This is a genomic window from Maridesulfovibrio sp. (genome assembly GCF_963666665.1).
GTDB lineage: Bacteria > Desulfobacterota > Desulfovibrionia > Desulfovibrionales > Desulfovibrionaceae > Maridesulfovibrio.
This window is the reverse complement of the sequence record NZ_OY762999.1, coordinates 3723701-3839043: the sequence shown is the minus strand read 5'-3', so window position 1 is coordinate 3839043 and position 115343 is coordinate 3723701. Positions and strand designations below refer to the sequence as shown.

The 115343-nt window shown below is 48.3% G+C and carries 100 protein-coding genes and 1 riboswitch (2 of these 101 running past the window's edge); of the genes, 34 read left to right on the top strand and 66 right to left on the bottom strand.

The annotated features are described in order from the left end of the window. On the bottom strand, nt 1–36 hold the beginning of the coding sequence (locus ACKU40_RS17560) for a cobyric acid synthase (RefSeq protein WP_320174084.1). Its footprint begins 2625 nt before the window's first position; 36 of the gene's 2661 nt are visible here — the first part of the coding sequence; the start codon lies at nt 34–36; the stop codon falls past the left edge of the window. A gap of 159 nt (nt 37–195) precedes the next feature. On the opposite strand from ACKU40_RS17560, the gene ACKU40_RS17555 reads away from it, so the two are divergent. After that, entirely contained in the window at nt 196–564 is a 369-nt protein-coding gene (locus ACKU40_RS17555; protein WP_320174083.1) for a cupin domain-containing protein, read from the top strand. On the opposite strand, the gene ACKU40_RS17550 is transcribed toward ACKU40_RS17555, so the two are convergent. The 7 genes from ACKU40_RS17550 to ACKU40_RS17520 form a co-directional block, all read right to left on the bottom strand. Then, nucleotides 536–1633 (bottom strand): hypothetical protein, encoded by a 1098-nt coding sequence (locus tag ACKU40_RS17550; protein ID WP_320174082.1) that lies wholly within the window; start codon nt 1631–1633, stop codon nt 536–538. The two genes, ACKU40_RS17555 and ACKU40_RS17550, sit on opposite strands and share 29 nt — an antisense overlap. Next, nucleotides 1633–2544: a radical SAM protein gene (locus tag ACKU40_RS17545; RefSeq protein ID WP_320174081.1), complete on the bottom strand. Its 912-nt coding sequence runs from the start codon at nt 2542–2544 to the stop codon at nt 1633–1635. The genes ACKU40_RS17550 and ACKU40_RS17545 overlap by 1 nt, the downstream gene beginning before the upstream one ends. Nucleotides 2545–2581: 37 nt before the next feature. After that, nucleotides 2582–3685: a tetratricopeptide repeat protein gene (locus ACKU40_RS17540; RefSeq protein ID WP_320174080.1), complete on the bottom strand. Its 1104-nt coding sequence runs from the start codon at nt 3683–3685 to the stop codon at nt 2582–2584. A 96-nt stretch (nt 3686–3781) separates the two neighbouring features. Beyond that, nucleotides 3782–6058, bottom strand: coding sequence for an ATP-binding protein (locus tag ACKU40_RS17535; protein ID WP_320174079.1), 2277 nt, complete (start codon nt 6056–6058; stop codon nt 3782–3784). 165 nt (nt 6059–6223) lie between these two features. Next, nucleotides 6224–6826 carry a signal peptidase I gene (gene lepB / locus ACKU40_RS17530; RefSeq protein WP_320174078.1) on the bottom strand — a complete coding sequence of 201 codons (603 nt, stop codon included), beginning with the start codon at nt 6824–6826 and terminating at the stop codon, nt 6224–6226. A gap of 46 nt (nt 6827–6872) precedes the next feature. Beyond that, nucleotides 6873–8678, bottom strand: a complete 1806-nt coding sequence (gene lepA / locus ACKU40_RS17525) for a translation elongation factor 4 (RefSeq protein ID WP_320174077.1) — start codon at nt 8676–8678, stop codon at nt 6873–6875. Nucleotides 8679–9089: 411 nt separating this feature from the next. Then, on the bottom strand, nt 9090–9509 hold the full coding sequence (locus ACKU40_RS17520) for a hypothetical protein (RefSeq protein WP_320174076.1): 420 nt from the start codon (nt 9507–9509) through the stop codon (nt 9090–9092). A gap of 411 nt (nt 9510–9920) precedes the next feature. Between ACKU40_RS17520 and ACKU40_RS17515 the strand changes: the two genes are divergently transcribed. The 3 genes from ACKU40_RS17515 to cutC all read left to right on the top strand — a co-directional run bounded on the left by ACKU40_RS17515 (nt 9921) and on the right by cutC (nt 14841). Then, on the top strand, nt 9921–10766 hold the full coding sequence (locus ACKU40_RS17515; RefSeq protein ID WP_320174075.1) for a sulfide/dihydroorotate dehydrogenase-like FAD/NAD-binding protein: 846 nt from the start codon (nt 9921–9923) through the stop codon (nt 10764–10766). Then, nucleotides 10756–12171, top strand: coding sequence for an NADPH-dependent glutamate synthase (gene gltA, locus ACKU40_RS17510; protein ID WP_320174074.1), 1416 nt, complete (start codon nt 10756–10758; stop codon nt 12169–12171). The genes ACKU40_RS17515 and gltA overlap by 11 nt, the downstream gene beginning before the upstream one ends. A 276-nt stretch (nt 12172–12447) precedes the next feature. Further along, complete coding sequence (gene cutC / locus ACKU40_RS17505) at nt 12448–14841, top strand: choline trimethylamine-lyase (RefSeq protein ID WP_320174073.1); 2394 nt, start codon at nt 12448–12450, stop codon at nt 14839–14841. A 116-nt stretch (nt 14842–14957) separates the two neighbouring features. On the opposite strand, the gene ACKU40_RS17500 is transcribed toward cutC, so the two are convergent. From ACKU40_RS17500 to ACKU40_RS17485, 4 genes are all read right to left on the bottom strand, one after another. Then, complete coding sequence (locus ACKU40_RS17500; protein ID WP_320174072.1) at nt 14958–16253, bottom strand: L-serine ammonia-lyase, iron-sulfur-dependent, subunit alpha; 1296 nt, start codon at nt 16251–16253, stop codon at nt 14958–14960. A gap of 156 nt (nt 16254–16409) precedes the next feature. Beyond that, entirely contained in the window at nt 16410–17606 is a 1197-nt protein-coding gene (locus ACKU40_RS17495) for a dicarboxylate/amino acid:cation symporter (protein WP_320174071.1), read from the bottom strand. Between the two features lie 68 nt (nt 17607–17674). Beyond that, the gene (locus ACKU40_RS17490) at nt 17675–18049 is read right to left on the bottom strand and encodes a RidA family protein (RefSeq protein ID WP_320174070.1); all 375 of its coding nucleotides are present in this window, start codon (nt 18047–18049) and stop codon (nt 17675–17677) included. 273 nt (nt 18050–18322) lie between these two features. Further along, nucleotides 18323–19021 carry a PAS domain-containing protein gene (locus ACKU40_RS17485; RefSeq protein WP_320174069.1) on the bottom strand — a complete coding sequence of 233 codons (699 nt, stop codon included), beginning with the start codon at nt 19019–19021 and terminating at the stop codon, nt 18323–18325. Between the two features lie 185 nt (nt 19022–19206). On the opposite strand from ACKU40_RS17485, the gene ACKU40_RS17480 reads away from it, so the two are divergent. Further along, nucleotides 19207–20208, top strand: a complete 1002-nt coding sequence (locus tag ACKU40_RS17480) for a sensor domain-containing diguanylate cyclase (protein WP_320174068.1) — start codon at nt 19207–19209, stop codon at nt 20206–20208. Nucleotides 20209–20278: 70 nt separating this feature from the next. On the opposite strand, the gene ACKU40_RS17475 is transcribed toward ACKU40_RS17480, so the two are convergent. Both ACKU40_RS17475 and ACKU40_RS17470 read right to left on the bottom strand, forming a co-directional pair. Next, nucleotides 20279–21094, bottom strand: coding sequence for a TatD family hydrolase (locus ACKU40_RS17475; RefSeq protein WP_320174067.1), 816 nt, complete (start codon nt 21092–21094; stop codon nt 20279–20281). A gap of 175 nt (nt 21095–21269) precedes the next feature. After that, nucleotides 21270–22253, bottom strand: a complete 984-nt coding sequence (locus ACKU40_RS17470) for a glycosyltransferase family 1 protein (protein WP_320174066.1) — start codon at nt 22251–22253, stop codon at nt 21270–21272. A 192-nt stretch (nt 22254–22445) separates the two neighbouring features. Between ACKU40_RS17470 and ACKU40_RS17465 the strand changes: the two genes are divergently transcribed. The 7 genes from ACKU40_RS17465 (at nt 22446) to nhaB (ending at nt 30050) form a co-directional block, all read left to right on the top strand. Beyond that, on the top strand, nt 22446–23810 hold the full coding sequence (locus ACKU40_RS17465) for a sigma-54 interaction domain-containing protein (RefSeq protein ID WP_407944340.1): 1365 nt from the start codon (nt 22446–22448) through the stop codon (nt 23808–23810). Nucleotides 23811–23813: 3 nt separating this feature from the next. Then, complete coding sequence (locus tag ACKU40_RS17460; protein WP_320174064.1) at nt 23814–24149, top strand: NifB/NifX family molybdenum-iron cluster-binding protein; 336 nt, start codon at nt 23814–23816, stop codon at nt 24147–24149. A 267-nt stretch (nt 24150–24416) separates the two neighbouring features. Then, nucleotides 24417–24770 carry a response regulator gene (locus tag ACKU40_RS17455; RefSeq protein ID WP_320174063.1) on the top strand — a complete coding sequence of 118 codons (354 nt, stop codon included), beginning with the start codon at nt 24417–24419 and terminating at the stop codon, nt 24768–24770. 41 nt (nt 24771–24811) lie between these two features. After that, nucleotides 24812–25366 (top strand): CBS domain-containing protein, encoded by a 555-nt coding sequence (locus ACKU40_RS17450; RefSeq protein ID WP_320174062.1) that lies wholly within the window; start codon nt 24812–24814, stop codon nt 25364–25366. Between the two features lie 18 nt (nt 25367–25384). Then, nucleotides 25385–26854, top strand: a complete 1470-nt coding sequence (locus ACKU40_RS17445) for an SLC13 family permease (RefSeq protein ID WP_320174061.1) — start codon at nt 25385–25387, stop codon at nt 26852–26854. A gap of 141 nt (nt 26855–26995) precedes the next feature. Further along, nucleotides 26996–28435 carry a transferase gene (locus tag ACKU40_RS17440; RefSeq protein WP_320174060.1) on the top strand — a complete coding sequence of 480 codons (1440 nt, stop codon included), beginning with the start codon at nt 26996–26998 and terminating at the stop codon, nt 28433–28435. 124 nt (nt 28436–28559) lie between these two features. Then, entirely contained in the window at nt 28560–30050 is a 1491-nt protein-coding gene (gene nhaB, locus ACKU40_RS17435; RefSeq protein ID WP_320174059.1) for a sodium/proton antiporter NhaB, read from the top strand. An 80-nt stretch (nt 30051–30130) separates the two neighbouring features. Here nhaB and ACKU40_RS17430 read toward each other — a convergent pair whose 3' ends face one another. From ACKU40_RS17430 to ACKU40_RS17365, 14 genes are all read right to left on the bottom strand, one after another. Then, complete coding sequence (locus ACKU40_RS17430) at nt 30131–32446, bottom strand: methyl-accepting chemotaxis protein (protein WP_320174058.1); 2316 nt, start codon at nt 32444–32446, stop codon at nt 30131–30133. Between the two features lie 222 nt (nt 32447–32668). Next, a complete protein-coding gene (locus ACKU40_RS17425) occupies nt 32669–34981 on the bottom strand; it encodes a methyl-accepting chemotaxis protein (protein WP_320174057.1) in 2313 nt (770 codons plus the stop codon). A 171-nt stretch (nt 34982–35152) separates the two neighbouring features. Then, complete coding sequence (locus ACKU40_RS17420) at nt 35153–35383, bottom strand: hypothetical protein (protein ID WP_320174056.1); 231 nt, start codon at nt 35381–35383, stop codon at nt 35153–35155. Nucleotides 35384–35541: 158 nt separating this feature from the next. Further along, nucleotides 35542–37602, bottom strand: a complete 2061-nt coding sequence (locus ACKU40_RS17415; protein WP_320174055.1) for a ribonucleoside triphosphate reductase — start codon at nt 37600–37602, stop codon at nt 35542–35544. Between the two features lie 275 nt (nt 37603–37877). After that, nucleotides 37878–38035, bottom strand: a riboswitch (cobalamin riboswitch). A 260-nt stretch (nt 38036–38295) separates the two neighbouring features. Next, entirely contained in the window at nt 38296–38706 is a 411-nt protein-coding gene (locus tag ACKU40_RS17410) for a MarR family transcriptional regulator (RefSeq protein WP_320174054.1), read from the bottom strand. A gap of 15 nt (nt 38707–38721) precedes the next feature. Then, nucleotides 38722–39462, bottom strand: coding sequence for a sulfite exporter TauE/SafE family protein (locus tag ACKU40_RS17405; RefSeq protein ID WP_320174053.1), 741 nt, complete (start codon nt 39460–39462; stop codon nt 38722–38724). A gap of 171 nt (nt 39463–39633) precedes the next feature. Then, the gene (gene ybaK / locus ACKU40_RS17400) at nt 39634–40098 is read right to left on the bottom strand and encodes a Cys-tRNA(Pro) deacylase (RefSeq protein ID WP_320174052.1); all 465 of its coding nucleotides are present in this window, start codon (nt 40096–40098) and stop codon (nt 39634–39636) included. Nucleotides 40099–40140: 42 nt separating this feature from the next. Continuing rightward, complete coding sequence (locus tag ACKU40_RS17395) at nt 40141–40938, bottom strand: ABC transporter ATP-binding protein (RefSeq protein WP_320174051.1); 798 nt, start codon at nt 40936–40938, stop codon at nt 40141–40143. Then, nucleotides 40928–41782: an ABC transporter ATP-binding protein gene (locus ACKU40_RS17390; RefSeq protein WP_320174050.1), complete on the bottom strand. Its 855-nt coding sequence runs from the start codon at nt 41780–41782 to the stop codon at nt 40928–40930. Before ACKU40_RS17390 ends, ACKU40_RS17395 begins: the two co-directional genes overlap by 11 nt. Continuing rightward, entirely contained in the window at nt 41769–42566 is a 798-nt protein-coding gene (locus tag ACKU40_RS17385; RefSeq protein ID WP_320174049.1) for an energy-coupling factor transporter transmembrane component T, read from the bottom strand. The genes ACKU40_RS17390 and ACKU40_RS17385 overlap by 14 nt, the downstream gene beginning before the upstream one ends. Nucleotides 42567–42577: 11 nt before the next feature. Further along, nucleotides 42578–43168 (bottom strand): ECF transporter S component, encoded by a 591-nt coding sequence (locus tag ACKU40_RS17380; RefSeq protein ID WP_320174048.1) that lies wholly within the window; start codon nt 43166–43168, stop codon nt 42578–42580. Nucleotides 43169–43180: 12 nt separating this feature from the next. Beyond that, nucleotides 43181–43585, bottom strand: a complete 405-nt coding sequence (locus ACKU40_RS17375; protein WP_320174047.1) for a PPC domain-containing DNA-binding protein — start codon at nt 43583–43585, stop codon at nt 43181–43183. 211 nt (nt 43586–43796) lie between these two features. Further along, a complete protein-coding gene (locus ACKU40_RS17370) occupies nt 43797–45299 on the bottom strand; it encodes an APC family permease (protein ID WP_320174046.1) in 1503 nt (500 codons plus the stop codon). Between the two features lie 17 nt (nt 45300–45316). Then, complete coding sequence (locus tag ACKU40_RS17365; RefSeq protein ID WP_320174045.1) at nt 45317–45469, bottom strand: hypothetical protein; 153 nt, start codon at nt 45467–45469, stop codon at nt 45317–45319. A 445-nt stretch (nt 45470–45914) separates the two neighbouring features. Between ACKU40_RS17365 and ACKU40_RS17360 the strand changes: the two genes are divergently transcribed. Both ACKU40_RS17360 and ACKU40_RS17355 read left to right on the top strand, forming a co-directional pair. Further along, complete coding sequence (locus ACKU40_RS17360; RefSeq protein WP_320174044.1) at nt 45915–46475, top strand: DUF4125 family protein; 561 nt, start codon at nt 45915–45917, stop codon at nt 46473–46475. 6 nt (nt 46476–46481) lie between these two features. Continuing rightward, nucleotides 46482–47216 carry a sulfite exporter TauE/SafE family protein gene (locus tag ACKU40_RS17355; protein WP_320174043.1) on the top strand — a complete coding sequence of 245 codons (735 nt, stop codon included), beginning with the start codon at nt 46482–46484 and terminating at the stop codon, nt 47214–47216. A gap of 2 nt (nt 47217–47218) precedes the next feature. Here the strand turns inward: ACKU40_RS17355 and ACKU40_RS17350 are convergent, their stop codons facing one another. Then, complete coding sequence (locus ACKU40_RS17350) at nt 47219–48718, bottom strand: sigma 54-interacting transcriptional regulator (RefSeq protein ID WP_320174042.1); 1500 nt, start codon at nt 48716–48718, stop codon at nt 47219–47221. Nucleotides 48719–49051: 333 nt separating this feature from the next. Between ACKU40_RS17350 and ACKU40_RS17345 the strand changes: the two genes are divergently transcribed. The 8 genes from ACKU40_RS17345 (at nt 49052) to ACKU40_RS17310 (ending at nt 58868) form a co-directional block, all read left to right on the top strand. Beyond that, complete coding sequence (locus ACKU40_RS17345) at nt 49052–51505, top strand: glycyl radical protein (protein ID WP_320174041.1); 2454 nt, start codon at nt 49052–49054, stop codon at nt 51503–51505. A gap of 118 nt (nt 51506–51623) precedes the next feature. Then, entirely contained in the window at nt 51624–52517 is an 894-nt protein-coding gene (locus ACKU40_RS17340; RefSeq protein ID WP_320176396.1) for a glycyl-radical enzyme activating protein, read from the top strand. Between the two features lie 22 nt (nt 52518–52539). Beyond that, the gene (locus ACKU40_RS17335; RefSeq protein WP_320174040.1) at nt 52540–53067 is read left to right on the top strand and encodes a C-GCAxxG-C-C family protein; all 528 of its coding nucleotides are present in this window, start codon (nt 52540–52542) and stop codon (nt 53065–53067) included. Between the two features lie 150 nt (nt 53068–53217). Then, nucleotides 53218–53385: a hypothetical protein gene (locus ACKU40_RS17330; RefSeq protein ID WP_407944296.1), complete on the top strand. Its 168-nt coding sequence runs from the start codon at nt 53218–53220 to the stop codon at nt 53383–53385. Nucleotides 53386–53690: 305 nt separating this feature from the next. Then, nucleotides 53691–55271: a TolC family protein gene (locus ACKU40_RS17325; protein WP_320174038.1), complete on the top strand. Its 1581-nt coding sequence runs from the start codon at nt 53691–53693 to the stop codon at nt 55269–55271. A gap of 8 nt (nt 55272–55279) precedes the next feature. Further along, nucleotides 55280–57031: a PAS domain S-box protein gene (locus tag ACKU40_RS17320; RefSeq protein WP_320174037.1), complete on the top strand. Its 1752-nt coding sequence runs from the start codon at nt 55280–55282 to the stop codon at nt 57029–57031. After that, nucleotides 57031–57699: an ABC transporter ATP-binding protein gene (locus ACKU40_RS17315; RefSeq protein WP_320174036.1), complete on the top strand. Its 669-nt coding sequence runs from the start codon at nt 57031–57033 to the stop codon at nt 57697–57699. Before ACKU40_RS17320 ends, ACKU40_RS17315 begins: the two co-directional genes overlap by 1 nt. After that, on the top strand, nt 57696–58868 hold the full coding sequence (locus ACKU40_RS17310) for an ABC transporter permease (protein ID WP_320174035.1): 1173 nt from the start codon (nt 57696–57698) through the stop codon (nt 58866–58868). Before ACKU40_RS17315 ends, ACKU40_RS17310 begins: the two co-directional genes overlap by 4 nt. A gap of 68 nt (nt 58869–58936) precedes the next feature. Here the strand turns inward: ACKU40_RS17310 and ACKU40_RS17305 are convergent, their stop codons facing one another. The 13 genes from ACKU40_RS17305 to ACKU40_RS17245 form a co-directional block, all read right to left on the bottom strand. After that, complete coding sequence (locus ACKU40_RS17305) at nt 58937–61198, bottom strand: mechanosensitive ion channel domain-containing protein (protein ID WP_320174034.1); 2262 nt, start codon at nt 61196–61198, stop codon at nt 58937–58939. Nucleotides 61199–61438: 240 nt separating this feature from the next. Then, on the bottom strand, nt 61439–62302 hold the full coding sequence (locus tag ACKU40_RS17300; RefSeq protein ID WP_320174033.1) for a YitT family protein: 864 nt from the start codon (nt 62300–62302) through the stop codon (nt 61439–61441). Then, entirely contained in the window at nt 62295–63239 is a 945-nt protein-coding gene (locus ACKU40_RS17295; protein WP_320174032.1) for a DMT family transporter, read from the bottom strand. The genes ACKU40_RS17300 and ACKU40_RS17295 overlap by 8 nt, the downstream gene beginning before the upstream one ends. Nucleotides 63240–63811: 572 nt before the next feature. Then, nucleotides 63812–65281, bottom strand: coding sequence for a sigma 54-interacting transcriptional regulator (locus ACKU40_RS17290; RefSeq protein ID WP_320174031.1), 1470 nt, complete (start codon nt 65279–65281; stop codon nt 63812–63814). A 149-nt stretch (nt 65282–65430) separates the two neighbouring features. Further along, nucleotides 65431–65706: a hypothetical protein gene (locus tag ACKU40_RS17285; RefSeq protein ID WP_320174030.1), complete on the bottom strand. Its 276-nt coding sequence runs from the start codon at nt 65704–65706 to the stop codon at nt 65431–65433. Nucleotides 65707–65717: 11 nt separating this feature from the next. Next, nucleotides 65718–66722 carry a DMT family transporter gene (locus ACKU40_RS17280; RefSeq protein WP_320174029.1) on the bottom strand — a complete coding sequence of 335 codons (1005 nt, stop codon included), beginning with the start codon at nt 66720–66722 and terminating at the stop codon, nt 65718–65720. A 127-nt stretch (nt 66723–66849) separates the two neighbouring features. Beyond that, nucleotides 66850–67431, bottom strand: coding sequence for a hypothetical protein (locus ACKU40_RS17275; protein WP_320174028.1), 582 nt, complete (start codon nt 67429–67431; stop codon nt 66850–66852). Between the two features lie 113 nt (nt 67432–67544). Beyond that, the gene (locus ACKU40_RS17270; protein ID WP_320174027.1) at nt 67545–67976 is read right to left on the bottom strand and encodes an OsmC family protein; all 432 of its coding nucleotides are present in this window, start codon (nt 67974–67976) and stop codon (nt 67545–67547) included. Between the two features lie 20 nt (nt 67977–67996). Beyond that, nucleotides 67997–68329, bottom strand: a complete 333-nt coding sequence (locus ACKU40_RS17265) for a DsrH/TusB family sulfur metabolism protein (protein ID WP_320174026.1) — start codon at nt 68327–68329, stop codon at nt 67997–67999. Between the two features lie 11 nt (nt 68330–68340). Then, a complete protein-coding gene (locus ACKU40_RS17260; RefSeq protein WP_320174025.1) occupies nt 68341–68739 on the bottom strand; it encodes a DsrE family protein in 399 nt (132 codons plus the stop codon). A 12-nt stretch (nt 68740–68751) separates the two neighbouring features. Continuing rightward, a complete protein-coding gene (locus ACKU40_RS17255) occupies nt 68752–69033 on the bottom strand; it encodes a DsrH/TusB family sulfur metabolism protein (protein ID WP_320174024.1) in 282 nt (93 codons plus the stop codon). Nucleotides 69034–69240: 207 nt separating this feature from the next. After that, nucleotides 69241–71121 carry an alkaline phosphatase family protein gene (locus ACKU40_RS17250; protein WP_320174023.1) on the bottom strand — a complete coding sequence of 627 codons (1881 nt, stop codon included), beginning with the start codon at nt 71119–71121 and terminating at the stop codon, nt 69241–69243. Nucleotides 71122–71235: 114 nt separating this feature from the next. Beyond that, nucleotides 71236–72789 (bottom strand): BCCT family transporter, encoded by a 1554-nt coding sequence (locus ACKU40_RS17245; RefSeq protein ID WP_320174022.1) that lies wholly within the window; start codon nt 72787–72789, stop codon nt 71236–71238. 635 nt (nt 72790–73424) lie between these two features. On the opposite strand from ACKU40_RS17245, the gene ACKU40_RS17240 reads away from it, so the two are divergent. Further along, a complete protein-coding gene (locus ACKU40_RS17240; protein ID WP_320174021.1) occupies nt 73425–74876 on the top strand; it encodes an amino acid permease in 1452 nt (483 codons plus the stop codon). A gap of 50 nt (nt 74877–74926) precedes the next feature. Continuing rightward, complete coding sequence (locus ACKU40_RS17235; protein WP_320174020.1) at nt 74927–76324, top strand: glutamate decarboxylase; 1398 nt, start codon at nt 74927–74929, stop codon at nt 76322–76324. Between the two features lie 75 nt (nt 76325–76399). On the opposite strand, the gene ACKU40_RS17230 is transcribed toward ACKU40_RS17235, so the two are convergent. After that, on the bottom strand, nt 76400–77167 hold the full coding sequence (locus ACKU40_RS17230) for an SGNH/GDSL hydrolase family protein (protein ID WP_320174019.1): 768 nt from the start codon (nt 77165–77167) through the stop codon (nt 76400–76402). Nucleotides 77168–77353: 186 nt separating this feature from the next. Between ACKU40_RS17230 and ACKU40_RS17225 the strand changes: the two genes are divergently transcribed. Beyond that, a complete protein-coding gene (locus ACKU40_RS17225; protein WP_320174018.1) occupies nt 77354–78319 on the top strand; it encodes a DMT family transporter in 966 nt (321 codons plus the stop codon). 163 nt (nt 78320–78482) lie between these two features. On the opposite strand, the gene panF is transcribed toward ACKU40_RS17225, so the two are convergent. The 16 genes from panF to ACKU40_RS17145 form a co-directional block, all read right to left on the bottom strand. Continuing rightward, complete coding sequence (gene panF, locus ACKU40_RS17220; RefSeq protein WP_320174017.1) at nt 78483–79952, bottom strand: sodium/pantothenate symporter; 1470 nt, start codon at nt 79950–79952, stop codon at nt 78483–78485. Between the two features lie 2 nt (nt 79953–79954). Next, complete coding sequence (locus ACKU40_RS17215) at nt 79955–80473, bottom strand: YhdT family protein (protein ID WP_320174016.1); 519 nt, start codon at nt 80471–80473, stop codon at nt 79955–79957. A gap of 37 nt (nt 80474–80510) precedes the next feature. Continuing rightward, complete coding sequence (locus ACKU40_RS17210; RefSeq protein ID WP_407944295.1) at nt 80511–80798, bottom strand: ferredoxin; 288 nt, start codon at nt 80796–80798, stop codon at nt 80511–80513. Next, nucleotides 80795–82081, bottom strand: coding sequence for an FAD-dependent oxidoreductase FixC (gene fixC, locus ACKU40_RS17205; RefSeq protein ID WP_320174015.1), 1287 nt, complete (start codon nt 82079–82081; stop codon nt 80795–80797). Before fixC ends, ACKU40_RS17210 begins: the two co-directional genes overlap by 4 nt. A 133-nt stretch (nt 82082–82214) precedes the next feature. Then, nucleotides 82215–83834 carry a sodium:solute symporter family protein gene (locus ACKU40_RS17200; protein ID WP_320174014.1) on the bottom strand — a complete coding sequence of 540 codons (1620 nt, stop codon included), beginning with the start codon at nt 83832–83834 and terminating at the stop codon, nt 82215–82217. Between the two features lie 608 nt (nt 83835–84442). Continuing rightward, complete coding sequence (locus tag ACKU40_RS17195; protein WP_320174013.1) at nt 84443–85387, bottom strand: FAD-binding protein; 945 nt, start codon at nt 85385–85387, stop codon at nt 84443–84445. Between the two features lie 11 nt (nt 85388–85398). Continuing rightward, nucleotides 85399–86169, bottom strand: a complete 771-nt coding sequence (gene fixA, locus ACKU40_RS17190) for a putative electron transfer flavoprotein FixA (protein ID WP_320174012.1) — start codon at nt 86167–86169, stop codon at nt 85399–85401. A gap of 108 nt (nt 86170–86277) precedes the next feature. Then, a complete protein-coding gene (locus ACKU40_RS17185; RefSeq protein ID WP_320174011.1) occupies nt 86278–87129 on the bottom strand; it encodes a MaoC/PaaZ C-terminal domain-containing protein in 852 nt (283 codons plus the stop codon). A gap of 159 nt (nt 87130–87288) precedes the next feature. Beyond that, complete coding sequence (gene caiC, locus ACKU40_RS17180; RefSeq protein WP_320174010.1) at nt 87289–88857, bottom strand: crotonobetaine/carnitine-CoA ligase; 1569 nt, start codon at nt 88855–88857, stop codon at nt 87289–87291. Between the two features lie 200 nt (nt 88858–89057). Further along, nucleotides 89058–90272 carry an L-carnitine CoA-transferase gene (gene caiB / locus ACKU40_RS17175; RefSeq protein ID WP_320174009.1) on the bottom strand — a complete coding sequence of 405 codons (1215 nt, stop codon included), beginning with the start codon at nt 90270–90272 and terminating at the stop codon, nt 89058–89060. A 41-nt stretch (nt 90273–90313) separates the two neighbouring features. Beyond that, nucleotides 90314–91447: a crotonobetainyl-CoA dehydrogenase gene (gene caiA, locus ACKU40_RS17170; protein WP_320174008.1), complete on the bottom strand. Its 1134-nt coding sequence runs from the start codon at nt 91445–91447 to the stop codon at nt 90314–90316. Between the two features lie 56 nt (nt 91448–91503). After that, nucleotides 91504–93018, bottom strand: a complete 1515-nt coding sequence (gene caiT, locus ACKU40_RS17165) for an L-carnitine/gamma-butyrobetaine antiporter (protein ID WP_320174007.1) — start codon at nt 93016–93018, stop codon at nt 91504–91506. 475 nt (nt 93019–93493) lie between these two features. Beyond that, entirely contained in the window at nt 93494–94114 is a 621-nt protein-coding gene (locus ACKU40_RS17160) for an MBL fold metallo-hydrolase (protein ID WP_320174006.1), read from the bottom strand. A gap of 38 nt (nt 94115–94152) precedes the next feature. Beyond that, nucleotides 94153–94860 (bottom strand): TetR/AcrR family transcriptional regulator, encoded by a 708-nt coding sequence (locus ACKU40_RS17155; RefSeq protein ID WP_320174005.1) that lies wholly within the window; start codon nt 94858–94860, stop codon nt 94153–94155. A 420-nt stretch (nt 94861–95280) separates the two neighbouring features. Then, nucleotides 95281–95880: a DUF169 domain-containing protein gene (locus tag ACKU40_RS17150; RefSeq protein ID WP_320176394.1), complete on the bottom strand. Its 600-nt coding sequence runs from the start codon at nt 95878–95880 to the stop codon at nt 95281–95283. Nucleotides 95881–96223: 343 nt separating this feature from the next. Beyond that, nucleotides 96224–97315, bottom strand: coding sequence for an NADH:flavin oxidoreductase (locus ACKU40_RS17145; RefSeq protein ID WP_320174004.1), 1092 nt, complete (start codon nt 97313–97315; stop codon nt 96224–96226). Between the two features lie 156 nt (nt 97316–97471). Here ACKU40_RS17145 and ACKU40_RS17140 point away from each other — a divergent pair, with 156 nt between their 5' ends. From ACKU40_RS17140 to ACKU40_RS17115, 6 genes are all read left to right on the top strand, one after another. Further along, complete coding sequence (locus tag ACKU40_RS17140; protein WP_320174003.1) at nt 97472–98995, top strand: sigma 54-interacting transcriptional regulator; 1524 nt, start codon at nt 97472–97474, stop codon at nt 98993–98995. Nucleotides 98996–99238: 243 nt separating this feature from the next. Then, nucleotides 99239–99580, top strand: coding sequence for a hypothetical protein (locus ACKU40_RS17135; RefSeq protein ID WP_320174002.1), 342 nt, complete (start codon nt 99239–99241; stop codon nt 99578–99580). A 78-nt stretch (nt 99581–99658) separates the two neighbouring features. Continuing rightward, the gene (locus ACKU40_RS17130) at nt 99659–101233 is read left to right on the top strand and encodes a flavocytochrome c (protein WP_320174001.1); all 1575 of its coding nucleotides are present in this window, start codon (nt 99659–99661) and stop codon (nt 101231–101233) included. Between the two features lie 24 nt (nt 101234–101257). Then, a complete protein-coding gene (locus tag ACKU40_RS17125; protein ID WP_320174000.1) occupies nt 101258–101731 on the top strand; it encodes a cytochrome c3 family protein in 474 nt (157 codons plus the stop codon). A 23-nt stretch (nt 101732–101754) separates the two neighbouring features. Further along, complete coding sequence (locus ACKU40_RS17120; RefSeq protein WP_320173999.1) at nt 101755–103422, top strand: cytochrome b/b6 domain-containing protein; 1668 nt, start codon at nt 101755–101757, stop codon at nt 103420–103422. Between the two features lie 292 nt (nt 103423–103714). Continuing rightward, nucleotides 103715–104929 carry a dimethylsulfonioproprionate lyase family protein gene (locus ACKU40_RS17115; protein ID WP_320173998.1) on the top strand — a complete coding sequence of 405 codons (1215 nt, stop codon included), beginning with the start codon at nt 103715–103717 and terminating at the stop codon, nt 104927–104929. Between the two features lie 221 nt (nt 104930–105150). Here the strand turns inward: ACKU40_RS17115 and ACKU40_RS17110 are convergent, their stop codons facing one another. Next, nucleotides 105151–105378, bottom strand: a complete 228-nt coding sequence (locus ACKU40_RS17110; RefSeq protein WP_320173997.1) for an Lrp/AsnC family transcriptional regulator — start codon at nt 105376–105378, stop codon at nt 105151–105153. Nucleotides 105379–105907: 529 nt separating this feature from the next. Between ACKU40_RS17110 and ACKU40_RS17105 the strand changes: the two genes are divergently transcribed. The 3 genes from ACKU40_RS17105 (at nt 105908) to ACKU40_RS17095 (ending at nt 110621) form a co-directional block, all read left to right on the top strand. Then, complete coding sequence (locus ACKU40_RS17105) at nt 105908–107908, top strand: hypothetical protein (RefSeq protein WP_320173996.1); 2001 nt, start codon at nt 105908–105910, stop codon at nt 107906–107908. Nucleotides 107909–108054: 146 nt separating this feature from the next. Continuing rightward, on the top strand, nt 108055–108819 hold the full coding sequence (locus ACKU40_RS17100) for an HPP family protein (protein ID WP_320173995.1): 765 nt from the start codon (nt 108055–108057) through the stop codon (nt 108817–108819). Between the two features lie 155 nt (nt 108820–108974). Further along, nucleotides 108975–110621 (top strand): sigma 54-interacting transcriptional regulator, encoded by a 1647-nt coding sequence (locus tag ACKU40_RS17095; RefSeq protein ID WP_320173994.1) that lies wholly within the window; start codon nt 108975–108977, stop codon nt 110619–110621. Nucleotides 110622–110692: 71 nt separating this feature from the next. Here the strand turns inward: ACKU40_RS17095 and ACKU40_RS17090 are convergent, their stop codons facing one another. The 6 genes from ACKU40_RS17090 to ACKU40_RS17065 all read right to left on the bottom strand — a co-directional run. After that, complete coding sequence (locus tag ACKU40_RS17090; RefSeq protein WP_320173993.1) at nt 110693–110947, bottom strand: hypothetical protein; 255 nt, start codon at nt 110945–110947, stop codon at nt 110693–110695. 293 nt (nt 110948–111240) lie between these two features. Further along, on the bottom strand, nt 111241–111516 hold the full coding sequence (locus tag ACKU40_RS17085) for a hypothetical protein (protein ID WP_320173992.1): 276 nt from the start codon (nt 111514–111516) through the stop codon (nt 111241–111243). A 54-nt stretch (nt 111517–111570) separates the two neighbouring features. Continuing rightward, nucleotides 111571–113193, bottom strand: a complete 1623-nt coding sequence (gene tnpC, locus ACKU40_RS17080) for an IS66 family transposase (RefSeq protein WP_320173991.1) — start codon at nt 113191–113193, stop codon at nt 111571–111573. 48 nt (nt 113194–113241) lie between these two features. Then, nucleotides 113242–113595: an IS66 family insertion sequence element accessory protein TnpB gene (gene tnpB / locus ACKU40_RS17075; protein ID WP_320173990.1), complete on the bottom strand. Its 354-nt coding sequence runs from the start codon at nt 113593–113595 to the stop codon at nt 113242–113244. Next, nucleotides 113595–113903 carry an IS66 family insertion sequence element accessory protein TnpA gene (tnpA, locus tag ACKU40_RS17070; protein WP_320173989.1) on the bottom strand — a complete coding sequence of 103 codons (309 nt, stop codon included), beginning with the start codon at nt 113901–113903 and terminating at the stop codon, nt 113595–113597. Before tnpA ends, tnpB begins: the two co-directional genes overlap by 1 nt. Before the next feature lie 166 nt (nt 113904–114069). Next, nucleotides 114070–115343: the 3' portion of an efflux RND transporter periplasmic adaptor subunit gene (locus ACKU40_RS17065; RefSeq protein ID WP_320173988.1), read on the bottom strand. 844 nt of this gene lie beyond the right edge of the window; the window shows 1274 of its 2118 coding nt (coding positions 845–2118); the start codon falls outside the window, past its right edge; its stop codon occupies nt 114070–114072.

Below are 115343 nucleotides of genomic sequence, written 5' to 3'. Positions count from 1 at the left end.
TTGTTCTTTTAAGGACTGATCGTTAAAAGACTTCATACGCTCTCTCCGTTGGATGAAGGAAATTTTATATTCAAGGTATAACTGGAAATGGGACCGGGTTCAAATAGGACTTTAAATTTCACACTGGCTAAACAAACTGAAGCCGTATACCATCAAGAAAATTCAAAAATATCGCTCAAAATAGGGAGAGACACCATGAAGTATCAGGCCGTCAATTTCAAGGACAAACTTTCGAAATTCCAAGAACATTGGTCCCCGCGCGTAATAGCGGAAATGAACGACTACCAGTTCAAGCTGGTCAAGCTGAAAGGAGAATTTGTCTGGCACGCCCACGAAGACACAGATGAGACCTTCATGGTCATCGAAGGAGAAATGGACATCCTCTTCCGGGACGGGAAAATTACTCTGAATGCAGGTGAAATGTACGTTATCCCCAAAGGGATTGAGCATAAGCCCGTTGCAGCAGAAGAATGCAAGGTCATGCTCATCGAACCGCGCGGAGTTGTGAATACAGGCAATGCTGATGGCGGGGAACTTACTGCTCAGAATGATGTCTGGATTTAAATACTCTGTGTACATGAGCCAAAAGCTGCTTACCATCTACCTTCGGCAGTGAAGCAGGAGCACAATCTCTCTGCATTGCCCGCATTAATAATTTCGGAATTTCCTTCATATCCTGATATTCATATACCCCGTCAAACGCCCCATAGCTTCTGGCTGCGTGTTGACTGGCCACGACAGGGATTCCAGCCCGCAACAATTCGGGAATCTTCGTTAATGCTCCTGCACCGACATCCTGATGCAATACGCAAGCACCGCATTCTGTCAAAATATCCCCCAGTACGGCATCACTTACTCCGCCTGCAACATTAACCATCTCAGGCACATTTTCCCGGCCAAAGAACTGGTCCACACCGTATCCGGCCACGATAAGAGGAATATTTTCTCCAGTTATCTCAGGCCAGTTATTAATTAACGTTTTCATTCCAAATAATGTCGGTGGATTGTAAGCTGTCCCCATACAAAGACAAAATTTTTTCTTAGACTTACGACGGGCGATACGGACTTTCGCCAACATAGCTTCGCTATCCTCAGATGGAAAATATGGATAATTATAACATTCAACACCATTATTTCGAAGAAACCAAGCATCCTCGCGGGCTATGGTCACGCATAAGGAAGATTTTGAAACAACACAAATTTCTTCCTGCAACAACTTCCATTGCGGTTTTACCTGCAGGGTACGGGGCAAAAAAGATTCGATATTATGGATGACTGATACGACTGGGATATTCCTATCTGCAAGAACCCGCATTGTTTTCGGAAAAAAAACAGGATCATCAACAACAGCGCCTTTGATACCGGCCTCCATAACGGCTTCAGATAGGTTCTGATCCAAATCTAACTGCGAAAGAATGTGTTGATTGAAGCCATAAAGTGAATCAAAATCCTGATCTGGAGAGAACAGCTCTGATGTCAACGGCCTCTTCATCGCTCTTTTATAAAGGGAAAGGTCGACAAGTTCCACTCCGATCCCAACCAAGAGTTCAGCTATCTGCCTTGTCCGTCTATTACCGCCGTGTCCGCCTGATATTGCAGCAAATCTAGTTATATATGGATACTCAGGTAACATTATTTTACTCTAGGTTTAGGGGCATAAAATCCAGTACACCCCTTACACAGCTCAATCTCATCCTTACACCCTTCCTTGAATGCCCGGATCATTTCCAACCGGGTGGGGTGAGCGGCGAGTTCTTCTAGGGTGTTATCCAGCACGGAACCAAATACGCCGCGCTCGTTAAGATCATTGCAGCAGACTGTCACCTTACCCTCAGGCAGGATCACCAGATTCTTTTGCAACAGGAAACAAACCTCGCCTACACGCTGCTCGGCAATTACCCGGTAGCCGCTGTCATCAACACCGAGATCGATACTGCCGTCCCAATTGTGCGGGTTCCGCACGCTGACCTTATCCGCCAAGTGCAGGAGTGCGGCGAATTCCGGGTCCATTCCGCCATCGGGAAGACCTTCTGCCGGAATCATACAGATTATCTCTGTCTGCACAGGATCCTTGGAACGGCTGTTAATGTCCATGAAGGCCTGAACATTTCGCCGGACCACGTCCCACTTTGCGCCTTTGCGAATTGACTCAAATGCAGCTGGAGAACCGCCGTCAATGCTGAAGCGGACCTGCGTAACCGCCCTGCTGCGGCAGATTTGTTCGGAAACTTTCGGAGTCAGCAACATGCCGTTAGTCAGAAGACCGATGGTTACTGACGAAGGAATGGAAGGCCGATAGCGACGGATTACGGAAAGCATCCCCGGCAGATCGGGATGCAGCAGGGTTTCACCACCGTTATGCAGGTCGATGCGCCGCAGATTCTTGAATACCCCCGAGCTCAGTTCCTGCATTACCTTTTCGAGCACAGCACGGGGCATGACTTTTCGTTCCTTAGTATGATCCAACGAACACCACTGGCAACGCAGGTTACAGGAAGAGTTGAATTCCAAATTAAGCAAAGCAATAGAATCAGCGTACAACATAATAAGCACGTTACTCTAAGTTGCCGACCTTTCATAGTTATTTATTAACTTTGCAGCGCTTTCGGGCAGTAATAAACTTGGGATGAGCGTCCGGCAACAGATTGGAGTAAATACGAAAAGCCCTGCGGCATAGCTCGGCAGCTCCATCATGATCTCCGCTTTTCCTCTTGCACTGGGCCACGCGGGTACAACCATCAGCAACAGGTATAGACTCTTCGCCATAAATGGATACCGCAGCGGCAAGTGCTGATTCATAAAGCGGCAGGGCCTCGGTAAATTTATTAGAGTGCATGAAGACATCACCCAACCCGGTCTGGCATTTACTGATAATATTCCGGGTACACTCATGAGTATCGCAGGCCATACCCAAGCCCTGCTTGAACAAAGCCTCTGCCTGCCAATAATCTTCAATGATCAAGGCAAGCTGACCGGCTTCATAAACATGAACCACGCCGGCCTTACCGGTCTCGATACCCTTGATCAGTGCATCCATGGCTCCATCATAATCAAGATCATTCTTAGCGAGCAATCCCAGATGAAAATAGGCATCAGCTTCGCGCCGGGCATAAGCATCCCGCTTCACACCGGACTCTTCAGCAATTCTGGTCCAGATAGAACGTGCCTCTGCGCTATCACCGGAAGCGAGCATGGATTCGGCAGATTCAATCTCGGTTTCAGAAACCCAGCCACGCAGAATTTCCAATTCCTCTGCAAGCCCGGAGATGGCTTTAAGGGAATCTGCATATCCAGACTCAATAAAGAACAACCTCTGCTCAGCTTCTTTCAGGGCTGCGGATATTTTACGGGATTCAGGAGAATCAACATCACAAAGCAACTGCAGGTCAACCTTCAGTTCAGCTACTTTGTCACGCAGATCTTCTTCGTACCTCTTAAGGGTAAAATCCGCCTTCCCGACACCGGGCATCTTGGGCTTCAAGACAGAAAAATATACGATCACCACAGCAATTCCGGCAACAGCAAACGCAATAATTAAAAGCTTGCCTTCCGGAGTAATAGACTCCCACCATTTATCTGAATCTGTTGCTGCGGAAGCAAATACATTCACCCCGCCGGCAATTAGCACCCCCATTACTGTAAGGCACAAGGCAAGAAGAGACTTCCTATAAGTGAATAATTTCATATTGCCGCCCTCCTGCGGTGCTGGATTATTTATTAACTTAAATAATACCAGAGCAGAAAAGGTAGTCAATGTAAGTCGGATAAAAACAACTTCTCTCTATCTCGAATACTTGATCAGTATCTTTTCAACATCACCAATCTGTGTGGGCTTGGCCAGATAGTCATTGATTCCGGAAGCAAGAAACTCTTCTTTGTCTCCCGTCATGGCGTATGCGGTACATGCTATGATCGGAACATCTTTAGCTGTTTCTCCCCCCTCTCCACCGCGAATCCGGTGAGCAGCCTCAAGCCCGCCCATTTTTGGCATCTGGATATCCATGAAAATCAAATCAAACTTCATTTCTCCAGCGCCCAGAATCTCCATAACCTCATACCCGTCACTTGCAACTGCAACATTACAGCCATATTGCTCCAGAAAACTCTTAAGCGTAAGCTGGTTAACCCTTTCATCCTCAGCAACAAGGACCTCAAATTCCCTGATGGAACTCTTAGCAAAAATGCGGGCACCTTCATCAGCCCTGAAAGACCCTCTAACAGGCTCGAATTCCAGCGTGAAATAAACCGAGGTCCCGACATTAATCTCACTGCTTATGGAAAGATTTCCACCCATCAATTCTAACAGCTGCTTTACAATGGCAAGCCCTAACCCCGCACCTTCATAATTACGGGTTCTGCTGTTTTCTACCTGTGTAAATGAATTAAAAATTGAATCCAGCATACTGTCTTCGATCCCAATCCCTGAATCAGTCACAGAAAATAAAATCAAATGGTTGCCATTCTTCCGGCTATCCAAAAGATATGCTTCCACTAAAACTGAACCGGAATCAGTGAATTTCAAAGCATTGCCGATCAAATTATTAAAAATCTGGTGCAACCGATTGCTATCGCCAATTATTGCTGCAGGAATATTCTCCGCAATATCAACTCGCAGCTCAATATTCTTTTGAATGGCAGCAGGCTTAAAAAGTGCATGAATGGAATTCAAAACATTCGAAAGATCAAATTCTGCATTAACTATTTGCAGATGCCCGGATTCAATTCTTGTAATATCGAGGATATCGCCTAAAAGTTTGTTCAACCGCTTACAGGACTCCATTGCAAACCCACAATGCTCTTCCTGCCTCTGATTCATTCCGCCCATTAGCATCAATTGCAGCATGCCCATAACCCCGTTTAAAGGAGTCCGGATCTCATGGGACATATTCGCCAGAAATTCCGACTTTGCAATATTAGCTGCCTCAGCTTCCAACTTCGCTGCAATGAGTCTTTCGTCTGCTTTTTTACGTTCCAGAACCAAGGCTACGTTCTTACTGAACAAGGACAGGATATCAATATCCTCTTCGGACCATTTCCGGTGCTCAAGCACAGAATCAAAACCGACAAAGCCGACAAGCTGATCGTTAAAATACATTGGTTCAATAAGCACAGACCATATATCCTGTACTTGAAGAATTTCTTTGTCCGGCAAATCATCAGGCAATGCTGACACATCTGGAATGTAATATGATTCCCTTTTACAAAGGGTTTCCCAAAGCAGGGAACCGAACTCCCTTAAATCTAAATTCTGTAATTCCTGAATTTGGGGTTCTATATTTTCTGCGCACCATTCGTGGGTATTGTCGCAAACTGAACTGTTGCCCCGCATAAGGAAGATATATGCCCTGCCCACCTCGGCAAATAGGCATATTTTTTTTAAAGCCTCTGTAAGGCCTTTATCTATATCCCCGACAGACAAATTAAGAAAATCCGAGGCAACCTTACTGACCAGATTCTCAAAGACGATACGTCTGGAAAGTAAATTTTCTGCTTCTTTCCTTTTGGTAATGTTCAGTGCAGTAAAAGAAACTCCTTTTGACCAGTCATTGCAGTCCAAAGGCTTTGAGCTCAGAATGACATGTATAATTTTACCGTCTTTACGTTGGAATCTAGTCTCGACCGAACCGGTTCCTTTCTCTCTTATCTGGGCATATTTATATTTACTGACGCCATCAAAATCATCTTCGCTGGGATAAACAACCCGTGAGGATTTCCCGACCAATTCCTCTCTGGAATATCCTGTCATTTCGCAAAAGAAGTCATTCACTTCCTGAAAGACACGGTCCACAACCACTCCGATACCTATGGGCGCGGCTGCCAGCACTGTTTCCAATTGTGTTTCCCGTGCAGCCAAAAGTTCCTCTGTTTTCCTCTGCTTACGGCTAAACAACGTATAGGAATAGAACACAGCCCCCGTCATCATCCCGAAAACAAATGGAACAACGAAGGCCAACGGAGCTAAGGGCCAGCCCATCAAAGACTTCTGGGCAGCGGAGAGCAGACACAGAATAACTGCGCCGCAGATGGCTGAAAATAGGAATCGAGGGACAGAAAACATAAATCCTCCGGACTAAAATCTACCACAGCTCACATAATTACTCTAACTATAATGTAGTCCATTTCATTTTTTACTTAATTAATAGCAAGAAAATTGTCCAAAAAACTAAAGCCCCGGTACAAACGTACCGGGGCTTTCATGTATCCAGATTTCAACTGTGTGCGCTTAGTGCAGGATGTCACCTATGCGATCCCAGCGAACGGTCTTGGGACCGCCCCAAGACCAGTAGATAATCCACGCCTTTCCTAAGATGTTCTCTCTGGGAACATTGCCCCAGAATCTGGAATCGTTGGATCCATCGCGGTTGTCGCCCATTACGAAGTATTCGTTTTCGGGAATTACCCGGGGCGGCATATTGTCGCGCAGTGTTGAAACGTGGGTGGTATCGGTGTACTGCACGTAAGGCTCAACAAGCTCCTTGCCGTTTACGAAGACCTTCTTGTTCTTGATCTCCACAGTATCACCGGGTACGCCGATAACCCTTTTAATGTAATCCTTGCTGGGGTCCCCGGGGTATTTGAAGACAATGATGTCCTGATACTCGGGATCGCCCACCGGCACAACAACCTTCCCGGTAAAGGGAACTTTCACGCCGTAGGAAAATTTGCTTACCAGCAGGTGGTCTCCGATCTGGAGGGTCTGCAACATGGAACCGGACGGAATCTTGAAGGCCTGCACAATAAAAGTTCGGATAAAGAGAGCCAATATGAGTGCTATAAAAAGAGCTTCAATATATTCCTTCACAGTGCTCTGCCATCTGGGATTCATAATTAATATCCTTATAGTTTCCTGCGCTTAACGCAGGGCGGGTCGTTTAATCTTCGCCGGCCTTGAGAACGGCCATAAAAGCTTCCTGCGGGATCTCGACGTTACCCATCTTCTTCATGCGCTTCTTACCTTCCTTCTGTTTTTCCAGAAGCTTGCGCTTACGGGTAATGTCCCCGCCGTAACACTTGGCGGTAACGTTTTTCCTGAACGGGGCCACTCGTTCTTTGGCGATGATCTTGCGACCGATCGCGGCCTGAATAACAATTTCAAACATCTGACGCGGGATTGCTCTTTTCAGCTTAAGGGCAAGTGAACGTCCGAAAGGATATGCAGAATCCTTATGGACAATAGCTGAGAAGGCATCCACCGGATCAGTGTTGATGAGGATGTCGAGCTTTACAAGATTCGATTCACGGTAATCAATAATTTCATAATCAAGGGAAGCATAGCCCTTGGTGTGCGACTTAAGCTTATCAAAGAAATCGTACATGATTTCCGCGAAGGGAACTTCATAAGTAATGATAACCCTTGAAGATGTCAGGTAACGCATATCCTTCTGGAGTCCGCGTTTCTCCTCACAGAGCTTGAGTACCGCGCCAACATAATCGTTAGGCACGTGAATTTCAAGGCGACAGAAAGGTTCAGCCAGAGATTCAAGCTCTCCAGCATCGGGCATCTTACTGGGGTTATCAATTTCAAGCACGTCACCATTGTTCAACCTTGCCTGATAGACAACGGAAGGAGCAGTAGCGATAAGCTTGGCCTGAAACTCACGTTCCAGACGTTCCTGAATAATTTCCATATGCAGCAGACCGAGAAAACCGCAGCGGAAACCGAAGCCAAGGGCTGTAGATGTTTCCGGTTCAAAGGAGAACGCGGTGTCGTTGAGCTGCAATTTTTCCAGCGCGGCCTTGAGAGGCTCATACTCGGCGGGTTCCACCGGATAGAGTCCGCAGAAAACCATGGGCTTAACTTCCTGAAAACCGGGAAAAGGATCTTTAACCGGATTGGCAGCGAGGGTAATGGTATCACCCACGGGCGCATCATTAAGTTCCTTCATGCTGGCGCAGAGGAAACCTACCTCACCGGCAGACAGTTCTTTGGCCTTCTGCGGTTCAGGGGTATAAACACCAAGGGTGGTCACATCGAAAGTGCGTCCGGTGGAGTGAATCTGAATCTTGTCGCCCTTCTTAATGGTACCGTCCAGAATCCTGAACAGAACAACAACTCCCTGATAGGAATCATACCAGGAGTCGAAAATCAGGGCCTTGAGCGGACCATCAGGATCTCCTTTCGGTGCGGGAAGATCCTTAACGATGGACTCAAGAACAGCCTCCACGTTCAGGCCGGTTTTGGCACTGATCATGAGCGGCTCGGAACAATCCAGTCCGATGACTTCCTCGATTTCCTGCGCAACACGTTCACAATCGGAACTGGGCAGGTCCACCTTGTTAAGCACGGGCACGATTTCAAGGTCGTGGTCCAGTGCCAGAAATACGTTTGCGAGGGTCTGCGCTTCCACACCCTGTGTGGAGTCGACCACCAGCAGCGCGCCTTCGGACGCGGCAAGGCTTCGGGAAACCTCATAACTGAAGTCCACGTGTCCGGGAGTATCGATCAGGTTGAGGATATACTCTTCGCCGTCCTTGGCCTTGTACGGAATGCGTACAGTCTGGGCCTTAATGGTGATTCCGCGTTCCTGTTCCAGTTCCATTTTATCAAGGTACTGGTCTTTCTTCTCACGTTCGGAAACCATTCCGGTGAGTTCAAGGATACGGTCCGCCAGAGTGGACTTGCCGTGGTCAATATGCGCGATGATACTGAAATTTCTTATTTTATCTAATTTGGCCATATGAAAAAAGTCGGCGGCCTCCAAGGGTCGTCGCCTTATGTTATCTTCTTTAAATTTCCCCGTCCCGGTTTCGAGCAAGGGAAAGGGGATTCCTTATTACGGTATTTGTGAGCCGCTGTCTAATATGTAATTGAGGCTGCGGCAAGCAATAACTGCTCGCCTTTGGATAGAAAGCAGTATTAACCCGATAACTTTATTACATTCATAAAGAAATGTTGCGAAATTTTCACAAAATCAATTGATTGACCCATCAATTTATATTAAAGAAAAAATCAGGTCTATAAAAATTGATACTGCTACTGCATTGCATTTCACAGTCAGGTGTTAGTTATTTCTCAGGGTTAAAGGGAATGGGAGATTGCACCGTGCAAGAAAACGGCTTAAGACTGTGGACTATGAATACTACTGGAATCAGACTTTGCCGAGAGCGCTGCCCGGAAGCGTATATTCAAGAGCGCCGGACTGTCGGGAATAGGCATTGATTGCCCTGGTCCTCATGTAACCGGTGCTCCCGGGATTGAACATGGCGGAATCCTCAGAAAAAGCCGTTTGAGTAAGAGCGAGCTGCTGATACACATTCTGTACGTGCTGCTCTTCGCTTTGAGTACGGGGATAGGTTTTTGATCTGAATTCGCGCGAAGCCTTTGCAGCTTCGTCCGGTTCAAATTCGAGGTCCTTTGCAGTGAAGTTAATACCGAGCTTGCCGATATTAAAGCCGAATTTACGCGTAACCACGCGTGCCTTCACCTTTTCAACTTCGGCTGCGGTGTCTCTGGACCACTTTTTCGCATTATCAGCATATTGGCTGATGCCCTGCGCTGCTATTCTCACTACTCACTCCACCAGAAAAAACCGTTCCGCGTACACAAAAAAAGGCCGACTGCCATTGATGGCAATCCGCCGTATCTGCGATTTTTCGCAATCATCCATGAAGGATACGCGGTATTTCCGGCTTCCGTCCGTGGAAGCTGATGAAAATAAACTTCTGCTAAGTTGTATTAAGATATAATACTTCAGTGCAGAATTGGCAAGAGGGCGAACCATGTAATCAAACTGATGGTAAGGCTTTGGCCGGCAAAAGCGGGAAAAAATTTGAAAGACTGAAAAAAACTTAGCGAGGGAAGCGCATATTTCAGTTTTTTCACAGAAAGGGAAAAGCCAAGACCTTATAATCAGTCTGAAACTTGCAATCCGGTGGGGAAAACCTTAACTTCCCCTGAAACTTAAGCAGTGTAGGAGATTATGAGCAACAAAATTCTGACTAAAAAAGCACTTATCCCAGGCCAGACATCCATGCTGGTCCTTGACTGTCCTCAAATTGCCAAAAAGGCTAAACCGGGAAATTTTGTAATTCTACGCATCCATGAAAAAGGTGAGCGCATTCCGCTGACCATTGCTGACACTGACAAAGAAGCCGGCACCATCACTATCGTATATCTCGTAGTCGGCAAAAGTTCAGCCCTGCTTGAATCATTAAATGAAGGGGACACCATCCTAGATGTTTGCGGTCCCTTGGGTAAACCCACCCATATTGAAAAATCCGGAACTGTCATCTGTGTGGGCGGTGGTACCGGAATCGCGGCCATGCACCACATCGCCAAAGGACATCACCTTGCCGGAAACCATGTTGTCGCCATTGTTGGCGCCCGCAGCAAGAACATGCTCCTTTTCTGTACCGAGCTGGGCTTCTTCTGCCCAGAACTGCTCATCGCCACAGATGACGGTTCCAGCGGCCACAAAGGATTTGTCACCGACCTCCTGCGCGAACGCCTTGAACAGGACAAGGATGTTTCAGAAGTCGTTGCCATCGGCCCCGTGCCCATGATGGAAGCGGTTGCCAAAGTAACCGAACCTTTCGGCGTTAAAACCACAGTCAGCCTGAACTCAATCATGGTTGACGGCGTGGGTATGTGCGGAGCCTGCCGTTGCAGTGTTGGCGGAGAAACCAAATTCGCCTGCGTGGACGGCCCTGAATTCGACGGTCATGAAGTTGATTTCAATGAACTGAGAATGCGCCTTAACCAGTATAAGGAGCAGGAAGACCTTTCAATGCAAATGTTCAGGAGTTGTAGCTGCCATGGTGAATAAACAGAACTTTACCCCTACCCGTACCCCCATGCCGGAACAGCCGGCTGATGTCCGCAACAAGAACTTCAGCGAAGTAGCCCTCGGTTACTCCAAAGAAGAAGCCATGGCTGAAGCTGCCCGCTGCCTGCAGTGTAAGAAACCCCTCTGCCAGAAAGGCTGCCCTGTTGAAATCGACATCAGGGGATTCATCAAGCATCTGGCTGACGGCGACATTCCTTCCGCGTACCGCGTTATCAAGGAAACCAACGCCCTGCCTGCTGTCTGTGGACGTGTATGTCCGCAGGAATCCCAGTGTGAAGGCTCCTGTATCCTCGGCAAGAAGTACGAACCTGTTGCCATCGGACGCCTTGAGCGTTTTGTTGCCGACACCTTCGACAGTGATTCCGCATGTGAAATGATCACCGGACACACCGCTTGCGCCCTGCCCAACGACCAGTTCAAGGTCGCCTGCATCGGCTCCGGGCCTTCCAGCCTGACCGTAGCCGGATACCTTGCCGCACGCGGAGTTCCTGTAACAGTATACGAAGCCCTGCACGAAGTCGGCGGTGTACTGATTTACGGTATTCCTGAATTTCGTCTGCCCAAATCCATCGTTGCCCGTGAAGTGGGTGCGCTCTGGTCCAAAGGCGTTACCTTTCAGCCCAACTACGTGGGCGGTAAGACCGTAACCGTGGACGATCTCTTCGAAGACGGTTTTGATGCTGTCTTCATCGGCGTTGGTGCAGGACTCCCGTGGTTCCTGAACATTCCCGGTGAAAACCTTGTCGGCGTATACTCCGCCAACGAATACCTGACCCGCATCAACCTCGGTCGTGCCTACGACTTCCCCAACCACGACACCCCCGCTCCCAAAGCCCGCAACGTGGCTGTAATCGGCGGCGGTAACGTGGCTATGGATGCTGCCCGCACCGCCCTGCGTCTCGGCGCTGAAAACGTGTACATCACCTATCGCCGTACTCAGGAAGAAATGCCTGCCCGCCTCGAAGAATTGCATCATGCCATTGAAGAAGGCGTACAGCTTGAGCTGCTGACTTCCCCCATTGCCATCAACGGTGACGAAAACTCACATGTTAAGTCCATGACCCTGCAGGTGATGGAACTTGGCGAACCAGATGATTCCGGCCGCCGCCGTCCCGTTGCTGTAGAAGGAAAAACCAAGGAGCTTGAAGTCGACATGGTTGTCCTCGCAGTAGGAACCGGAGCCAACCCGGTACTGCTCGAAGCTACCCCCGGCCTTGAGCTCAACAAATGGGGCTACATCGTAACCAACGCCGAAACAGGCGAGACCTCTATTCCTAATGTATACGCTGGCGGTGATATCGCAGGCGGGTCCGCAACAGTAATCTCAGCCATGGGCGCAGGTCGCCGCGCGGCTAAGACTATCGCGGAAAAACTGGGAGTTTAATTGCCTCCAGCGGCTATCCGAGGGCCAAAGAAACTTTTAAGGGTTTAATTTTGTACTGACTCCCTTAAAAATTTTTTAAAAATCTTAAAGACGAAGCAGGATCATTTCTGCTTCGTCTTTTTTATGCAAAAATTTTAACGTTCCCCTTAGCTGGAGGGGGTTTGCCCTGTTCTAATTTTTTTATAAACGCAGACAATAGGAAGGGATCAGGAGAAATTGCGTTACGCTTTATGCTTCTGCTGTTGATAATGTTTTCTACGGGAATGGGGTTCTACAATGAAGACAGATTACACAGAGAATTTTATTACTGACAGGATTAATAAACTTAAAGCTGAATACCTTAAGGTTAAACCCAGCATTTCAATTGTCCGCGCTCAGGCTTTTACTGAGGTTACCCGCGACAATCCCGAGCTGCCTGTCACCATTCGTAGAGCTATGGGGTTCAAACGTGCCTGTGAAATCGCGCCCATGTACATTCAGGAAGGCGAACTCATTGTCGGTCATCCTTGCGGCAAACCGCGCACCGGATCTTTTTCCCCAGATACCGACTGGCAGTTGATCAGCAACGAACTGGATACCATCGGAACACGCTCTCAGGACCCCTACCAGATAAACGATGAAGACAAGAAACTTTTGCAGGAGGAAATCTTCCCCTTCTGGAAGGGTAAATCCATTGCCGAAGCCTGCGAAGCAGAGTTCCGTAAAGCCGGAATCTGGGAATTCGGTGCTGAATCCTGCGTCAGCGACCTGACCTACCACATTTCCAGCGGCGGTGGTGACACCAGCCCCGGCTATGACATCATCCTATTTAAAAAAGGCATAAACGGCGTAAAAACAGAAGCAGAAGAACATCTTGCCGAACTTGAAAAATCTGCAGATGCAGATCAGGAACGGATCAATTTCTACAGAGCTTCCATCATTACCTGTGAAGGAATCCTGCTCTACGCCAAGCGTGTTGCGGATTACGCAAAAGAACTGGCTGCAAAAGAAGAACATCCGGTACGCAAAGTTGAACTGGAACTCATAGCCGAGATCAACGAACGAGTTCCGGCCAATCCGCCCAAGACTTTCCATGAAGCCCTGCAGGCTGTATGGACTATTCAATCCCTGTTCCTGCTGGAAGAGAACCAGTGCAGTACCTCCCTTGGCCGTTTTGACCAGTATCTGCTGCCCTGCTACGAAGCCAGCATCAAATCCGGTGAACTGGATAAGCAGCAAGCCTTTGAACTGATGAGTTGCTTCATACTCAAATGTTCCGAAATGATCTGGTACACACCGGAAGGGACCGCAAAATACTTCGCCGGATACATGCCCTTCATCAACATGTGTGTTGGTGGTATCAAACGCGAAGGCGGCGACGGCACCAATGATCTGACCTACCTGATCATGGATGCCGTAGCCAAAGTCGGTGTTTACCAGCCTTCGCTGGCCTGCCGCATCCATAACCAGTCACCCCGTGAATATCTGCAGAAAATTGTGGAAGTTGTTAAATCCGGCATCGGCATGCCCGCCTGCCATTTTGACGATGCCCACATCAAAATGATGCTCCATAAAGGCTTCGATTTCGAAGATGCCCGCGATTACTGCCTCATGGGTTGTGTTGAACCTCAGAAATCAGGCCGCATCCACCAATGGACCGCAGGGGGATTCACCCAGTGGCCCATCGCCATTGAGTTTGTATTTAACCGTGGTGTTCTCAAATCCTACGGTGAGAATAGACAAGGACTCGACACAGGCTCCCTTGAACAGTTCAACAGCTATGAAGAATTCGATGCCGCAGTCAAAAAGCAGCTCGATTACATCATGGAAATCACCGCGCAGGGAACGCTTATTAACCAGAAGCTGGTCCGGGATCTGGCCCCCACCCCGTACATGTCCCTTTTTGTGGACGGCTGCATGCAGAGCGGTAAGGACGTCACCGCCGGTGGAGCCTGCCTGTACGAAGGTCCGGGAACCATCTTTGCCGGACTGAACACCTACGCCGATTCCATGGCTGCCATTAAGAAGCTGATCTTCGATGACAAGAAGTACACCCTCGCCCAGTTGAAGCACGCTCTTGACTCCAACTGGGAAGGGTACGAGGAAATGCAAAGAGACTGCCTCGCTGCTCCCAAGTTCGGTAATGATGATGACTACGTCGACCTGATTACCTCCGACATCATCGACTACACCGAAAAGACCATGAACGGTCACAAATCATTATACGCCCGCATGATCCACGGAACCCTCTCCCAGTCATTCAACACCCCGCTGGGAGAAATGATCGGGGCCACCCCTGACGGACGCATGAGCGGAATGCCCCTCTCCGACGGCATGAGTCCTACTCAGGGAGCCGATACAAAAGGCCCTACCTCTGTGATTAAATCCGTGGGCAAACTCAATGTGGAATCCATGAGCCTTGGAATGGCCCATAACTTCAAACTCATGCCCGGTTCCCTCGATTCACCGGAAGGTGAAAACGGACTCATCGCTTTGCTGCGCACTGCCTCCGTGCTCGGCAACGGCCAGATGCAGTTCAATTACGTTGATAACGATACCCTGCTCAAAGCCCAGCAGAACCCTGATGATTATCGCGGCCTCATTGTTCGCGTGGCTGGATACTGCGCTTTCTTTGTCGAGCTCTGCAAAGAAGTTCAGGACGAAATCATCAGCAGAACTATGCTTGAGTAATAAACAACCTCCTCCACTCAAGCAAAGTAAAGCCCCCGGTTTGTGGTAAAACCGGGGGCTTTTTTATTCAACCCGAGTGAGGTCGGATCTTAAGGGGGAGGTGTAGTTCTTAAAAACTATGCTGCAGGGGCAGTGGTGTGCTTTCCGGTCATAATCTTGAGGATAACCTTATCAGTTTGAGCCATGCCCACGGAACCGAGCTGGCCCACGTTATGGATGCAGGTCTCAATGTCATCATCAAGAATACCGTCTTTACCGGGAATGGAAATACCTTTCATAGCCAGCAGAGCGGAATTGATGGCCGCTTCAACTGCGGAAGATACCTTCAGAGCGCAGGAGGTCTTTGCGCCGTCGCAGATCATTCCGGCAATATCACCGAGAGTGTTTTTAATGGTACTTTCCACTTCTTTCAGTCCGCCGCCGAGGATAAGTACAATGCCGCAACCGGAAGCTGTTGCTGCAAGACTGGCCCCGCAGAGAGCGGAAAGCTTACCGAGATGGCTCTTCATATGCACTGCGGAAAGGTGGCTGAGAATCAAAGCCCTGATAAGCAGTTCTTCACTGGCATTACGACGTCTGGCAAAAGCCACAACAGGCAATGTTGCAGTCAGGCCCTGATTACCGCTGCCGGAGTTGCTCATTACCGGCATCTGAATGCCTTCCATACGTGCATCGGAAGCTGCAGCGGTCAGTTTAATAGCGTAGGAGACAATATCATCTGAGCGGATACCGTCTTCAATATCCTTGGCAATGGATTTACCGACTCTGAGGCCCCAATCGGCAGCAAGGCCTTCAGCGGCAACCTTTTCATTGAGTTCCACAGCTTCAAGAATGAAACGCAGGTCTTCCAGCGGAGCTTCAGTAGCGTATTCAAAAATTTCTTTCATGCTCATGGTGCAACCGGAGTCTTTTTTATCTTCACTGAGCCACGGCGCAGAGAAAATTTCTTCACCATTTTTTTCCACCAGCACAATGGCTGCATGCGCACGTGCGATCACACAACGGGCGGAATCTTCTCCGGCTTCAACGATCGCTTCCACGTAGAGCAGTTCTTCAGTATCAGCCAGTTCAACATGCAGAAGGCCGTCAGCAATAAGTTTCTTGCCTGCCGCCAACTGCTGGGCATCAAGGTCACGCAGAACTTCCAGTGCCAGTTCTGATTTACCGCCGGTAACACCTACAGCAGCGGCAATATCCAGACCGGTCATTCCGGTGCCGGGGACACCCACGCCCATGCCATTCTTAAGCAGGTTGCCGCTTACTTTCACAACTACCTTTTCAGCCTCTTTACCGAGGGTTTCAGCAGCCTTGGCAGCGGCAAGGGCGATGGCAACAGGCTCTGTACAACCCAGAGCAGGAACAACTTCACGTTTGAGAATTTTTGCGAATTCAGACCATTTTTTATTGATCATACTATGGTGCCTCCGGCGGCTTAAACCCCTTTTCAAAAGGGCTTAAGAATCCCAAAACCTTTTAGTTTGGCTTCGCCGCTGTAAATATTAAATTTGTGCTTTTCTTAAATCCCTGCGGAGCCACATGACTCCGCAGGGTATAATGGAAGACCGGGCTTAAGATGCGCGGACTTTATCGAGTTCACCGTTGCGGTTGAAAATACCTTCCATCATCAGAGCAAGTGCACCGTCACCAGTTACGTTACAAGCAGTACCGAAGCTGTCCTGCAGGGCGAAGACTGCCAGCAGCAGTGCTACTCCTGCGGGGTCGAAGCCGAGTACGCCTACAACGATACCGAGGGAAGCCATAACGGTTCCGCCAGGGACACCGGGTGCGCCGATTGCAAAGATACCGAAGAGCAGAATGAACAAAGCCATTGTGCCGACAGAGGGAAGGGTGCCGTAGAGCATCATGGAGATGGTCATGGCAAAGAAGGTTTCAGTCAGAACGGAACCGCAGAGGTGGATGGTTGCACCGAGGGGAACCATGAATTCAACGGTATCCTTGCACAGCGCCTTGGACTTACCTGCACATTCAAGGGAAACAGGCAGGGTTGCGGCACTGGACATGGTTCCTACCGCAGTGAGGTATGCGGGAGGATAATGTTTGAAAACTTCAATGGGGTTACGTTTGGAAATGATTCCGGCAAGGGTGTACAGGAAAGCAAGCCAGATAAAATGCCCGATGAGGACGATTACAATAACTTCGAGAAAAACCGGGAGCTGCTTGGTAAGGCTGCCTTCGTATGCAAGACCGGCAAAGGTGGTTGCAATGAAGAAGGGCAGAACAGGAATGATGATACGGTTTACAACCTGCATCATAATGCCTTCAAATTCGCCGAGCATGCTTTCAAAAGTCTTGGCTTTAACCCAGATGGTTGCAATACCGAGTATAATTGCGGTTACCAGCGCGGTCATAACAGACATAATCGGCGGAATGGACAGCTGGAATACAACTTCAGGAAGCTCGCGAAGACCTTCAACCTGTGTGGCAATGGAAAGATGAGGGATAAGAACATATCCGGCAACTGCAGCCATGGTGGCAGCACCTGCGGCGGAAAGGTAAGCGAGACCTACGCCTACACCCAGCATCTTGGAAGCGTTCTGGCCCAGTCTGGTAATCGCAGGAGCGATAAAAGCCAGAATAACGAGGGGAACAGTATAGAAAATGAACTGACCCATTACATATTTAGCAGTAACCACAACTTCCATTACCGCATGGTTGGCAAATAGACCGATTACAACACCGGCCGCAATACCGATGAGCAATTTGATGATCAGCCCGAACTCTTTGAATTTTGATTCCTTAGACATTTTCCACTCCTTTGTAAGAGCCGCAAACGGCCCTGAAATTTCACCCGGCAGCACCCCAGCCGGATTAACTATTTAGCCGCAACAGCCTCAATCTCTACAAGAGCACCGAGAGGGAGGTTCGCTACTTCAAAGCAGCTGCGTGCGGGAAACGGCTTAGAGAAATAAGTCGCGTAAACTTCGTTGATGGCAGCGAAGTCCCCGATATTCTGGATCAGCACGGTGGTTTTAACCACGTCATCCATGGTCGCGCCGGCTGCTTCAAGAACGTATTTCAGGTTGTCGAGAGCCTGCTTAGCCTGCGCTGCAGGGCCTTCAGGCATTTTTCCAGTCTCAGCATCAATGGGCAGCTGGCCGGAAGTGAAAACCATATTTCCTGTTTCGATTGCGTGAGAGTAGCAGCCTACTGCTGCGGGAGCCTTCTCACTTACAACTACTTTTTTCATTCCTATCTCCTATATGGATATTTTCTTTATGTTCAAAAACAACCTTCACGTTGCTACGAATTCACGTATAGCGATAAGAAAATCACACGTCAATAATTTTTTATTCAAACAAGAAAAATTTATTATCAAAAGATAAAAATACACTATTGAGTAAATGAACACTTACTTTTTTTCGAAATAAGTAAACATAGACCTTTTAACACTCAAAAACAAAAAAACCGGACTAAACTCGCAAGAGTTCAGCCCGGTTCAAAACTGCTATGACCGTGAGAATTATTTATCGTTAATCTTCTGCAAATAACGATAAACTGTGGCCTCTGAGACAGCCAAATGTCTGGCTACATCCTTGATAGCCCCTTTGAGCATGAATACTCCACGCTCATCAAGAGTTGAAACCACATCCATTTTTTCATCGGAAGTCATACGCTCCGGAAGGATATTGGTATCTGATATAACCCGTACAATCAGCGATTCTGTCAGGTCTTCCATGGATTTCGGAAAAGTCTCGCTGTGCTCTTCCTCTTTTGCTGAAGCGGAGAAATCTTCTTTGCGTACACTGCGATCAAACCCGGCACTGTGAATAACTTTATTAATAAGGTCACGGGCGGCCAGCATGTCGGAGGTGTCCATGTTCAGGCAGAGCATGCCGAGCAGCTCCCCTTCTGAATCCTTGATGAAATATGTTGCTGAATGAAGGATATGGCCGTTTCTGCCCTCAGTGGTATAGCCCATCATCCAGTCTTTCTCCCGGTAGACCTCATTCACCATGAACTTAAGGGCCAGATCGGTCAGCGGAGCGCCTATTCCGCGCCCGGAAATATGTTCGTTGGCAATGGCAAGTACCGAATTTTCCTTGCTGGTAGTATCATGCAGGACTACCTCGCAATTTTCGCCCAGAAATGTTCCCAAGAACTCAACAAAAGGAACATAGTTATCAATCTTTCTTGGTTTAGCTTTGGATTTGGCTGGCAAAAGACTCTCCCTCATAATAATTTTTTATCAGCTCCAGAATTTTTTGTACTCATGATAATTTTTTTGTCAATCCTACTTTTAACAAAACCGATTTGCGCAAATTTTCACTAAAACCTAACACTGTATTTTTGTTCGCACCCGTTGTATGCTTTAAATTACCTTCCAACATCAACACCTTACTGAATATGTCCATTGATAAATTCGATTTTGACTCGACCCTGCTGACCGTGAATTTCGCGACCCGTCTTCTGGCTATGGAAGTTGACCGGGACATTCTTGTTGACCGAGTTCTGGAAGCATTTTGCGACCTTGGCAACTGTCAGGACGCAACCCTGATGATGTATGATGAATATGACCAGCTCAAAGGAATTGCCGCTTCACTGCAAAGACGCAGATTCATAATTGATGAAGAAATCCCGCTGACAAAAGCAATGGAAGAGGCCGCCCAATCCCTGAAACCGGTAGTCCGTCCGGTCTGCGACGATTCAGTATATCCCCTGCCGTCCAAATGTTGCGATACGGACAAAACCTGCCTCTGTGTACCACTGGTCGGTTCCCGAGACCGCATCAGAGGATTTGTGACTCTTTACCGTGCCAAGGAACAACAGTGGGATATTTCCGAACTTTTTCAGTTGGGAATAATATCTACGGTAGCAGCAATTTCTTTCGAAAATTCAAGACTTTTCCGCCAAACCATAGAAGACAGCCTGACCGGACTGTATATGCGCCGCTATCTTTTCATCAGGATGCGCGAGGAAATACAACGATTCAAACGCCGCGGTGGTCCGCTATCCGTGATTATGATTGATGTGGACAATTTTAAGATCGTAAATGACACATACGGGCATGCCACCGGGGATGTGGTCCTGCGTTCCGTGGGCCATATCCTGCACGAAAACAGCCGTCAGGGAGTAGATATTCCCTGTCGTTACGGCGGAGAGGAATTTGTTATTCTCATGCCCGGTTCAGAAAAAAAAGAAGCTGAAATTGTAGCGGAAAGGATCAGGGCTGCCTGTGAAGCCGCAAGCATTTCCGCACCGGAAGGAAGAATACGGATCACTGCCAGTTGCGGAATTGCTTCTGTTGAAGAATGTCAGGAAGCGTCTGCCGATGCCTTGCTGAGTATTGCAGATAGACGTCTGTACAACGCCAAGGAGTCCGGGCGTAACCGGGTGGTAGTAAAATAAAAGACTGACAGCTTAACGCTGCCAGTCCATCAAAATTTCAATTCGCCCGGTGTGCTCGTCTACACGTTTGCTACAGCCCAAAGAACTCATGCGCGTTGTCTGAACAGGCTTTCCAGAGTTCATTCACTTCCATGCCCTTCAATTCCGCTACCTTGGCGGCAGTGAAAACCACAAATGCAGGCTCGTTGCGCTTACCGCGCCACGGTTCAGGAGTCAGGTACGGACAGTCAGTTTCCAGAACCATACGCTCTACCGGAATGGACTTAACCGCTTCCTGCGCAAGCTCATTCTTTTTGTAGGTAACAGGACCGGGGATGGAAATGTACCAGCCGTGATCAATGATGCGCTTCGCGGTTTCCGCATCACCGCCGAAACAGTGCCAAAGCAAAGGCTTGCCGGACCAACCGAAATCTTCCAGCACCTCAAGGGTCCGCTCATGGGCATCACGACTGTGGATAACCACCGGAAGCTCCAACTCTTCAGCCAGCTGGAGCTGCTTGCGAAACACATCTTCCTGCACATCGTAAGGGACACGGTCCCAGTAGAAATCAAGCCCGATCTCACCAACCGCCTTCAAACGCGGATCAGCCTTGAAAGCCTCGCGCATGGCATCAATATCTTCTTCCACGAATTTACCGGAATCATTGGGATGTACGCCCAACAAAAAAAACACTTCCGGATAATCCGCAAAGAGTCCCTTGTTTTCATGGTAGGCCTGCGGCCCCAAGAATACGTTACCGATTTTGCCGATTCCGCTTTCCTTGGCCCGGGCCATAACTTCCGGCAGGTCTTCGCGGAATTCATCCTGATCCAGATGGGCATGGGTTTCAACGCCCGGAATATTTATGCCCACGTTCTGGGGCAATGCTCTTTTTTTCTTAGCCATTTTATTATTTGATGCGCTACGCGCTTTTTGTTGAAAAGATTTTGCCTCCGGCGGCTTAAACCCTTTTTGTAAAAAGTGTTTAAGAATCCCAAAAACTTTTAGTAGGGGATTTGAACTTTCACGGAAGGCTGTGTCTGAGAGGCACAAATTTCAATCTGAAACGAATAAGAAAATCTTAAAACTTGTCCCAGATATCCAGAACAGTCTTTTCCTGCTCTTCCATAGTATATGAACGGATGGTCTGTTGCCCTGCTTCAAGAGCACTGTCAAGGATGGGACCGCCATCGCGCCAGAGATTAATGGCTTTTTCAAGGTTGAAAGCAGCATCAAGCACGTCAGCATCTGCGGACCAGAATCCGTTGCCGGACCACGGCACTTCACGCAACGGCCACCATGGTTTGAAGGTTGCGCCTTTAATCTGGCGCATGTAATCCCAACCTCCAAAACCGGAAAATCCTACGGGAATACAGCCGGAAGCTAGAGATTCAAGAGGCGGCAGCGGGCAGCCTTCAGGAAAACCGGAAACAAGAAAAATGTGGCAGGAACGCAAAGTATCAGCCACGCCTTGCGCATCCATCCCGGAAATCTCCACCCAGCGGACCTCAGCACCGGAGTTACGGGATTCAAAAATTGATTTTATCTGGCTCACAAGAGCCTTATTCTTGCGCGGCATGTAAGCAATCTTGATCTTCCCGCCGGGCTTTTTTTCTGGAGGAGAAAACAGTTTCGTATCAATCCCCGGCCTCAGGATCGGCGAAACCTTGCCAACGGTCTGCTGCATGAACCATTCAACAGGATGGGAAACAGCCAAAAAAGAAACCGGCAGATTAGCCCACGAAACACCATCCGGCAAAGACGAAAACAGATAGGCCCAGTTCTGGCAGTAAACCACACAACGCGCCCCGGCATTCAATCCCGGCGCGAGGCTGTTCACCCAACCCTCAGGCACCAGCCAGAGATCTTCCGGGGTCAGTTCAACATCATCCCAATGAACGGGATCAGGATACCCTTCCGCGATCTGCGGCATCCAACTCCCTTTTTCCCGCATGACAAGCTGAACATCCTTCCCGTGACGGACAAGAATTGAAGCAATCTGGCAAAATACTGTGATCCCACCGGTAGGCTTACGAACCGGAGGTATAAATATATATGTTTTCATAATTTGTTTCCTTGGACGGAACATACAACTGATCCAATTAAACAACAACTATCCCAAACAAAGCAGTGAAACCCTATTAAAAAAGTTGGGGATTCTAAAAATCTTTGCATCAAAAGCGCGATAGCGCATCAAAAACATTCATGTTATCAAAACAACGTGACAAACGAAGCCCAATATATAATCAGCGGCCTGATGGGCCAGCAATTCAAACTCCCGGACCTTTTAAACGAGGTTCCTATCGGTATTGCTGTGCTCGACATCGAGGGCAGGGTCAAACTGGTCAACCGCGCATGGCAGACCATCACCGGAGCTGATCCCGATTCCATGCAGGACTTGAAATGCTACCTCGGACTTCGTTGCGACTATTGCTTCAAAGGCTGCCCGGTCATGGCCGACAAGGCGGATTTCCAAACAGTATCTGTAGATGCGGATATTATCGACCGCACCAGGGCCAAGGTCCCCATCCGGCTCAATATTTCTCCTATCGTCAACAGCGACAATGTCATTTCCGGATACATCGAAACCATTCAGGATATCCGTCAGGTCGCGGAACTTAGCAGCACAGCCAGCAAAGCATACTCGCTGGGCGGATTAATCGGTACCAGCCCGGAAATGGTTAAAATTTTCAGCATGGTCCCTTCCATTGCTGCCACGGACTCATCAGTGCTGATCACCGGTGAAACCGGAACAGGTAAGGACGTACTGGCCGAAGCCATCCACAATGCCTCGGACCGTGCAGGAGCACCTTTCATCAAGGTGAACTGCGGCGCCCTGCCGGAAACCCTGCTCGAATCCGAATTGTTCGGACATGTGAAAGGAGCTTTTACCGGAGCGAACGAAGACCGTCCCGGACGAATCAAACTGGCCCATAACGGTTCCTTCTTTTTGACCGAAATCGGAGACCTGCCACTTCCCCTGCAGGTAAAACTGCTTTCCTTTCTGGACGATAAGGTAATCTACCCGCTGGGCAGCTCTCGTGGTTTTAATGCCGATGTACGTGTCATTGTGGCCACCCATCGGGACCTGAAAAAGATGGTTCAGGACAAGACCTTCCGCGCCGACCTGCTCTTCAGGCTGAACGTGGTCCATCTGCACCTGCCGCCCCTGCGGGAACGCGGCGACGATATTTTATTGCTCAAAAATCATTTCCTCATGGAATACTGCAATAAATTCAACAAGAAGATCAAAGGTTTCTCCAAAAAATCAGCCAAAATTTTATCGGCCTACCGTTACCCCGGCAACGTGCGCGAACTGAGCAATATCGTAGAATACGCGGTCAACTTCTGTGACCGGGATTTAATCGGGTCCGCACACCTGCCTGCATATCTGACCGAACAGGATATCCTGCGCCCGGTCACCGAATCCGTCCATGCAACTCAGGAAATAACCGCCCCTCTTGGATATTCCTCGGCCCAGAGCTGGGATGATGCTGAAAAGCAAATGATCATGGATACTCTGCTCAAATGCGGAGGAAGGAAAGGTGAAGCCGCATCAAGACTGGGCTGGTCCCGCGCCACCCTCTGGCGCAAGATGAAAAAACACTCCATCAGCGGATAAATTATGTCGCATAAGATCATGATCCCCCTGCTTAACAATGAGGTAGCCCCCCGTTTCGACCTTGCTACCGACGTAATGCTGGTCAAAGTGAAATCCGGCGGAGAACTCAGCGAACGCATTATTGTTTTACCGCAGGCTTCCGCTGATGACCTCTGTGCTCTTGCGACTTCCGATAACACAAACGCCGTGGTCTGCGGCGGAATTGATGACGAGCATTACCAGTATCTAAAGTGGAAAGGGATTGATGTTCTCGACGATGTCATCGGCCCGGTAGAAAACGTCCTTCAAGCATACAAAGACGGGACCCTTTCCCGCGGCGATAATTTTTATCGCAAATAGCCCGCAATATAACTCCCTATAAAACAACTACGTTTTTATCACGTCACCCTGTTTTGTTTCTATTTGTTTCATTTTGTTTCTTGAGAAACTTTTCACAATATTTCATTTTGTTTCAACAAAAAGAAACAAAAAATCTTCCTCCAAGCTTAAAACTCTGTTATACATGGAATTATTTTATCTGGCACAACGAGTGCTTTAGGAAGTCGGGTGCTGCAAAGGCCGAATCCCCGGTCAGCGGCGAAGACAACATTCTGAAGCATGAAAATAATGATTGTTGAAAAGGACTCGGAATTTCGTGAACACCTTGTACTGCGACTCAGGAGTGAAGGCCTGAACGTCACAGAATCCGGTAATCTGGACGAGGCAGAAGAATTCATCCGTAAGAACAAACTGGACGGCATAGTGCTGGGTCTCTCTGAATTCGGACGGAGTTCTTTAAAATTCATGGAAGATATTTCAACAACCGTTCCTGATTTGAAAGTTGTTCTAATTAATCGGCACAATAAGATTCCGCTTTCCATTGAAGCAATGAATCTGGGGGCATGTGCTGAAATTTCTGTTCCGGTGGATATTGCCGCGCTAATAAAGACACTGCGCAGATTCTGCGCACCTGAAAACTAAGCGCTAAAGTCCTGCCCGGACAACCTAAATAGGGGGAAAATGTGAAAAATTTCAAAGCAAAAGACCTGATGATTCCAGCAGATGAATACTGCCGGGTAAAAAAAGACACCACACTTCACGAAGCAATGGCACAACTGGTCATACAGAGTGAAAAGAAGGGTCTTTCACATCCGCATCGTGACCTGCTGGTCGAGGACGAAGAAGGCAAAATCATCGGAAAAGTAACCATGCTCGATATTTTTAAATCTATGGAGCCGAATTACTTCAAAAAGGAAACCGGCAGGCACCAAAACGCCTTAACCAGAGAGTACGTCCAGAAAATTTATACCGACTTCAACCTCTGGTCTGAACCGTTGAGCACTCTCTGCCAGAAATGTGCAGCATTGAAAGTCTCAGAACTGATGCATACCCCGCACCTGACTGAAATGATTAACGAGGATGACAGCATCGATAAGGCTCTGCATTCATTTGTACTCGGCCTCCACCAACCAATTTTGGTCCAAAAAGACGGCAATGTAACCGGGGTGCTGCGCCTTGGGGACATTTTTGAAAACATCAGAAAAGCAATTCTCGCCTGCGAGATTGAAACAGCCTAATTGTAAGGAGCTGAGATAATGACTGCTGAAGTTGCAACCAAGCCCGGATTTGATTTCAAGAGGCTGTTCTTCATGCTGCTGGGCATTGCCCTGTTCGCTATTGTCTATTACTGCCCGGCATGGCCCGATGCAGTAGACCCCGGCGGGCAGCATTTTGTTTTAAGTAAAGAAGCTAAAGGCGCTATCGGCGTTTTTCTGCTGGCAGGTACATGGTGGGTTTTTGAAGTTGTACCCATCGGCGTAACCTCACTGGCCATCGGCGTACTTCAGGCCATGTTCTTTATCCGTGACCCCAAGGTCGCCTTCAAAGATTTCATGGACCCATCCGTTCTCTTTATCTTTGCATCCATCATGATCGGCCTGGTTTTCACCAAAACCGGACTGACCAAGCGTCTGGCTTACAAGATGCTCATGGTTGTCGGCGAAAAGACCAGCCGCATCTATCTGGGCGTATTCGTTGTAACTGCCTTGTTGACCCATATCATGGCTCACACCGCTGTTGCTGCGACTGTCTACCCGCTGCTGCTGGCAATCTACTCCCTCTACGGCGAAGGGGACAAGCCCACCAAGTTCGGTAAGGGCCTGTTTATCGGTATGGCTTTTGTTGCCGGCGCCGGCTCTATCGTCACCCTGCTCGGTGCTGCCCGTGGCGCAGTTGCCATCGGCTTCTACAACGAGATTCTGGGCAAGGACATCACCTTCTTTGAACTGTCCTACTACATGGCCCCCATCGGCTGGACCATGATCTTCCTGCTTTGGGGCTTCTTCATGATTTTCCTGAAGCCTGAAAAGGCAGTTATTCCCGGACTGCGAGAAAAGGCAAGAGAACTCAACAAGCAGATGGGTCCGCTGTCCCGCGATGAAAAGCTGGCCGCAGTTCTTGTCGGTGGTGTAATTCTGGTCATGAGCCTGAGATCCTTCATCCCCGAACTGAAGGCCATCGACAAGACCTCCATTATCCTGCTTTCATCCATTTCCTTCTTTGTATTCAAGATTCTGGACATCAACGACCTTGAAGATATCCCCTGGAACATCATCCTTCTCTTTGCTGGTGCCATGTCCATCGGCTTCTGCCTCTGGGATACCGGCGCGGCTAAATGGATGGCGGTCAACTGGCTGGTTCTCTTCCAGGATTCAAGCGGATTCGTATTCATCATGTCCATCGCCTTCTTCGTCTTGATGATGACCAACTTCATCATGAACGTAGCGGCAATTGCAATCTCGCTCCCGGTGGCCCTTGTTATCGCGCCTTACCTCGGCGTGGCTCCGGAAGTAATCCTCTTCGCAGCTCTGGTTGTTGCGGGTATGCCTTTCCTCCTGCTGGTGGGTGCGGCTCCCAACGCCATTGCCTACGACTCCAAGCAGTTCACCACCGGGGAATTCTTTATGTACGGTATCCCCGCAAGTATCATGCTGCTGGTTGTTGTCGCGATATTCGTCAAGATCATCTGGCCCATTATGGGTATGCCCGTCTTCTTGCCGGGTTAGCAATATCAAGTTATAAGGGACTATTAAACATAGGGCAGGACGGTTCCGGCAAGGCATGCCGGAACCGTCCGACTTGTGAAAACCCTGCAGCCGGTTTCCGCCTACGACTTCCGGTGCTCAACCAAAAAGCGAGAAGGATTTATGAAACAGCTGGATAAGCTTATTGACCATATTGTCAACCGAGTAAACGTTAACCTGCGCGAGCCGCTTGTGGATGTAGGACCTTACATTAAGGGCCTTATCCCCGAAGACAGCTTCGCTCTTTACTACGCATTCTACTCTCTGACCTACAACCACCCTCTCATGTTTAACTTCCGCCACTCCAGCATTGGCGGGACGTACTTCCTCGGCAAGTGTAAAGTAAACCACTCTATCCTCTATAAAAGTGATATCCGTGGAGATGAACTCAAGAGAAAAGGCTGCGAGGTAGAAGTCAACGGGCAGAAAATCAAGCTCCGCGACGACGAAGTCATTAAGATCCGCGACAGTTTTCTGATGAAAACCCTCGTGCACAACAACTCCCACGACCCTGAAAACCTTGAATGTTTCAAAATTTCAAACACAGTGTCTCTGCACTACGCAAATATTCACGGAACTTCCGTGGAAGGCTGTTTCCTAGAGCCTTTCTCCTCAGTTGACCTTTCCATCTGCCACGACTGTGCAGTTGGAGCATACTCATACGTTCAGGCCGGAGAACTTTCCCACAAGCGCATTAAAGCTGGTCGTGTATGGGTCAAGAGGGACGGCGCATTTGAGTTCAACTACCAGTACCCCGAAGAAGTACTCTCCAAGTACATCCGCATGGAGAACAACAGGCCCAAAGGAATTCTCATGGACTTCTTTGATGACCGCAAAGAAGACTTTGTTCCCATCTACTCTTCGGTTAAGCCCGAACTCGCAGTCAACGTGCCCAAGGGAGCATCGGTGAGCCCCTATGCCGTCCTTAAAGGTGACTGCAAGGTTGAAAAAAATGTTCTCGTGGCCCAGAGATCATACATTGAGAACTCTACCCTCGGCCCCGGCGCCAATGCGCAGGAAAACTGCTATATCATCAATTCCACCTATGAAGGAAATGACGTTACCGCTCACGGCGGTAAGGTTATCCACTGCCACCTTGGACAGCAGGTATTCGTAGGTTTCAATTCTTTCCTCAATGGAAAAGAGAATGCCAAGGTAACAATCGGAGCTGGATCGATTATCATGCCTCACACTATAATCGACGCATCAGAGTCCTTGAAAATACCTGACAATTCTCTTGTTTGGGGCTATATCAGCAAGCAAGAAGATCTCGAAATGCACTCGATTCCTCTATCTGACTTCGCTGCACTCAAAGGCCAGTTCCGTCTCGGAAACATGACCTTTGAAGGTATCGGAGCAAAATTTGTTGATGGATTCCGGCACCGTATCGAACATATTCTCGAAGCAAACGGTGCATTCTGGGATGGTACCGAAGAAACCGCGGGCCATTCCCAGCAGACTCAAGACATCTCCTTCAATATCCTTCAGCCTTATCCTGAAGGAGAATTGCAGGGACTCTATCCGGAACTGACAATCGACCCGCTGGTTCCCAGTGATTTGTAAGGTAGCATCTCCGAAGTATTTTTTTTCGGAAAACCAGACCAAATTCATGCAGATGGATTTGATCTATGCTAAATTAGAAAACACAGCTCACTAGGTTCCACACAAAAGGCAAAAGGAGTAACCCGTGCCCAAAACAATATCACAGGCGTTGCAGAAGAACCTACTAGGTAATTCTCCCGACTGGTACAAACTGACCATTATCGGTTTTCTCGTACTCAACCCAATCCTTCTGGCCGTTGCCGGACCGTTTATCACCGGATGGGTGTTGATCGGTGAATTTATCTTCACCCTTGCTATGGCCCTCAAATGCTACCCCCTGCCCGCAGGTGGTTTGCTCGCAATCGAGGCCGTGGCGCTCGGTATGACTTCACCGGATACAGTGTACAAGGAAACCCTGCACAACTTCCCGGTCATTTTGCTGCTAATGTTCATGGTTGCAGGTATCTACTTTATGAAAGACATGCTCCAGTATGTTTTCACAAAGATCCTGACAAAAATTAAATCCAAGATCATCCTTTCACTGCTGTTCTGCTTTGCAGGCGCTTTCCTGTCAGCATTCCTTGACGCGCTGACAGTTACCGCGGTTATCATCGCTGTGGCATACGGATTCTACGGAATATACCATCGCTTTGCCTCTACAGGTAAATGCTCCGTATCAGATGACTCCCTGCTTAAAGGCGAATGCGTGAGCCACCTTGGAGAATTCCGTGGTTTCCTCCGCAACCTGCTCATGCATGGTGCAGTAGGTACAGCTCTTGGTGGCGTATGTACCATCGTAGGTGAACCTCAGAACCTGCTCATCGGGCACGTGATGGAATGGCACTTTGTTGAATTCTTCGTACAGGTTGCCCCTGTTTCTATGCCTGTTCTTGCTGTAGGCCTTTTGACCTGCATCATGCTGGAAGTAACCGGTATTTTCGGATACGGATTCCAGCTGCCCCAGAACGTGCGTGAAATCCTTGAAGAAGAAGCACGTAAAAACGATGCTGAAATGAGCCTGAAGAAAAAAGCAGCCCTGTTCACTCAGGCTTGTGCAGCTGTCTTCCTGGTAATCGCACTGGCACTGCATATCGCAGAAGTCGGTCTGATCGGTCTGGCTATTATCGTTGCTCTGACCGCTCTTAACGGCGTAACTGAAGAACACCAGATCGGACACGCATTTGAAGAGGCTCTGCCCTTTACCGCTCTGCTGGTTGTTTTCTTCTCCATTGTCGCGGTAATCCACGACCAGCACCTCTTTGCCCCGATCATTCACTACGTACTCGAACTTGAAGGCAAAACCCAGCTGGCAGCTTACTACCTTGCCAACGGACTCCTTTCCATGATTTCGGACAACGTATTCGTTGCAACCGTATATATTTCCGAAACTCTGAAAGCATTCCAGGAAGGCATCATTGACCGTCAGCAGTTCGACCTGCTCGCAGTTGCCATCAATACCGGTACCAACATCCCCAGTGTTGCAACTCCTAACGGACAGGCTGCATTCCTGTTCCTGCTGACCTCCGCCATTGCGCCTCTTATCAGGCTCTCCTACGGCGAAATGGTCAAGCTGGCCTTCCCTTACACTGTAACCATGTCTATCACCGGCCTAGCCGCTGTATGGTACTTCCTGTAAAAACTGGCCAAGTCAGAAAAATTAAGGCCCCTTCCGGTTCTCCGGCAGGGGCCTTTTTAGTTTCAAATCCTGAAAACTGCTTACTGCTGCATGCGGGCGATGATTCCGTCCAGTTCTTTTGCCAGCTCAGACATCCGACTGACAGCTTCCGCTGACTCATTCATGGCCTGCGCAGTTTCTCCGGCGATAGTGTTGATCTGTCCGGTAGAACGGCTGATCTGCTCACTCGCTGCAGACTGCTCTTCCGAAGCAGTTGCAATGGAACGAACCTGATCAGCGGTCTCGGAAATTTTCTCAACAATCTCCTTCAGGATATCACCGGACTGGTTAACCAATTCGGTAACTTCGCCGATAGCCTTGGTTGACTTCTCGGTATTGGCAATATTTGTTTTCGCACTTTCCTGAATGCGGCCTATATATTCGCCTACCTCACTGGTGGCATTCATAGTGCTCTCTGCAAGCTTGCGAACTTCATCGGCAACAACGGCAAAACCGCGTCCGGCATCCCCGGCGCGGGCAGCTTCAATAGCGGCATTGAGCGCCAGCAGGTTGGTCTGGTCAGCAATATCACTGATCACACCCATAATATTACCGATACCGTCAGCCTGCTGTCCAAGATCCGCCATATCCTTCTGCATCTGATCGGACTGGACACGAACCAGTGCAATAGTCTCAACAGCCTGTACAACTTTCTGCTCACCTTCACCAGCCTTCTTCTGAGACTCATCTGCAAGTTCGGCGGCAGTAGAAGCGTTACGCGCAACCTCAAAAACAGTGGAATTCATCTCATCCATAGCAGTTGCGGCCTCGCTGGCCATAACCGACTGTTCCTCTGCACCGCGGCTCGACTGCTCAACCTGTGCAGCAAGGGCTTCAGAAAAACTGGACACCTGATTGGAGACTTCAGTCGCATTAGCCGCAGCCTCTGAAATCATAATGTTGTTTTCTTCGATACGCCTCTGCTGCTGCTTAATCTCAGTCATATCGGTAATCATAATAAAGGCGCCAAGCATCTGCCCATCCAAATCAAAAAGAGGTGAAGCATTCACCAGCACATTACTGATTCCGCCACCTTCTACAGGGAGTTCTGCTTCAATATTCCTCTGAGCAGCATTTTCAGCCATTACCTTACCGGCAGTTGTGGGCCTGCTGGACTCACTATACACAATATCCCCGACAGTACGGCCTAAGTAATCCTGAGGATTGCCGCGCTTGCCCACCAGATCAAGCATATCCTGATTCAGAAAAAGAGCTTTTTCGTCTGCATCAGCCACAATACATGGAATGGAAATACCATTCAGTACACCTTCGGAAAATCCGAGCTTGTTTTTCAATTCCGCGACCATGTGGTCAATATTCTCGGAAAGATCCTTAAGTTCGCATACATATTTACCGGTCAATTCAGCCTTGAAATTTCCATGTGCAATTTCGCTGGTGAAATCGCGGATAGTAGCCATGGGTCCGGTAACCAACCTGCGAATAGTAAAAACAATAACGCCGACAAGAAGCAGGACCATCACAGAACCCATCGCAATGAGAATGTTACGTTCCTCAATTGCGGCCCGACTCAAGTCGGAAACATAGGCGGACATGCAGACCACCCAGCCAGTGGAAGGCACAACCTGAAACATCTGGACCTTAGCCCGGCCTTCCCATTCATATGCGGTCTTTCCCTTTTGTGAGGCAAGGCTGTCCTTTACAAACTGATGGCTGGTAAAATCTTTAAGGAGAATTTCCTGATTAACCTTGTGCGCGATCATGCGCCCGTTTTTATCCAGGATATAGGCATAACCATCATCCCCAATGGAAATATCACCGATCATGGCCAATGAATATTCCTGCCAGTCCACTGAAGAGAAGAAACCACCCAGAAGCTGTCCCTGTCCATTACGGACCGGGACGGCCATGACTACAATGTAACGACCATCAAGCTTGGACTTTAAAATTTCGGAAATGGCAAAATTCTTGCCACTCAATACTTCCTGCACATATTTGCGGGAGCTCAGATCTGCCCCTGCTGCGGACTGGCCATTTTCCTTAAGCCCGAAAAGAATCTTTCCATCAAGGCCAAAAGCTCCGAGTGAAGCAAGCTTGCTGTTGTTCCCCATCTTCTTACGAAGATGTGTCATTATCCCTTCCCGGTAACTTTCATCTGTAAATGCATCCTGCAGCTCTGCATTGCTGGCATAGTCAGCAAGGTCACTTTTGGAAAGTTCCAAGAACTGCTCCACTTCGTTGACTATTTTATTGTTCAGCACTTCCATGTTCTGTTCCTGAATTTTCAGAACTGCTGAATTTGTCATGGAGCTGACTACCACCACTAAAGATATAACCGAAACTGAAACTATCACAGTAATCAAGACTGCAAGAGCGCTATTGATACTCTTAAATTTCATTATTGAACCCCTTATGATTGTCTATTAACACACGCCATTAATCATTAGGTAAAACCATTAATACTCCCAGACTAAAATCATATTATTTTCATCTGTGTTACATAAATTTATAATTGCTCTTACGATGGCATGGAGAAGATCATTGTCTCAAAAATAAGTCCCCATACTGATTTTACAGCATGGGGACTATAACATGTTACAGTAGCAACAGTACTACTAATATCAATTCTGCATACGCCCGATGATCGCATCCAATTCTCTGGCCAAGCCGGACATACGACTGACCGCTTCTGCGGATTCATTCATAGCCTGTGCTGTTTCTCCGGCTATAGAATTAATCTGCCCGGTAGAACGGCTGATCTGTTCGCTGGCTGCGGACTGCTCTTCCGATGCAGTTGCAATGGAACGCACCTGATCATTGGTTTCGGAAACCTTATCCACTATATCCTTCAAGACTTCACCGGACCGATTGATCAAGTCGGTAACTTCCATGATGGCCTCAGTAGATTTTTCCGTATTTTCAATATTTTTGCGGGCACTGGCTTGGATGCTGGAAATATATTCTCCAACCTCATGGGTGGCAGTCATAGTCTTCTCTGCCAGCTTACGGACTTCATCAGCAACCACGGCAAAACCACGCCCGGCATCACCGGCGCGGGCAGCTTCAATGGCGGCATTAAGCGCCAGCAGGTTTGTCTGGTCGGCAATATCGCTGATAACCCCCATGATGTTACCGATGCCTTCGGCCTGTTTACCGAGGTCGGCCATATCTTCCTGCAGCTGTTCTGATTGGGCTCGCACCTCGGTGATAGTCGAAACCGCGTTGGCAACCATGCGTTCACCTTCACCGGCTTTTTTCTGAGACTCAAGGGCAAGGTCTGCGGCAGAGGAGGCATTTCGTGCGACTTCCAGAACAGTGGAATTCATTTCATCCATGGCAGTGGCAGCCTCACTTGCCATTACCGACTGCTCTTCCGCACCACGGCTGGACTGCTCCACCTGCGCCGCAAGGGCTTCGGAAAAGCTGGAAACCTGATTGGAAACCTCCGTGGCACTGGCTGCAGCTTCAGAGATCATTATATTGTGCTCTTCAATCTTCCGTTGTTGAGTGCGAATTTCCGTCACATCAAACCAAATAGCCACGGAGCCCAGCATCTGCCCGTCCATATCATAAAACGGGGTGGTCGAGACCATGATATTCTTATGCGTACCGGAAAAAGTCGTATATTCAGTTTCCTGCTGAATCTGGCATTCTTTAGCTATTGCCTGCTGTGAAAGAGTTTTCCTGTTTCTATCTCCAAAGAAGAACTCGCCCGCAATCATGCCGACGACATCTTTAACTCTGACCCTGCTTTCGATCAGTTCGCAAATCTGTGAGTTGACCCAGGCAATTTTTCCGTCAGGACCGACAATACAACATGGAAGAACAAGCCCATTAAGAACACCTTCTGAAAAGCCAAGCTTATGCTTCAATTCCACAACCATATATTCAACATTGGCAGCAAGATCTTTAAGCTCGCAGACAAACTTCCCGTTCAACTCTGCTTTCAGGTTACCGGCAGCGATCTCGCCGGTATAATTCCTGATAACCTCCATGGGCTTGGTTACCTGCCTGCGAATAACAAATACAATCATGCTCACCAGAATAATGATCAACAATATCCCCAATCCGCCGAGAACATTGCGCTGCTGTGTTGCAGCCTCCGTCAGGTCCGATTCATAAGCCGACAGGCAGACAACCCAATGAACCAGAGGAACTCTTTTAAAAGAAATTACTTTTTGCTTCCCTTCCCACGAATAAGAGAGAAAACCGTTATCCGCAGACAAACTCCTGCGCACAAAGTCGTAGGAGGAAACATCTTTCATAATAAGTTTGGTATCGTTATGAGCGATGATATGGCCTTCATTATCCAGCATAAAAGCATATCCATGCTTTCCTATACTGATATCACCTATTAATTTCTCAACATATTCTTCCCAACTGTATACTAAGAAGACACCACCGAAAGCCCGTCCGGTCATGTCTTTGATGGGTGCTGCAAATGCGAGATTATATCCTTTCAACCCATCATATTTAAACAGGTCTGAAACAGAATATTCCTTACCGCCAAGTATTTCCTGCAGATAAGGACGGTTTTTAAGATCCATACCTTTGAGGCTCTGTCCGGACTTGGTCCACCCGTAAACCACCTTCCCGTTACGATCGACAACACCGATAGCATTGGCTCCTTCATGCTGATCCAAAGCCTCCTTAAGAGATTTGCTGGCGCTGCTCAATGAGTACGAATCAACAAAGGCACGGTAGTATTCCTTATTTTTGGAAATTGTTTTCAAATTGACAATTGCTCCGGATGCAAAAGTTTCTATCTGCTGCCCGAGTTCATTATTAAGCACTTCCATGTTCTGCTTTTGTATACTGTATACAGCAGATCTGGTCATTGTATTGACTACTAAAACCAGAGATACAATAGCAATAAACACAACAATTGCTATCAAAACAGCGATTCTGCTGTTTATATTATTCAATTTAATCATGATTCCCTCTCTGCTACGTTTTAATTTGCAAATAACCCCCATACACTTAATGAAAATAAAATCAAACACGTAAGCACTTACTGGTAACAGCCTGAAAATACGGGTAATTTTATCAAAAAAAAGACCCCGAACCGCATACGCAGTCCGGGGCCCTTATAATATAAGGCGTCTTTATTTTGATTTATTATAATCTTCCAACAATCCATTCATCTTATTAAGAATTTCACCGCGTTCCTGCGCTACTTTCTTCCACTTCTTCTTTTCACTCTTCAAAGCCTCAATGGTATGCAGCAGATCCTGAATCGTGTTGGCGGGATAACCATGCTTGGCATAACTTCCCTTACGAAGTTCTTCATCATTTCTCTGGCGCAGAGCGCGTAACTGACTTGCTGATAATATCATAACTCATAAGCGGTTAATGGTTCCGGTCAGTACACAAATTACATTCTGACAACTTTCAACGCAAGCACTTATAAAACGATATAAAGGCACATAAGAAAAAAGTCCGGAAAAGCACTTTCCCGGACTTTAAAATTATCAATCTGTGCACCGGAGCCAGACTAGCCACAAGTACATGAACTGTAGCTATACTCAGTCCTTTCGCGATACTCTTCCTGTTTACCCTTGTTCCAGCGGTTAACCGGGCGGTAGTAACCGACGATGCGGGTATAAACCTCAGCATCTTTACCGCACTCAGGGCATTCGAAGTGCTCACCGTAAAGGTAGCCGTGATCTTCACAGACAGAGAAGGTCGGGGTTACCGAGATGTAAGGAATCTTGGTGTTGGTCATAGCCTTGATGATGAAGTTTTTCAGTGCGGTGGTATCCGGAACTGCTTCACCGAGGAAGGAATGGAACACTGTTCCCCCGTTGTACAGGGTCTGCAGATCGTTTTGGTGTTCAAGAGCGTAAACAACGTCCTCGGTAGCACCTACGGGCAGCAGGGTGGAGTTGGTGTAGTACGGGGTATCACTACCGGAAGTGTAGATATCGGCATAGAGATTCTTGTCGATCTTGGCCAGACGGTAGCAGGTACCTTCACCCGGAGTAGCTTCAAGATTGAAGAGGTTGCCTGTTTCCTCCTGAAACTGAACAGTCAGGTCGCGCAGGTGATGCAGAACCCTCTGCATCAAACGGGAACCGGAGGGGGTATCGATGCCTTTACCCAGCAGGTTGTGGCAGGCTTCGTTACCACCGATCAGGCCGATGGTTGAGAAATGCCCCTTGAAACCGTTCTTCAGGTAACGCTGAGAGAAGGGGAACATGCCGTTCTCAAAATTGGCGGAAACCAGCTTACGCTTGTACTCCAGAGAATCCTTGGCCTGAGTGGCGTATTCGGAGATCAGATCGAGGAAATCTTCCTCACCCTGTGCAAGATAAGCCAGCTTGGGCAGGTTCAGAGTAACAACACCGATGGAACCGGTAAGGTCTCCGGCGCCGAACAGGCCACCGGTTTTCTTGCGGATTTCACGCAGGTCCATCTGCAGACGGCAGCACATGGAGCGAACGTCCTCGGGATTGAGGTCGGAGTTGATGAAGTTCTGGAAATAGGGTGCGCCATACTTGGCGGTCATCTGCAGCAGCAGCTCGCCCACTTCACTTTCCCACGGAAAATCCGGGGTAACGTTGTAGGTGGGGATAGGGAAGGAGAAGATACGGCCGTCGGAGTCACCTTCAAGCATGACTTCAACGAATGCACGGTTGATCATCTCCATTTCCACTTCGTATTCACCGTAAGTGGTATCCTGGAACTCTCCACCGATGATTACCGGCTCATTAGCAATGTGCTTGGGCGGAACCATATCAAAAGTGAAGTTAGTGAACGGGCTCTGGCCGCCCCAACGGGAGGTGGTGTTCAGGTTGAAAATAAGCTTCTGCACCATCTGCTTCACGCGGTCATAATCCAGACCGTCATGACGGACAAAGGGAGCGAGGTAGGTATCAACGTTGTTGAAAGCCTGAGCACCGGCCCACTCGTTCTGGAGAGTGCCGAGGAAGTTCACCATCTGTCCGGTGATGGAATCGAAATGCTTTGCAGGACCGGAAGAGCAACGTCCCTTAAGGCCGAAACCGTCCAGCAGCAGGTCACGCAGGGACCAGCCTGCGCAGTATCCGGCAAGGCCGAAAGAAAGGTCATGGATATGAAAATAGCCATGCTCGTGGGCAAGCCTGATTTCCTCAGGATATTTTTCAAGGCAGTAACGGGCCTGAACAGCTCCGGACATGTGCAGCATCAATCCCTGAAAGGAATGGCCCATGTTGGAGTTTTCATTTACGCGCCAGTCGGAACGGTCAAGGTAGCTTTCAATGGTTCCGGCGATATCGAGGTAGGTTTCATCCTGACGGCGCAGTTCGCGACGTTTTTCGCGATATATGATGTAGCGTTCGGCTACAGAGTAAAGACGGTTCTCCATGAGAACGAGCTGAACCATGTCCTGAACCATTTCCTGTTCAGGAACATCAACATCGATGAGCTTTTCCTCAACCTTGCGGCCAAGACGCTTACTCAGCAGAGGATCTTTGATTCCGCTGGCTTTCAAAGCTTTAAAAATTGCTTCTGAGATTCGCTCAGTGGACCATGATTCGAGACAACCGTCACGTTTGAGAATTTGTTTGGGCATTTAATTACCTGTAAAATTTGTCCGCACCCATCATCGCCTGCGCCAGAAAAAGAACGCAGAAAAGGAAGCAACCTCCCCAGATTGCAAGCCCACGGCTGAACCGTGCCTTATGGTGGTGTGCATTTTGACGCAGGTGACCCGGTAGGCGCATCCTGCAGGACTTTTAGAACCGGAAGAAAGTCAGAAACATAAGATTCCGGTCAGTTTGAACCGACCTGCCAAGCTGGTGTGACCTCCTCTAAACAAAAACATACCTATGAATTTGCATGGGAGCACCGGGCAGGCATGCTTCAGGCCGAGGTGCTGGCTCGGGGTCACACAGAGTGCTTCCCTGACAGCGGCAGTACCGCCCCGGATTCAAACCGGGTTCCCGACTAATCAGTTTCCATATGCTCAGAAAGCAGAAACAGATTCCTGAAGTGCTGACGACTTGATGGAGTCTACCAGACTGAAAAATTCGGTCAAGACTCTCTAGACTTTTTCTTAGATAATTGCAGTTCAGCCTTAGAGCCATCAGGCATAGCAGGTGTTGAACATAAGTTTTCCACAGTTGTTCCTTCGGTGTTCAAAAACTTTTAAGATCCTGATTTTGAGGAAAAAATATGAGCCTTGAAAACATTTTTTCAAGGCTCATATTTCGAACAAAAGTTTTCCACAATTGTTCTTAAAATGTTCATAACGCCAAACACACTCCTAAAACGCACTATTCATTTTTTCAATACAGCCGAGCAGGATCACTTTTTCTTCTTCAGAAAATTCAGAGGTCAACTCTTCTATGAGTCGTAGGTGCAGCCGGTCATGCTCCTCGAACATTTCCTGCCCGCTCTCAGTAAGCTCAACGATAATGGAACGACGATCGGTCTGGTGCGGTTTACGGCAGACAAACTCTTTATCTTCAAGGCGGTCTACCAGCACAGTCAGGGTTCCGGTGGTAATACCCATGCGCTGGGCCAGTTCCTTCATACGCATAGCCTTATGAATGCCGAGCACTTCAAGGGTATGCATCTGGGGCAGGGTCAGCCCTTTTTCACGGACCACATCATGCTCCCATGAAGAAAGCTTTTCGTAAAATTCAATCACCGCATGGTTGAGCTTGTCGAGCACATCCACCTCATATATTTAAATAGTTGTGTAACTGTATATCGCGAATGCGATGGTCATCACCCCGGCAGTACGCATTACCAGAGGCTCCACCCAATCCTGTTCAAGGGTGCGTACAAATGATGCCGCCCGGTAAATGGCATAGATCACAGCCCCAAGCGCAATAGCGGTTCCCACGGCATAACTGCCGAACACCGCTGTTCCCTTGAAGACACTGCCGGAATCAAGGGCATATTTATACATGATAGCGACAGTAGGACACGGCACGATCATATTCACAAACCCGATGGAAAAAAGTCCCCAAACGGTCACGCTGCGCAATGATGTTTTCCCGTGATTGCATGAACATCCGCAACCGTGATGGGAATGACCGTGATCATGATCGTGCTGATGGTGAACATGGTGGTCATGCTCCCCGTGCTCATGATCATGGTCATGGCTATGCAGCAGTTCCGGCTTGATAATCAGGATTGCCCCCAAGATTACCAGAATCAAGACGGTTATGATGTCCACGATGTATGTCAGTGAGTCCGGGATGGTCAAGGATATAGACCCCAGAGTAAGCCCAATACCGAGGCAGGCGAGAGTCGTCCCCAGAATGAACGCACTGGTCAGTGAAAAGACCCGTTTACCGTTCTTCTCGCCGTACACAAAAGGAGCCAGCACCAGCCATGAATGACCGCAAGGGTTGATCCCGTGAATCAAACCAAGAAACAGGCTGGACTGCATGGCAACTAGAAAGATTGAATCAAAATCCACTTTGAACTCCATATAGTTCGAAAATCGAATTAAACTTGTTTCAAGCTACTTAGCTCCAACTTAATTTGATTGTCAAACCATTTGTACAGCGAAATAAAATTACTCTTACAAAAAAGGCCCGTCCGAATCTAATCGGACGGGCCTGTAAGCTGTATTTTTCGTAGTTTAAAACTACTTTGCTATTTCAGCAAATGAACCGCGCAGTAAACCAGCAAGATCCTGCGGACTCAGCTCGATATCCAAACCGCGCTTGCCACCGCTCACATAAATGGTTTCAAAATTTTCTGCTGAGACGTCAATTACCGTGGGCAACAACTTCTTTTGCCCAAGCGGACTTACCCCGCCGACCACATATCCGGTGGTGCGTTCAACCAGCTTTACGTCAGCCATGGCTATTTTCTTGACCTTCACGGCCTTGGCCAGAGATTTCAGGTCGAGCATTTTCATGACCGGAACTACCGCTACAAAGAGATCTTTCCCGCTTCCGGCTACCAGCGTCTTGAAGACCCGAGCCGGATCAACGCCCAGCTTTTCCGCTGCTTCCTTGCCGTAAGCCTCGGCAGACGGATCGTGTTCATATTCGTGGACGTTAAACTTTATTTTCTTTTTCTTAGCTATATTAATTGCAGGTGTCATAGAGGCTTTCTACACAAGTAGGGTAAGGCTTGGCAAGACGGCTTAGCCCAGCATTTTGTCGATGAAACCCTGCGGAGTGATTTCATCCAGTTGCAAACCATAATGGTTGCCCAACTGAACAACTTGCGGCGGTAGCAGGCCGCAACGCTCAAGCAAGTCATTATTCATGAAAAGGTCCGCAACCTTTCCGTCAAACTGTTTTTTACCCTTCTCAAGACAAATGGCCCTTGAACAATTTTCAGCCACAAAATCCATATCATGACTGATAACAACCACTGTCCGCCCTGCATCCCTGAGCTTACTAATTTCGCTCTCAAGCATCAGAATCTCGCGCGAATCAAGTCCGGCAGTCGGTTCATCAAAAACAACTATACCCGTATCCATTGCCAGAACCGAACCCATGACCAAACGCTTACGTTCACTGAAACCAAGATCATGAGGATTACAATCCTTCAGTTCCTGCAGGCCCATTGAAGACAAAAATCTCTCGCCCAGTCCTTGGATACGATCAGCTTCATAACCCAGATTTTTTGGTCCGAAAATAATTTCATCCCATACAGTTGCCTTGCATATCTGATCATCAGGATTCTGAAAAAGCATGGCAACCATTCCTGCCAGCCGCGAAACTTTCTCCTCAGCGGTTAAAATACCATTTACTTTCACACTGCCGCTGGTTGGATGCAGAAGTCCGTTGAAATGACGGACCAACGTGCTCTTACCGGAGCCGTTATGACCGAGCAGAGCTACAATTTCGCCCTGATTCAGAGTCAACGAAATATCTTTAAGAGCTTCAACACCGGACGCGTAGCAGAAAGAAAGATTCGTTACCTCAATTGTCATTACGAACCTCCAGACCTTCAACAACTTCACCATAGGTCGTTGCCAGCGCCCGCCCTTCTGCCCAACGTGCTCGCTTCCGGGCCAGTTCGGCAACCTTACTGAAACGGGTCCAGTCCAAACCGATATCCTTGATTAACGGAGAGACAAGGACCTCAGCAGGCGGCCCGTCCAAAACGATCCTGCCTTCATGGAAGGCTATGACCCGATCGGCATAAATGGCGATGCTTTCCAAACGCTGTTCAGCGAGGACAATGGTTTTCCCCTTACTGCGCAAACTGTCCAAAATTTCAAAAACCTGCCGCGCCGCCATGGGATCGAGAAAGGTGGTCGGTTCATCAAGAACAAGCACAGGTGTATCGCAGGCCAGAGCAGAAGCAAGAGTGACTTTCTGCAATTGCCCGCCGGAGAGATGATGCGGAGAACGTTCGGCAAGATTTGAAAGCCCTGTCAAAACTAATGCTTCATCAACGCGCTCTAAAATCTCAGCACGGTCCACACCCCGGTTTTCAAGGCTGAAACCGACTTCCTCGGCAACGGTGAAACGAATACCCGAAAGCTGACGTTCAGGATGCTGCATGACTAAAGCCACGGATTCGGACAGTTCTGCCAAGGAAGTGGCAGAAATATCTTTACCGCAAACACGTACATTGCCATCAAACTCACCATGATAAAGCTGAGGAACGGCTCCGCACAGGGCATTGCAAAGCGTTGATTTTCCGCTGTTGTTGGCTCCGATCAAGGCTACGAATTCCCCTGCACCGATTTCAAAATTCAAATCATGCAAGGCAGGAGAAGCCGAGGAAGCGTAGCTGTAGGTAAAATTTTCAATCTCAATAGGTGACATAACTATAAAGCACTGTTTTGTAGATCAGGAGCAACACGCAAAGCAGCAACATCAAACATCTGCCAATCCGCTGCGCCGGGGAATCTGCGACCACCCGTATAGACGTTCGGACTCCCTTGGAGCTGAATCCACGCAATTCAAGGCCAATGGCCCGTTGTTCAATCTCGGCAAAAGCTCCCAGAATCAGGGGGGAAATCAATGGGGCAATAGAACGCGCCCTGTTCAGGAAGCTCCCTTCGGAATCAAGGCCCCGCGCCCTTTGCGCATCTTGAATAGTCTTCACCCGTGCCCGCATAGCCGAAAGCATGAGCAAAGGACTGCCGCAGACATAAGCAAGTGATGACGGCAAACCGGACTGAATCAGGGATGTGATCAAATCCGCCGGATCAGTACTGAACACAAAAATTAGCGAAGCAGTCAGAACTGTAACCAATTGCAGCAGGATGGTTGCGGCAAAGGCCAACCCTTCGGTATAAAGTGAAATCCCATAATATGAAACCAAGACACTGCTGTTACCGGGATAAAGCAGCCCGTGAATCGTAATCATGAACAGGGCAATGGGCAGCAGGGTACGCCAGACGAACTTCCAGACCCGTCCCGCAACCCCGGCCATTAATGCCAGTACCGCATTTAAAAGCAGCAACACCGCATCCGGCCAAGGTCCGCCCGGAGCACAATAAACCGCCACCCCCGTGAGCAGTACGAATGTAAGCTTGCTCAGGGGGTGGACGGAATGGATACAGGATTCTCCCTCATTAAAAAGGGAAGTACTTTCATTCGACAAAGACTTTTCCCTTATGCCTTTGCCAGCGCAGGAAAACGTGCAGCTGTTCTTGCGGGAAGGCTCTTCACAATACCCCAGACCAGCACGGCTGTGGCAACCTTGTCGATAACATTAGTGGTGAACACGGTCACAACAACGGAACCGAAAAGATCACGGCCCAATGCCAACAGATATGCCATGGCAAAGTCAGCACCGCTTCCGGTAATACCGCCGAACATGTACAGGCGGATAGGCACGGCAACAACAGAGTTGAATACGGTAATGATCAGACCAGCGATAATGGAGGTCCACCATGTTTTAAACATACCCATACGGGCACAGACACCGGCGGCAATACCGATTACCATTGCTACCGGGGCAAAAGCTGCGGCAACGGGGGAAGAAATAACGCCCCAGATCAGGTTGGTGATAAGTCCGGCAAGTCCACCTGCCCATGGTCCGGCAAGTACACCCACCATTACTGTTCCTATGGAATCAAGAAAAATTGGCAGCTTAAGCAAAGAGACAAGCTGACCAACGGCAATATTGATGACGATTGCCACGGCAATCAGAACCCATGTAAATGTTGTAAAATCCTTTTTAATCTGCTCGCTAACACCCATCCCACTCACTCCTTATTTACCGGTTTGTGATTTGATTTCCAGTTCCGGATAACCGGTCTGGGGGTCGAAACTTCTCAGAAAGGAATATTCCGGAAAGACAGCCAGCACTATTTCAGCAGTAGTGTAGACCCTGCTCCCCTCCATCAGATGCGCACCGATGGTTTTGCCTTCCCCGTCGGATATGGCGATATGAAAATGCGAGCCGTAGTGTGAGAGCACCCCGGTCAGGGATACTATCTCAAAATACCCGCTTAGCTCCGTGCTTTCGCCCTGATTGGCAAAACGCAGGACGGCCTTGGTCAGACTGCCCACACAGGTAAGCACACATGCGGCTTCAATTTTCTTTTCCTGCGCAATACGTTCCAGTTCAAGCAGGAGGTCCTGCCCCGGACTGAATCTAACCGCCAATGGTTCCATACAACAACTCCATTCCTGATTAAGATTGGCCATTCCTTTAAAGGAGCTACAAATACATCACCATTTTAAATACTTCCAATCGGAATTAGAGATAATTCAACATAACATGCATTCAGAAAAACTATATCTTCGCTAATAATAAAACCCCGCCAGCATGACTGACGGGGTTTCTTATGTACTGAGCAAGGCAGAAAGCCTGCCCGTGTTTTAATTATTCAGAAACGGTCTGGGGCTGGCCCTGAGCTGCGCCTTTGTAAAAGACAGGAATATCATCGCTGCCCAAAACGTTTCTACGCAGCTGATCTTCGGGAAGCTCAGCCCAAGCGCTCCTGTTGGAGAAGTAGAAGAACACACCCATTGCCACCCATACAACCATGCACCAACGGGAAGCTTCACTGATGTAAGCCGGGGAACCGGGAATAAGCAGCAATACGATGCAGAAAACTGAAGCAAGGGTTCCCATGCCGCAGCAGAACATCTTCAGAGAACGCTGGTCAACATCGGTAGAACCGAGGATTACACGACGTGCAGCAAGGCAGGAGAACAGGTAACCGATACCGGTACCAACAGAACTCATATCAACAATCCAGACAATAACGGAACGTCCGGCAAAAGGAGTGAGCAGGACAATGGCGATGGTGAACAGGATTGCTTTGTAGGGTGTGCGGTACTTGGGATGGATATCGCCGAACCATGAAGGCATGATTCCGGCACGGGCCATACTAAGCAGCAGACGGGAAGTAGCAATGTAAAAACCATTAATACCGGTGCAGACAGCACCCATAACGGCACAGGCCAAGACAACAGCACCAAGCTTACCGAAAGCCATGGCTGCAACTTCACCAGTAGCCCATGCAGTACCGCCGGCAGCGCGCATGGCATCCATTTTAGCCAGCATTTCAGGAACCGGGATGGCAATACCTACTGCAAGGGTAACCAGAGCATAAAGAACAAGACCGCAGAGAATGGCGATGATCATGATGTTGCGTGCGCGGGAAGGCTCGAAAGTGAATTCCTCTGCAGCCTGCGGAACAGTATCAAATCCGGCGAAAAGAAAGGGGGAGATAGCAAAAATGATCAGCACGCAGGAAATCATGGAGCGGTGCTCGGCGAAAAGCGGAAGCAGGTTTCCTACTTCAGCAGTTTCAAGGGAAGCGGAACCGGTGAACAGGGAAACAATACCGATGGTCAGCAGGAAGGTCAGCATGACCTGAAATTTACCTGCAAAGCTGTTACCACGGTAGTTCATCCAACCGAAGAGCAGTGTTGCGGCAGTCATCAGGATTACCTCACCGGTATAAACCTGCCATCCTGCAATTGAATACAATGGACCGAACTCAAAAACACCCGGGAATAGGAAACGGAAAATCAATGCCAGAGCGGCAACGTCGATGCCGATGATAGCTATGTACCCGAGCACGAGTGCCCACCCGCAGACAAAAGCCGCAGTCGGCCCAAAGCCGACATAAGCATATGCAAACGCGCCGCCAGCAACAGGGGCGTACTTAATCATGTAGCTGTAGCAGACAGCTACGAAACAAATAAGAAATGCGCCGACACCGAAGCCGATCAGGGTCCCCATGATACCGGCCTGCGGAAGAAACATATCACCGGGGAGAACAAAACAACCCCAACCTACGATTGACCCCAGCGCCAGTGCCCAGACCTGAGCGGGCGACATTGATTTTTCTAATTCCAGTTTTTCTTGTGACATCAGATTATCTCTTTGTTTTATGAGTTCACGGCAGACTTCCCCTGAACTTCAAGGTGTCCAACCCCGGCAGTTGTTCCTCCTCGAACAATGTCCGGCAACTGCCTGCTGCCGCGTTCCGGTCGGCGAAAAATGGCTGCACCATCCAACATTGACCGGACACATTCCGCCATGATTCTGCTAAAGCAGCATGGCTCTCCTCTCCTTTGCAAAGAGCGAACGATATCTGTACACTTTCAATCACCTGATTCAGCAGCCCTACCAAAAGCTGCTTGATCATTTAAGCAAACAGGATGCCAATTCGTGAAATTCTTCACCATCATCTTAATATTCAGAAATAACTGATTTATTTTTTCAAACTATCATCAATGCCAATAACGCAAACTCAATAATTTTTTATTTTTCAAAAGTTTTTTTTATTTTTTTATAAATTTCTTTAATTCTCCTAAATCCCATTCAAAAGCAGCCGATTACTCACCCGCGCCAAGGTGATCATTGACTTAACCAATCAAATCAAGACCATATCTAAAAACATCCAATCTCATCATGAAAAATCGCCGAAAAGGCATCCCCTTTGCAACCCGGAAGATCGTTATTTTTTTCATTAAGGAGGCTCCCATGGCCGAAAATAAACGGACCCAACTCATTGAGCAGATCATCAAACTGGAACTGGATATGTTCCTTGCTGTTAATAACCGCGGCGGCACCTCACTTTGTCAGGAGCGTCCCGAATCCTTCCGCATCATGCGCAACATGACCCACTCTGTCCTCCCGGACGAGTATCTTGAATCATATCTCGCGGACCTTGAGCAGGCCGCCACGGACAAGCGCAACCTCATGACTGAAAAATATGCGCTCATGGAAGGCCTTATCCCGGTGCAGAACAATTCCCCGGCAATTACCGAAATCGTATCCATGGAAAGCGAGTGGCGCAAAGAAGTTGCCGCCCAGTTCCCACGCTCGGTACACCCTGACGGTCACCAGTCCTTCTGCATTTATCTCGGCAGCGAACTGCAGACCTATTCACCCAAAACCTTGGACATCTATCTTGCTTACGCACAGTCCGTGCAAGAAAAACACGGCAACCTCGTACGCGAAAGATACGAAATCCTTATGCGCATGCTGGGTTACGAATCCCTCACCCACTGCGAAGAATCCATAGCCAAACCCGCAAAGTAAAATTTCATGTTTGATTCACCCCATACCCTTGTATTCCTGCTCTGGCTGATCGGCGGATTTGTATCCGGGGTCAGCGGTATCGGCGGGGCCATGGTCGCTGTTCCGGCAGCGGCCGTGTTTATTCCCATGCAGGAACTGGTGCCGCTTGCCTGCCTGCTGAACGTAATCATGGACGGCTCCATCGCGGCCATGCATTTCCGCCATTGCCGCTGGTCCGCACTCAAACCGCTATTGGTCGGTTCCGTACCCGGAGCCTTTGCCGGACTGTACATCCTGACCTTTGTATCCAGCTCCATCCTGCAGGGAGCCGTTGGTGCGCTGCTCATCTACTATGTGTACTGGCAACTCACCTTCAAGGTCGAAAAAACTCACCCGGAATCATGGTCGCGGGGCAGTGCCGCCGGATTCGGTGCCAGTCTGCTCGGCACCGCCATATCCTTTGACGGACCGCCCATCGGAGCTTACGGACTCTACGTTGGATGGCAGCCGCGGGTATTCCTCGGCACCCTCGGCGTCTTCTTCGTAATCCGTGCCACCTTCACTTGCGTACTCCAAGCCGGAGCCGGGCTGATTACCCCCGCTGTAATTGATTACGCCATCTACGGAGCTCCGGCCACACTCATCGGAACCCTGCTTTCCTTCCCGGTCACCAAGCACATCAATCAGGACCTGTTCCGCAAAGTGCTCATGACTGTGATTGCTTTAGCCGGGGTCGTCTGTTTATTTCGATCTTTTCTGTAGATTTAATAATCGTCTTCAATTCCAAGCTGCTGAATCTTATAGCGCAGACCGGCTCCAGTTATCTGCATTATCCGGGCGGCCTTGGCAACATTGCCGCCCGTTACCTTAAGCACATTCCTGATGCACTCGGTCTCATACTGCTGCACACAGCTTTTAAGCGGAACCACGCTGTTACGCTTGATCATATTGTAATCAAAGAAATTCTTCCCGAGCATGGAATCATTGATCTGCTGCGGAGCTGCGATTTCAGAACGCGGAACAGCGGGCATAAACGACTTCTCGCAGGCCTCGCGAAAATGGCGAGGCAGATTCTCCACACCGATGGAAGTGCGATTCCCCAGTAAAGCCAGACTTCCCTCAATAACGTGCAATAACTCACGCACGTTACCGGGCCAGTCGTAATCAAAAAACATCTGCACAACATCCGGTTCCACCCCGATCAAAGCTGGTGAAATTGTCTGCTCCGAACGGGCAATAAAAGAACGGGTAAGCACAGCCAGATCCTCCTTGCGTTCCCGCAAAGGAGGGATGGCCAGACCGACAACGGCCAGACGATAAAAAAGGTCACTGCGCAGAATACCTTCACTTACAGCATTGAGAGGTGCTTCGTTAAGAATGCTGATCACCCGCACATCTACGGGAATTTCTTTTTGTGAACCGAGCCTGCGAACCCGCTTCTCCTGCAAGACACGCAAAAGCTTGGCCTGCAAGCCCAGAGGCATGGAGTTAAGCTCATCAAGCAGCAGGGTTCCGCCGTTGGCTTCCTCAAATAAACCGGGCTTGTCAGGGGCGTCGGTGTAGGCACCTTTGGAGGTACCGAAAAGAATGGCCTCAAGCAGGTTTTCAGGAATAGCTGCACAGTTCTCGGCAATGAAAGGCTTGTCCCGACGGTCACTTTCCATGTGGATGGCCTGAGCAAAGACCTCCTTACCTGTGCCGCTCTCACCCCAGATCATGACATGGGAGGAAGACTTGGCAGCAGTTCGGGCCTCGGCCAGCACTTCGCGCAGGGAATCATCCTCGCCGACAAGGGAATCAAAGGTGTAGTAGGAATAATCCTTATCGCGGGAAGCAGGCTTACGTGATCTCTTATTGCTAACGCCCAAGGGAACTGAACCGGTCCAGAGAGTAAAGGTGATAACCCCGTCCTTGCGACCCTGATCATAGAGCGGAAAGAAGTCGGAAACAGTCCCGGCAAGGTAATTGTTGGTGGTCTTGTAGAGATAGCTTTTGCGCAGGATGGGTTCACTTTTGCGCAGACACTCCACAGTGGGAATGCAATCCAATTCATGCGGCACGTAAAGTTTGGTAATATGCTGCCCTTCCACATGAATTCGGGTAAAGCCGTCCGCCCTGCGCTGGATGGGATTCATATACTCGCAGTAACCTTCGGCGTCCACCACAGCCACGCCGAGTCCCAGATCATCCCAGATAGCAATCATCTCAGGAGTGAGCATGCTGCGGCGACTGACATTAAAAAACTTGTCCTTGCTAAAATACATTTTTCACAACCTCTCTATTTATCCGGAAAAGCCAGACAAGGCTTGAATCTCCGGCTACTGATTGGGTCGATAAATAAAAAAATATTTTTTAGCAAACCAAAATTTTCTTTAAAAAAGAAAAATTTCTTTCTTTTTACTTTTTTTCACACACAACACAATCAAAACAGATTGTGAGTATTTAAACATCATAATTACAGAATGTTAGGTATAATTTTATTCAAAAAAAGCATCTCTGGCACAGCCCGTGCTAGTGACGAAATTAACAAGCGAACGAATCGCACTTTCAATCTACCTAAAAGACCAAAAACAATAGCACAATCACAGGAGATGGAAATGAATACAACTCTGTCTGCAAAAGAAGAAACCCAGACTGCCGCAGGATACGGCATCAATTGGGATACAGCTGAAGACCGCGTCAAGGAACTCAAAAATTTTCTCATGAACGCTCCCCAGATCATGGACCCCGAGCGTCTCAAGTTCCTGAACGAAATTTATGAAAAGCATCAGGGTGAACCTGTAGTATATATCCGCGCCAAACTTTTCGAACGCGTACTGACCCAGAAAAAAATATTTCTCGACGGCAACCCCATCGTAGGTACCCTTACAGGTGTCCGCGCAGGTGTTTACGCATACCCAGAATGGAACGTTTCCTGGATCAAAGAAGAAATGCAGATGGCCAAAATGGCTTCCCTCGGTGAAATGAAAATTCCCGCCGAGACTCAGGAACTGCTCGAAAAGACCTACAAGCTCTGGAAAGGCCGCACCTGCGTCGACCAGAACAACACCATGTACAAGGAAAAGTACGGAGAAAGCGCCAAAAAGTACGCCAAAGCCGGCATGTACTACGAAAACGTTTCCGTTGCTTCCGGTTCCGGTATTGCCGACTACGGCCTGGTGCTGAATAAAGGTATTCGCCACCTCATCGAAGAAGTTCGCACCCGTCTCACCGAGACCCAGAACACTCTTGCAAACAGAGACAAAATCGATCTCTACCGTTCCATGCTGATCACTTTTGACGCGGTAATCAAACACTCCCACCGCTATGCTGATCTTGCTGAAAAAACCGCTGCGGAAGAGTCCGATCCCAAAGTAAAAGCAGAACTGCTTGAAATCGCAGAAATCTGCCGTCGCGTTCCTGAACACCCGGCCCGCAACTTCCGTGAAGCTATCCAGTCCTTCTGGTTCACCCACCTCTGTGTAGCAACCGAGCAGATGGCTTGCGCTGTTTCCCCCGGTCGTTACGGCCAGTACATGTACCCCTTCTTCAAGAAAGACATTGATGAAGGCAACCTGACCCGCGAGCAGGTTCTGACCATGCTCAAGTTCCAGTGGATTCGTCACCTTGAACTGGGTGAATATCAGGGTAACTCCTACGCACTGACCCTTTCCGGCCACACCGGACAGTCCATGACCATCGGCGGCGTAGACAAAGACGGCCGCGACGCTTCCACCGAACTGGAAGAGCTCATGCTCGAAACCCAGATTCAGATGAAGAGCATTCAGCCTACTCTGACCCTGCTTTACCATCCGAAGCTCAAAGAATCTTACATGCAGAAAGTTGTTGAGTGCATCCGCGGCGGTTCCGGCCAGCCCCAGATCCTGAACAACAACGTAGTCATCCAGCGTACTCTTGCCCGTTTCGCACAGTACCCCGACGGCATAACCCTTGAAGATGCACGTAACTGCGGTAACTACGGCTGCGTATCCACCGGCGTTTGCGGCAAAGGAAGCTTCATCACTCAGGAAGACCAGCCCTGCCTCGCAAAAGTAGTCGAACTGGTGCTCAACAACGGTAAATGCCCTGTGACCAAGAAAATGGTCGGTGCAGAAACCGGTGATCCCACCACCTTCGAAACTTTTGAAGACCTCTACGAAGCAGTAAAAGGACAGCTGGACAATCTGTTCCGCATTTCCCGCGCCCACTCCGATCTCAGCCAGATGGCACGCCTGCAGGTTGTACCGAGCGTATTCCGCTCCGCCATGTACGACGGCTGCATTGAGAAAGGTATGTGCGAAGAAGCAGGCGGAACCCGCTACCCGCAGGTTAACCCCATCATGACCGCAGGAGTTGACGCTGCCAACTCCATCCTTGCCATCAAGCACCTTGTTTACGACACCAAGGTTGTAACCATGGACGAACTGATCAAAGCACTTAAGGCCAACTTCGAAGGTTACGAAGAACTGCGCCAGATGTGCTTTGACGCTCCCAAGCACGGCAACGACTACGAAGACGTACAGGCATTCGTACAGCGTTTCTACCGCGATGTGGATGAAATCCACCACGCTCAGGGACCGGACTGCTTTGGACAGCGCACCCCGCTGGATGCATACTCCCTGTCCTACCACAACTACTTCGGCGGAATGATGGGTGCTCTGCCCAACGGCCGTAAAGCTGGTGTGGCTCTTACCGACGGTAGTGTTTCCGCAATGCCCGGCACTGACAAGGAAGGTATCACTGCTCTGATCAAATCCGGTGCAGAAGCAATCGACACCGTCCGCTACGGCGCGAACCACTTCAACGTGAAATTCTCCCCCTCCGTGCTGGAAGGTCCTCAGGGTGCTAAGACACTGATCTCCCTGATCAAGACTTACTGCGACTTCGGCGGATCCCACATCCAGTTCAACTGCGTAAGCTCCGATACCCTGAAAGATGCGCAGCAGAACCCCAAGGATTACTCCGACCTCATCGTCCGTGTTGCGGGCTTCAGCGCCTACTTCACCAGACTGGACTGCGGCGTACAGAACGAAATCATCAAACGTACTGAATACGACGCTGGCCGTTGCTAGATAAGAAACATTCATATTGCGAAGGAGAGGACGTCATCGGCGCTCTCTCCCTTTCGCAGACCTTCACGACGGCTCAGTCCGCCGCGCAAGGCCTGAAAAACCAAAAGCGGAGACCATGATGAGCCAAGGTATGATCTACAATATTCAGCGTATGTCGCTCCATGATGGACCGGGACTGCGAACTACCGTTTTCCTGAAAGGCTGCCCGCTGACCTGCTTATGGTGCAGTAACCCTGAATCGCAGCAGGTAAAACCGCAGATGATGTGTTTTACCGACCTGTGCACCGGATGCGGAAAATGCGTTGAAGTCTGTCCCAACGGGGCAGTCATTGAGATCGACGGCAAGTTCGGGCGCGACACTGAGAAGTGTACCAACTGCGGTGCATGCACTGAGAACTGCGCAGGCAAGGCCCGTGAAATATCCGGCAAGATCATGACCGTTGAAGAAGTGATGGACGTTGTCCGCAAAGACGCACTTTTCTACGACAACTCCGGCGGCGGGGTAACCTTCGGCGGCGGCGAACCGACCTCCGGCGGACAATTCTTCCTCGATATGGTCGAAGCTGCGGTAAATGAAGGCTATCACGTAACCGTAGATACCTGCGGCTACTGTCCCGAAGAACGTTTCGATAAAACCATTGAATTGGCAGATCTCTTCCTGTTTGACTGCAAGCACATGAATCCGGAAGAGCACAAGAAACTGACCGGGGTGGATAACGCAATCATCCTGCGCAACATGGGCACGGCCCTTTCTTCAGGTAAGGAAGTACGCATCCGCATGCCGCTCATGCCGGAAATGAACGACTCAGAAGAAAACATCGCAGCCATGGCTGAATTCCTGAAAGGATACGGACGGGACAAAGTGGAAGTAATGCCCTGCCACGCATTCGGCCGCAATAAATACGCTGCTCTGGGCTGGAAATATAAAATGGACCGGGAATACACCCCGGAACAATTGGATGTGGTTTTCAAACGCTTTGCCGACTACGGCTTGAAAACCGAGATCATCTAATCTTTTTTAACGGCGCAATGAAATGAACTGTTCAAAGACTGAAAAGCTGATCTGCGAATCCACCGGGCGCAATGCCAGGGAACTTTACGGCAGCGATGCCATGTGCTGTTCCGAAGCAGTGCTCTGGACCATCAATCATGAATTCGGCGGAGGTCTGAGCAAAGAAATGGCAATTGCGCTGAGCAAAGGTTTCTGCGGCGGCATCGGTGACGCAGGCTGTATCTGCGGAGCCCTGTCCGGTGCGGTCATGGGTTTATCCCTGATTCTCTGCAATGGGCCACTCCCCGCCGGCGAGGATCAGGTTCGTTCCCTTTCCAAGGAACTGCACGACAGCTTTATGGCTGAACACGGATCAGTCTGCTGCCGTATCTTAAGCCGGGACCGCGACCATGAAGCAGAAACCAAAGGCATATGCCTTGATTACGTAGAGTCCGCAACAGCAATCTGCACCCGTTTGCTCCTTAACCCGGAAGCAGTGGTTCAGCATGAAGAACGCTGCTCCGCACCCTTCATAAAAGACTCAACAGCGGATCAAACCGCTTTGATATAAATAAAACATTAATGGAGAGAAAATATGTTTAATGTAACTGTTCCCGAAGAAATGCTTGATAAGCTCCGGGATATGCTTGAAGACGAAGATGAGGAAAGCTGCGTTCGCCTGAGAGAATACAAGGTAGGCGGCGGCTGACACGCTAAAATCGTGCTCGGTCTGGGCATTGACGAAGCAGATGAAGATGATGACGTTAAAATTGAAGTCAGCGATGTTTCATTTATCGCAGAAGAAGACTTCCTCACCAAATACGGAAAAGACTTTTCCCTCTCTTTCAGCGAGAACAAGGAAGTTGTTCTGACTGCACTCAGCGCATAACTCCTTGAAAGAACCATATACCCCTTAAGCGAAAACTCCTTTCGCGAATTAACGGACCTGCGACCTCCCTTGCAGGTCCGTTTTTTTATCTGAAATAAATCAAAAAGCAAAATTCAACCCAACTTTCACGCACCCCTTTTTTCATTTCAACACCCCAACAATCGATCCCTCCTTTACGAAAAGAGGCTTTAGTATTAAGTTGGGCCATTACTTTTACCTTCGGAGAACCTAACAACAATATTTCTGTACCTATTACTCCAATGAATCTTACTGCCAAGCTACTGCGAGAAATCAAGACGGTTCTATTGCTGTCATTTATTTGTGCCTTTTCCCTTTGCCTACCGGCTTATGCGGAGAACGAAACAACGGCACATGTAAATAACGGCACCTTAACCCTGTCCATGGATGAAGTGGTAAGGCTGACCATCCGCAACAACTCCAATGTTGCAACCAACTACCTGCAACGCGTTACAGAAAAATTTGATCTTGAAAAAGCGGAAGCCAAATTCGAACCGGTCATCAATATTGACGGTTCCTTCAATGCTGAAGCTTTCCAGCGCAACATGCGCATTTCCGATAACGGCACCCAGACCCCGGCTTCAAAATGGAATGCCGGAGGCAAGGCTTCCATTACCCAAAAAATCCCCACCGGGGGCACCCTCTCCTTTGTCTGGGATAATAAATACTCCGAAAACAGTGACGGAACCCTGAGCTACGACGGGGACTCTTCTGTTACGCGCTCAAAAGAATACACCCGTGAAGCATCCTCCAAGTGGCGTATCGAGCTGACCCAGCCCCTGCTCAAAGGTGCGGGAATTGATTACAACATGGCCTCCATCCGGCTGGCCCGCATTACCGACAAACGTAATATTCTCAGCTTGCGCGACAACCTCAGCCAGCTGATAAATTCAGGACTCAATTACTATTTCACATTCAAACAAGCCAAAGAGAATCTGGAAATCCAGAAACAGGCTCTTGAACGCTCGGAACGGCTGCTGGAAGTCAACCAATTCAAACAGAGCATGGGCCGCATGTCCGCCAGTGACGTGGTTCAAGCCGAAGCAGATGTGGCTTCTGGACGGCTTTCACTTGAAGAAGCACGCAACAGCCTCGATAAAGCGCGCCGCGACCTGCTTAACCATCTTGAAATGGACCCCAATCTTGAAATTGAGCCGGTAGAGGACGAAATACGGGACGTTGAGCCAGATTACGAACGATGCATGCTGGTGGCACTGAAAAACAACCAGACATACATGGACAAGGTTTTTGCGGTCACAGAGTCTAACATCAACGCAATGATGGCTGAGAATGAACGCGAATGGCAGCTGGACCTCAAGGGCGGCTATGAAGAAACACAAACATCAAAGAACTCCTACTCCGCCTCCACCAGTGCAGATGAACTCTCAGCCGGAATTGAACTTTCGGCACCCATCAATATATGGGGCGATGATCAATTGGAGAGAAAAAGAAAGCTTCTTACTGCCGAGGTGAATAAACGCAAGGCCAAGCTGGAACTGAAACGGGCCAAGACCAATTTACAGACCGAAGTTGCCAATGCCGTGCGGGACGTAAGAATGCGCTGGAAGATGATTGGACTGGCTAAAAAGAACACCGAGCTCAAAGCTCTGCAGCTGGAAAATGAAAACACCAAACTGATGGTAGGCCGGACCACCAACTTCGAGGTGGTTTCATATCAGAACCAACTGGTACAGGCCCAGCTCGCGGAAACCTCCAAGCAGATTACTTATGTTCAATCTTTGCTTATTCTTGACCAGCTCCTAGGCACAACCATGGAAACATGGCATGTTGAATTCAAACATAATGACAGGCAACTGGAAGAAGACCTCAATAACAAAATCCGCCCACTGGTCTGGACATGGTGGTAGGAAGATTCATGGATAATATGCTCGACACCCCTCTTCGGGAAACAATACTTCAAGTCATGAACGATGGAGTCATGATCCTGGGCAATAAAGGGATCGTAACCGGAGCCAATCCTGCTCTTGCCAAGATGCTGGGTATTTCCGGAAACGAACTGGAAGGCATGCCACTTATGGCTGTTGTTCCTCCGGTCGAAGAGAATGATGAATTCATGCAGACCCTGCTGGACACGATTTACAAAGACTGCACCATCAGCAATAGGGCAACCCCCTACTACAAAGAAGACGGAGAAAAAATTTACCTCTCAGTCAGCGTTTCGCGCCTGAAAGACAAAGACGGAGAATCCTGCGGAGCTGTTCTGGTCCTGCGCGACATCACTGAAATAGAAAAAATGCGTCAGGATGAAAAACAATTGAATCAAGAACTGACGCAGGCCATGCGCGATGCCGACGAGTCCAACAAGGCCCTGCAAAACTCGCTCACCCAAGGAAAAAAAGTCCGCTTCATAATTATAGCAGCCGTGTTCTGCTTTTTCTGCGCAGTTGGGGCATTCTTTTGGTTCAACCCGGCTTTCGTGGAAATACCCGAGACATTCAAGCCTGCGCCCGCATCAAACGAGAAAACAGAATACCAAAAGATGGTAGTCAGCACCCGTCCCTTCTCTCGTTCCATTTCCCTTTCCGGGGTTGTAGCCCCGCTGGAGGAACTTACTCTCGTCGCTCCCTTCAGCGGAATCGTCACCAAAACCGACTTTTTCTACGGGGAAAGAATACCCCGTAATCAGACTATCATCACTTTGGACACCTCTGAAATCGCCAGCAAGATGCGCTCGGCATTCACCGAATACATCAAGTCCCGTAAGAAATATTATGAGCTGACCAATTGGAAAAACACATCCGAAGTTCTCAAGGCCAGACGTGAACTGGAACAGGCCAAACGTACTCTGAGCAGTTCAAAAGCCAAGGCAGATGAAGATAAGATGCTGTTTGAGAAGGGCATTATCCCCAGAAACCAGTACGACACATCATTTCAGGAACTGAAGAATAATGAATCCCGGCTCGTTTCATGTCAGGAAAACTACCGCGATGTGCTCAACAAAGGGGATAATGAATATATTGAAATAGCCCGCATGGAACTTGCCAACGCAGAGACCAACTACAACACCCTCAAAGAAAAAATGTCCCGGGCAATGGTGACCGCCCCAGTATCAGGGGTAGCCTTACGGCCCAACTCTAAAAACGGGGATGCCAAGGAGATCACCAGCGGCATGAGTATAACCGAAGGACAGCCGCTGCTCTCCATTGCCAGCCTTGAAGGCTTGTCCATATCTGCAAAGGTGGACGAACTGAACATCAACAGCCTGCAACTGGGCCAACCGGTCACAGTTACCGGAGACGCCTTCCCGGACCACAAACTCAAAGGCGAAATCGCCATGATTTCCTCACAGGCAGGTGGAGAAGGCAAAGTGCCTACCTTCGAGACCACCATCCGTCTGCCCAACCTGCCCAAGGATGTAAGCAAAAATGTTCGCATCGGCATGACAGCCAATATGCAGGTGGAAACATACTCCAACATGAACGCAATCATGGTCCCCTTCACAGCCATCAACCGGGATGGAAGCAAGGTATTTCTGAAGATCAGGGAGAAGAACGGAACCATCCGCGAAGTGGAGGTTGAAACCGGATACACCACCATCAATGAAGTAGAAATCCTCTCCGGCATAGAACCGGGAACAACCATCCTGCTTAATCCGGAAGCGTTCTGATGCTCAACATTGAGGACGTACATAAATCCTACCTGTTGGGCACGGTTGAAGTCGAAGTGCTCAAAGGGGTCAACCTCAAGGTTGACGAAGGCGAACTATTGGCTATCCTCGGCTCGTCCGGCTGCGGAAAATCAACTCTTATGAACATTCTGGGCTTCCTTGATCAGCCCAGTTCCGGCACATACCGCTTCAACGGCAAACTGGCCGATAAAATGAGTGATGATGAACTTTCCGCCATTCGCAATCACGAAATAGGCTTTGTCTTCCAGCAATTTCATCTGCTGCCCAAGCTGACCGCCCTTGATAATGTCTGCCTGCGGCTGCTTTATCGCGGGGTGCCCAAAAAAGAACGGGAAACGCTGGCTAAAGAAATGCTGACCAAGGTCGGCATGGGCGAACGCGGAGACCACCGTCCCAATGAACTTTCCGGCGGCCAGCAGCAGAGGGTCGCCATTGCCCGCGCCCTGTGCGGGGAGCCTTCACTTATTCTGGCTGACGAACCCACCGGGGCACTTGATACCGCGACAGGAAAAGACATCATGGACCTTTTCCTGACCCTGAACGAAGAAGAAGGCATAACCGTGGTTATCATCACTCATGACCCCGGTCTGGCAAAACGTTGTAAACGTTCCATCCGCATGCGGGACGGCAGACTGGAGGGAGCATGATTCTGGGTGAAAACATAAGGGAATCCTTCCGTTCACTTATGGGCGCTAAACAACGCTCTTTACTGGCCCTGATCGGGATTGTCATCGGCATCGGTTCGGTAATCGCCATGGTCACCGTGGGTCAGATTGTCGAAAATGAAGTCATCCGCCAATTCAAGGAAATGGGGACCGATGTCTGCTCCGTACAGCAGGAATACGGGGGGGGCATAGATACTGGCTTTAATCTCCAGAATGTACTCAAGATTCCGCAGGCATGTTCCACCATCCGCACGGTGGCCCCCTATGTCTCATTTTACAGTGACCTTAAATTTTCAGGCAAACGCACATCCTGCCCCGCGCTGGGCGTTACGGAAGAATTTGCGCGTCTCTACAAGATCCCTATCGGTGCAGGCAGGTTTATCTCCGATTTGGACGGACATTCCGCCTTCTGCGTCCTTGGTGACAGTAAGGCAAAATGGCTGCGCGAGCAGGGGGAAAGCAATCCCATCGGTAAACAGGTAATCTTTGACGAACGCATCTACACCGTAATCGGCATTGCCGATGCAGTACCCATGGGAACCTTTACTCCCTACGAAATAAACGAAGGGATCATGATCCCCGTCAAGACCGCCATGCGCAGTCAGGACCGCCCGCAGATAAACACTTTCGGAACCCGCATGATAGAAAGCGGCATCAGTGAGCAGGCCACCGAACAGCTTAAAAGTTATTTCAAACTGACATCCAAGACCGAAATCAGGGTCACCAGCGCGGAAGAATTAGTGGCCCAGATGAAAAAGCAGATGCGCATGTTCACGGCTCTGCTGGGAGCCATCGGTTCCATCTCACTCATTGTGGGCGGCGTAGGAGTCATGAACGTTATGCTGGTTTCGGTTTCAGAACGTAAAAAAGAAATCGGCATCCGTCGGGCCATCGGCGCCAAACGCAAAGACATCCAGTTCCAGTTTCTGGTGGAATCCATCATCCTTTCCTTCATCGGCGGAATGCTGGGAACAGCATTGGGGGTCGGGGCCACGGCCATCATATGCAATTTTGCAAGCTGGAGTTTCTTTGTTTCCGAAGAAGCGGTCATACTCGGAGTAGGGGTATCAGCGGCGGTAGGCATCTTTTTCGGCTACTACCCGGCGCGGCAGGCTTCAGCCTTAAGCCCCATTGACGCTTTGCGTTCCTGATTCGACAGCTGCACCAACTACACACATAAACATCAAGCCGGCCCCCGAAAAAAACCGGCTTGATCCTTTTATGGTACTGCAGTGGCCTCAGGAATAACCACCTTTGCTTTCAGGCGCTTATCCTCATCATTTGAGGCTGCAGCAGCAATGGAAGTCCGTTCTTCATCCGAAAGTTCCGCACCGTCGGGAATCTGTACCGAGACGCGGGGCCGGGCGAACTCAATTCCGGCTTCCACAAATTTCTCCCTGAGCATTGCCAACACGTGCTTACGGATTGTGAACTGGCTGCCCGGACGGGTCATGAATTTAAGACGCATCCGCATGCCATACTCTTCCATAGCCACAACGCCCTGGCACTTAATATCGTCGAGAAGCATTTCATTGAACTCTTCATCAGCACGAATGGACATATTAATCTGTTTGATAATCTTCTTGACGTTCTTCACGTTGGTGTCAAAGGGCACCAGATAATGCAATTTCATGATTGCCCAGTCGCGGGTATTGTTTCTAACCACTTCCATGGCACCGAAGGGGATAGTGTACAAAAAACCGCGATGGTGACGCAGCTTGATGGAACGAACAGAAATAGCCTCAACGGTTCCTTTGGCTCCGGCGGTCTCAATGTAATCGCCGACTCGAAAGGCATCGTCCATAAGAAAGAAAATACCGGAAATTATGTCTTTAACCAAAGTCTGAGAACCAAAGCCAATGGCAATACCGAAAACACTGGCCCCGGCAATGAGCGAACCGATATTCACACCAAGAGCCGCAAGGACGATCAACATTGTCACTACAAAAATTGTGGCGAACAGGAACGTCTTAACCAGTTGCAACAGGGTGCTGAAACGATCACCCTCATAGCAATTCCCTTCATCTTTCCTTTTTTCGGCGATCTTACGTTCAAAAAAGCGGCTGACAAAAATCCAGACCACATAGGCCATGATCAGAGCGGACATTGATTCAAAAGCCGCACTGACTACCCTTTCGCCGAGATCGAAATCAAATCCCCAGACATCAATAAGATCAAAAGCAATTCCGCAAAACAAAAGAACCCGGAAACTGCATACCAAAAACGACTGAAAACGGCTGATATAATTACCATCCATATCATCTGCATCATTTGATGAAACAACAAAATCAGCAGCAAAAACTATCAGCTTCCGAATTCCCAAATCGGCCAGAAAGTAGAAAGGTAAGGCCAGCAGAGTCATGAATCCGGGGAGCATGGCATCAGCTCCAAGTACGACAAGAGTCAATTCCCAGAAAATCCAGAGACTCCAGAGATAGACCTGAGCACCGACATGCCAGAATCCGGCGAGTTGCCTGCCCATACTTTCTACACTGGTGCGGGCAATTATGAACGCCCTGATATTGAACCTGTTAATAAAGAATAGTGTTGAAAGGATTGAGATTACGACAAATCCAGCACATGAACCGACCAACAGATATATTGTTTCGCTTTTGTGCTCCAACCGGATGAGGGTATCCAAAAGAACACCCACAGCAATCACAACAGCTATACGAAGGGTCCAGCGATGCATATACCGGGCGGTATCTGTATGCAGATTAAAAAAACGCAAGGAAGGCGCATCAGGAGCCAGCAGAAAACGGGAAGCAAGACCGATCATTTCGAAAGTTGCCATTGAAAGCAGCCATGCAGCAAGCACAGGCCTCCCGGAGGTTCCGTCATGCAAAAGAAGCAGATAAATTGCACTGAGAGCAAAAGAGATAAAGACCAGTCCTATAACATTGATACAGGCCCGAAATAACAGACGGCCCATCTTCGTGTACCAGAGTGCATATTCCGGGATTTGCGAAATCTTAGCCCGCAACCCGGCAGTCATTTCCCTATAACCGAACATGCCCCCGACCCAGGCAAAAGTCAGCAGGAGCAGAACCAATCCATGTTCCCCCGGATTCATATTCCGGTTGCTGCCCAGAATAGAACGAAAGACATTGGGAACTTCATCCTGCGCAACAGCCGCCACTGAAAGAAAAGCAAAAATACGCTCACAAGCATGGGCCATCCCGTTCTTGAATTTCTGGAACCCGACAGGCTGTACAGCTACAGATTTCGACTTGGCGGCTTCTTTTTGCATCTCCGCAATGAGCATCTGGTGGACCTGCTCATTCGGCATTCCGAGAAGGATAGAATCAACCTCTTCCGGTGACAGATTTTCCGGAAGAGTCTGAACAACAGCCGGGGTATTTTTAACAGGCATCATGTCCGCAATCGATCCGGGTACATCTACGGCATAGGTATTAGGTGTCTGGAAGAACAGCTCCGCTACCATTAAGACCACATATAAAAAGTTTGTCTTTCGAATCATATTCGCCTCGCAAGAGCATCATTTAAGATTTTAAGAAGCAAACTATTCACGCTTTATTTTACGTATAAACTATATTCATAATACTTTTAAGCAGAGATACACGTACAATACAAAACCGTAATTATTCTATTGCTCAACGCTCAACAGCAAGGAGGCGACTTGGTCCTCCCAAAAGAAAAAGGAGGCTGCAGCAAAACGCCGAGCCCCCTTCATGTGGATGTGGATGTGGAGATGGAAATATTAATAAGCCTTGCGCCTGTTTATATTCTGTCCGATCACGCTGAAGGTATTCTCAACCACAAAAATGGCTTCGGGATCTATATCGAAAACAACCTGTTCTAGGGAACGTAAACGCAGGTTATCGGTAATGGAATAAACCATATCGATACGTTCACCGGAATAGCCGCCCTTGCCCTGAATAATGGTCGCGTGCATTTTCCTATTCTGGGTAATCTCGTTAACAATTTCCTCTGACTTACGAGAAATAATACGCACAGCCTTGCGCTGGTTAAAAATCGAAAGCACATACTCAGTCAATACGGAACTGATAAAGAGCATGACCAGCGAAGCAATGATCTTGTCCGGAGTGAATCTGCTCAGCGCGAAACTCATGACAAAGGCGTTGATTACAAAATAAAAAACACCAAACCTGATCCCATAACGCTGGTTGAGGATAACCGCCACAACATCAAGTCCGCCCCCGCCGCCGTAGGTCCGTAAAATTATCCCGCACCCGGCTCCCATAATGGCACCGGAAGCGATGGCCGCATACATCTCATTTTGAATGCCAAGGTCAAGATGAACATATGAAGTCATCAATGTAACCAGAGACATGGTCAGCAGGTTAAGAAAAAAGAACCTGCGGCTGACCCCTTTCCAAGCCAGAATAAATAAGGGAACGTTCAAAAGCAAATACCACCGGGACAAAGAAAGTTCCGGTGATATCTTCTGCATTACAACGGCAAACCCGTAAAGAGCTCCGGGCACAAAATCGTGATGTGCGGCAATGCCGTTATATCCTATGATGAATACAAACGACCCCACAGCCATCAGGAAAATATTCCAAGCAATGGAATCGCTGATCTTTCTGAATTTATTATCCATAATTATGTGCCTTACGCCTCATAAAATTAAAAGAGCCACCATATAAAGCAAAGATAATTCCGGCAAGAATTATCATACCGCTGAAAACCTGATTCATATTCACCGGCTCATGAATAACAAACCAGGCCACCACCGCACTAGCCGGAGGCAGTGTATAATAAAACAGGGCTGCCTTGGAAGCTCCTATGGCTTCAACTGCCATATTCCAGAACAGGTAGCAGAGAATTGAAGCGAACACAGAAAGATAAATAAGAGAAACCACGAGATTATAAGTGAACTCTGGCATCGCTATCCGACCACCGGTTTCCCATAAATACAAAGGGATAATGTACATGGATCCGAACAGGCAGCAGGACATGAGCAGGGTTGTCTGGCTGATCTTTCCGGCGACTTTATTTACAACAGTATTGTAAATGGCGGACATCATGGCTGTACAGAGGATAAGCAGATCACCTTTGGCAAGGCGCATGTTCAGCAAAGCATCAAGACTGCCGTCAGTAACCAACAGGGCAACTCCGAAGGTGCTGACGGCAATCCCGGCGTACATGCTCGGCTTGAGCTTTTCCTTCATAAAAAACTGGGCGACCAAAGCGGTAAGCAGCGGAGACATGGTTGAAATAAGGGACATGTTCAACGCTTCTGAAGTCTCTCCGGCAATAAAAACAAGAGTATCGTAAAGGGATATGCCGCAAAGAGCGATGACGGAAAGCTCTTTCCAGTAGCGGGCAACAAGATGACACTCTTTAATGAATGCCTTGATTCCGAAAGGGAGAAAAATCAGCGTGGCCAATATCCAGCGCAGCAGATTGAGAGTTGCCGGATCTATGGTTCCGGCAAGTCCCCGTGCAGCAACAAAGTTTCCACTCCAGTTAAGAATACCAAGAATAATAAAAATATATCCGGCCTTCTGAGTCTTCTTGAATTCACTCCACTTCATTGTCCAGCTCCTAAAATATTATAATGGCCCGCCAGCTATGCAGCGGGCAGGCCTAAACCTCTTTGTGGGAAATATGCCGATGGAAAATTTCCGTACTTCAAGGATGTCGGTTCAAATATCTCGTTACCGGACAAGCTCTTGGAAAGTGGGGCAGGTGACGATTCTGGCGGAAACCGGATTCATTGCGTGGAGAACTCCGGTTAGGAGGATGCTGCAGCCAAAGAGATAAATATTCTGCATATCCCGAAGCTTAAAAAACCGCGGGTCCTACGGCTTTTCACCTTTAATTTGCCCAACTGCTTTCCAAGAGCTTAACTCGATCAAGGCTTATGTCTTGTTTCGAAAAAAACCGGTAGCACAATCATTCTGCCATAAAGCATATGTTGTGCCACACACATAACGCATTGATTTATATGTTTTTTTAAAACACTACATAATCTAAAACAGAAAAAGGACGACACAAGTGTCGCCCTTCACATATAAAATACTATAAAACACCCTAATTCAAATCATTTTCACCTAAAACGACATGAATGTCGCAACGTGACATAAATGACATATCAACTAAAGATCTAAAGCCCGTATTTTTTTAATTTACGCTGCATTGTGCGCATGTTTAAGCCCAGCTCTTCAGCTGTAGTCCCTTTTTTCCAATGATTACGCTCCAAGGCTTTAAGCAGGACATGCCTTTCAAAAGATTCAACTGCTTCAGTAAAAGTTGATCCTGATTCGAACAACTTCACAGCTTCTCCCACATCAGGACCGGCCTCCGGAGTGTGAATTCCCAGATCACTGAAAACCATTTCCCCGAAAGTAAGGTAACGTTCGAGCACATTCTGTAATTCACGGACATTTCCGGGCCAATGGTGATGGTCCATAGCTGCCCTGATCTTTCCGGGAATCCGGGGCAAGGAATCAGTGCGACCAAGATAACGGGCCATAAATTCATTGATGAGCAAAGGCAGGTCTTCGATCCTTTCCCTCAAAGGCGGGACATGGATCGGCAAAACGTGCAGGCGAAAGAAAAAATCAGAACGCATCAGCCCCTGCCGGACCAGCTCGCTCAGATCACGGTTTGTGGCGGCAATAAGCCGGAAATTTGATGAACGAGGCTCAGTTGCTCCTACCGGGGTATAAAGCCGGCTCTCAAGTGCACGCAGTAATTTTACCTGCAGGGCCAGATCAATCTCCCCTACTTCATCTAGAAACAGGGTACCGCCGTCGGCAGCGGCAAGATAGCCCTGACGGTCTGATGTAGCGCCGGAAAAAGCCCCTTTCGTATGACCGAAAAATTCACTTTCCATAAGGTTGGAAGGAATAGCCCCACAGTTAACAGGAACATAGGCCCCCTCAGACCCGCTCTGTTCGTGGATAGTCTGGGCTACCAGATCCTTACCGGTTCCGGTCTCACCGAAGATAATTACATTTGAGTCGCGCTTGGCGGCCTTCATGATCAACTTGAAGACTTCACGCATTCCATTGCTCTTGCCGATAATGGAACCGAACCTGAACCTATCTTCCAAGGTTCCGCGTAAATTCTGGTTTTCCTGCAGGAGTTCGTATTCACGCAGCTTCTGGGCACTGATGTCAATCATGATCCCTTCAAGGTAGGTCGGCTTGCCGCCTTCATCATAGACGCATTCACCCTGATCCCAGATCCATTTACGACGGTCGGAATCGAGGCAGACACGATAAAGAAGCTTGTAGGGACGACGATTCAGGATTGCTGCATTCTGCTCCGTACGCATGGAAGACAGATCATCCGGATGAGCCAGAGTTTCCATGACGTTGGTGTGCTGGTCTGTGAAAAACTCAGGAACAACACCAAAAAGATCACTGCACCCCTTACTGACGAAATCGAGTGTCGGGTGATTATTCTCGTCAAGAGAACAGCGGTAAACCATACCCGGAAGATTATTAAAAAGCCGGGTCAACTGAAGTTTGCTTTCTTTAAGCTCCTTCTCAGTTTCCTTAAAAGCTTTGATCTGCTCTTCGAAATTACCGCATTTTTCAAACAGATCATCATATGTAGGTTTATTCATGCTCACCCCTCCTTCAAACGCGTACGACACTTATGTCGCGACACTTATGTCTCAATTTAATTTAGTGCAAGCAAAAAAAGCATACCATTATGTATGTAATACATTCTTAAAAAAACGGCTGACCCAATCCATGGGCCAGCCGCAAATAACTATTGAGCCTTGTGAAGCTTATCCAAGCCATATTCAGAGATGCGGTAAACGGACACAAGTTCACCCTTTTCATCTACATAAGAACCTTCCTCATGCAGAATTCCAACAGCCTTAAGAGACTTAAGGTGTTCTGAAATGGTGGAGACAGAACAATATTTCTCGCCGGGATAATAGGCGCTGACAAGTTCATGAATTCCTTTAACATCGAGAGGTTCACCGTTACCGAAAATTTCTGCAATATAAAGCTTGAGAGGCTTATGGACCTGCACATTCATAACTTGTCTCCTTAATCCACGTTACGAAGGTTAACCATATCTTTGGGGTTGCCGACAACCATGATCATACCGATGGTGATAATTGCTGCACCGATAAGCAGTGAAACTGTGATCTCTATTTCGGTGAAAATCGCACTGAAAAAGATGCCCCACAGGGAGTAGGTGATGTTGATAGCCATGGCACGGCTTACACCGGTCATATTCATGGACCGGTACCAGCAAAGGTAAGAAAGAGCTCCGGCAAAAGCAGCAACAGGGAAAACCCAGTGCAAGTTGCTGGTCAGTGCGGGAATAATCAAATCCCAACCGCCGGCAAGAGGCAGAACAACTGTCAGGAAAACTATTGTGGAAGTAAGCTGGCGAACGTTGAGGGCAACAGCAGGATCAAGGAAGTCCATACTTGAGGTAGCCAGCACCCCTTCAACTCCCCAGCCGAAAGTGGCAATGAGAGCGAGCATGATGCCGAGGTAGAATTCGGAGCCGACAGCTCCCTCGGGAGGGGTGTAGCCGATGACAATACCACCGACAATACACATGACCAGACCGATCCAAGCTCTTTTGCAGATACGTTCTTTAAGAAAAATTGAAGCGAAGACGGAAGCTACAGCCGGATAAAGTGCTGTGATGGGCATTACATAAGCCGCTCCGGCAAATTTAGCCCCCAGAAAATAGCAGGACATGGCAACCGGACCGCCGAAAACAGCACCGAGCATAACCAGACGTGCGGGCTTACTGCGAAGAGTGCGGCCCAATTCCTTCATCCTGCCGGTAATCACATTGTAAATAAGCAGCCAGAAAGCGGAAAAACTGTCGTGAAGACCGGCTACAGTCAACGGGGCCAGCAGCCAGTGACTTTCATCAGCAAAGGCAGCAATGCCGAAAGCCAGAGCCAAAACAACACCATCAAAACCCCAAGTGATACCGGAAAGCAGGGCCCAGAAAAGCCCTTTTTTTGCAAACCCCACATCCTGTTTCAGTTTCAGGCCTTCAAGGGTGGTCGCGCTTGCAGTGCTCATATGTTCATCCCCCCATTCACGTGACACCACACCCCCGGCTCACGGCACTTGTATAAATAGTACAAAAGGGCCGGAATACTCCGGCCCTCTGATTTCATTGACATTCTTTTAATCAACCGATTGGCGATTAAGCACAATCATGTTTGTCCCAAGGCTCGCGGTTGTCACGCTGCAGAGCAACTTCCATGCGTGCAAGAGCTTCTTTGAGCTTGGTTACTTCTTTGATCTTCATGTTGGGGTCTTTGAGAACCTGATAGAGAACACCACCGGTGCAGTCTGCGGTAACAGGCAGGTCAGCTATGTAGCAGATGGTTGCGATGACATCAGCAGCGTTAGCAGAACGCTCAACTTTGCCTGCTTTCTTGTTGATGCCGAGACCTGCGAAGTAGAGACCTTCGTTGCAAGAAATAACGATCAGGGTGCGGCGGTCAGCAGCGTCGGAAATATGTGCAACAGCAGCTTCAAGAGCAGCGCCGTCAACATCGCCGAGTTCAACAACAGCGAAAGCACCGTCTTCTTCGAAAACCTTCGCCACACCTTCGGGAGCGACAACAGCAGCGCCTTCAATTTTGGAAACTGCAGCAGCAACGTCTGCATTGTCGAAAGAAGCTACGGAAGCGGTCTTTTTCATGAATTTTGAAAGAGTTGCGCCGTCTGCGTCTACTGCTGCGGAACCACAAGCCAAGAGGATTACTTTTTTATCTGCCATTTTATTTTTCTCCTTGAATTATGTCGGGATTTGCTGCGCTTTTCGCCTAACGGCTGCAGGCCTTATGAATCCCTAATAGTTGTTTTTGTTCTGTATTGGTTAAGTCGTTTTAATTAAACGGCCTTCATGGACAGGTTATAGTCAACTTCCATGCCTTCCTCGAGGGAGTAAGTCAGCAGGGAACCGTTGAGCATGTTGTCTTTTACAGTCTCGAAAATTTCACGGTCCTTTTCATCAAGACCTACTTCGATATTAATTTCCAGTTCGGTGTAGCGAGTACGCATCACTTCATCTTTGTCCTTGCCGGCTTCAGCAGAGCCGGTCATGGACTTAACTTCCGCGCCGTTGCGCTCAAGAGCGTTGACAAAGGTGTTGGTATAACAGGCAAGAGCTGCAACGCAGAGCATGCGGGAGCCCATGCTCTCCTGATTGCGCTCTTCGGGGGTAATGCTTGAGAAATCCATGATGATTTCAGGAACAGCTTTAGCACCTACTTTGAAAAAATCGCGGTTTTCATCAAGACGCTCGAATTCTACTCTGGACATTTTCCTTCCCTCAAATTCTTTTAGAAATAGTTGACGGTTTCGAAATCTTCACAGATTTCGGCCACTTCATCAGCATCAATGAGTTCAACACCATCCACCAGCGCATCTTCATCAATACCGCGCTTCTCAAGGTCTTCACGGACACAAACGACCTCACCGTCTTCGCCAAGAAAATCCTTGATCATGGAGTTATGGTAGCCGGGTTTATCAGTCAGACACCAAACACCTTCTTCGACGAAAACCAGCTTGCATTCGAAGCCGTTCTGGTGACAGGCCCATGCAGTGCGGATACCGAGAGCGGAAATTTCTACACCAAGAGGCTTGGATACAATCAGACATGCAGAATTGATCATGGGATTCCTCCTTAGTGGCCCACGGACAGCAATACGTCCGAAGTCATCAGGTATTTAGTGAAAGAACCGCCGACATCGCCCCATTTAACGCCTTCAACGTATTCCTTGGATTCAATGCCGCGGGCATGCTCGTTGGTGTGGCAGGTGGAAATATCAGCGCCTTTTTCAATCAGACGGGCCACACGCTCGAAGTTCTTAGTGGGCTCAATATGATCAACAAGTCTGGGAGCAATATGCAGATCGCCTTCAATCGGCTCTTCTTTCTTGGAAATATTTACGGCATTGCCGAAAAGATACATCTGTACCTTGTGCCCTTTCTCAAGGGCTGCTTCAGCGAGATTGGTTGCGAACTGTGCATCCTCATTCTCAGCGGAACCGGACATAAGCATGATGGTCAGAGTCTTGGACATCTCACATTCTCCTTAAAGTGAAACGACTTTTTCGTCGCTGCCCAGCAGCAGGTCGACCATTTTGGCGTAGTCCACTACTTCACAGTTGTCGCTGAGTTCGATGTTGCGGGCTTCCACGGCATCTTTAGCCACATAGATGTCTTCCACATCCATATCTTCGAATTTTTCTTCCCAGTGAGCGGTGCCGAGGACAACGGCATCACCAACCAGAAGCAGAGCTTTGTCCTCATCGCCTCCAACAAGCGCGATGCGCTCAAGGACTTTCTCTTCCGGCTTATTTACGAAAAAGAGCATTAATTGTTCTCCATTTCTTTTCCCCACCTCCCCCTCACTGGAGCTGCGGGATTGTTTCAAGGAATGCCCCACCCTGTTCCGGGGTCCGGACTGAACGAGCCGAAGTTCCGTTGAATCCAGGCCCCGCTGGCGGAGCGATTTCAGAGACAAAATCGCTCCGCTTAAGCGGAATCGGGTGTGAAATGACCCATGGGGGGTCAAATATAATTACTTGTCGTCTTCGAAGATCTGGTAGCAGATTGCACCTTCGGTATCTGCGGGAACCGGGTTGCCGGTTGCGTGGCAGAAGGTAGGTACAACGTCAGCCAGCCAACGGGGACGGTCGTATACAAAGCCCTGCTTAACGCCGGGACCACGCCAAATCATGACGTTCTTGAGAGAACCGCATCCGGATTCACCGGTGGGGAAACCGTAGCCGTGTTCAGCCATATATTCAGGCTTGAGAACGTAAACAACGTCACCGGCCTGCTCGCCGCCCATACCGAAGACTTTTGCGTCTTCTTTGGGGATGGCGCACATTACAGGACGCTCGCCGGTTTCGGGGTGTTTGTAGTCGTAAAGTGCGTCGATGATTTCATTACGTACTTTTTCGTAATCTTCGTCCTCAACAATACCGCCGGGGTACTTGGACTTGAGGTTTACGTAGACGAACATGTAGCGCTGGGGAACAGCCTTGGATTTCTCGGGGATGAGTTCGTAGTTGAAGCCTTCGGACTCATCAAAGAAGTTACCTTCACCTTCACGTGCTTCATAAGCGGTCAGACCGGCCTGCTTCAGTGCTTCAGCAGTGTTGAGGATAGGTCCGATGGGTGTTGCACCGTGGTCGGAGATCAGGCAGGTCAGTGCATCTTCAGGCATGATTGCCATCATGTTGCCGAGGAATCTGTCTTCGATCTGGTAGATTGCGCGCTCAAGGTTGTAAGCGTGTTCACGAACTGCTTCATCATCGCTGTCCATCTTGTCGAGGAAGCCATGGTAGAACCAGTCGATGAGGTGGGTGTGCATGTAGACCAGATCCCAATCCGGGTTGTCCTTCATAAGGGTGGTCAGAACTTCAGTGATCCACTCGGAGTGGAACTGTGCCAGCTCGAGAATGGTTTCGTCATCAATGATGCCGTTGGCATGACCTACGAAGCCCATGTCGTTAGCAATGATGTTTTTGGTGAAGTCCACATTCTGCAGAGCATCTGCAGGTGCGCAGTAACCTTTGGTGCCGTTGATGCCGGAGATGTACAGTTTGAAATCTTCAGCGTCATCGGAGAGTTCCATCAGCTTGCAGCGGAAGTAGCCTTTTTCAACACGGCCGTCGGACTCGATGGTGAAATTGGATTCAATTACATCAGACCACTCACGCAGCTTGATGGTGAAGAAAGCTTTGGAAAAGTCTTTTTCAGGACAAAGAGCGAAGATATCGTAACCGTCATCTTCGGATTCCCAAGTCAGGCCGTACCAGGTCTGGGGCTTGAGGGGATCCATAGCATGGCCGAATTCCATGGGGATGACCATTTCGAGAGGTTCCTGATCTTCAACTTCTTCGGGGATGTTCTTCCAGCCTTCTGCTTCTTCGAAACGGGCCTGAACGCCGATGGGGTAGAAATCGGTAGCTACGCAGGATTCAGCACAGAGCCATTCCTTGTGTTCGTAACCTTCGATCTGCCAGCGGTGCTCAGCAGGGGAAAGACCTTCACCCTGAACCATGATGCCGTTTTCCATTTTGGAAGGCCAGGAAACGGGGTAGTTGACAACGAGAGACTTTTTACCGGCTTTATCCCATGCATCCCAGATGGTCTGGGCAGTCAGCATATCAGAGCCGAAAGCCTGAACGCACTTGGAGAAGTGAAGGGACTCACCTTCATTGTAATAGTAGTAGTCCTCTACTCCGTGGGTGCGGGGGAATGCACCGGTGCAGATGGTAGCCCAGGAAGGCGGGGTAACTGTAGGCATGTTGTACCCTTCAGTCATATAAGAGCCTTCGGCCTTGAACTTTTTAAAGTTGGGCAGTGCGCCTTCTTCAATAAGAGCTTCGAGTCTCTTGGGAATTGCGCAGTCAAATCCGAGCAGTGCTACTCTTTTCGCTTTAGCTGCCATTTCATTTCTCCTTTTATTTCAACTACTTATGTTTTTTCTCTTGCGCAAGGGCAGACCCCTGAGAGGGTTATCCGTCAGGGCTCAAGGGTCTTTCCCTTTGCTACGCGAGGTTGTTTAATTCTTGGGTTTGCAACACATTAGCAGCGCATTATCTTCCTTAACCATCTTGAACCATGCCGCTACCGCAAATGCGATGGGGATAAGCATGAGTGCTCCGGAAAAGTTCGCGAAGATCTTAACCGGACCAAGACCGCCCATGGTAATCGCCGCAAGTGCCAGACCTGCCTGAACGGCAGCCCAGTAAAAACGATGACCACGAGTAGGTTCGTGTCCAGGAACCAGCTTGGTAGTCGCTGAGCAGGAAATTACATATGCGCAGGAGTCTACACTGGTAGCCAGGAAGATGGTGGAAAATACGCAGTAACCGATGAGTACGGCATGACCTGCAGGCAGGGTGCTCAGAACAGCAACCAGAGCAGCAGGGCCGCCACTGGCTTTGAGTACACCTACAGCATCAACAACACCGGTGAGCTGTGCCCACATGGTGTAACCACCGAATACAGCGTGGATCATGTAGGAACCGGCAATACCGCCGGCCAGACCCATACCGATTACGTTTCTTACAGTACGTCCGCGGGAAATGCGGGCGATGAACAGCCCCATGAAAGGACCGTAGGAAGCCATCCACAACGCATAGAAGATTGTCCAATCCTGCGGGAAGGTTCCTTTGGTGTAAGGATCGGTCCAGAAAATCATGGACCAGAAGTTACCAACCATCTGACCGAAAGAGTTGGTGAAGTTATCCATGATGAACACGGTGGGACCTGCCACGAGGCAGAAGAAAACCATGGACAAGGCGATAACTACGTTAGCATCTGAAAGGAGCTTAATACCTTTACTCAGACCCATGGAAACACTGGCAGTGAAAATTACCGCACTGACAGCGAGAATGATCATTTCGAGGGTAAAGCTGGGTTCGATGCCGAGAGTCTGGGCCAGAGCGTGGTTAACAATGGGAACGGAAACGCCCATAACAGCGGCATTGGAGAACATGAGACCGATGATGAAGAAAACCTCGATTCCCTTGCCGATGCCGCCGTTGACTCTCTCGCCGAGAACAGGTTCTGCAGCAGCACTGATACGAAGAACAGGCTTTTTGCGCTTATAGAACATGTAGCAGATGGGCAATGCGGTAACCATGTACCAAGGCCATGTTACCGGTCCCCAGTGCAGCAGAACGTAGGACATAGCCCACTCAAAGGACTCCCTGCTCAGGGGTTCTGCAAATTTTGGGGGGTAAGCCAGGTTGAACAGAGGCTCAACAATTGACCAGAACATAACTGCACCGGCAACACCGGAGCAGAACATCATGGCGATCCATGAGAAGTTATTGAATTCAGGTTTTTCATCTTCATCACCAAACTTGATATTGCCGTAGCTGGAGAACATGAAAAACGCACACAAAATCATCATACCTACGGTTACCCAAAGGTAGAGAGTTCCTGTGTTATGGGTGAAAACGGAGTAAGCCGCTTTGAGAACTTTTTCACTTGCCTCGGTGAAAAGAATAGAACAAGCGATGATGCCCAAAAGCACCAGCGTAGCCGGAACAAGGATCTTTAAATCTGGTCGAAGGTCCGCCCCTTCACCATTACCATTTGTAGCCATACTTCCTCCCTTAAGTCAGTACGCTTGCAACTCTTTTATATAAAATTATCAGTAAAGAGCATTTGTTGATTGTGCTATCTTGCAACTGCCGGTCATCCGGCAATCACCCCTTTGGTGCATGAGATCCATGCTAATGCGTCTGCAGCCGCATCGACCCCTTTTGAGCAATAAACGGGCCAAAATAGTAAGGACTCACGAAAACCCACGCACAGCTTGTGAAAGTTGGCGCAATAGTCGAATTTTACATTCTCTGATGCATACGACGATAGTGTCGTAAAATCGTAAAAAACAGGCAAAACAATCGAATTATCAGGCTTGAAAGCCCTTACGACGTTTTTGTCGCCATACAACAAAAACTGTCACTTATTACTTACACCCTCTGTATATCATACCTCATCAATCTATTCTTAGTCTAAGAAAGCTACGAATGTAACAAGAGCCACCTTATTTTTGCGCAAACTTCCTCAAATTTATTGTTAAAGACATAAGTTACAGCCTTTTTTATTGTCTCCGGTTGATCTTTTCCACTCAGTGTCGTAGAAATTTAAGTTAACTGTAAACTCTTAAGAAATATTGGAAGAAGGCTGCACAGATCTTATCACGGATACCATTACAATGTATAAGGAATACTGCTTATGCCAAGTCCTGCAAAAAAAAGATTGTCGGTGTTTACCCTTTCCATGATGACCGTAGCGGCGGTATGCAGCCTGCGCGGTCTTCCTATGATGGCCCGCGAAGGCTTATCCATGATTTTCTACATCCTCTTTTCCACTCTTATCTTTCTTATTCCAGCCTCGCTGGTCGCAGCAGAGCTGGGCGGAGCCTTTTCCAAAGAATCAGGAGGAATCTACACCTGGGTCAAAGCGGCTTTCGGCTCCAGATGGGGATTTACGGCAATCTGGCTACAATGGATCCAGAATGTTGTCTGGTACCCAACGGTGCTTGGATTTGCCGCCGGAGCTCTGGCATACCTATTTATGGACCCCGGATTGGCCAACAGCGGCGCATATACCGGTTCAGTAATTCTGGTTGCGTACTGGGGGGCCACCTTCATCACTCTTGCCGGAACTGATCTTGTCAGCAAGGTAACCAAATACGGGGTCCTGCTGGGAACAGTGCTTCCCGGAATCCTGATCATCGTGCTCGGCCTGCTCTGGGTAAATATGGGCAATCCCCTTGAGTTCCTGCAGGTTTCACCGGCTGTTGAAGCTGCGGAAAAAGCAGCGGGACAACTTCCCCATGCAAGGCTCTTTCCCAGCATAAACGGACTTGGAAGCGTGGCCTTCCTTGCCGGGATCATCCTACTTTTCGCCGGTGTGGAAGTTCATGCGGTTCACGCCAATGAACTTGAAGATCCGGGCAAACAATTCCCGGAATCCATGTTTCTGGCAGCTGCTATAATCTTCCTGCTTTTTACTCTTGGATCACTCTGCGTGGCTGCAGTAATTCCGGCTCATGAAATCAGCCTGACAGCAGGGCTAATGCAAGCCTTTAAAATGCTTCTCTCTAAATTCAACCTCAGTTTTATGACTCCCGTAATCGGACTGCTTGTAGCCTTCGGAGCCATCGGCGGGGTTATGTCATGGATCAGCGGCCCCAGCCGGGGGCTTCTGCATACTGCAGATCAGGGAGAACTGCCTCCCCTGCTGGCAAAAACCAACAAGAACGGAATGCCGATCAACATTCTCATGATTCAGGCTGTGATAGTAAGCCTGCTCGCCGGACTGTATTTCGTCATGGACAATGTAAGCGTGGCCTTCTTCATGATTTCAGCCATGACCGTGACTCTGTATCTGGTCATGTATATCATGATGTATGCTGCAGCCATCAAACTGCGCTACACCCGCCCCGACCTGCCACGGACATATAAGGTCCCGGGTGGACTGGTCGGTCTATGCGCTGTCGCCGGCATCGGCCTCTTGGGAGTGGTCTTTGCCCTGATCGTCGGATTCTTCCCGCCCACAAACCTTAAGGTAGGTAATCCGGCACTGTATGTCGCCCTTGTCGCCGCAGGCATGGTTGTATTTGTGGGTATTCCTTTACTGATAAACGCTTTGAAAAAACCGGACTGGAAACGGGACCGGTAATCGGCCCGGCATCATCTCTTAAATAAAACAAATTAACCAGGAGCTATGACATGCTGCACGAAAAGGACAAGATAAGGGCAGAACTGCTGGATGATATTTACGCCTCATCTGATCTTTCCCTGACCATGCCCAAATATAAATTCCCTGAAGAAGAACACCTTCCAAGAGATGTATATCAGGTAGTTCATGATGAGCTGATGCTTGATGGGAACTCCCGCCAGAATCTGGCGACCTTCTGCTCCACATGGGTAGATCCTGAAATCCACCAGCTCATGGACGAGTGCGTGGACAAAAATATGATCGACAAAGATGAGTATCCCCAGACAGCTGAACTTGAAAACCGCTGCGTGCACATGCTGGCCGACCTTTGGAACTCACCGGATGCAGCAAACACCTTAGGCTGCTCCACTACGGGTTCATCCGAGGCAGCCATGCTCGGCGGCATGGCCATGAAATGGCGCTGGCGCGAGAAGATGAAAGCACAAGGCAAGACTGTGGACAAACCGAACATGATCTGCGGACCGGTCCAAATCTGCTGGCATAAATTCGCCAAGTACTGGGATGTTGAACTGCGTGAAATCCCCATGGAAAAGGACCGCTTGATAATGAGCCCCGAAGAAGTGATCAAGCGCTGCGACGAAAACACCATCGGAGTAGTGCCCACCCTTGGGGTGACATTCACCTGCGACTACGAACCGGTCAAAGAAGTCTGCGAAGCTCTGGATAAGCTTCAGGAAGAAACCGGCCTTGATATCCCTGTTCACGTGGACGGAGCCAGCGGAGGATTCATCGCCCCGTTCTGCGACCCGGACCTTGAATGGGATTTCAGGATCAAGCGCGTGAAATCCATCAACACTTCCGGTCACAAGTTCGGCCTTTCTCCTCTGGGAGTGGGCTGGGTCATCTGGCGTGACCGCGAGGACCTTCCCGATGACCTCATTTTCTGGGTCAACTATCTGGGCGGCAACATGCCTTCCTTCGCTTTGAACTTTTCCCGCCCCGGAGGCCAGATTGTGGCTCAATACTATAACTTCCTGCGTCTGGGCAAAGAAGGCTACCGCAAAATACATCAGGCCTGCTACGACACGGCCGCATATATTGCAGATGAGATTGAAAAGCTGGGTGTGTTCGACATTGTTTACAATGGAAGAGGCGGAATTCCAGCTGTTTCATGGTCCCTGAAAGAAGGCAGCAGTCCGGGATTCAACTGCTACGATCTCTCAGACAAGCTGCGTTCCAGAGGCTGGCAGGTTCCGGCCTACTCCATGCCCGCCCACCGCGAAGACTTGGTGCTGATGCGCATTCTTGTCCGCCACGGTGTCAGCCGAGACCTCGGCTCGCTGCTTATCGAAGACATGAAAAGGTGTCTGGATTACTTTGAAAAGAACCCGGTAACCAACTCCCTCGGAGCTGAGTACGGCGGCTATTCACACAACTCCGCCAAATAAAAATAAACCGCTCCAGATTTTCAGTAATTGAATATCTGGAGCGGTAAAACAGCCGATTATTAAAACAGATAACGGCTATATCTCGCTGAATATATTTGAATGGTAGGAGCTTTGTTTCCCGCGCTTCAAAACTTCAACGGCAGCAAAGGCCAGCTTCCGGTGAGCTTCGGTCATCGGGTGCCAGTCATCCCACCAGAGAAATCCACTGTCTTGAGGCTCGGTATAAGTTCCATTCCAAGGCTTATCTGTAACCTTAAATAATCCATCCGTGACGAATGATTTGAAAGTCTTATATGCATCAAAATAGTTCACAGTTACTGCAGGATGCAGCTCTGCAAAACCATCACGGCCGAAGACAGCGCTCTTCAGTCGGGAATTAATATCCAGAATTGTATCCCGCACCTTGCCTTTCACTTCTGCATATTCCTGAATATACGCAGGGGCGTCGGAAATATCAGGGACACTGCCTAACAGAAAATTCTGTACACCCTTGCCCACCAGTACTTCCAAGGCAGAGAGAGTATTGGACACCACTTCTTGAGCATCCCCTTTCCCTTCGTACACATCATTAATACCGATCAGTAAAGTGCAAAGGACATCACCGCTCTGAGCATCAGCCTGATATGTATCTACCTGCCAGCTCAGGCCGGACCAATCTTTCGGGCCGGAGGCATTGCCCATGCCGGAAGTTGCTCCGCACCATGCGCGGTCTTCAAGGGATGCTCCCAGCAATTCCCCAAGATATTCTACCCAGACCCTGCCGTTACTTAATCGGTTGTACCCGCAACCGTTGCTGAAACCGTTGTCGGAAAAACTATCTCCGAATGTCAAAATTCGCTTCATTAATCGCTCCTAAAAACTTGATCATGATTATTTATTATGGCATGATTCTTTTCGTTCTGGAAGTAAAAATGTCGTGCGTTAATTTTGGAAAGCAACCCAATACGTCTATTCCTAAGTAAATCAAGCAGTGAGAACGCCTGACATTAAATATTGAACGAAATAATTTTACAGCAGTCAGGTTAAATAATGATAAATCCCGTATATATTGCGGTCGGTCTTGCAATGATTCTATGGAGCAGTTGCTTTGTAGGCATCCGGGCCGCCCTGCAAGACTTCAGCCCCGAACACCTTGCCGTGTTCAGATTTATTCTGGCATCCCTAGCGATGCTGCTCTACGCCCCTTGGGCAAAGGTGCGCATGCCACACATTAAAGATATCCCCGCACTATTCCTCCATGGATTTCTCGGCTACACGGCATTCAGTCTGGCCATCAACCATGGGGAGTCTCTGATCAGCGCGGGATCAACCAGCTTCATAATTGCCACGGTCCCGGTCTTTGCGACAATACTCGCTGTAATCACCCTCAAGGAAAAGGTCTCACCGCGAACATATGTAGGGCTGTTCATCAGTATGGTAGGCATCGGAATCATCTCATTCGGCGAAGGAGGCGGCATCAGCCTGAACATAGGGGCCCTGTTTGTCCTGCTCGCAGCCATATCCGACAGTATTTATATCGTGTTGCAAAAACCGTTTTTCAAAAAATATACTGCGTACGAATATACCACTTATACAATGGTAACCGGAACCATACTGCTCTGCTTTTACCTGCCCGGACTGCCGGATCAGATCGCAGCAGCCTCATGGCACTCTATCGCAGCAACCGTACATCTCGGAGTGTTCGGAACCGCAATACCATATGCCTTGTGGACCTACGGAGTTTCCAAGGCAGATGTATCCAAAATAGTAATATCTCAATACACCATCCCAGTGATGGCACTTGTAGTCGGGTATGTCTGGCTGGGAGAAATTCCACCCATACTCGCAATTTTAGGAGGAGGGATAGCCCTTGCAGGTGCTGTCTTCAGCAGCATTTCGTTTCGTGCCCTGAAAAGATTCCGGAAGCCTCAACCGCCTACACCCCGGGCGGTATACCAGTCTGTGTGTGTAAAACCTACCATACAACCCACCTCAAACTATGCGCATCGACCATAATACCGGGATTGAATAATCAGACCCCCGACCATCAATCGAAACGAACTTCCCTCCTCTTGCAAGAGTGCCCATCCTTCACGATGGGCACTCTTTTTGGACAGAAAAAAGCCCAAGCCTGACTGCCAGTCAGGCTTGGGCTTCATCTGTAATATAAAATTAAACTTTACGAATGCTGCTTGGCCGGCACAGTCGCATGACCAATGTACGAACCGGCTACAAAGATCAAAATAGCCACCAAGATAGTCGGCACAATGGCATGCACACCACCCATAGCAGGCTTCATAATGGTCAAGGCTATGAAGGAACCGGTTCCGCACAAGATCGAAGCAACAGCCCCGGTAGCATTAGCCCTTTCCCAATAAAGACCCAAGACAATGGGACAAAGAAAAACAGCCTCCAAACCGCCAAAAGCAAACAGATTGATCCAGACAAGAAGATCCGGCGGTTCTATGGCTGCCACAAAAACCATCATCCCGATAACAACAGTGCTGATCAAACTTGCTTTTTTAAGCCCGCCGAGAGTCATACGGGATGCATCTCCCTTCAGCCTGTAATGAATGTATAAATCCTTAATGATGGCAGCTGAAACAAGCAGAAGCATGGAATCAACCGTGGACATAATGGCGGCAAGCGGGCCTGCAATGAAGACACCCGCCCAGACCGGAGAAAGCAGCTCCACAATCAGGCTGGGCATCGCCAAGTCACCTGCGGGTAAATCCGGAAGCACGGCACGTCCAAGGGTTCCGGCAAGGTGCGCGCAAAGGATCATGAACCCGATCAGCAAGGTTCCGATAACCATAGCGTTGTGCATGGCTTTCGAATCTTTGTAAGCCATACACCGCTGCGTGGTCTGCGGTAGACCGAGGATGCCGATCCCTACCAACACCCAGAATGAAAGGGTGAAAGGTTGGGGAACGGCATCCTTCGGCCCGGTGGGAGTGATCAGTCCAGGATCAATAGCTTTCAGAGACGAAATACATTTTTCCATGCCGCCGCCGGCCTTGATTACAGCCAGCAGAATAACGACAACAGCTACAACCATAACAATACCTTGAATGGCATCGGTCAACACAACGGCCCTAAAACCGCCGACAGCAGTATAGAGAACCACACTGACACCGAACAACATCAGCCCGACAATGTATGGATAGCCTGTCACAGTCTGGAAAAGACGTGCTCCGCCGATAAACTGTGCGAGCATGGCCGCCATGAAAAAGAGGATCAGGGCCACGGAACAAAGGATGACCACAGCATCGCTTTTGTAACGGGCGCGGAGATAATCGGTAATGGTCACCGACTCAGTCTTGCGGGCCATGATAGCGAAACGCTTACCGAGAATGCCGAGAGTCAGGAAGGTGGTGGGCACCTGAATCATTGCCAGCAATACCCAGCTCAGGCCGAGACGATAGGCAACTCCGGGACCGCCCACAAAACTGCTGGCGCTGGTGTAGCTGGCGATGATGGTCATAGCCAGCACAAAGCCTCCCATGGAACGGCCGCCTATGAAATAATCCTCAATAAAACCCTGCGATGAAACACGCCCTTCGCTCTTTTTCCGGGCCCACAGAGCCACAGCAAAAGAGAGGGCCAGATAGCCGATAACAGGAACAATAGTGGTAATATTGGCAGACATTTTTACTCTTTCCCCATCGGCGCAGCGTTCACGGTTTTGTCTTCTTCATTCGTTGAAGGAGACTCGGAATCAAGCGGCATATGTTTGAATTTGAAATGCACAAGCAGCCAGAGGAGAATCGTAATAAGGGGGTAGCCGACAATACAACTGTAGAAAAACCATTCCGGCAGACCGAAAACATAGGAATAATTATCGGGATCACCGCTCCCCATGCCGTAGGCACAAACATACCACCAGATAAAATATATTACATAGGCTCCCAACGCGAACAGGGCTTCTTTATCAGCCTGCTTAAAACGCGGGTCCTGCACTTGCTCTTTCATTAAATCCCCTCTTAGACCTACAAAACCAACCAAGCTCTTCCATTCTTTTTGAAAGAAGCCGACAACGTTGGTTAACGTTGCCGGCTTTAGGAAGACCATGAGACAATCAACAACTCGCCAGTCAGCCGGATAAAGGGATTCAGCAGCCTGACGCAGGATTGTCCATGGACCTACAAGTGAGGATATGGCTATTCGCACACTCGCATGTTTTTGGTACTTTTAATTTATAGACGAATTAACCGAAACGGAATTCGATGCCGAAAGTTCCGTTAGGATATTCCCATCTTTTCAGAATGGTTTTACCGCACAGAATACGACAGGTACCGCATTCCAGACAGCCTGCATAATCAAAATGGATATTGCCGTTGTCGTCCTTCTTATAAAGTCCGGCAGGGCATGCAGCTTCCAGTTTGGCGAACTCCTTGGGATCAGGATTCTCTACCAGTTCGATATGTGGATTTCCTTCGTCGACAAAAAATTTGTTCACGCCCAGTTTGACGTCAACGTTTACCGGATTACTCATATTGATTTCACTCCTTTGAAGCCGTCTTTAAGCAGGTTCAGGAATCCGACCTTCTTCAAATGGGGCAGGACCATTTTGCGCAGGGGCATGCAGGGACCGTTAATAGTGAAGAGGTCTTTCATTACCCCGGTCACCAAAGCCGGATACTCGTTATACATACGGGTGTTATCCAGAAAGTCAGGAAGATTCTGATAGAGTTTCATATCTTCCATGATGAAACTGTCCTCGAGCGCTGCGGTGTAGGAAGACAATCCGCTTTCGCTGAAATCGCCTTTTTCCTTAGCAGCAATGACAGCCTTGGCTGCAGCTTCACCGGAAGCAATAGCGAGGTCCATGCCGCGCACGGTGTAACCGACGTTCAGGCACAATCCGGCTGCATCACCGGCAATAATTACGCCGTCGCCAACCATTTTCGGAATCATGCCGTAACCGCCTTCAGGTACAACATGGGCGGAATATTCAATCTGCTTGCCGCCCTCAACCAGAGGCTTGACTGTGGGATGGTTCTTGAAATCCTCCAGCATCTGGGGAATAGATTTGCCCACTTTTTCAATGTTGTGCAGACCGAATACGAGACCGAGAGAGAGGGTGTCCTCGTTGGTATAAATAAAACCGCCACCCATCTGCCCGTCAGAAGGAGCCCCGGCGAACAGCCATGCTGCGCCTTCATCGTCAGCACAACCGAAACGGTCATTAATCTGCTGCTTGGAAAGCTGGATCACTTCCTTAACGCCTACTGCACAATGGTGGGGAGTGACCTTATCAACCATACCCAGCTTCTCACCGAGGATGGAATTTACGCCATCGGCCAGAATGACCATATCGGCTTCCATCTCTTCGCCCGCTGCGACAACACCACAGACCTTGCCGTCACGAACAATGAGGTCGTCCACACGGATACCGGGAACAATGCTGGCTCCGGCTGATTCAGCCTTATCTGCGAGCCACTGGTCAAATTTCGAACGCAGGACGGAATAAGAACGGTCCGCAGGATTTTCGGATTTCGGAGAAGCGTAATCCATGGTTGCGCTGCCGCTTTCGTCCATAAAAGAAACCTTTTCGTGAACAATACAACGCTCTACCGGGGCTTCCTCTGCAAAGTTGGGGAATATCTTTTCCAGACTGTGGCCATAGAGCCTGCCGCCGGTCATGTTCTTTGCTCCGGCAAAGTTGCCGCGTTCAATAACCAGTATTTCCAGACCGGCCTGAGCCAGAAGGTAAGCACTGGTGCAGCCGGCAAGCCCTGCTCCAACAATAATTACATCAAATTTGTCTTCAGACATAACGATACCTCATACATGGCCGGAGGGGCCTCTGAGATGTTTTTGGGTTGAGTGAAGGGAGCCCTCTCCGTTGAACAAAAAGGAGAGAAGCGATCTATTCCCAATAATTTCTGCCTGTTAAGGCTGGCTTTTCCTATTTAAGATAAGACAATAAGTCAGCACCCTTGAGATAATTGTAGGGCACTGCCCAATAATAAATTAAGAAGACGGAAACGACGACGCCCGCAGCCACAAGTCCCCATCCAAACACCCTGTCACACCTATAGTCGGAAGCAAGGGTTTCTGAGGCTGGAATCTGATGGAGCTTGGCATGGAAACTGATTTCCTCTTCTGTTCTGCTTTGTCCCTTAGAACCCAGCACAGCCATCACTGCGCTAACGACAAGGCCAATAAAAAAGGGATCGAAGAAGTTATTGAGCGGGACACCGGCCAACTCCTTAAGACTCTTGGAAATCAGGTAACCGAAGAACCCACCTACCATGGAATAATAGGCTCCACGTTCGGTCAGCTTGTCACTCCAGACACTGGAGATTGCCACTACCCCCCACGAGGAAGCGATAATGGTACTGGCAAACCATGTTGTAATGCGGATGGTCGAAAAACCCATGCATGCAAAGCCAAGAGCTATCAACCCGACGCCCAGAACAACAAATCTGGTGAATTTCAGCTGCGCCGCTTCACTCTTGAAATCGATATCCAAGACATCACTGGACATGCTGAAACTCACTACCGAGAGGAAGGTGGAAGCAGAAGACAGGCCTGCGGTCATAATCCCGGTCAGAAGTACAACCCCTATCAATTGCGGCATGACCTCAAAAGCGGCCCAGATAAGGACTTTCTCCGGCTGATCAATATTTGGATTAAGTGGGATAAGGCTGATTGCGATCAGGTAGAGATAGAGAAGGAAGAATACAGTAAGAAAAGCTGAAATCACACCGGATCGAAAGATAACATGTTCATTCCTTGCCATCATGTTGCGCCCTGCCTGCCAAGGGCTGACGCCGACAGCCAGCATCCAGACCACTCCCATGGTGACCGCATACATCACGATATCCATTCTGGAACTTCCGCCTGTATTGCCATGGAAATCAAGCAGTCCTGCGGGAGTCTCAGGCGATGCAACCAGAATGGTAAGCAAATTGTTCAAGCCTCCTGCGGCATCAAAGACAAAAGGACCAGCAACAATGGTTGCACCGAGAAAGAAGATGCACATCAAGGTGTCAGTAATGACCACACCACGCGAACCGGAATAGAATGTGAAGAGAGTGATGCAGAACCACGATATCAGGAGGCATGAAATGCGATGGTAACCGGTCAGGGTTTCCATAAGCATCCCGGTTCCCTGAATTACACTAAGAAGATATGCGGACAAGGAAATTACGGTTGTAATTCCTGCAAAACGACGAATTCGCTTACTGTTGAACCGCTGCCAGAAATAAGACGGCATGGTGTTCACTTCAGCACGCCTTAGATAACGTCCAAAGAACAAAGGTCCGAGTACATACCCGCATGCACACAGCGCATTGATCAGAATCATGGTTGTAATGTTGCCGCCGAAACAATACGCTGTATCACCCATGAAACCGTTCGTACTCAGCATTGACGCGAACATGGTTCCGGCGATCATAAGAGTCGGGGCATTACGTCCGCACACGTAATAATCCTCGACATTTTTAACTTTTCGGCCTGCGTAGGTACCGATCAGCATATAGATAAATATGCAGATAAGAACGCCAATAGTGTAAATACTCATAGTATTACCCCTGCTGACGCGTCTTCAGTTGTTCATGCGCTCGCTGTTCACGCGTTAAGGTCCAATTCATAAAAAGGCCGACTGCAACGAGACACAACCCTATAAATAAAGAAAAGATAATTTCACCCATAACACACCCCTGTTTCCATCCCTGCATACTGCTGACCCATACTTCCCGCTCTTACTTTAATAGAGAACAGCAGCAAGAGATATTAAAACATTATTCCAACCCGCCCTTAATAAAAAACTAAATACCTACCTGAAATCAAAAAGCTCATTTTCCCTTAATCATCCCTATAAGGTTCTTCATCATCACAACGAGCCTTATTCTATGTGATGATGAAGAACCAACAGGATGTTCCTGACTATAATCTGCTACTCCGGATAAAGATTCATTTGCATTTCGACTCCGTCCTTCCGTCACTAACCGGCGGGACGCTATGGAGTTTAAGGGAATGGTCGAGTGCAAAGATGTCGGTTATTAGTATGTATTGATAGGATTGCCGTCCTGATATGATACTTACTTTTTGAATCCTCTTCCCGGCAGCAGCAAGGAAGACCTCCAACTATGGCGGAGAAGGAGGTCCCTCCTGACGCTTTCAAACTAACTAGCTTTTGAAAGCGTCAACCAGTGCAGGAACTACAGTATAAAGGTCGCCAACGATGCCGTAGTCGGCATAATCAAAGATAGGTGCATTCTTATCCTTGTTCACAGCAACAATGGTCTGAGAGCCGTTAGCACCGACCATGTGCTGGACCTGACCGGAAATACCCAGTGCAAGATAGAGTTCCGGCTTGGGCATAACACCGGAAATACCGATGTAACGCTCGTGCTCCATCCACTTTTCGCCTTCAGCAATAGGACGAGAACAGCCCAGTTCAGCTTCAATAGCTGCACAAAGCTCTTCTGCAAGTTTCATGTCTTCCTGCTTGGATATACCGCGTCCGATAGCTACAATGCGTTTTGCCTTGTTCAGGTCGACACTGCTGCCCTGCTTGGGCTGACGGTCAATGCACTTGATGGAAACTTTAGGTTCAACAAAATCCACGGTTACAGCTTCACCGGTCTTGGATGCATCTGCTTCAGCAGCCTGATAAACACCGCCACCGAAAACTACGATGGAAACCGGAGAAACGATCTTTTCATCACCGATAGCAAGACCACCGTAGACCATGTGTTTAACCTGTACATTATCGCTCTCGGCAGTAACCTCAGAAGCTTCGGTTACAACACCGGCGCCAAGCTTGACACCCAGCAGGGAAGCCAGTGCTTTACAGCGTCTGGTACCCGGCATGAGGACCATGGAGGGCTTGTCGGCTTCTGCTATTACTTTTGCCATGGTGTCAGTGTAGGATTCCACAATACGTGCGGAATCTTTTTCACCGAGGTAGTAAACTGCATCTGCGCCGAGCGCGAATGCCTTAGCGACATCTTCCTGAGAACCGATAATAAATGCAGAGACTTTCTCTCCCAGCTGCACGCCGCCGGCAATGGCTTCGGGCAGACGGGATTCTGCATCACTGAATACCCATACGTTGGAAATCTTACTCATTTTCCCTCTCCCTAGTTAACTATTGTACGCAAGTGGCTGATAAATTCTGCGATCTGATCGTCACCATCACCTTCGATAATAACGTTCTTACGCTCTTTCTTTTTGGGTGCCTTGATTTCGACCATTTCCACCAAAGCAGCTCCGCCATCTTCAAGATCAGCAAGAGCCATAGCGTTCACGGGCTTTTTACCAGCGCCGAGAATAGCTTTCATGCCGGGAATGGTGGGCACATTGATGTCAGTAGAAACGGAAATAACTGCGGGCAGCGGCACTTCAAGTACTTCGACTTCACTTTCCAAGGCACGTTCAACGGTCAGCTTGTCACTTGCAACGGAAACAATCTTGCTTACACCGTTAAGAGTAGGGACTTCGAGTTCTGCTCCAAGACGCATACCTACCTGCTGTGCATAAAGGTCGCCGGAACCGTCACCGCAGATGATCAGGTCAAATCCGACTTTCCTTGCAGCTGCAGCCATGAGGCTTGCGGTCTGGTGGGGAAGTGCTCCCTTGAGGCCTTCATCAATAATTGCAACCAGTTCATCCGGTCCACGGGACAGAATGTCCTTACGAGCCTTGGTATTTTCAAGCTCTTTGCCACCGAGACTCATGGCAGCGATGCTGGAATCAGCAATTTCAGCCTTGATCCCAACAGCAGTTTCAATTGCGTTCAGGTCAAACTGGCTGATCTTCGGAGCAGCCTTGCTAGTATCGAGGGTTCCATCAGCCTGAACAGCAATATCCTGCTCTTCAGGAACCAATTTGCAACCAACTATAATTTTCATATATTTCCTTCCTATTTTGATTATTGTTGACTGAGGGGGACTGCAGATCGGAGAGGAATACTGCAAAGGGGTGCCCCCCTCTTATCAACACACCTCAAATATTAATTATTACTTCCACTCAGCCAGAGCGTAGTTAAGGTACGCAGTTTCAGGATTGTCAGCGTCGATAACCCGGAAATGGATGGAGTTGTCATCCCATTTCCACATCTGGGTCTTGATGGTGCAACCCGGATACAGGGATCTGGTGATACGGGTCTTGAAACGGGTCAGACGCTCAGGTTCACCGGGGAACAGAGTTTTAATGATGTGACGGCATGCAAAACCGGCGGTGCTGACTGCGTGCAGGTTCGGTTTCGGATGATCAAATTTCTGGGCATATTCCCAGTCAATGTGCTGAGGATGGAAGTCGCCGTTAAGACGATAGATAAGTGCCTGGTTCAGGGGAACCTGCTCAGTTACTTCAAAATCAGGTTCACGTTCAGGAATTTCAACGATATCGCTGGGAGCTTTTTCGCCACCCCAGCCGCCGTCATACAGGGCGCAGTCCCAGCTTTCGTTAGTGAAGAGCTTGGTACCGTTCTCGTCGAAGGTTTCACCAATGTGCTGTGCAAGACAACCACGACCTTCGCCACGGTCATACAGGGCCTTAAGCAGAACTTTAGTGGTCAGTTTGCCGGACAATGCAGTCATGGGCTCGTGAATCTGCAGGTCAAAACCCCAGTGCAGAGATCCGCCCCACTCAAAGCCGTAGTCGATGGTTTTGGTAACTTCACTATCAACAATGGGCATTGCCGCAAACATGGGCAGTACCTTCATGTCTTTTTCGTAAACATATTCCAGATCGGACTTACCGTCTGCACCGGCTCCGCAACCCAGAGCAAAAATGCTGAGTTCCCTGAAATCGTACTCACGTTCAAAGGGGCCGTACCATTTGCCCACCATATCGAGTTTTAACGCCATGTTCGTTCTCCTTTTAAAGTTTTTTATTAAAAAATACAATCAAGTTTATTTTATAACCATGATTAGTTTATAGCTTATATTCATCCACCTGAATGTACTTCCGCCACACTTATAACCTGTGGTTATTTAATTGATCCGCCGAAGCGGAGGAACAAACTTTTAAATGTTCTCAGCCCTTAACGCGCCTTTACAGACCTTGCCGGAGCAGGTTCTGGGAAAGGACTCCCTGATCTCGATAATTGAAGGAACTTTAAATTTGGCAATGCGTTCCGCACAATAATCAAGAATTTCACCGGCAGTAAGTGACTCCCCATCCTTAACGATGACGTACGCCTTTACAGCCTCATCGCAGATAGGATCAGGAACGCCTACTACCGCCGCATCAGTAATTAAAGGATGGTCCACCAACATGTTTTCAATTTCGGTGCTGGCAATGTTCTCACCGGAACGCTTAATCAGGTTCAACTTGCGATCAACAAAGTAAAAATATCCATCCTCATCCGTGTAGCCTTTATCCCCGGTCTTAAACCATCCATCAGCTGTAAAAGATGCTGCAGTTGCTTCAGTATCGCCGTAGTATCCGTTGAAAAGAGTCTTTCCGGGCTCGCCCTTAATGACGATCTCCCCGATATCTCCAGCCGGCAACTCATTGCCTTCACCGTCAATGATCCTTACGTCATACCCAAAACCGGTCCGGCCGATTGAAGGCCACCTGCGCTCGTCACCGGGACGGTCACCAATAATGCCGACCACAGTTTCGGTCAGACCATATGAAGTGAAGAGCCTGACGTTGAAACGTTTAACGAATGCATCCTTTTCATCATCGGAAAGGTTAAGGTAGAAAAGAACGTCCCGAAGACAATGATTCTTCTCCCATGAACGCTCCGGCTGTAATTGCAGAGTACGGATCATAAGCGGGATGCATTCTGTCAGTGTCGCACGGTGCAGGCAGACCTGACGCCAGAATTTTCTGGCACTGTATTTCTCAAGCATGATGAAAGTCGCGCCGGACATGAAAGCAGGCAAAGCGGCTGTACATTGAAAATCGATATGACAGGCGGACATCATGGTCAGGTATCTGTCTTCTTCACGGATACCCACCTGCCACGAAGTATAACGTCCGGCAAAACAGAGATTGTAATGGGTGATTACCGCCCCTTTCGGATTCGAAGTTGTACCTGAAGTAAAAATAATCTCTGCGATATCTTCACTGCTCACGGCTATCTCTTTATCCAGAGAGACCGGCTGCTCAGCGAGAAGCTTATTGAAATTTAATGCCCCCTGAATCTCACGTTCAGGATTAACACGGGCAACCAATACGTGAGGAATGGAAATATCATATTCATCCTGCAGTTCCTTTTGAGTAGTGAGGAACTGCTCTTCGATGACAAACGCTTTCGGCGCACACTTCTCAAGAATATGCGCACATTCGCAATGTAAATAATGAACGTTGACCGGCACCATGACCGCGCCGATTTTGGCAAGGCCGAACCAGCAGAACAAAAACTCCGGACTATTGTTGAGCTGGACCGCAACACGGTCCCCCTTTTCAATGCCTAAACCCAAAAACAAGGATGCAGTCCGAGTGATTTCGCCATTGAGTTCGCGGTAGCTGAACTCAGCGGTTTCACCATGCGCATCTTCAAAAACCAAAGCGGTCTTGGCACCGAACGTCTCGGCCAGATCTTCCCAAACCTGACCTAGATTTTTATCCCCAACAATATCCACTTGAACTATCCTCGTCTCTGATCTGATTGTATCCGTTGGAAAATTTTCGTTTAATTTCCCGGACTGTTCAAAACGCTTATGCGGGTGGTGAAGTCCAAAAACCATGTCAGGATTAACGACACGACTTTTGCGATGAATGCTTACCGCGCGCTTTGAACAGTCCGGTCTATATCTATTTCAAGAGTTGCGATTATTTTTAGTTAACCCAGCTTGATGATGCCGTTATCGGCGAGCTGCTGGAGCTCTTCGTCAGAATATCCAAGATCGGCCAGAATATTCGCGGTATCCATGCCGTGATCAGGCATGCCGCGCCAGATTTTGCAGGGCTTGTTCTTGAACTTGGGCATTACGTTGGGGCCCTTGACCTTTTTCCCGGCAGTGTTCTCCCACTCAACAATGGACTCGCGAGCGATATACTGGGGATTGGACTCAAGTTCCTCCACGGTCAGCACTTTGGCACCCGCAACCTTGATTGCTGCGAGTTCTGCCAGCATGTCAGCAACAGTCTTGGAAGCCATGTACTCATCCAGTTTCTCTTCCACCAAAGCAGCGGAAGGAAGCTTTCTGGAAATGAGCTGGGTTCCCTTGGGGAACTCTTCAGTATCGATAAGATGTTCAAGACCGATCTTGGTGAACATTTCCTCAAGCTGAGAAGCTCCGACAATTTCCATAACGATAAAGCCGTCACTGCAGCCGTAAGTACCGCAACCGGCCCAGAGAGGATCTTTACCCTTGGTCTGGCGGGGGCACATTTCGCCACCGTTAAAGAAATCCATCATGTAGTACTGGCCTGCATTAAGCATCACTTCGTACATGGCGATATCAATGCTTTCACCCTTGCCGGTCTTCTGTGCGTTATACAGGGCTGCAAGCACAGAACTGGTTACCGCGTAACCGGACAGGTAATCAGCTGTGTACGGGAAAGCGGGCATGGGCTGGTTAACATCACCGTTCTGGATAAGGTAGCCGCTGAATGCCTGCGCAATGGTATTGTAGGCAGCAAGGTTGGTGAACTTGTCATCACCGTACTGGCCGAAACCGGACAGATGTCCGATAACCAACTGCGGATTGTGTTCCCAAAGCAGCTCATCAGTAAGTCCACGACGAGAGAAAGCAGGGCCTTTGCTGGCCTCGATCAGGACATCGGCAGTTTCAATGAGCTTCAGGAAGGCTTCCTTGCCCTCGTCCGAGAAAATGTTCATGGACAGGGCGTGCAGGTTGCGGCGTGACAATTCAGGGTAATTGGGCTGCACACGGATGGTGTCTGTGTATGCGGAATGCTCTACCCAGATAACCTCTGCTCCCCATTCAGCCAGCATCTGAGCAGAGAAAGGGCCGGCAATCTCAATGGCAGAGAATACAACGCGGACACCTTCCAGCGGACCGAATTTAGGGGTATTTAATTTCTTGGACATATTTTAATCCTGATTGTTGGCTTATGTTACTTCTTGCTATCCTAGCGGTATTTCTTGAGTTCAGCACGACCGAGAGTAAGGATCTGCATTTCGTCAGAACCACCGGAGAGACGGTCAATACGCAGGTCACGCCAGAAACGGCCTACACGGTGACCGGTTACGCCGATACCGCCGAGGATCTGCATAGAAGTATCAATTACTTCGAAAGCAGCGTTAGCGCAGAAGTATTTGCACATTGCGGAATCACCGGAAGTAGCAGTGCCCTGATCAGTCTTCCATGCAGTTTCGAAAATCATATTCTTCATACTGTTGAGCTTGATAGCCATGAGAGCGATCTTTTCCTGAATCAGCTGGGTACGACCGATTGCTTCGCCGAACTGTACGCGCTGGTTGGCGTATTTTGCAGCATCTTCATAAGCGCACAGAGCGATACCGTAGTTGGTGCAGGCAACCAGAAAACGCTCATCATCGAACTCTGCCTTAACGCGGTTGAAGCCTTCGCCCTCAGTTCCGAACATGTCTTTTTCTTCCAGCTCAACGTTGTCGAAAATAACTTCGCAGCAGCTGTCCATGCGCAGACCGAGCTTATCAAGCGGGTTGAGCTTGATGCCTTCTTTGCTCATATCAACAAACCACTCAGTGAAGATGGGCTTTTCAGAAGAAGCATCACGGGCCATAACGATAAGGTAAGGAGCGTGCAGGGAGCTGGTGATGAAGCACTTGTGTCCGTTCAGGTAAACCTTGCCGTCTTTACGGGTGTAGTTGCTCTTCAGGCTACCTACATCGGAACCTGCGCCGGGTTCGGTGATCGCAGAGTTGAACATCTGCTTACCGGTGCCGCGGAATGCAAAGATCTTATCGATCTGTTCCTGGGAACCGTGGCGGAGAATAGTGCTGAAGCCGGGAAGCTGGTAAAGGACATAAGTAGGAGCACCGTGACGGCCGAGCTCTGCCCAGATAGCGGTAAGGGTAACCATATCCATGCCCATTCCGCCGTGTTCTTCAGGCAGGAGCATGGTATCAACACCGAGATCAGCCAGTGCTTTTACCCAGCGTTCCGGATACTCATGGTTCTTATCGCACTCAACGAAGTACTGTTCCCAGTTTTCGCTTTCCATCAGGTCGCGGACACCCGCAACAAACAGTTCCTGTTCATCAGAAAGATTAAAATCCATGAAAGAATCTCCTTTTTTATCAAGGGGGAAGCGCTAAGCCTCCCCCATTGGATTATTTACCAGTTAGAGGCCTTCGCATCTTTGATGAAGGACCAGATAATGGCGAGGTTAACGAAGAAGAGCAGTCCGCCACCTGCGATGATCGCAGTCTGAAGAGGCTTGAGACCGCCAAGGGCGAGCAGGGTAACGCCGATGATACCGACGAGAATGGACCAGCCTACACGGACCCACATGGGGGGCTCGCTGTAACCGTCAGCCTCGGTGCAGGTAGACATTGCCAAGGTGTAAGAACAAGCGTTGATCAAGGTGACAGTTGCGATGAAGCAGAGCACAAAGAAGGCGATCATGGTGGCAGTGCTCAGGGGCAGGGCTGCCCATGTTTCAATTACAGCGCGGGGAGCACCGTGTTTTGCCACCAGCTCAGGCATATTGAGAATGCCCTTGTGGATGAGATGCATGGTGTTACCGCTCAGAACAGTCCAAATGAACCATGTGGTAGCAGTCAGACCACCAACGATACCCACACAAACCTGACGGACAGTACGTCCGCGGGAGATACGTGCGAGGAACAGACAGGTCTGGATGCCGTAGATAACCCACCATGCCCAGTAGAAAACAGTCCAACCCTGAGGGAAGCCGCCTTCACCGATGGCATCAGTGTAGAATGCCATGCGAGCGAAGTTATTCAGCATGATACCGACAGAGTCAGTGAAATAGTTCAGGATAAATGTGCTTCCGCTTACACAGAAAACCCAGACCAGAAGACCGAGCATGAGATAGCTGCGAACGTCAGATGCAATCTTGATCCCTTTGTTGAGACCGAAAGCAACGCAGATAGCGTTGAGGATAATCCAGCTGGCGATAATTGTTGCGTCCAGCTGAAGGGTGTGCGGAATACCAAAGAGCCATTCGATACACTCGGTAACCAGCGGAGTGGACAGACCGAGACTGGTACCCATGGCGAGAATCAGACCGACAATGTACATGTTGTCGACGATTGCGCCGACAATGCCTTTGCAATGCTTTTCACCGATAAGCGGCTCAAGTGTACCACTGGGACGCATGACATTGATTTTCTTTACGAAGAGAAAATATCCGAAGGCAACGGTGAAGAATGCATAACCTGCCCATGCCAGAGGTCCCCAGTGGAACAAACTGTAGGCAAGCCCCCATTCCTTAGCGGTAACGGAGAAAGGTTCAAAACCGAACGGCGGGGTGGAAGTATAGCAGTAAGCTTCATAAGTACCCCAGAAAAGAACTGCAGCAGAAGTAGCGGAAGCGAAGAGCAGGAAAATCCAGTTCAGGGTTTTAAATTCAGGTTCACCTTCACCAAGTTTATTATCCTTCCACGGCCCGAAAACCATCCATGCCCAGCCGGCCATCATGATGACCATGTACCATTCGAAGGCCCAGCCCCATGTATTTGTAACATAGCTGAACAGAGCGTTAATGACTTCATTGGCCTTATCAAGGTCCTTTACTGTCAGGTAACTCAACACCCCTACGATAATCAGCGAGGGAAAAAAAACCTTCGGTTCAATTTTCACCTTTTCGCTTTTATTAGGCTTCATTCGAAACACTCCACATAGTTTAGAAATATTTGTACTGAGCAGCCGATACCTGCCCGTACTCCCCCAGAGCTCAAAACAATGCGCTCAACCTCAACATCCCTGAGCTAGTCTGTAGCCATCACCTCAGAAGCAGCTCTTAATCGTACAAAGAAAAATGATCACGATCACTTTCTGTGTGTTTTTTTTGTCACAATCGCGATTGTTTTGCAATCGCTTTTATAAAAAAATCATGATCAGATAATCAAATATATAAAATTAAAACATTATTACAATGAGTTAGATTGTATATTTTTTACTAAAAAATCACAAAAGAATGCTGCAGAAAGCAAACACAGTTATCTTGAAGGAGCAGGTTCTTCGTTATTGTGAAACCTGTAACAACTTTCAAGACAAAAAAAGGCAGGTCCATGACTGTAAAAAACAGCCATGGACCTGCCTTATGAGATGTCCAAAAAAAAGCTATCAGATGTAGGAACTATCGGTTGAAATAAGAATTGTAAGTCTTCTCATCTCCCACATTGGTTTCCCTTTCGTGTCCCGGATAGAGAATTGTCTGATCAGAAAGGCTGAAAATCTGCGTCCTGACCGAATTTAGAAGAGCATCCATATCTCCTCCGGGAAAGTCTGTACGCCCGATATTTCTGAAAAAAATCAGATCACCGACAAAAGCAACACTTTCTTCCGGAAAAGAAAATGTCAAACTGCCCGGCGTGTGTCCCGGAGTATGAAGAACATCACAAGCTTTCCCGAGAAATTGATGCCTGCCGGGTGCAATAGGGGAAAAGGAAAAGCTGTCAGCCAAAGGAGGAAATCCCCAGCGGGGAGCATCCTTGATCTCACTCTCAACCAGAAATGCATCACCCTCACCACCCATAATCTGAGCACCGGTAGCCGCCGCCAGCTTTGCTGCACCGTAAAAATGGTCACTGTGCATATGGGTAATGAGAATATGAGTTAAATTGAGTCCTTCTGACTGGATAAAATTAACAACCTCGGCCGGATCATCACCGGGATCAACAAAGACAGCATCCCCGTTCTCGTAAAGCAGGTAGCCGTTTGTCTGAAACGGACTGAGAACAAATTTTTTGATCTGCATATTATTCCTTGAAAAATCTATATCAAATTTCTTCTAAATCAGGAGAATTTATCCATGGCGACCTTAAGCAGGGGCCGTGCTTCAGAATTCATGTAATACTCCATGAGCTGGGCATAATATTTCATCGTCATATCGATTGCCTCATCCCTGTTAAGCTGCCCGCTCTGGACATCCTGCAAAATAGTCTTGTAAATGCGGAGGTTAACATCGTTGAAGTCCTTTGCATTTTCCGAAGTAATAAATCCGTCCTGCACACAGTCTTCAAGCATCATATAGCTGCGTGAATAAATGCTGTTCAAAACATAAATTTTATTGAGCGGAGCGGGCCAATCCTTAACTATTTTTTCAGGGAAAAGATCGTAATATTGTTGAGTATACTCTTCCAGCTTTTCGTCACTATGAGTGAAGTACAACAACTCATAAATCTCCGGCTGAGCAAAAGAATGCTCTGCAAAGCATTTACAGATGGCCATATACCTTTCGATGGAATTCTCGCAGCCTTTCAAGTAGCTGGGAAGGGCTTCGTTATACTCCTCGAGATAGGTCATTGTGGCTAAAAATATCAGGTGCTGCAGGTTATCGAAATAGTTATAAAGTGTTGCACTTGTATAGCCTGCTAAATCCGCGGTCTTCCGGATTGTTACCGCACTGAGACCCTCGTCCATAATTATATCATGCGCAGCATCGATAAAATACTTAATGATCCTCTGTTGCTTAAGCCGTGTCCGAGCTTTTGAAGATTTCATGTTATCCTTATATATTTTTGAAAAAACAATGAGAAAACGTGGCAAAACACATGAAGCTGGATACATGCGCATACCACATCAGATTTCGAAAGAAACGACAATTTTTCTATGTTCTATTGAATCTCATGTATGAAAAAAAATCAAGATTTTTTTTTAAACGCTGCAAAAAAGGCGAACGCTTTTATCGCTCATAGAAATTATCTTATAAGATAATAATGTTACACGTTATTCGTAATATTTAACACAGCCTGAATCATTAACTGCAATAGCCCTGCCCGCCTGTCAGGAATAGCTGCATAAAAATAATGCCCCGAAAGACCATGCTTCCGGGGCTTCTTGCAACAATAATAAGCGGAATTAATTACCAGCTGAATTCAACAGCACAATTGCATCCTTTAATTCTTCTGCCATCAACACGATTTATTCGTCTTCACCCCAAGCCTTAGCACTGCGCTCAACCTTTTTGCGCACGCTCTTCCAATCAGTTTCATGATTGAACATGGACTCCGGTAAAGCGCCCAGCATTTTCTCATACAGGTCCAGGGAGACGGTAAAAGTCAACTCATCTGTTTTCATAAATTTTCTGGCTGAAGGGTCCATACCGCCCAGCACAGCCTTTTCCAGTCCATGCTCCTTGTAGTAGAGCGGCCAAGCCAGAATATTGGTACAGCCGGCACCGAAAGAAGAAACAACGCATTCCATGTCCCCGGTTGTGAACACTGTTTGGGTAAAGAGTCCGGTTAATATTTCAGGACGTGCGAAGAATATTACGAACTCCGGTTTCTCAGCATCGGAAAACTGCGACAACGGTTCGAAGATGCAGTACTTCGCCGGAGCCTTGCGCGGATCAACCTTGAGCATGAACTCCCGCATGGCGTCCGGATTGGGCATATACCGTTCACCATGCAGGGGTGAACCTTCAAAACCTGTCGAAACATAATGCTCGATAAACCGAATATGGGGCTTCATCATGGAACAGTAATAGACTCCTCCCGGACAGCCATATTCTTCAGCGGAAATATACGCTGCACCGCGTTTCTTCCTTGCCCATAAGACACCCTCAGAAGGCCAAATTTCTTTATATTTGAACGGTACAGAATAGGGGAAGACCTCATTTAAAAATAAAGTTGTATACCAGATTGGGTCCTCCTTAGGGAGGTCGGTCTTTTTTGAGTAATAAAGTTGTATACTACGAAGCGCTAATCCGCATTAACCGAAGCAACTACTTGATCTACAAATTCTTTTAGCTTTTCAGGCTGGAGGACAAACGCAATAGAAATCCCTGCAACCAGATAGCCTGCTTTAGATATTTCGTATCACTCGTTCAGTTGTTAGGAAAATAGTTCGCTTCAAAAGTAAAACACTATTTACCTTTAAATACGGCACAATAATTCCCATTTTCATTTCGACATTTGGAACAATGCACGCATTTTGCCCGTTTTGTATCACCCTCTTTCCAACGTTTGAACAAGTCTGGTTCTGCCAGTAGAGGGCGGGATAAGCCGAAGAGTTCAATCTCCGTTTCGTTGAGTATGGATTCGATATGATCCGGTTGTGACAAGCCGCCTACGGTAATGACCGGGATATTCACATCTCGGCTGATGATGTCTCCATATTCGGCAAAGTAGCCCTGTTTTTTGAGTTCATAACCATCGAAAAATTCACCGGCTAAGGATTTCGCCTTGCCGTGAATATTGCCGGATATTTCCAAACCATCCACGCCCAACTTTTCCAACTTAATACTAATCAACCTTGTTTCATCAAAATTAAGTCCGCCTTTGAAAAATTCACTGGCGGTGAGCTTAACCAGAACCGGATATTCAGCACCGACTTCTTTGCGCATGGCTTCATATATTTCAACCAGAAAACGCATGCGGTTTTCCAATGAGCCTCCGTATTCATCAGTGCGCCTATTATAGTACGGACTCAAAAACTGATTGACCAGGTAGGTATGAGCTGCGTGGATTTCAACCCCATCAAAACTTGATTCCTTGGCCCGCCTACCGGCATCGGCAAATGCTTGAACGATATTACTGATATCCTCTTTAGTCATGGGGGTGCCGCAAGTTCCAGTGCTTCTCTCGGGAACACTACTCGGCGCGAAGATCTTCCGTTCGCCCACGTTGTAAGTGGTTTTGGTGCCACCATAGGCAATCTGAAGGATAATTTTGGAACCGTGTTTGTGTACTGTGTCAGTCAGTTTGCGATAATCGGCTATGAAAGAATCCTCGTAAATGCCCATCATGCCCGGATTGGGTTGCTCCTCAGCCACCACATTGGCGTACCCGGTGATGATCAGACCCACTTCGTTTTCAGCCAGAGTTTTGTATATCTCGTAAAGTCGGGGAGTCATGTGCCCGTTCTCGGTGGTCATGTTTTCCCAAGTGGCACTGCGGACCAGCCTGTTTTTAAGATTCAGCGGACCGAGTTTACACTCTTCAAAAATAGTCTTCATTTTTATTCCTAATATGAAATTGTTTGAATCATAACTTTACAGTAAGATGTTACACTTTGTTTTTCCCCGGAATAGCATTTGCATCAACTGTGCCTGATTCTTGACTCAAATTCTTTGCTTTCATAGAAAAGAGTGAACACCAAATTAAGAGCCGACATGAAAACCCCCGACCCTAATCAATTAAATATAGCCGACGTGTTAAAACGCATTGATGAAGTGCGTGATAAGGATCTTCAATGCATCCTTAGAACTACACTGGAAACTGCTCAACAGGAACTCCAGAAAAGCACCAATGAACTTCATCGCTTGCGTTTAAATCTGGAGAATTCATTTAACAGCATCCCGGATGCGATTGTCACTGTGGACGAGGATATACGCATCCTTTCTGCCAACGCGGCTTTCCTTTCCCTTTATGGTGGCATTCTAACAGACTACAAAGGTAAGACTTTTGAGCAATGTTTCGGCAAAAACTCCGCACCGTACAACAGCGTAATCCGCCAGACCCTGGAGCTGGGCAGGCTGACCTCCCATTTCCGGGTAAATACAACCACGCCGGAGGGCAAGGTATGTAAACTGGAACTCAACGCTGCCCCCTTGCGCACCGGAGAATATAGCTTCGGAGGTGCGGTACTTGTCATTAAGGATATGACCAGACTCGCGGTTCTGGAACAACAACTGGAAGACCGCAAACTGCTCAACAACATGGTCGGAAAAAGCGACTCTATGAAAAGGGTTGCCACTCTGGTGCACAGCCTTTCGGACATTGCAACCACTGTGTTGATTGCCGGGGAATCCGGTACGGGTAAGGAATTGATTGCAGATGCATTGCATTACACCGGGGGCAGAGCGGAGAAAAGAATTGTGAAGGTAAACTGCGCGGCTTTGTCGGAATCACTGCTGGAAAGTGAATTGTTTGGGCATGTACGCGGAGCGTTTACCGGAGCTTCACGTGATTCTGAAGGGCGTGTTGCCGCAGCTGAAGGAGGAACTCTCTTTCTTGATGAAATAGGAGACCTCCCTCTTTCTATACAGCTTAAACTTTTGCGTTTTTTGGAGTACAAAGAATACGAACGTGTTGGCAGCTCCAAGCCGCGTAAGGCTGATGTGCGCGTGGTTACAGCCACAAATGCCGATCTGGTACAAAAAGTTAAGGACGGTTCCTTTCGTAAGGACTTGTACTATAGGCTTAATGTGTTTCAAATTGAGCTCCCTCCGCTCAGAGAGCGCAGGGAAGATATTCCGCTGCTGGCGGAGAGTTTTATGAATACCTTCAATAATGAACTGGGGCGCTCCATAAAAGCCTTCTCACCGGAATTCATGGATGCCCTTGTTAAGTACGATTGGCCTGGGAATGTCCGTGAGCTGCGGCATTGCATTGAGTATGCGGCAATCCTGTGTCTTGATGAGGTCTTGCAGACTATTCATCTTCCGCAGAATTTCAGGAAAAATTTCATTTGTTTTTGTGATCATTCAGATGTGAAACAAGTGGTCCGGCATGAAGCTGCGGCTCCTGCTGTAACCTCTGAATCATCTTCCAGACGGCATGCTTTTGATAAGCAAAAGGTGCTTGATGCTTTGGAGCAGGCAGAATGGAAAAAAGCTCGGGCCGCTCGAATTCTTGGCATAAGTCGGCCAACACTTTATCGCTGGATGAAGAAGGCTGGATTCGCTGAATCGTAAACTGCAATTATGATCTTTACACTTTGACATGTTCGAATTGTTTGTTACATGTGTCGTGTAACAAAAAGTGTAAAAAATAGTGTAACATTACACGTTACACTTTGTGTGAAATATAGAACAAACAAAACGTTTAAAACGTTTTTTGTATAATACTTTTTTAGTATAAAACATTTAAAATTAACTACTTATGCCTACTTTAAAATTGTGGCACGCGAACTGCTACGGGAACGCAGGAGCGTAAACATGACTCTTAACAGATGTAAAATGCTGACTCCCGACCAGTACGACTCCCTGATTAAAAAAAATATGGGACTGCTGGTTGTGGGGTATCTTTCGGATGACCTGATCTCAAGCAGACAGATGCAGATTCTTGCGGACTTTGCACAATCGGCTGCCAAACGCGTTACCTGTGCGATCCTTAATCCCGCATACGGTTCATACTTTGAGAAGAACCTGAAGTTGGATGGCAGTCCCACTTTCCTACTCTTCTTCGCCGGAATGGAACAACGCCGCTTTCTCGGATCAGCTGACTTCGAAGACCTCAGGGAGCTTGCCAGCGGACCTGCAGGTGACGTTGCCTTGTAATCACGGTTGGAGGACTGTGGCAACGAAACTGTGCTGTCCACTGAGACTTAGAGTGCAATTTTAAAGGAGATGAAGTGTATGCCTGATTCTAAGGGTACAAAAGGTAAAGCAGCTATGATGTCCCGTCGTAAGCTGCTCATGAATGGAGGCGCCATGGCGGCTGGAGCTGTCCTTTTCGGTGCGACCGGCAGTCTTGCCAGTGAAAAAGCACCTTCGGTCCGTTCCGAGCTACCGACCACAAAGTGGGACGGGGAATTCGACGTGCTGGTTATCGGCAGCGGTTTTGCCGCTTTGTCCGCAGCTATTGAAGCGCGCCGTAAGGGACTCGATGTTATGGTCGTTGAAAAAATGCGCGTGCTGGGCGGCAACTCCTGCATCAACGGCGGCCTTTTTGCTGTGGCAGGCAGTGAACTGCAAAAAAAGGAAGGCGTTAAAGACAGCATCGATACCATGGTCAATGATATGCTCAAGGCCGGACGTGGTATCAACCATGTTGAAATTACGAAAGCCATCGCCGAAGGCTCCATAGATGCCTACAATTTCGTTATCCAGTGCGGCGCTGTATTTAAGCCCAAACTTTCATGGCTCGGCGGACACTCCGTAGCCCGTACCTACCTGACCCACAATGCTTCCGGTTCCGGCATTGTACGTCCGCTGGTGGACACCGCCCGTGCTGAAGGCGTTGTCCTGCGCACCGGTTGCAAAATGCTCGACTTCATCGTCAACGATGATGAACGCATCGTCGGCATTCGCGCCCGCGACGGTTATCGTTTCCCGGACGAAGAGAGTGGACAGGTTCGTATGTTCCGCGCCCGCAAAGGAGTGGTCCTCGCCACTGGCGGCTTCAGTCAGGATGCTAAATTCCGTGCTGCTCAGGACCCCCGTCTGGCAGGCGAGATCGACAGTACCAACCAACTCGGTGCAACAGGTGAAGCCATGCGCGCGGCCTTCCGTGCCGGGGCCGTTCCCGTACAAATGTCTCTCATTCAGCTCGGCCCGTGGGCTTCCCCGGACGAAAAGGGATTCGGAGTTGCCTCCATGTTCAACATCCAGTCCGGATTCCGCTACGGTGTAATGGTTGACCGTTCCAGCGGAACCCGCTTTGTAAATGAACTGGCTGACCGCAAGACCCGCGCCGATATAATGCTCAAGAAAGTAGATGCCAACGGCACTCCCGACTACCCGATCATCATCGTCGACAGCAAAGGCGCAGAAGCCTGCCCAACTCTGGACCGCTGCCTGAAATATAAGGTTGTGCACAGTTTTGATACCATTGAGCAGTTGGCTAATTTTTACAATATCCCGGCTGCCAAGCTCTCCGAAACCATCAGCAACTACAACAAATACGTTGCGGATAACCACGATCCAGAATTCGGCAAACCGCTGAGCACCGCAACGCCCATCGTCAAAGCGCCTTTTTACGCCGTGCGCGGCTGGCCCAAAGTGCACCACTGCATGGGCGGCGTCGAAATCGACGTAAAAGGCCATGTCCTTCATTCCCAGAACTTCAAGCCTATCAACGGCCTTTATGCCGCAGGTGAAGTAACCGGCGGCCCCCACGGGGCAAGCCGTCTCGGCAGTTGCGCAATCACCGACTGCCTGGTCATGGGACGTATCGCTGGAAACAGCGTTGCTGGAAACGAATCTAGTTAAGATTAGTTTAAAAAGGACATTCCAATGAAAAATACAAAGACATTCGCCTTCGGGACGATTCTACTTCTGTTTGCAATGGGAACTTTCCTTGCGCCCAACGCACTGCGCGCACAGGATAAAGCTGAAAAAGAAAAGAGTGTTGCCGAAATTGATATGGAGCAGCACAAGACCAAACAGTTCACTATCGACATTATCGACAATGTAGTCTTCGACAAACTTCCAGTCAAAAGCTACCACAGAAAGGTTCACCAGAACGGTGCTAACTGCGAACTTTGCCACGGAGTGAAAGCCCCCACAGCACCGCCTGATACCCGCAATTGTGCCAACTGCCACGGCACTCCCGAAGATGTCGCCAAGCGCACTGAAAAACTTGAACCCAATCCGCATAACTCCCCGCACTGGGCCAAGGAACTCCCCTGTGACACCTGTCATAGAGAGCACGGTAAATCTGAGTTTTACTGCAAAAACTGCCACCACTTTGATTACCAGGTTCCCTAAGAATTAATCAGGAGGAATTTCGCATGCTTATTAAACAGGCTTCTGTTTGCCTGGTCTTGACTCTTGCCTTATTTATGGCCGGAGTAGTCCATGCAGCGGGCGATACAGCCGCCCATTCAGAGCAATTATACTCAAAGGCCGCCCAGTTGCGCCAAGGTGCGCTGAAGCAGAATCAGAAATGCTTCTCCTGCCATGGTGATGCTGAGATTACCGCAAGATGGGTAACTGACCGGGGCCGTACTCTTCAGCTACATGTTGATGAGGTGGACTACCGTAACTCCGTGCATAGCGGGCAAAGTTGCCAAAGTTGTCACGAAGGAGCAACGGAAGACGCTTTTGCGAGTGCACCCCATAAATTCAAAAACAAAAAGCCCATGGACTGCCAGTCCTGCCACGGCAATTACTTCAAGGATATCTACAAACAGGTTGACTACAGCTACCATACCAAGGCCATAGTTAAGAAGGGTAAGGAATTCAGCTGTGCATCTTGCCATGATACTCATACTTTCCATCTCCCGGAAAGGACCGAAGAAATAGCCTCAAGTGTGACTGAGACAAATGAACGCTGCTTCAGGTGCCACTCCGACCTGCGTGGCTACCAAAAGATGACCGATAAAAAACTGCTCGACCAGAAGATGGGCCATTGGTTTTTGCCCAATAAGGAAAAGCATTTTGAATCCGTTAGTTGTGTAGCCTGTCACGGAGGAAAAGAGGGGACTGAAGTACACGTAATCATGGAAGTCAAAGACACCAAAGTCAACTGCGAGAGCTGTCATTCCAAGTCATCCGCCATGACTACCAAGCTCAACAAATACCGCAGTGAACAACGTGCCTTTGCAATGGTTAATAAAGGTCTCTTTGATGACACTGAATTGAAGACCAAAAATGCAGAAGCCATCAAAGCTTCCGTGGGCGAAGCTGACTCCGTACTCGGATTCATGAATACCCGTCTGCTCGAAAACAAGTACATCCTCGGTGTAACCCAGACCCCGTGGCTGAATATTAAGTTTGTCCAGATTCTGGTGGCCATGCTGCTTTTAATCGCAGTTCATGCGGCTCTACGTATGATGGGTTCGAAAGCTACTCATGTTCAGGGTGAAACCGTGACCATGTTCCCGTTTACTGTCAGACTCTGGCACTGGATCAACGCAATCCTGTTCGCAATCCTGATTGTGAGTGGATTCGCCATGCACTTCGGGATCGGCATGGGTTTTGAGCCTGCGCAATCCACCCACGCATACTTTGCTCTTGGGCTTGTAGCACTCTGGATTCTGTACTTGCTCTATCTGATCCTTAGCGGACAGTTCATGCAGTATCTGCCGCGTGCGGATTTCATTTCCGCAAGCTTTGCGCAGGCTAAATACTACATGCTGGGAATTTACAGCGGACAAGAGAACCCGGCCGGACATGATCCTGCAAAGCGTCTGAATCCCTTACAGCAGACTGCTTATTTGTCCGTACTCTTTGTACTGTTCCCTGCATTGATTGCATCCGGGCTGGCTTTGTTTATCCCTGAAGTTATCCCCCCAGAACTGATGGGTATGAACGGCAAGCATCTTGTTTCTCTGGTTCACACTGGAGCAGCATTCCTGATGGTCCTCTTCATCGTAATCCATCTCTACCTCTGCACCACCGGAGAAAGCGTATTCGCCCTTGTCCGTAGCATGGTCACAGGTAAGATGAAGAAATAACGTTAGCCATAATATACACCTACTGGACAGGTCCCCTCTTACCTGTCTCCTCGTGAAAGATGGGGCTGGGCCGTGAGGGCCAGCCCCCTACTTAAAACTCAGTTTAAACTGGAGAGTGCATCTTATCTTATATCTGCTGAATAGGTCACAGGTAACCGGTAAGATGATTGAATAGCGTAAGCCATAATATACCTACCGGCAGGGCCTCATTACCTGTCACCTAGGAAAAGAAAGGGGTTGGGTCGAACAGACTCAACCCCGTCTTTTAAGATAAAAGTGCAAGGAGAGAGAGATGTATAAATTTGCACATGTAATGATTTTAGGAATTCTTCTTTCAATACTGGCTGGCACAGCTGCTTTTGCTGCAGAGTTTGTTTGTCTCAGTGATGTTCCCAATAAAAAATGGAGTGCAGAAGAACAGCGCAACATAGACCTTTTTTGGAATGATACTCTTGCCTACCTTGAAGCTTATGTAAAAGCCCTCGAAACACCCTCAGGTGAGTGCCTCGATTCTGCGGAAGCAGTGGTCAGTTCTTATAATTCTGAGACAGGTAAGCCCGAAAAGGAATGTATCACCAAGAAACGCGATGTGGAATTGATGATCAAACACGTCAAAACAGTTCTTGCCGAGCCGGAAAAGGCTAAGCGCTGCTTCGATCCCCAGCTGAGCAACTCCAACGGCTGGACCAAGCTCTACACTCCCAGCAGGGAACTCCAGAATTATTCCCCGGTTTCCAAGTGGTTGAACCGTCCAGTTGCTGTTGATTACTTCGAAAAGGCAAAAGATCCTGAAATCAAAAAGGCTGGCATTGAACTCAACAAAAACTTCGTTGCGATTGCTTCTAAAACAGATAGCTCTGACCATTTTAGCCGAGATGTCACTATTAAGGGATTGCCTCACCTTTGGTCTTCTGTAGGTTGGATTCCTTTTTATGCTGAAAGCGAAAAGGCATGGAATAAAGATATTCGTGGCGGCTACCTCTATGCTGAGGTGATGGGGCCATGGGGTAACCTACGCATCGATACCATTGATGGCGAAACCGTTGGGGCTGAAATCGGCATGACCGCGCAGTTGAACGATTCATCTTACCCAGTGCATTTCCACCATCCGCAGGAAATATACATGACCTTGACCACTCCTGAACACCCTAAACAAAATCAGTTTCTGCTGATGGATTGGGATAGTGATCAGTTTGAAGCTGTCCGCACTGAAGACGGATTTGACGTAGAGGTTAAAGGAGAAGGCAAATGGGAAGATTGGTACATGAGCGCAGATCCGAAAGATAACTGGCTTATCTATCTTGAACGTAATGCGCTTCATGCATTTTATGCTGGAGATGACAAGAATGCAGACTTAGAAAATAGCGGTTGGGTAAGTATTTGGGCTCGCACAACCGCGCGTGACAATAATCAGACTACTCAGATATCTGTCCCTGCGGACAAGAACACAAAAAGAATTTTGCCTGATACACATGTTCATGCTCATACCAAGCGCTGGAAACCATAAAACCGCAGCTATAATAACATCTACCGTACAGGCCCCTCTTGCCTGTCCTCCTCGTAAGAGAAAGGGGTTGCAAGATTCAACCCCTTTCTCTTATATTAATTAAGTTTAGGGCTATCTTTTTAATGTTACTCCTTCACTATACGCATTACCAACCTCTTCTCCGACTTTTATGTACTCCCTTCTCATCCAATCATTTCAATCAGTTGAAAAATAGCCGGAGGTCAACATGTTGAAACCCAGCCTAATCTGGCTGCGTCAAAGTTGGCTCCGATTCTTCGGATAGTGCCGTTCTCGCGCATGAGCGTAACACGGGATAAAGCATCTTCCTCAGTGATGCCAAGTCGTTTACCTATTTCAGCATACGGATGTGAGCAAAGCGGAAAATCCGTCTGAAGAATATTCAATATCTGGCAATCCAACTCATCTAAATCATATCTTAATTTTGTCATATGTAGTGCTTTGTTTAAATATGAGATGGTAATTTGTTATAGTTGTATATTTATACGGCTAGTGTCGTATCGGCTAAATTTAGCAGGGAATGTGCCAAGTAAATGTGTTCGCGCTGTGTTTTCGCTGGGAGAGTTTTTAGTTACTAGCAGTAGTGGTCAATGTTGTTGGATTTATCTGATCTAATATATTGAACCTGTCCTGAATGCTTTTTTGTTTTTGCTGACCACCTGTGTATTTATAATATACGAATTTTACATTATCTATTCTTTGACAACTGAATTCTGTTTTTATTGAACGGAATTACGTTGTATCAACTTAAAACAGTTGTTCTGTCTTTTGCTATCAAATAAAATTTACATTTATTTCAGGTGATTACCTGTGTGTAACTCGTAGGCATAGCTCTTGCCTTATGGCTGTAGAAAACAATTCTAGCCAAAAAACTTCGGGGCCTCTTTGAGTAACAGCAATAATTGGTTTGCGTTACTCAAAGTATCTACCGGGTTGAAACAGCCATTGAGGAATGCAGAAATGGGAAAAGAACACCACACACACAGCCATGACCATAGCCATGGGCACCATCATCATAACCATAACGATTTCACTGATTACAAGAATGCAGTCAAAGAATACCGTCAGTCCTTTGCCAGTAAACAGGATGTCATGGAGCAAGCCCCTGATCCAGCTGTCCGGGAGATGGTTAAATATATGGAAGAACAGGGGGTAGAAAACTGTTTTGATCGTTTTGACAAACAGAAACCACACTGTACCTTCGGGCTGGCAGGTGTGTGTTGCAAAATATGCTCGCTGGGACCCTGCAAGATTACTGAACGCTCTCCCCGAGGAACCTGCGGAGCTGATGCCGATCTGATTGTTGCCCGAAATCTGGTCAGGTCTGCTGCGGGTGGCGTTGCCGCACATGGAGCGCGTGCGCGGGAAATTATTCTCACTTTGAAAAAAGCAGCAGAAGGTGATGTGAACCTGCCTATTGAAGGCGTGAACAAAGTCAAAGCTGTTGCCGATATGTTCGGCCTTGATATCAGGAACAGTACTATCGAAGAATTGGCTGGACAAATTGCAGACATTCTTCTGGAAGATTTAAGTCGATCAGTCCCCGGAACCCATAAGACACTTGATGCCGTTGCCACGTACGAACGAAAACGAGTCTGGGAAGATCTCGATTTACTTCCTATAGGCTCATACCATGAAGTCTTTGAAGCATTGCATCAGACCACAGTGGGCACTCAGGGAGACTGGCGCAAAGCTATGGACCAATTCATGCGTCTCGGTGTCGCATTCTCAATGAACAGTGTGGTCGGTGGGTCTATTGCAAGTGACTGTCTATACGGTGTGCCGCAACGAACAACAGTTAAAGCTAATCTTGGAGCCCTGAGGACAGATACGGTAAATATAGCTGTTCACGGTCACGCTCCGCAGATGGCAATGGAAGTGATAAAGACAGCACGTAGTGAAAAGTTCATTGAAATGGCGAAAGAAGCGGGAGCAACCGGTATACAATTTTACGGTATTTGTTGTTCCGGATTGTCGTCCCTGTACAGGCTTGGAGGAGTAATACCCCTTTCTAACGCTAACGGATCGGAGCTTGTTCTCGCAACTGGAGCTCTTGATCTCTGGTTGGCTGATATTCAGGAAGTATTTCCAGGCATTATGGATGTTGCCAACTGTTACAAGACTGTAGTCGTGACCACCAACGAGTCAAACCGTCTGCCCGGAGCAGAACATATCGGTTACAAACGCGACCTTTCTGATCTGGATAAACTACCTGAACTGGCAGAGCGTATTGTTACCCGTGCAATTGAAAGCTTCAAGAATCGTCGCGATGTAAAAAGGCATATTCCCGGACACGCAATTGAGGCTGAAGTAGGATTTAACCTTGAAACACTCAAGGCCCGTTATGGTTCACTTTCAACAATCGCCTCAGCCCTAATTGAAGGAAAAATCAAGGGAATCATCAACCTTGCCGGATGCACAAACACCAGAATCGTATTTGAAAAAGCCATCGTGGATATCGTCGATATCCTGTTGAAAAACAACGTACTGGTTTTTACCAACGGATGTGCGTCTTTCCCCATGGCCAAACTGGGATATTGCTCCAGCAAAGGACAGGAAAAATGCGGTGACAAGCTGCTTAAATTCCTCGGCCCCAAAATGCCTCCGGTATGGCATTTTGGTGAATGTATAGACAATGCACACTCCGTTGCAGTGTTCAGAGAAATCGCAAAATATACCGGACGTCATTTAAAAGATCTGCCATTTGCCGAAGTTACCCCGGAATGGTCCAACGAAAAAGGCGTTGGGGCAGCCCTTGCCTATCGCATGCTCGGTTTCAACTCCTACCACTGCGTTCATGCCCCTGTGCATGGTTCAAAAAAAGTCGAAGAATTCCTTTATAACGGCACAAAGGAATTGCTTGGCTCCTGCATGAACGTTGATCCCGACCCTGCAAAAGTAGCCGCAATGATCCTTAGGGACTTTGACGAAGCCAGATCCAATGTCTGCTGGCGGTCATAGCTCAATTTGCAATAACGTTTGCCTGCAGCCTTGATGGCCTGCACAGCCGACCTCGGTTTCTCCGACAATTAATAGCCGGGGTCGGCTGTGCAACCACCCTGTTTTCTGTCAACACTAATTTAGCAATGGTATCCTTGGGGTAACAGATGCATTTCAGATCAGCTTCAGTACAATTCAGATTATCCAAACTATGTCGTGAAGAGTTTTCAAAAGAATTATACCGTCCGGGAGTTATTTCTCTGGCCCGTATTGTGTGGGGATCATTGGGGGGAGGATTGTTATTGGGGCTGATAGCAATTTTATCCGGTAAAACAGAGATCAAAGTCCTTTACCCACCTCTTGCAGCAACATGTTTCATAAATACGACCTGTGTTTTTTTGCGTGTTGCACGGCCAAAGTCAGTAGTTGTAGGGCACACGGTAGCCTCGATATGCGGACTGGCTGGAGTCTGGATAGGAAATTATATTGATCCAGGAACAGAATTTATAATTCCCTTAAAGCTTGGTCTTTCGGTTTTGCTGGCAGCAGTTTTTATGCAGATCTTTGACGCCGATCACCCACCTGCAGCCGCCACTGCAGCAATACCGGCAATACTCCCGCTTCCCATGCCGTGGTATTTGCTTCCTCTCCACATGGCATGGGGAGCCACAATAACCGTAATTTTTGCGTTTATCTGGAATAGAATCTGGTTTGAATTTCCTGCCCGGGATAGTGATAACTACGTCAAAAATGCAGGACTATACATGGAAAAGGTTCAAATTGCGGGTGTAGCAATATGTATAGTCAGTTGTATAATCATGTGTTTTCAGTCCATATCTCCTACCGTCAGAATAATTGGTCTTTGCGGCATGACTGTAGGGAACATAATTCTCGGGACACATCATTTTAAAATATTATCCCAAGTCAATTAAAAGGAGGGATTGTCATTAGAAATTAATAAAGGGTAGGGCATGAATTGTCTGATGGTTATAACCAGAGATATACCTACCAATCTCAAAAAGATATCCCCATGCCCTACCCCATAAGACCGAGTGTGTTGCCATTTCTATTGTCAGTTGGAATAATTATGTTTAGAACTTCAGTTATGGCTGACGAAAAAACTTTTCACTTTCGGAATGAGAAAATACAATCTCTTCTGTTGGAAATGGGACAACAAAGGTCTACCGGATCTCTTTTCACTCTTATCGTAAACCGGCTGGCTCAATTCCCTAATATCTCCCTCGCCCGAATCTGGCTGATTAAAAATGGTGATATCTGTTCAGCATGCCCTCTGCAACATGAGTGTCTGAAGCAAACTGAATGTCTGCATTTGGTTGCCAGCGCAGGACAGTCTGTAGTTGATTCCGCTGTAGATTGGGCTCGTATTGACGGTGACCATAGGCGTTTCCCTTTGGGAGCCAGAAAGGTAGGGCACATCGCTGCCACCGGTACTCCCGTTATTGTAAAATCAATATCCAAAGACTCAAAGTGGATACTTCACCAGAATTGGGCTAAACGGGAAGGCATAAATGGATTTGCCGGTCAGCCAATGGTTTACCATGGTGAGACAATGGGCGTTCTGGCTGTTTTCACCAAGAGCGAAATAGCTCAACCCGCCCTTGATATATTGAATATTATCTCAAACCATGCTGCCGCTGCTCTTGTTAATGCGAGGGCTTTCGAAAAAATAGAAGAACTGAGTCAACGTCTTGAATCTGAAAACAGCTACTTACGCGAAGAGCTTCTGAGTTCAACATCTTTCGGCGGATTCATTGGTCAAAGTGCTCCACTACAAAGAATTATACAGCAGATAGACCTCGTAGCATCCACAGATGCCAGCGTATTGATACTGGGCGAATCTGGAACAGGAAAAGAGCTGGTCGCCCGAGAACTTCACCAACGAAGCGCACGCCGAAACAGTCCCATGATCAAAGTCAACTGTGCTTCCATTCCTAAGGATTTATTTTCGAGTGAATTTTTTGGTCATGTTAAAGGCGCATTCTCCGGTGCTGTTGCGAATAGGATCGGTAAATTCGGTGCTGCACACAAGGGGACGCTGTTTCTTGATGAAATAGGGGAAATCCCTCTTGAACAACAGGCTCACATGCTTCGAATTCTACAGGAAGGGGAGTACGAACGTGTCGGCGAGGAAAAGACACGTAAGGTTGACGTAAGGATTATTGCGGCAACCAACAAGAATCTTAAAACTGAGGTTGAAAACGGTCGGTTCAGGGAAGATCTCTATTTCCGACTCAATGTTTTTCCCATTGATGTTCCGCCGCTACGAGATCGAAAAGATGATGTCGTACTCTTGGCAAACCATTTCTTAAAGCAATTTCTTTTGGAAATTAAACGTCCTGTATTTCTATTTACGGATGCACAGCTACAAAAGCTGGTTCAGTATTCATGGCCCGGTAATGTTCGAGAACTTCAAAATATAGTCGAACGTTTTGCAATCACCTCCAGTTCTGACCCAAAAAATATCGATTTCTTCAACAGCCTGGGAGCAGAACTCCCGATGGTAGAACAATCCCGAACCAACCAACTCAATGAACAGGTGCTAACCGAGCAGGAAGTGGTTCTGCTTCAAAAAGAAAATATTGAAAGAGCCCTCAAGCTATGTCGTGGCAAGATTTATGGAACTGATGGTGCGGCAAAACTACTGGGTTTAAAGCCAACAACTCTTGCTACACGCATAAGGAAAATGGAGATTGTTTGTTCAAGAGACAAATAAGGGCGTGCAACAGAAAGCGTTATATATGTTTTCGCTAAGTCCACTCGCCCAAACATACCTTCCCGCCTTATTCACAGAAAATGAGGCATGTTATTTTCTTCTTTAATCTTGTCCAATCGGGGGGTAATTAATACCAGCTCTAGGTCGGAAAAGAGATGGTGTGTTCGCCGGGATTTATGCCCAAAAACTCGGAGAGACCTTCCTTTGGAAGCAATATCCCTAACCCGCAACCAAGGAGAGTAGTCGGCACCGTGCCCGGAACCACGCCCTTCTTTGATCCACTTCTTGGGCTTTGCCTCTGTTAAGCCATTACTTCTTTTAGCCATAAAAAACCGCTCCTGTTTTAAACCGTATTGACAGTCTAACAGGAGCGGAATCAGTTAACAACTTTATTGTTCAGTAAAGGTCTTTATTGTTCAGTAAAGAACTTTATTGTTCTCCAACAATATTTGTGGGAAAGTAATAAAGTTCTTTACTCAAGACCTCGGCAACACGCTATTTTCAATGAACAGAATTTTGGTTTAAAAAATAAAGTTCTTTACTGGCTATTCAAAATGATCCGTCAGTTATCTTTTATGAGTAATAAAGTTCTTTACTGAAACTGAGAATATCACCTCTTTTACGATGAAAGCTGAACCTGTTCCTGCACTTCAATTGTTGCGGTTTCTACATTGTTGCGCATTATGTTATAAAACTCATCATAAGTTTTCGATGCACGCTCTCTATCTGTATCAGTGCAGCGAAAAGTTAAGGCAAACGCAACTTCAGCGCGAACTCCAGGCCTTCCTTCCCCTACATATGTTTCGAGCTTATACTTATCTCTCAAATATATCCGTGCACGAAGCCTGACTTTCCCATCTGCACAAAGTTTACTCTTAAATTCGTAAGCGTCCAAACACCTACACCTACAAAGCCCCGATAAGCTGAGGTATGAAGAAAGAAGCAGTCGTTACTTTGTTTCGGCGTTCTTTGACACAGCCCAAGGCATGAGGGCTTCGAGATCGGTGCTGCTTTGCGCATGGGGGAGTTTTTCGAACAGTTCGCAGAGGTAGTCAGCAGGATTTAATTTGTTGGCTTTGGCGGTTTCGATGAGACTGTAGAGGGTCGCGCTCGCCTCAGCACCGCGCGGAGAACCGCTGAACAACCAGTTCTTTCGACCCACCGCAAAAGGACGAATGGCATTTTCAGCGATATTATTGTCGAGTGAGAGTGTCGGATTTTCAAGGAAAACTGTGATCCGGGCCCACTGGCCCAAAGCATAGGAAATCGCTTTACCCAAAAGACTTGTCGGAGGCACTGAACTGCTGCTCTTCGTAATTATTTCGTGGATTTTTTCAAGAATCTGGCTGGATTTTTCCGTCCGCATGGTCAGAATTTCCGTCTCTGAAGCCTCCTCCTTTCGGGCCCGCCCCTCCAGTCGGTAAAGCTTCGCTATCAGGGCAACCACCGTCGATGCCGTGCCTTTTTTCTTTTTCGAACCAGCCTTGAGGACATCCATAAATTTTCGGCGCACGTGTACCATGCAACCAGCGTGAGTAATCCCCTCGGATTCGCCCAAAGCGTTGTATCCGGCATAGCCGTCAGTTTGCAGATATCCCTTGAAATCCCCGACAATCTCAGTGGCAATTTTCCCTGCACGGCTCGGCGCGTAATGAAACAGGACTACCGGTTTTGTCCCGCTCCTGCAGGCTACCCACATGTAGGATTTGGTCGTGTTCTCCCGGCCCGGTTCCTTGAGCACCTGTACCGGTGTTTCGTCGAGATTGATGATCCTGCCGGAGCGCAAATATTCGTACATTAATTCCATAAGCGGTCCGCATCGCTCTGCCGCCAGCACGGTCCAGTTGGACATGGTAGAGCGTGAAATATCGATTCCCAGTCGCTCGAACATCTTGTTCTGGCGATAAAAAGGAAGCCCGTCACAGAATTTGTTGATCAAGATATGGGCCAGAAGCCCCGGAGTGACAATGCCCTGCCGGATCAGCTGGGGCGGCATCGAAGCGATCTTAACGCTCGGCCCGTCACCCTCGGTGCCTTCGCAATTTTTGCAAGCGTATTTGGGGCGGACGTGCCGTAGAACCCGGATTTTAGCGGGGACGTAATCAAGTTTTTCACTTACGACCTCGCCGATGCGACTCAATTCACAGCCGCAAGCGCAGATTTTTTCCTCGTCTGGAATGTCGTGAACAATTTCCTTGCGGGGAATGGATTCGGAGATAGGTTTGCGGCCCTTTTTAGCACGGAAATGCGCCGGAACCTGCACGACCTCCGGTTCGAATGAAGACTGCTCACAAACAAACTCCGCCTCATCAAAAAGGGAATACTGATACTCGTCTTTTGCGGGCTTCTTTGCCATTTCCGATTTCTTGGCAAAGGCGATGGCTTTGAGCAGTTCAACCTGCTCTGACAGCTCTTCAATAACGGCACTTTTATCGGCAATTACCGCATCACGATCGACAATTACCGTATCACGATCAGCGATCGCTGCATTCTGGGCGGCAAGCAGTCTATTCTGTTGCAGAATAAGCTCTTTCAGCTTTTCAGGATCATCGGGAAGAAGTGCTTTGTCCATGCGGAAAAGAGTATGTTATTTTAGCGCAAACACAATTATTTCGTAACATTAAAGAATAGTAGAATAACTCAACGAGGGGTGGGCCTGAGTTCGGACAGGATCAAGGCCTTCAAGCAGCCAACGCAGTTGTCGAGAGCTGAATTCAAGCACCTCCCGTTCCGACTCGGGCCAGAAAAAGCGGTGTTTTTCAAGACGCTTCTGCCACAGGCAAAAACCATTGCTGTCCCAGTACAAAACCTTGATAATCGTGCGTACGCGATTGCAGAAGACAAAGAAATTTCCGGTAAAAGGATCGAGATCCAGGTGGTCGGCCACCATGACCGAGAGTCCATTGACGGCCTTGCGCATGTCGGTTGCGCCAAGCACGATGAATACCTGAGACTTTGAATCAATCGGAAGCATCAGGAAGCAACAACTTCAAGCAATTCTTTCAGGGTAAGCTGGCAAAAACCTGGTTCAATTTCTATCCGAAACCCTCTGGGAACACAAAGACTTATAGGCTTGCAAGTCCGCGACTCTTCTTCTGCTCGCATTGCGGTTTCCGGGATAGGAATAACCTTTTGCGGCTTGGCTGACGCACCCACCCTGCGTTTATGATATCCGAAAGACTTATATGAAAGACTGTGCTCACGACAGTACTCAGCCTGAGAAACACCGCTGTTTCTCCATGCTTCAATATGTTTTTTCCAGAAACGCTGTTTGTTTTTCATAGTCATCCTCCTTCAATGGAAGAGAACTATGCCAGACGGGGGAATAAATGGAAGATGTAGATGTTTGGACGCTTACGGTTTAAATTAGAAATGCCATATCCACTTCCAATATACTTAATCGTTAGACAATTTACCTGCAATACTACAAAAGTAAAGATACACAAATCTAGAATACGCTTTCCCGAATCAGCAGGCCATAAACTTTTTTGAAAAATCTTTCAGCTAAACTCTGCTTCTTCGCTTCTATCACAAGTGTGCCTCCAAGCTCAAAGGGAAGAGTTGTAAAGGGATCATTTAGAGGCTTGAGTGTTACCCGATAAAAAGTCTGTAAAGGCAACAGGCGTTCCTTTTCGTGGGTAACTGCCATTTCTCCCCCATGAACCGAAGCAAAGGCCGGTTCTTTTAGCTCGGTGATTGCGTAATCCTCCATGGAAACAAGTCGTGCCTTCACTGGAGGATATTCAGCGAGATCAGGGTAAAAAACAGCCCCCGCACCGTCTTTGATGCGGTGGACATCAAGCTCAGATACAAAAGCCTTCAGCTCTGCGGAGGAAGTATCCACAACTGTCCCGAGATAAGCACCGGACCCAACCCATTCCCCACTGAGCAACTGATCTTCTGGTAACTCCAGAATGCCGTCTACCGGGGTTCTCACGGTCAGCTTATCCTTCTTTTTAAGCAAGGCTTCGTAGGCCGATTTTTCCCGCTCCAATTCGGCAAGCAATACCAAACGGTACTCCTTGCGACGTGCGTCAAAACCATGGCTTTCAAGTTCACGCCTATATCGGTCCATACGCAGTAACGCCGTATTGATCCGATATTCAAGCTCAGGCGATGCAAGACTGAAAAGAACATCCCCTACTTCAACATTATTACCATCTTTGAAAAAAACATTCTCCATCCGCCCTGAATCAACCGCATGAAGGAGAGAACGGTTTGCATCCTTCAACAAGCCCTGAGCCCTTATACTGCTGTTCAGTGGCAGAAAAAATGTACCGATAACACCTAGTAAAATTATGCTAACAGCCACATTGCTTTTCAAAAGTCTTATCTCCTTTCTCCGGGCGAAAACCTTCCCGGCTTTTTTGGAAAGCGGCGTAAAAACAGACTGATAAAGCTGTACTGCCAGCAGTATGACCCCGACCGCCTTGAACAGCAGATGATAAACAATCATCGAAATACTTGCGATGAGGCCTATACGGTATATCCATGTGGATACAGCATAAAACATGAGCGGCTTTTGAAGACGTTTTGGAATTTTCTCAGGCGATGGATCGCCGAACCTGAACAGGAACTCGGAAATCCGCCAGCCGGTATAGGCAAAAGCGCGGGGTTGCATGTTCTCCATATTCAAATAGTCCGACAGGATAAAATAACCGTCAAATCTCATGAATGGGTTCATGTTAAAAAGGATTGTGGTAATCCAGTTTGTGCTTGCGA

Excerpts from the sequence above, each read along its gene's own strand:
- tnpB (WP_320173990.1), bottom strand. The coding sequence starts at position 113,595 with ATGCTTCCGATTGATTCAAAGTCTCAGGTATTCATCGTGCTTGGCGCA.
- ACKU40_RS17340 (WP_320176396.1), top strand. The coding sequence starts at position 51,624 with ATGAGCCAAGGTATGATCTACAATATTCAGCGTATGTCGCTCCATGAT.
- fixA (WP_320174012.1), bottom strand. The coding sequence starts at position 86,169 with ATGAAAATTATAGTTGGTTGCAAATTGGTTCCTGAAGAGCAGGATATT.
- ACKU40_RS17310 (WP_320174035.1), top strand. The coding sequence starts at position 57,696 with ATGATTCTGGGTGAAAACATAAGGGAATCCTTCCGTTCACTTATGGGC.
- ACKU40_RS17425 (WP_320174057.1), bottom strand. The coding sequence starts at position 34,981 with ATGATTAAATTGAATAATATAAACAGCAGAATCGCTGTTTTGATAGCA.
- ACKU40_RS17315 (WP_320174036.1), top strand. The coding sequence starts at position 57,031 with ATGCTCAACATTGAGGACGTACATAAATCCTACCTGTTGGGCACGGTT.
- ACKU40_RS17245 (WP_320174022.1), bottom strand. The coding sequence starts at position 72,789 with ATGGCTACAAATGGTAATGGTGAAGGGGCGGACCTTCGACCAGATTTA.
- ACKU40_RS17265 (WP_320174026.1), bottom strand. The coding sequence starts at position 68,329 with ATGATCAATTCTGCATGTCTGATTGTATCCAAGCCTCTTGGTGTAGAA.
- ACKU40_RS17285 (WP_320174030.1), bottom strand. The coding sequence starts at position 65,706 with ATGAATGTGCAGGTCCATAAGCCTCTCAAGCTTTATATTGCAGAAATT.
- ACKU40_RS17155 (WP_320174005.1), bottom strand. The coding sequence starts at position 94,860 with ATGAAATCTTCAAAAGCTCGGACACGGCTTAAGCAACAGAGGATCATT.
- ACKU40_RS17420 (WP_320174056.1), bottom strand. The coding sequence starts at position 35,383 with ATGATATTATCAGCAAGTCAGTTACGCGCTCTGCGCCAGAGAAATGAT.
- ACKU40_RS17500 (WP_320174072.1), bottom strand. The coding sequence starts at position 16,253 with ATGATCAATAAAAAATGGTCTGAATTCGCAAAAATTCTCAAACGTGAA.
- ACKU40_RS17260 (WP_320174025.1), bottom strand. The coding sequence starts at position 68,739 with ATGTCCAAGACTCTGACCATCATGCTTATGTCCGGTTCCGCTGAGAAT.
- ACKU40_RS17490 (WP_320174070.1), bottom strand. The coding sequence starts at position 18,049 with ATGAAAAAAGTAGTTGTAAGTGAGAAGGCTCCCGCAGCAGTAGGCTGC.
- cutC (WP_320174073.1), top strand. The coding sequence starts at position 12,448 with ATGAAGACAGATTACACAGAGAATTTTATTACTGACAGGATTAATAAA.
- ACKU40_RS17515 (WP_320174075.1), top strand. The coding sequence starts at position 9,921 with ATGAGCAACAAAATTCTGACTAAAAAAGCACTTATCCCAGGCCAGACA.
- ACKU40_RS17470 (WP_320174066.1), bottom strand. The coding sequence starts at position 22,253 with ATGAAAACATATATATTTATACCTCCGGTTCGTAAGCCTACCGGTGGG.
- ACKU40_RS17555 (WP_320174083.1), top strand. The coding sequence starts at position 196 with ATGAAGTATCAGGCCGTCAATTTCAAGGACAAACTTTCGAAATTCCAA.
- ACKU40_RS17335 (WP_320174040.1), top strand. The coding sequence starts at position 52,540 with ATGAACTGTTCAAAGACTGAAAAGCTGATCTGCGAATCCACCGGGCGC.
- ACKU40_RS17185 (WP_320174011.1), bottom strand. The coding sequence starts at position 87,129 with ATGGCGTTAAAACTCGATATGGTGGGCAAATGGTACGGCCCCTTTGAA.
- caiB (WP_320174009.1), bottom strand. The coding sequence starts at position 90,272 with ATGTCCAAGAAATTAAATACCCCTAAATTCGGTCCGCTGGAAGGTGTC.
- ACKU40_RS17465 (WP_407944340.1), top strand. The coding sequence starts at position 22,446 with ATGGGCCAGCAATTCAAACTCCCGGACCTTTTAAACGAGGTTCCTATC.
- ACKU40_RS17115 (WP_320173998.1), top strand. The coding sequence starts at position 103,715 with ATGTATAAATTTGCACATGTAATGATTTTAGGAATTCTTCTTTCAATA.
- ACKU40_RS17145 (WP_320174004.1), bottom strand. The coding sequence starts at position 97,315 with ATGAAGACTATTTTTGAAGAGTGTAAACTCGGTCCGCTGAATCTTAAA.
- ACKU40_RS17255 (WP_320174024.1), bottom strand. The coding sequence starts at position 69,033 with ATGCTCTTTTTCGTAAATAAGCCGGAAGAGAAAGTCCTTGAGCGCATC.
- ACKU40_RS17360 (WP_320174044.1), top strand. The coding sequence starts at position 45,915 with ATGGCCGAAAATAAACGGACCCAACTCATTGAGCAGATCATCAAACTG.
- tnpA (WP_320173989.1), bottom strand. The coding sequence starts at position 113,903 with ATGAAAAACAAACAGCGTTTCTGGAAAAAACATATTGAAGCATGGAGA.
- panF (WP_320174017.1), bottom strand. The coding sequence starts at position 79,952 with ATGTCTGCCAATATTACCACTATTGTTCCTGTTATCGGCTATCTGGCC.
- lepB (WP_320174078.1), bottom strand. The coding sequence starts at position 6,826 with ATGAATCCCAGATGGCAGAGCACTGTGAAGGAATATATTGAAGCTCTT.
- ACKU40_RS17250 (WP_320174023.1), bottom strand. The coding sequence starts at position 71,121 with ATGGCAGCTAAAGCGAAAAGAGTAGCACTGCTCGGATTTGACTGCGCA.
- ACKU40_RS17390 (WP_320174050.1), bottom strand. The coding sequence starts at position 41,782 with ATGTCACCTATTGAGATTGAAAATTTTACCTACAGCTACGCTTCCTCG.
- ACKU40_RS17200 (WP_320174014.1), bottom strand. The coding sequence starts at position 83,834 with ATGAGTATTTACACTATTGGCGTTCTTATCTGCATATTTATCTATATG.
- ACKU40_RS17545 (WP_320174081.1), bottom strand. The coding sequence starts at position 2,544 with ATGTTGTACGCTGATTCTATTGCTTTGCTTAATTTGGAATTCAACTCT.
- ACKU40_RS17305 (WP_320174034.1), bottom strand. The coding sequence starts at position 61,198 with ATGATTCGAAAGACAAACTTTTTATATGTGGTCTTAATGGTAGCGGAG.
- ACKU40_RS17270 (WP_320174027.1), bottom strand. The coding sequence starts at position 67,976 with ATGTCCAGAGTAGAATTCGAGCGTCTTGATGAAAACCGCGATTTTTTC.
- ACKU40_RS17280 (WP_320174029.1), bottom strand. The coding sequence starts at position 66,722 with ATGAGCACTGCAAGCGCGACCACCCTTGAAGGCCTGAAACTGAAACAG.
- ACKU40_RS17130 (WP_320174001.1), top strand. The coding sequence starts at position 99,659 with ATGCCTGATTCTAAGGGTACAAAAGGTAAAGCAGCTATGATGTCCCGT.
- ACKU40_RS17550 (WP_320174082.1), bottom strand. The coding sequence starts at position 1,633 with ATGTTACCTGAGTATCCATATATAACTAGATTTGCTGCAATATCAGGC.
- ACKU40_RS17415 (WP_320174055.1), bottom strand. The coding sequence starts at position 37,602 with ATGCCCAAACAAATTCTCAAACGTGACGGTTGTCTCGAATCATGGTCC.
- ACKU40_RS17370 (WP_320174046.1), bottom strand. The coding sequence starts at position 45,299 with ATGTCACAAGAAAAACTGGAATTAGAAAAATCAATGTCGCCCGCTCAG.
- ACKU40_RS17105 (WP_320173996.1), top strand. The coding sequence starts at position 105,908 with ATGGGAAAAGAACACCACACACACAGCCATGACCATAGCCATGGGCAC.
- ACKU40_RS17090 (WP_320173993.1), bottom strand. The coding sequence starts at position 110,947 with ATGGCTAAAAGAAGTAATGGCTTAACAGAGGCAAAGCCCAAGAAGTGG.
- ACKU40_RS17125 (WP_320174000.1), top strand. The coding sequence starts at position 101,258 with ATGAAAAATACAAAGACATTCGCCTTCGGGACGATTCTACTTCTGTTT.
- ACKU40_RS17135 (WP_320174002.1), top strand. The coding sequence starts at position 99,239 with ATGACTCTTAACAGATGTAAAATGCTGACTCCCGACCAGTACGACTCC.
- ACKU40_RS17475 (WP_320174067.1), bottom strand. The coding sequence starts at position 21,094 with ATGGCTAAGAAAAAAAGAGCATTGCCCCAGAACGTGGGCATAAATATT.
- ACKU40_RS17160 (WP_320174006.1), bottom strand. The coding sequence starts at position 94,114 with ATGCAGATCAAAAAATTTGTTCTCAGTCCGTTTCAGACAAACGGCTAC.
- ACKU40_RS17430 (WP_320174058.1), bottom strand. The coding sequence starts at position 32,446 with ATGAAATTTAAGAGTATCAATAGCGCTCTTGCAGTCTTGATTACTGTG.
- ACKU40_RS17235 (WP_320174020.1), top strand. The coding sequence starts at position 74,927 with ATGCTGCACGAAAAGGACAAGATAAGGGCAGAACTGCTGGATGATATT.
- ACKU40_RS17240 (WP_320174021.1), top strand. The coding sequence starts at position 73,425 with ATGCCAAGTCCTGCAAAAAAAAGATTGTCGGTGTTTACCCTTTCCATG.
- ACKU40_RS17350 (WP_320174042.1), bottom strand. The coding sequence starts at position 48,718 with ATGTATTTTAGCAAGGACAAGTTTTTTAATGTCAGTCGCCGCAGCATG.
- caiA (WP_320174008.1), bottom strand. The coding sequence starts at position 91,447 with ATGGATTTTAATCTTTCTGATGAACAGGAACTGTTTGTTGCGGGTGTC.
- ACKU40_RS17300 (WP_320174033.1), bottom strand. The coding sequence starts at position 62,302 with ATGGATAATAAATTCAGAAAGATCAGCGATTCCATTGCTTGGAATATT.
- gltA (WP_320174074.1), top strand. The coding sequence starts at position 10,756 with ATGGTGAATAAACAGAACTTTACCCCTACCCGTACCCCCATGCCGGAA.
- ybaK (WP_320174052.1), bottom strand. The coding sequence starts at position 40,098 with ATGACACCTGCAATTAATATAGCTAAGAAAAAGAAAATAAAGTTTAAC.
- ACKU40_RS17120 (WP_320173999.1), top strand. The coding sequence starts at position 101,755 with ATGCTTATTAAACAGGCTTCTGTTTGCCTGGTCTTGACTCTTGCCTTA.
- fixC (WP_320174015.1), bottom strand. The coding sequence starts at position 82,081 with ATGTCTGAAGACAAATTTGATGTAATTATTGTTGGAGCAGGGCTTGCC.
- ACKU40_RS17225 (WP_320174018.1), top strand. The coding sequence starts at position 77,354 with ATGATAAATCCCGTATATATTGCGGTCGGTCTTGCAATGATTCTATGG.
- lepA (WP_320174077.1), bottom strand. The coding sequence starts at position 8,678 with ATGGCCAAATTAGATAAAATAAGAAATTTCAGTATCATCGCGCATATT.
- ACKU40_RS17445 (WP_320174061.1), top strand. The coding sequence starts at position 25,385 with ATGACTGCTGAAGTTGCAACCAAGCCCGGATTTGATTTCAAGAGGCTG.
- ACKU40_RS17345 (WP_320174041.1), top strand. The coding sequence starts at position 49,052 with ATGAATACAACTCTGTCTGCAAAAGAAGAAACCCAGACTGCCGCAGGA.
- ACKU40_RS17455 (WP_320174063.1), top strand. The coding sequence starts at position 24,417 with ATGATTGTTGAAAAGGACTCGGAATTTCGTGAACACCTTGTACTGCGA.
- ACKU40_RS17230 (WP_320174019.1), bottom strand. The coding sequence starts at position 77,167 with ATGAAGCGAATTTTGACATTCGGAGATAGTTTTTCCGACAACGGTTTC.
- ACKU40_RS17365 (WP_320174045.1), bottom strand. The coding sequence starts at position 45,469 with ATGGCGGAATGTGTCCGGTCAATGTTGGATGGTGCAGCCATTTTTCGC.
- ACKU40_RS17290 (WP_320174031.1), bottom strand. The coding sequence starts at position 65,281 with ATGAATAAACCTACATATGATGATCTGTTTGAAAAATGCGGTAATTTC.
- ACKU40_RS17210 (WP_407944295.1), bottom strand. The coding sequence starts at position 80,798 with ATGAGTAATCCGGTAAACGTTGACGTCAAACTGGGCGTGAACAAATTT.
- ACKU40_RS17535 (WP_320174079.1), bottom strand. The coding sequence starts at position 6,058 with ATGTTTTCTGTCCCTCGATTCCTATTTTCAGCCATCTGCGGCGCAGTT.
- ACKU40_RS17295 (WP_320174032.1), bottom strand. The coding sequence starts at position 63,239 with ATGAAGTGGAGTGAATTCAAGAAGACTCAGAAGGCCGGATATATTTTT.
- tnpC (WP_320173991.1), bottom strand. The coding sequence starts at position 113,193 with ATGGACAAAGCACTTCTTCCCGATGATCCTGAAAAGCTGAAAGAGCTT.
- ACKU40_RS17195 (WP_320174013.1), bottom strand. The coding sequence starts at position 85,387 with ATGAGTAAGATTTCCAACGTATGGGTATTCAGTGATGCAGAATCCCGT.
- ACKU40_RS17100 (WP_320173995.1), top strand. The coding sequence starts at position 108,055 with ATGCATTTCAGATCAGCTTCAGTACAATTCAGATTATCCAAACTATGT.
- ACKU40_RS17380 (WP_320174048.1), bottom strand. The coding sequence starts at position 43,168 with ATGGGTGTTAGCGAGCAGATTAAAAAGGATTTTACAACATTTACATGG.
- ACKU40_RS17355 (WP_320174043.1), top strand. The coding sequence starts at position 46,482 with ATGTTTGATTCACCCCATACCCTTGTATTCCTGCTCTGGCTGATCGGC.
- ACKU40_RS17095 (WP_320173994.1), top strand. The coding sequence starts at position 108,975 with ATGTTTAGAACTTCAGTTATGGCTGACGAAAAAACTTTTCACTTTCGG.
- ACKU40_RS17460 (WP_320174064.1), top strand. The coding sequence starts at position 23,814 with ATGTCGCATAAGATCATGATCCCCCTGCTTAACAATGAGGTAGCCCCC.
- ACKU40_RS17440 (WP_320174060.1), top strand. The coding sequence starts at position 26,996 with ATGAAACAGCTGGATAAGCTTATTGACCATATTGTCAACCGAGTAAAC.
- ACKU40_RS17275 (WP_320174028.1), bottom strand. The coding sequence starts at position 67,431 with ATGGCAGATAAAAAAGTAATCCTCTTGGCTTGTGGTTCCGCAGCAGTA.
- ACKU40_RS17495 (WP_320174071.1), bottom strand. The coding sequence starts at position 17,606 with ATGTCTAAGGAATCAAAATTCAAAGAGTTCGGGCTGATCATCAAATTG.
- ACKU40_RS17140 (WP_320174003.1), top strand. The coding sequence starts at position 97,472 with ATGAAAACCCCCGACCCTAATCAATTAAATATAGCCGACGTGTTAAAA.
- ACKU40_RS17395 (WP_320174051.1), bottom strand. The coding sequence starts at position 40,938 with ATGACAATTGAGGTAACGAATCTTTCTTTCTGCTACGCGTCCGGTGTT.
- ACKU40_RS17320 (WP_320174037.1), top strand. The coding sequence starts at position 55,280 with ATGGATAATATGCTCGACACCCCTCTTCGGGAAACAATACTTCAAGTC.
- ACKU40_RS17110 (WP_320173997.1), bottom strand. The coding sequence starts at position 105,378 with ATGACAAAATTAAGATATGATTTAGATGAGTTGGATTGCCAGATATTG.
- ACKU40_RS17480 (WP_320174068.1), top strand. The coding sequence starts at position 19,207 with ATGTCCATTGATAAATTCGATTTTGACTCGACCCTGCTGACCGTGAAT.
- caiT (WP_320174007.1), bottom strand. The coding sequence starts at position 93,018 with ATGAAGCCTAATAAAAGCGAAAAGGTGAAAATTGAACCGAAGGTTTTT.
- ACKU40_RS17540 (WP_320174080.1), bottom strand. The coding sequence starts at position 3,685 with ATGAAATTATTCACTTATAGGAAGTCTCTTCTTGCCTTGTGCCTTACA.
- ACKU40_RS17375 (WP_320174047.1), bottom strand. The coding sequence starts at position 43,585 with ATGGAACCATTGGCGGTTAGATTCAGTCCGGGGCAGGACCTCCTGCTT.